The sequence below is a fragment of the Acidovorax sp. GW821-FHT11A03 genome (assembly GCF_058809075.1).
The window spans coordinates 220,373-328,717 of sequence record NZ_JBXASG010000003.1; the positions used below are offsets into that span (position 1 = coordinate 220,373).

Annotated in this window: 121 protein-coding genes, 1 tRNA gene and 1 pseudogene (2 of these 123 only partly in view); 82 read left to right on the forward strand and 41 right to left on the reverse strand. The window is 66.0% G+C overall.

The window, feature by feature from the left end:
- From AC1RVY_RS08185 to AC1RVY_RS08210, 6 genes are all read right to left on the reverse strand, one after another.
- A protein-coding gene (locus AC1RVY_RS08185) for a M90 family metallopeptidase (RefSeq protein ID WP_492806130.1) crosses the window boundary here: on the reverse strand, positions 1–95 show its start. 739 nt of this gene lie to the left of the window's left edge; 95 of the gene's 834 nt are visible here — the first part of the coding sequence; the start codon lies at positions 93–95; its stop codon lies beyond the left edge, outside the window.
- Positions 96–131: 36 nt separating this feature from the next.
- Positions 132–923 carry a UDP-2,3-diacylglucosamine diphosphatase gene (locus AC1RVY_RS08190; protein ID WP_492806132.1) on the reverse strand — a complete coding sequence of 264 codons (792 nt, stop codon included), beginning with the start codon at positions 921–923 and terminating at the stop codon, positions 132–134.
- A gap of 27 nt (positions 924–950) precedes the next feature.
- Positions 951–1,457: a peptidylprolyl isomerase gene (locus tag AC1RVY_RS08195; protein ID WP_218294021.1), complete on the reverse strand. Its 507-nt coding sequence runs from the start codon at positions 1,455–1,457 to the stop codon at positions 951–953.
- A 36-nt stretch (positions 1,458–1,493) separates the two neighbouring features.
- Positions 1,494–2,075, reverse strand: coding sequence for a peptidylprolyl isomerase (locus AC1RVY_RS08200; RefSeq protein WP_492806133.1), 582 nt, complete (start codon positions 2,073–2,075; stop codon positions 1,494–1,496).
- Complete coding sequence (locus AC1RVY_RS08205; RefSeq protein ID WP_492806135.1) at positions 2,072–3,367, reverse strand: L,D-transpeptidase family protein; 1,296 nt, start codon at positions 3,365–3,367, stop codon at positions 2,072–2,074. Before AC1RVY_RS08205 ends, AC1RVY_RS08200 begins: the two co-directional genes overlap by 4 nt.
- Before the next feature lie 89 nt (positions 3,368–3,456).
- Positions 3,457–4,539 carry a L,D-transpeptidase Cds6 family protein gene (locus tag AC1RVY_RS08210; protein WP_492806137.1) on the reverse strand — a complete coding sequence of 361 codons (1,083 nt, stop codon included), beginning with the start codon at positions 4,537–4,539 and terminating at the stop codon, positions 3,457–3,459.
- A gap of 214 nt (positions 4,540–4,753) precedes the next feature.
- On the opposite strand from AC1RVY_RS08210, the gene cysS reads away from it, so the two are divergent.
- The 6 genes and pseudogenes from cysS to AC1RVY_RS08240 all read left to right on the forward strand — a co-directional run bounded on the left by cysS (position 4,754) and on the right by AC1RVY_RS08240 (position 10,121).
- Entirely contained in the window at positions 4,754–6,136 is a 1,383-nt protein-coding gene (gene cysS, locus AC1RVY_RS08215) for a cysteine--tRNA ligase (RefSeq protein ID WP_492806138.1), read from the forward strand.
- Between the two features lie 48 nt (positions 6,137–6,184).
- Positions 6,185–6,856 carry a DNA-3-methyladenine glycosylase family protein gene (locus tag AC1RVY_RS08220; protein WP_218340742.1) on the forward strand — a complete coding sequence of 224 codons (672 nt, stop codon included), beginning with the start codon at positions 6,185–6,187 and terminating at the stop codon, positions 6,854–6,856.
- A gap of 226 nt (positions 6,857–7,082) precedes the next feature.
- Positions 7,083–8,060, forward strand: a complete 978-nt coding sequence (locus tag AC1RVY_RS08225; protein ID WP_218294027.1) for an acetyl-CoA carboxylase carboxyltransferase subunit alpha — start codon at positions 7,083–7,085, stop codon at positions 8,058–8,060.
- A 202-nt stretch (positions 8,061–8,262) separates the two neighbouring features.
- On the forward strand, positions 8,263–9,228 hold the full coding sequence (tilS, locus tag AC1RVY_RS08230; RefSeq protein ID WP_492806139.1) for a tRNA lysidine(34) synthetase TilS: 966 nt from the start codon (positions 8,263–8,265) through the stop codon (positions 9,226–9,228).
- A gap of 42 nt (positions 9,229–9,270) precedes the next feature.
- Positions 9,271–9,986 (forward strand): annotated as a pseudogene (locus AC1RVY_RS08235) (ACT domain-containing protein); the annotation flags it as partial.
- A 42-nt stretch (positions 9,987–10,028) separates the two neighbouring features.
- Positions 10,029–10,121: transfer RNA gene (locus tag AC1RVY_RS08240), tRNA-Ser, on the forward strand.
- An 82-nt stretch (positions 10,122–10,203) separates the two neighbouring features.
- Here AC1RVY_RS08240 and AC1RVY_RS08245 read toward each other — a convergent pair.
- The 9 genes from AC1RVY_RS08245 to AC1RVY_RS08285 all read right to left on the reverse strand — a co-directional run bounded on the left by AC1RVY_RS08245 (position 10,204) and on the right by AC1RVY_RS08285 (position 14,991).
- Entirely contained in the window at positions 10,204–11,334 is a 1,131-nt protein-coding gene (locus AC1RVY_RS08245) for an Arm DNA-binding domain-containing protein (protein ID WP_492806141.1), read from the reverse strand.
- Positions 11,335–11,363: 29 nt separating this feature from the next.
- Complete coding sequence (gene xisR / locus AC1RVY_RS08250; RefSeq protein ID WP_492806143.1) at positions 11,364–11,576, reverse strand: excisionase family protein; 213 nt, start codon at positions 11,574–11,576, stop codon at positions 11,364–11,366.
- Positions 11,576–11,812: a hypothetical protein gene (locus AC1RVY_RS08255; RefSeq protein WP_492806144.1), complete on the reverse strand. Its 237-nt coding sequence runs from the start codon at positions 11,810–11,812 to the stop codon at positions 11,576–11,578. Before AC1RVY_RS08255 ends, xisR begins: the two co-directional genes overlap by 1 nt.
- 82 nt (positions 11,813–11,894) lie before the next feature.
- Positions 11,895–12,722 carry a hypothetical protein gene (locus tag AC1RVY_RS08260; RefSeq protein ID WP_492806145.1) on the reverse strand — a complete coding sequence of 276 codons (828 nt, stop codon included), beginning with the start codon at positions 12,720–12,722 and terminating at the stop codon, positions 11,895–11,897.
- Positions 12,719–13,351 (reverse strand): hypothetical protein, encoded by a 633-nt coding sequence (locus AC1RVY_RS08265; protein ID WP_492806147.1) that lies wholly within the window; start codon positions 13,349–13,351, stop codon positions 12,719–12,721. The genes AC1RVY_RS08260 and AC1RVY_RS08265 overlap by 4 nt, the downstream gene beginning before the upstream one ends.
- Positions 13,348–13,788, reverse strand: a complete 441-nt coding sequence (locus tag AC1RVY_RS08270; RefSeq protein WP_492806149.1) for a hypothetical protein — start codon at positions 13,786–13,788, stop codon at positions 13,348–13,350. The genes AC1RVY_RS08265 and AC1RVY_RS08270 overlap by 4 nt, the downstream gene beginning before the upstream one ends.
- A complete protein-coding gene (locus AC1RVY_RS08275) occupies positions 13,785–14,573 on the reverse strand; it encodes a hypothetical protein (RefSeq protein ID WP_492806151.1) in 789 nt (262 codons plus the stop codon). Before AC1RVY_RS08275 ends, AC1RVY_RS08270 begins: the two co-directional genes overlap by 4 nt.
- Before the next feature lie 26 nt (positions 14,574–14,599).
- Complete coding sequence (locus AC1RVY_RS08280; protein WP_492806153.1) at positions 14,600–14,833, reverse strand: hypothetical protein; 234 nt, start codon at positions 14,831–14,833, stop codon at positions 14,600–14,602.
- A complete protein-coding gene (locus tag AC1RVY_RS08285; protein ID WP_492806154.1) occupies positions 14,830–14,991 on the reverse strand; it encodes a YlcI/YnfO family protein in 162 nt (53 codons plus the stop codon). The genes AC1RVY_RS08280 and AC1RVY_RS08285 overlap by 4 nt, the downstream gene beginning before the upstream one ends.
- Positions 14,992–15,095: 104 nt before the next feature.
- Between AC1RVY_RS08285 and AC1RVY_RS08290 the strand changes: the two genes are divergently transcribed.
- Positions 15,096–15,728 carry a toxin-antitoxin system HicB family antitoxin gene (locus tag AC1RVY_RS08290; RefSeq protein ID WP_492806156.1) on the forward strand — a complete coding sequence of 211 codons (633 nt, stop codon included), beginning with the start codon at positions 15,096–15,098 and terminating at the stop codon, positions 15,726–15,728.
- A gap of 80 nt (positions 15,729–15,808) precedes the next feature.
- On the opposite strand, the gene AC1RVY_RS08295 is transcribed toward AC1RVY_RS08290, so the two are convergent.
- The 9 genes from AC1RVY_RS08295 to AC1RVY_RS08335 form a co-directional block, all read right to left on the reverse strand.
- Complete coding sequence (locus AC1RVY_RS08295) at positions 15,809–16,414, reverse strand: hypothetical protein (protein WP_492806157.1); 606 nt, start codon at positions 16,412–16,414, stop codon at positions 15,809–15,811.
- 74 nt (positions 16,415–16,488) lie between these two features.
- A complete protein-coding gene (locus AC1RVY_RS08300) occupies positions 16,489–16,638 on the reverse strand; it encodes a hypothetical protein (protein WP_492806158.1) in 150 nt (49 codons plus the stop codon).
- A gap of 48 nt (positions 16,639–16,686) precedes the next feature.
- Positions 16,687–17,307: a VWA domain-containing protein gene (locus AC1RVY_RS08305; protein ID WP_492806159.1), complete on the reverse strand. Its 621-nt coding sequence runs from the start codon at positions 17,305–17,307 to the stop codon at positions 16,687–16,689.
- Positions 17,308–17,467: 160 nt separating this feature from the next.
- Positions 17,468–17,614, reverse strand: coding sequence for a hypothetical protein (locus tag AC1RVY_RS08310; protein WP_492806161.1), 147 nt, complete (start codon positions 17,612–17,614; stop codon positions 17,468–17,470).
- Entirely contained in the window at positions 17,611–17,955 is a 345-nt protein-coding gene (locus AC1RVY_RS08315; protein ID WP_492806162.1) for a hypothetical protein, read from the reverse strand. Before AC1RVY_RS08315 ends, AC1RVY_RS08310 begins: the two co-directional genes overlap by 4 nt.
- Positions 17,952–18,335: a hypothetical protein gene (locus AC1RVY_RS08320; RefSeq protein ID WP_492806163.1), complete on the reverse strand. Its 384-nt coding sequence runs from the start codon at positions 18,333–18,335 to the stop codon at positions 17,952–17,954. Before AC1RVY_RS08320 ends, AC1RVY_RS08315 begins: the two co-directional genes overlap by 4 nt.
- A complete protein-coding gene (locus AC1RVY_RS08325; RefSeq protein WP_492806164.1) occupies positions 18,332–18,901 on the reverse strand; it encodes an LPD29 domain-containing protein in 570 nt (189 codons plus the stop codon). Before AC1RVY_RS08325 ends, AC1RVY_RS08320 begins: the two co-directional genes overlap by 4 nt.
- A 211-nt stretch (positions 18,902–19,112) precedes the next feature.
- Positions 19,113–19,514, reverse strand: a complete 402-nt coding sequence (locus tag AC1RVY_RS08330) for a hypothetical protein (protein WP_492806165.1) — start codon at positions 19,512–19,514, stop codon at positions 19,113–19,115.
- 59 nt (positions 19,515–19,573) lie between these two features.
- On the reverse strand, positions 19,574–20,311 hold the full coding sequence (locus AC1RVY_RS08335; RefSeq protein ID WP_492806167.1) for a S24 family peptidase: 738 nt from the start codon (positions 20,309–20,311) through the stop codon (positions 19,574–19,576).
- Between the two features lie 38 nt (positions 20,312–20,349).
- Between AC1RVY_RS08335 and AC1RVY_RS08340 the strand changes: the two genes are divergently transcribed.
- The 35 genes from AC1RVY_RS08340 to AC1RVY_RS08510 all read left to right on the forward strand — a co-directional run bounded on the left by AC1RVY_RS08340 (position 20,350) and on the right by AC1RVY_RS08510 (position 49,361).
- Positions 20,350–20,559, forward strand: a complete 210-nt coding sequence (locus tag AC1RVY_RS08340) for a hypothetical protein (protein ID WP_492806169.1) — start codon at positions 20,350–20,352, stop codon at positions 20,557–20,559.
- Positions 20,560–20,855: 296 nt separating this feature from the next.
- The gene (locus AC1RVY_RS08345; RefSeq protein WP_492806170.1) at positions 20,856–21,458 is read left to right on the forward strand and encodes a phage regulatory CII family protein; all 603 of its coding nucleotides are present in this window, start codon (positions 20,856–20,858) and stop codon (positions 21,456–21,458) included.
- Between the two features lie 100 nt (positions 21,459–21,558).
- Complete coding sequence (locus AC1RVY_RS08350) at positions 21,559–21,846, forward strand: hypothetical protein (protein WP_492806171.1); 288 nt, start codon at positions 21,559–21,561, stop codon at positions 21,844–21,846.
- The gene (locus AC1RVY_RS08355; protein ID WP_492806172.1) at positions 21,797–22,885 is read left to right on the forward strand and encodes a hypothetical protein; all 1,089 of its coding nucleotides are present in this window, start codon (positions 21,797–21,799) and stop codon (positions 22,883–22,885) included. The genes AC1RVY_RS08350 and AC1RVY_RS08355 overlap by 50 nt, the downstream gene beginning before the upstream one ends.
- A gap of 50 nt (positions 22,886–22,935) precedes the next feature.
- Entirely contained in the window at positions 22,936–24,441 is a 1,506-nt protein-coding gene (locus tag AC1RVY_RS08360; protein ID WP_492806174.1) for a DEAD/DEAH box helicase, read from the forward strand.
- Positions 24,438–25,376 carry a PriCT-2 domain-containing protein gene (locus AC1RVY_RS08365; RefSeq protein ID WP_492806175.1) on the forward strand — a complete coding sequence of 313 codons (939 nt, stop codon included), beginning with the start codon at positions 24,438–24,440 and terminating at the stop codon, positions 25,374–25,376. Before AC1RVY_RS08360 ends, AC1RVY_RS08365 begins: the two co-directional genes overlap by 4 nt.
- Positions 25,369–25,587 carry a hypothetical protein gene (locus AC1RVY_RS08370; protein ID WP_492806176.1) on the forward strand — a complete coding sequence of 73 codons (219 nt, stop codon included), beginning with the start codon at positions 25,369–25,371 and terminating at the stop codon, positions 25,585–25,587. Before AC1RVY_RS08365 ends, AC1RVY_RS08370 begins: the two co-directional genes overlap by 8 nt.
- 296 nt (positions 25,588–25,883) lie before the next feature.
- On the forward strand, positions 25,884–26,108 hold the full coding sequence (locus AC1RVY_RS08375) for a hypothetical protein (RefSeq protein ID WP_492806177.1): 225 nt from the start codon (positions 25,884–25,886) through the stop codon (positions 26,106–26,108).
- Entirely contained in the window at positions 26,086–26,394 is a 309-nt protein-coding gene (locus AC1RVY_RS08380) for a hypothetical protein (protein ID WP_492806178.1), read from the forward strand. Before AC1RVY_RS08375 ends, AC1RVY_RS08380 begins: the two co-directional genes overlap by 23 nt.
- A 2-nt stretch (positions 26,395–26,396) precedes the next feature.
- Positions 26,397–27,254 (forward strand): hypothetical protein, encoded by an 858-nt coding sequence (locus AC1RVY_RS08385; protein ID WP_492806180.1) that lies wholly within the window; start codon positions 26,397–26,399, stop codon positions 27,252–27,254.
- 186 nt (positions 27,255–27,440) lie between these two features.
- Positions 27,441–27,959: a hypothetical protein gene (locus AC1RVY_RS08390; RefSeq protein WP_492806181.1), complete on the forward strand. Its 519-nt coding sequence runs from the start codon at positions 27,441–27,443 to the stop codon at positions 27,957–27,959.
- Entirely contained in the window at positions 27,959–30,070 is a 2,112-nt protein-coding gene (locus tag AC1RVY_RS08395; protein WP_492806182.1) for a phage terminase large subunit family protein, read from the forward strand. The genes AC1RVY_RS08390 and AC1RVY_RS08395 overlap by 1 nt, the downstream gene beginning before the upstream one ends.
- On the forward strand, positions 30,067–30,447 hold the full coding sequence (locus AC1RVY_RS08400; RefSeq protein WP_492806184.1) for a Mor transcription activator family protein: 381 nt from the start codon (positions 30,067–30,069) through the stop codon (positions 30,445–30,447). The genes AC1RVY_RS08395 and AC1RVY_RS08400 overlap by 4 nt, the downstream gene beginning before the upstream one ends.
- A 10-nt stretch (positions 30,448–30,457) precedes the next feature.
- A complete protein-coding gene (locus AC1RVY_RS08405; protein WP_492806185.1) occupies positions 30,458–30,685 on the forward strand; it encodes a DUF6148 family protein in 228 nt (75 codons plus the stop codon).
- A gap of 19 nt (positions 30,686–30,704) precedes the next feature.
- A complete protein-coding gene (locus AC1RVY_RS08410; protein WP_492806187.1) occupies positions 30,705–32,258 on the forward strand; it encodes a phage portal protein in 1,554 nt (517 codons plus the stop codon).
- Between the two features lie 77 nt (positions 32,259–32,335).
- Positions 32,336–34,423, forward strand: coding sequence for a ClpP-like prohead protease/major capsid protein fusion protein (locus tag AC1RVY_RS08415; RefSeq protein WP_492806189.1), 2,088 nt, complete (start codon positions 32,336–32,338; stop codon positions 34,421–34,423).
- A 74-nt stretch (positions 34,424–34,497) separates the two neighbouring features.
- Entirely contained in the window at positions 34,498–34,821 is a 324-nt protein-coding gene (locus AC1RVY_RS08420; RefSeq protein ID WP_492806191.1) for a DUF2190 family protein, read from the forward strand.
- Positions 34,822–34,833: 12 nt separating this feature from the next.
- On the forward strand, positions 34,834–35,157 hold the full coding sequence (locus tag AC1RVY_RS08425) for a head-tail joining protein (RefSeq protein WP_492806193.1): 324 nt from the start codon (positions 34,834–34,836) through the stop codon (positions 35,155–35,157).
- Positions 35,158–35,163: 6 nt separating this feature from the next.
- Complete coding sequence (locus tag AC1RVY_RS08430; RefSeq protein ID WP_492806195.1) at positions 35,164–35,574, forward strand: hypothetical protein; 411 nt, start codon at positions 35,164–35,166, stop codon at positions 35,572–35,574.
- 13 nt (positions 35,575–35,587) lie between these two features.
- A complete protein-coding gene (locus AC1RVY_RS08435; RefSeq protein ID WP_492806197.1) occupies positions 35,588–35,773 on the forward strand; it encodes a DUF7210 family protein in 186 nt (61 codons plus the stop codon).
- Between the two features lie 5 nt (positions 35,774–35,778).
- Positions 35,779–36,585: a phage tail tube protein gene (locus tag AC1RVY_RS08440; protein WP_492806199.1), complete on the forward strand. Its 807-nt coding sequence runs from the start codon at positions 35,779–35,781 to the stop codon at positions 36,583–36,585.
- A gap of 123 nt (positions 36,586–36,708) precedes the next feature.
- A complete protein-coding gene (locus AC1RVY_RS08445; RefSeq protein ID WP_492806201.1) occupies positions 36,709–39,546 on the forward strand; it encodes a phage tail tape measure protein in 2,838 nt (945 codons plus the stop codon).
- Between the two features lie 6 nt (positions 39,547–39,552).
- A complete protein-coding gene (locus AC1RVY_RS08450; RefSeq protein WP_492806203.1) occupies positions 39,553–42,624 on the forward strand; it encodes a hypothetical protein in 3,072 nt (1,023 codons plus the stop codon).
- A gap of 5 nt (positions 42,625–42,629) precedes the next feature.
- Complete coding sequence (locus AC1RVY_RS08455) at positions 42,630–42,902, forward strand: hypothetical protein (protein ID WP_492806204.1); 273 nt, start codon at positions 42,630–42,632, stop codon at positions 42,900–42,902.
- Between the two features lie 2 nt (positions 42,903–42,904).
- Positions 42,905–44,176, forward strand: a complete 1,272-nt coding sequence (locus AC1RVY_RS08460) for a carboxypeptidase-like regulatory domain-containing protein (RefSeq protein WP_492806205.1) — start codon at positions 42,905–42,907, stop codon at positions 44,174–44,176.
- Positions 44,173–44,796: a hypothetical protein gene (locus AC1RVY_RS08465; RefSeq protein ID WP_492806206.1), complete on the forward strand. Its 624-nt coding sequence runs from the start codon at positions 44,173–44,175 to the stop codon at positions 44,794–44,796. Before AC1RVY_RS08460 ends, AC1RVY_RS08465 begins: the two co-directional genes overlap by 4 nt.
- Before the next feature lie 11 nt (positions 44,797–44,807).
- Entirely contained in the window at positions 44,808–45,137 is a 330-nt protein-coding gene (locus AC1RVY_RS08470) for a hypothetical protein (RefSeq protein WP_492806208.1), read from the forward strand.
- Complete coding sequence (locus AC1RVY_RS08475; RefSeq protein ID WP_492806209.1) at positions 45,130–45,450, forward strand: hypothetical protein; 321 nt, start codon at positions 45,130–45,132, stop codon at positions 45,448–45,450. The genes AC1RVY_RS08470 and AC1RVY_RS08475 overlap by 8 nt, the downstream gene beginning before the upstream one ends.
- A 9-nt stretch (positions 45,451–45,459) precedes the next feature.
- Positions 45,460–46,182: a head decoration protein gene (locus AC1RVY_RS08480; protein WP_492806210.1), complete on the forward strand. Its 723-nt coding sequence runs from the start codon at positions 45,460–45,462 to the stop codon at positions 46,180–46,182.
- On the forward strand, positions 46,179–47,159 hold the full coding sequence (locus tag AC1RVY_RS08485) for a hypothetical protein (RefSeq protein WP_492806212.1): 981 nt from the start codon (positions 46,179–46,181) through the stop codon (positions 47,157–47,159). The genes AC1RVY_RS08480 and AC1RVY_RS08485 overlap by 4 nt, the downstream gene beginning before the upstream one ends.
- Complete coding sequence (locus AC1RVY_RS08490; protein ID WP_492806214.1) at positions 47,156–47,731, forward strand: HI_1402-related protein; 576 nt, start codon at positions 47,156–47,158, stop codon at positions 47,729–47,731. The genes AC1RVY_RS08485 and AC1RVY_RS08490 overlap by 4 nt, the downstream gene beginning before the upstream one ends.
- Positions 47,732–47,736: 5 nt before the next feature.
- On the forward strand, positions 47,737–48,123 hold the full coding sequence (locus AC1RVY_RS08495; RefSeq protein WP_492806216.1) for a holin: 387 nt from the start codon (positions 47,737–47,739) through the stop codon (positions 48,121–48,123).
- Entirely contained in the window at positions 48,113–48,724 is a 612-nt protein-coding gene (locus AC1RVY_RS08500; protein WP_492806217.1) for a glycoside hydrolase family 108 protein, read from the forward strand. Before AC1RVY_RS08495 ends, AC1RVY_RS08500 begins: the two co-directional genes overlap by 11 nt.
- Positions 48,721–49,089, forward strand: a complete 369-nt coding sequence (locus tag AC1RVY_RS08505; protein WP_492806219.1) for a hypothetical protein — start codon at positions 48,721–48,723, stop codon at positions 49,087–49,089. The genes AC1RVY_RS08500 and AC1RVY_RS08505 overlap by 4 nt, the downstream gene beginning before the upstream one ends.
- Before the next feature lie 62 nt (positions 49,090–49,151).
- Complete coding sequence (locus tag AC1RVY_RS08510; protein ID WP_492806221.1) at positions 49,152–49,361, forward strand: hypothetical protein; 210 nt, start codon at positions 49,152–49,154, stop codon at positions 49,359–49,361.
- Here AC1RVY_RS08510 and AC1RVY_RS08515 read toward each other — a convergent pair.
- Both AC1RVY_RS08515 and AC1RVY_RS08520 read right to left on the reverse strand, forming a co-directional pair.
- Positions 49,351–49,779 carry a type II toxin-antitoxin system HicB family antitoxin gene (locus AC1RVY_RS08515; protein ID WP_492806222.1) on the reverse strand — a complete coding sequence of 143 codons (429 nt, stop codon included), beginning with the start codon at positions 49,777–49,779 and terminating at the stop codon, positions 49,351–49,353. The genes AC1RVY_RS08510 and AC1RVY_RS08515 overlap by 11 nt on opposite strands.
- Positions 49,780–49,843: 64 nt before the next feature.
- Complete coding sequence (locus AC1RVY_RS08520; protein WP_492806224.1) at positions 49,844–50,020, reverse strand: type II toxin-antitoxin system HicA family toxin; 177 nt, start codon at positions 50,018–50,020, stop codon at positions 49,844–49,846.
- Positions 50,021–50,144: 124 nt separating this feature from the next.
- Between AC1RVY_RS08520 and AC1RVY_RS08525 the strand changes: the two genes are divergently transcribed.
- Together AC1RVY_RS08525 and AC1RVY_RS08530 are read left to right on the forward strand one after the other, a co-directional pair.
- On the forward strand, positions 50,145–50,435 hold the full coding sequence (locus AC1RVY_RS08525) for a hypothetical protein (protein ID WP_492806226.1): 291 nt from the start codon (positions 50,145–50,147) through the stop codon (positions 50,433–50,435).
- A 98-nt stretch (positions 50,436–50,533) separates the two neighbouring features.
- Positions 50,534–50,803 (forward strand): hypothetical protein, encoded by a 270-nt coding sequence (locus AC1RVY_RS08530; protein WP_218339594.1) that lies wholly within the window; start codon positions 50,534–50,536, stop codon positions 50,801–50,803.
- A gap of 76 nt (positions 50,804–50,879) precedes the next feature.
- Here the strand turns inward: AC1RVY_RS08530 and AC1RVY_RS08535 are convergent, their stop codons facing one another.
- A complete protein-coding gene (locus AC1RVY_RS08535) occupies positions 50,880–51,149 on the reverse strand; it encodes a hypothetical protein (protein ID WP_492806228.1) in 270 nt (89 codons plus the stop codon).
- An 856-nt stretch (positions 51,150–52,005) separates the two neighbouring features.
- On the opposite strand from AC1RVY_RS08535, the gene AC1RVY_RS08540 reads away from it, so the two are divergent.
- The 3 genes from AC1RVY_RS08540 (at position 52,006) to AC1RVY_RS08550 (ending at position 56,307) form a co-directional block, all read left to right on the forward strand.
- The gene (locus tag AC1RVY_RS08540; protein WP_218294029.1) at positions 52,006–53,607 is read left to right on the forward strand and encodes a GMC family oxidoreductase; all 1,602 of its coding nucleotides are present in this window, start codon (positions 52,006–52,008) and stop codon (positions 53,605–53,607) included.
- A 25-nt stretch (positions 53,608–53,632) separates the two neighbouring features.
- Positions 53,633–55,090: an aldehyde dehydrogenase family protein gene (locus tag AC1RVY_RS08545; RefSeq protein WP_492806229.1), complete on the forward strand. Its 1,458-nt coding sequence runs from the start codon at positions 53,633–53,635 to the stop codon at positions 55,088–55,090.
- A gap of 215 nt (positions 55,091–55,305) precedes the next feature.
- Positions 55,306–56,307, forward strand: a complete 1,002-nt coding sequence (locus tag AC1RVY_RS08550; protein WP_218294031.1) for a Bug family tripartite tricarboxylate transporter substrate binding protein — start codon at positions 55,306–55,308, stop codon at positions 56,305–56,307.
- A 28-nt stretch (positions 56,308–56,335) separates the two neighbouring features.
- On the opposite strand, the gene AC1RVY_RS08555 is transcribed toward AC1RVY_RS08550, so the two are convergent.
- Positions 56,336–57,238, reverse strand: coding sequence for a LysR family transcriptional regulator (locus AC1RVY_RS08555; RefSeq protein WP_218294032.1), 903 nt, complete (start codon positions 57,236–57,238; stop codon positions 56,336–56,338).
- Between the two features lie 127 nt (positions 57,239–57,365).
- On the opposite strand from AC1RVY_RS08555, the gene AC1RVY_RS08560 reads away from it, so the two are divergent.
- From AC1RVY_RS08560 to AC1RVY_RS08570, 3 genes are all read left to right on the forward strand, one after another.
- On the forward strand, positions 57,366–58,058 hold the full coding sequence (locus AC1RVY_RS08560) for a response regulator transcription factor (protein ID WP_218294033.1): 693 nt from the start codon (positions 57,366–57,368) through the stop codon (positions 58,056–58,058).
- 287 nt (positions 58,059–58,345) lie between these two features.
- A complete protein-coding gene (locus tag AC1RVY_RS08565; RefSeq protein ID WP_492806231.1) occupies positions 58,346–59,479 on the forward strand; it encodes an ABC transporter substrate-binding protein in 1,134 nt (377 codons plus the stop codon).
- 29 nt (positions 59,480–59,508) lie between these two features.
- Entirely contained in the window at positions 59,509–62,349 is a 2,841-nt protein-coding gene (locus AC1RVY_RS08570) for an ATP-binding protein (RefSeq protein WP_492806233.1), read from the forward strand.
- A 155-nt stretch (positions 62,350–62,504) separates the two neighbouring features.
- Here the strand turns inward: AC1RVY_RS08570 and AC1RVY_RS08575 are convergent, their stop codons facing one another.
- From AC1RVY_RS08575 to AC1RVY_RS08585, 3 genes are read right to left on the reverse strand one after another with little or no spacing between them, the layout of a single operon-like run.
- Positions 62,505–63,179: an RraA family protein gene (locus AC1RVY_RS08575; RefSeq protein ID WP_218294036.1), complete on the reverse strand. Its 675-nt coding sequence runs from the start codon at positions 63,177–63,179 to the stop codon at positions 62,505–62,507.
- Positions 63,180–63,224: 45 nt separating this feature from the next.
- Complete coding sequence (locus AC1RVY_RS08580; RefSeq protein ID WP_369642110.1) at positions 63,225–64,214, reverse strand: Bug family tripartite tricarboxylate transporter substrate binding protein; 990 nt, start codon at positions 64,212–64,214, stop codon at positions 63,225–63,227.
- A gap of 52 nt (positions 64,215–64,266) precedes the next feature.
- On the reverse strand, positions 64,267–65,145 hold the full coding sequence (locus tag AC1RVY_RS08585) for an NAD(P)-dependent oxidoreductase (RefSeq protein ID WP_218294038.1): 879 nt from the start codon (positions 65,143–65,145) through the stop codon (positions 64,267–64,269).
- Positions 65,146–65,336: 191 nt separating this feature from the next.
- Here AC1RVY_RS08585 and AC1RVY_RS08590 point away from each other — a divergent pair, with 191 nt between their 5' ends.
- Entirely contained in the window at positions 65,337–66,017 is a 681-nt protein-coding gene (locus tag AC1RVY_RS08590) for a GntR family transcriptional regulator (protein WP_369642111.1), read from the forward strand.
- A 401-nt stretch (positions 66,018–66,418) separates the two neighbouring features.
- Here the strand turns inward: AC1RVY_RS08590 and AC1RVY_RS08595 are convergent, their stop codons facing one another.
- Positions 66,419–67,279: an MBL fold metallo-hydrolase gene (locus tag AC1RVY_RS08595; RefSeq protein ID WP_492806235.1), complete on the reverse strand. Its 861-nt coding sequence runs from the start codon at positions 67,277–67,279 to the stop codon at positions 66,419–66,421.
- Between the two features lie 100 nt (positions 67,280–67,379).
- Here AC1RVY_RS08595 and AC1RVY_RS08600 point away from each other — a divergent pair, with 100 nt between their 5' ends.
- Positions 67,380–67,814, forward strand: a complete 435-nt coding sequence (locus AC1RVY_RS08600) for a YeeE/YedE family protein (protein ID WP_218294041.1) — start codon at positions 67,380–67,382, stop codon at positions 67,812–67,814.
- A 51-nt stretch (positions 67,815–67,865) separates the two neighbouring features.
- On the forward strand, positions 67,866–68,306 hold the full coding sequence (locus tag AC1RVY_RS08605; protein WP_218294042.1) for a DUF6691 family protein: 441 nt from the start codon (positions 67,866–67,868) through the stop codon (positions 68,304–68,306).
- A 144-nt stretch (positions 68,307–68,450) separates the two neighbouring features.
- On the opposite strand, the gene AC1RVY_RS08610 is transcribed toward AC1RVY_RS08605, so the two are convergent.
- Positions 68,451–68,801, reverse strand: coding sequence for a DUF4148 domain-containing protein (locus AC1RVY_RS08610; RefSeq protein WP_492806237.1), 351 nt, complete (start codon positions 68,799–68,801; stop codon positions 68,451–68,453).
- Between the two features lie 165 nt (positions 68,802–68,966).
- Between AC1RVY_RS08610 and AC1RVY_RS08615 the strand changes: the two genes are divergently transcribed.
- Together AC1RVY_RS08615 and AC1RVY_RS08620 are read left to right on the forward strand one after the other, a co-directional pair.
- Positions 68,967–69,656 carry a heavy metal response regulator transcription factor gene (locus AC1RVY_RS08615; RefSeq protein WP_492806239.1) on the forward strand — a complete coding sequence of 230 codons (690 nt, stop codon included), beginning with the start codon at positions 68,967–68,969 and terminating at the stop codon, positions 69,654–69,656.
- Entirely contained in the window at positions 69,653–71,017 is a 1,365-nt protein-coding gene (locus tag AC1RVY_RS08620; RefSeq protein ID WP_492254958.1) for a heavy metal sensor histidine kinase, read from the forward strand. Before AC1RVY_RS08615 ends, AC1RVY_RS08620 begins: the two co-directional genes overlap by 4 nt.
- A 125-nt stretch (positions 71,018–71,142) precedes the next feature.
- Here the strand turns inward: AC1RVY_RS08620 and AC1RVY_RS08625 are convergent, their stop codons facing one another.
- Genes AC1RVY_RS08625 through AC1RVY_RS08635 form a run of 3 tightly spaced genes read right to left on the reverse strand, consistent with a single transcriptional unit; the run spans position 71,143 to position 73,717 of the window.
- Positions 71,143–71,568: an RNA-binding S4 domain-containing protein gene (locus AC1RVY_RS08625; protein ID WP_218294046.1), complete on the reverse strand. Its 426-nt coding sequence runs from the start codon at positions 71,566–71,568 to the stop codon at positions 71,143–71,145.
- Complete coding sequence (locus tag AC1RVY_RS08630; RefSeq protein WP_218294047.1) at positions 71,565–73,034, reverse strand: sensor histidine kinase; 1,470 nt, start codon at positions 73,032–73,034, stop codon at positions 71,565–71,567. Before AC1RVY_RS08630 ends, AC1RVY_RS08625 begins: the two co-directional genes overlap by 4 nt.
- Positions 73,031–73,717 carry a response regulator transcription factor gene (locus AC1RVY_RS08635; RefSeq protein ID WP_255591356.1) on the reverse strand — a complete coding sequence of 229 codons (687 nt, stop codon included), beginning with the start codon at positions 73,715–73,717 and terminating at the stop codon, positions 73,031–73,033. Before AC1RVY_RS08635 ends, AC1RVY_RS08630 begins: the two co-directional genes overlap by 4 nt.
- A gap of 125 nt (positions 73,718–73,842) precedes the next feature.
- Here AC1RVY_RS08635 and AC1RVY_RS08640 point away from each other — a divergent pair, with 125 nt between their 5' ends.
- The 15 genes from AC1RVY_RS08640 to AC1RVY_RS08710 all read left to right on the forward strand — a co-directional run bounded on the left by AC1RVY_RS08640 (position 73,843) and on the right by AC1RVY_RS08710 (position 91,357).
- Positions 73,843–74,802 carry a Bug family tripartite tricarboxylate transporter substrate binding protein gene (locus tag AC1RVY_RS08640; RefSeq protein WP_218294049.1) on the forward strand — a complete coding sequence of 320 codons (960 nt, stop codon included), beginning with the start codon at positions 73,843–73,845 and terminating at the stop codon, positions 74,800–74,802.
- A 76-nt stretch (positions 74,803–74,878) separates the two neighbouring features.
- Positions 74,879–75,397 carry a tripartite tricarboxylate transporter TctB family protein gene (locus AC1RVY_RS08645; RefSeq protein WP_218294050.1) on the forward strand — a complete coding sequence of 173 codons (519 nt, stop codon included), beginning with the start codon at positions 74,879–74,881 and terminating at the stop codon, positions 75,395–75,397.
- 12 nt (positions 75,398–75,409) lie between these two features.
- Positions 75,410–76,915: a tripartite tricarboxylate transporter permease gene (locus tag AC1RVY_RS08650; protein WP_218340748.1), complete on the forward strand. Its 1,506-nt coding sequence runs from the start codon at positions 75,410–75,412 to the stop codon at positions 76,913–76,915.
- Positions 76,916–77,122: 207 nt separating this feature from the next.
- Positions 77,123–77,800, forward strand: coding sequence for a DUF2325 domain-containing protein (locus AC1RVY_RS08655; protein WP_369642115.1), 678 nt, complete (start codon positions 77,123–77,125; stop codon positions 77,798–77,800).
- Between the two features lie 116 nt (positions 77,801–77,916).
- Positions 77,917–79,428, forward strand: a complete 1,512-nt coding sequence (locus tag AC1RVY_RS08660; protein ID WP_218340750.1) for a sigma-54 interaction domain-containing protein — start codon at positions 77,917–77,919, stop codon at positions 79,426–79,428.
- A 152-nt stretch (positions 79,429–79,580) separates the two neighbouring features.
- Positions 79,581–80,774 carry a substrate-binding domain-containing protein gene (locus AC1RVY_RS08665; RefSeq protein ID WP_492254962.1) on the forward strand — a complete coding sequence of 398 codons (1,194 nt, stop codon included), beginning with the start codon at positions 79,581–79,583 and terminating at the stop codon, positions 80,772–80,774.
- A 175-nt stretch (positions 80,775–80,949) separates the two neighbouring features.
- Positions 80,950–82,422 (forward strand): extracellular catalytic domain type 2 short-chain-length polyhydroxyalkanoate depolymerase, encoded by a 1,473-nt coding sequence (locus AC1RVY_RS08670; RefSeq protein WP_492806242.1) that lies wholly within the window; start codon positions 80,950–80,952, stop codon positions 82,420–82,422.
- Positions 82,423–82,691: 269 nt separating this feature from the next.
- Complete coding sequence (locus AC1RVY_RS08675; RefSeq protein ID WP_218294056.1) at positions 82,692–83,465, forward strand: ABC transporter ATP-binding protein; 774 nt, start codon at positions 82,692–82,694, stop codon at positions 83,463–83,465.
- The gene (locus tag AC1RVY_RS08680) at positions 83,462–84,205 is read left to right on the forward strand and encodes an ABC transporter ATP-binding protein (RefSeq protein ID WP_492246075.1); all 744 of its coding nucleotides are present in this window, start codon (positions 83,462–83,464) and stop codon (positions 84,203–84,205) included. The genes AC1RVY_RS08675 and AC1RVY_RS08680 overlap by 4 nt, the downstream gene beginning before the upstream one ends.
- A 115-nt stretch (positions 84,206–84,320) precedes the next feature.
- Positions 84,321–85,307, forward strand: a complete 987-nt coding sequence (locus AC1RVY_RS08685; protein ID WP_218294058.1) for a branched-chain amino acid ABC transporter permease — start codon at positions 84,321–84,323, stop codon at positions 85,305–85,307.
- A 16-nt stretch (positions 85,308–85,323) separates the two neighbouring features.
- Positions 85,324–86,397, forward strand: a complete 1,074-nt coding sequence (locus tag AC1RVY_RS08690) for a branched-chain amino acid ABC transporter permease (RefSeq protein ID WP_492806243.1) — start codon at positions 85,324–85,326, stop codon at positions 86,395–86,397.
- Positions 86,398–86,497: 100 nt separating this feature from the next.
- A complete protein-coding gene (locus tag AC1RVY_RS08695; RefSeq protein ID WP_370627836.1) occupies positions 86,498–88,627 on the forward strand; it encodes a D-(-)-3-hydroxybutyrate oligomer hydrolase in 2,130 nt (709 codons plus the stop codon).
- Positions 88,628–88,727: 100 nt separating this feature from the next.
- Entirely contained in the window at positions 88,728–89,894 is a 1,167-nt protein-coding gene (locus AC1RVY_RS08700) for an ABC transporter substrate-binding protein (protein WP_218340756.1), read from the forward strand.
- Positions 89,895–89,940: 46 nt separating this feature from the next.
- Positions 89,941–90,807, forward strand: coding sequence for an alpha/beta fold hydrolase (locus tag AC1RVY_RS08705; protein WP_218340757.1), 867 nt, complete (start codon positions 89,941–89,943; stop codon positions 90,805–90,807).
- Positions 90,808–90,889: 82 nt separating this feature from the next.
- Positions 90,890–91,357 (forward strand): DM13 domain-containing protein, encoded by a 468-nt coding sequence (locus AC1RVY_RS08710; RefSeq protein WP_218340758.1) that lies wholly within the window; start codon positions 90,890–90,892, stop codon positions 91,355–91,357.
- Between the two features lie 357 nt (positions 91,358–91,714).
- Here the strand turns inward: AC1RVY_RS08710 and AC1RVY_RS08715 are convergent, their stop codons facing one another.
- A complete protein-coding gene (locus AC1RVY_RS08715; RefSeq protein ID WP_492806244.1) occupies positions 91,715–94,213 on the reverse strand; it encodes a Lon protease family protein in 2,499 nt (832 codons plus the stop codon).
- Between the two features lie 126 nt (positions 94,214–94,339).
- Positions 94,340–95,452 (reverse strand): ferrochelatase, encoded by a 1,113-nt coding sequence (gene hemH / locus AC1RVY_RS08720; protein WP_492806245.1) that lies wholly within the window; start codon positions 95,450–95,452, stop codon positions 94,340–94,342.
- 150 nt (positions 95,453–95,602) lie between these two features.
- Here hemH and AC1RVY_RS08725 point away from each other — a divergent pair, with 150 nt between their 5' ends.
- The 12 genes from AC1RVY_RS08725 (at position 95,603) to AC1RVY_RS08780 (ending at position 106,076) form a co-directional block, all read left to right on the forward strand.
- Positions 95,603–96,274, forward strand: coding sequence for an amino acid ABC transporter permease (locus AC1RVY_RS08725; protein WP_218340761.1), 672 nt, complete (start codon positions 95,603–95,605; stop codon positions 96,272–96,274).
- Between the two features lie 13 nt (positions 96,275–96,287).
- On the forward strand, positions 96,288–96,941 hold the full coding sequence (locus AC1RVY_RS08730; RefSeq protein WP_218340762.1) for an amino acid ABC transporter permease: 654 nt from the start codon (positions 96,288–96,290) through the stop codon (positions 96,939–96,941).
- An 85-nt stretch (positions 96,942–97,026) separates the two neighbouring features.
- Positions 97,027–97,833: a transporter substrate-binding domain-containing protein gene (locus AC1RVY_RS08735; RefSeq protein WP_492806247.1), complete on the forward strand. Its 807-nt coding sequence runs from the start codon at positions 97,027–97,029 to the stop codon at positions 97,831–97,833.
- Between the two features lie 48 nt (positions 97,834–97,881).
- The gene (locus AC1RVY_RS08740) at positions 97,882–98,670 is read left to right on the forward strand and encodes an amino acid ABC transporter ATP-binding protein (protein ID WP_492254967.1); all 789 of its coding nucleotides are present in this window, start codon (positions 97,882–97,884) and stop codon (positions 98,668–98,670) included.
- 56 nt (positions 98,671–98,726) lie between these two features.
- Positions 98,727–99,473, forward strand: coding sequence for a sugar phosphate isomerase/epimerase family protein (locus AC1RVY_RS08745; RefSeq protein WP_492806249.1), 747 nt, complete (start codon positions 98,727–98,729; stop codon positions 99,471–99,473).
- Positions 99,470–100,441, forward strand: a complete 972-nt coding sequence (locus AC1RVY_RS08750) for a sugar kinase (protein ID WP_492806251.1) — start codon at positions 99,470–99,472, stop codon at positions 100,439–100,441. The genes AC1RVY_RS08745 and AC1RVY_RS08750 overlap by 4 nt, the downstream gene beginning before the upstream one ends.
- Positions 100,442–100,443: 2 nt before the next feature.
- Positions 100,444–101,460 (forward strand): 2-hydroxyacid dehydrogenase, encoded by a 1,017-nt coding sequence (locus AC1RVY_RS08755; RefSeq protein ID WP_492806546.1) that lies wholly within the window; start codon positions 100,444–100,446, stop codon positions 101,458–101,460.
- The gene (locus AC1RVY_RS08760; protein WP_492806253.1) at positions 101,457–102,515 is read left to right on the forward strand and encodes a LacI family DNA-binding transcriptional regulator; all 1,059 of its coding nucleotides are present in this window, start codon (positions 101,457–101,459) and stop codon (positions 102,513–102,515) included. Before AC1RVY_RS08755 ends, AC1RVY_RS08760 begins: the two co-directional genes overlap by 4 nt.
- A 102-nt stretch (positions 102,516–102,617) precedes the next feature.
- Positions 102,618–103,325 carry an HAD family hydrolase gene (locus AC1RVY_RS08765; protein WP_492246066.1) on the forward strand — a complete coding sequence of 236 codons (708 nt, stop codon included), beginning with the start codon at positions 102,618–102,620 and terminating at the stop codon, positions 103,323–103,325.
- Between the two features lie 112 nt (positions 103,326–103,437).
- Positions 103,438–104,283, forward strand: coding sequence for a DUF2189 domain-containing protein (locus AC1RVY_RS08770; protein WP_492806255.1), 846 nt, complete (start codon positions 103,438–103,440; stop codon positions 104,281–104,283).
- Positions 104,280–104,492, forward strand: a complete 213-nt coding sequence (locus AC1RVY_RS08775; protein ID WP_044402495.1) for a DUF2788 domain-containing protein — start codon at positions 104,280–104,282, stop codon at positions 104,490–104,492. The genes AC1RVY_RS08770 and AC1RVY_RS08775 overlap by 4 nt, the downstream gene beginning before the upstream one ends.
- Before the next feature lie 75 nt (positions 104,493–104,567).
- Positions 104,568–106,076 carry a M14 family metallopeptidase gene (locus tag AC1RVY_RS08780; RefSeq protein WP_492806257.1) on the forward strand — a complete coding sequence of 503 codons (1,509 nt, stop codon included), beginning with the start codon at positions 104,568–104,570 and terminating at the stop codon, positions 106,074–106,076.
- Positions 106,077–106,127: 51 nt separating this feature from the next.
- Here AC1RVY_RS08780 and AC1RVY_RS08785 read toward each other — a convergent pair whose 3' ends face one another.
- From AC1RVY_RS08785 to AC1RVY_RS08795, 3 genes are all read right to left on the reverse strand, one after another.
- Positions 106,128–106,832 carry a DUF899 family protein gene (locus tag AC1RVY_RS08785; RefSeq protein WP_369642152.1) on the reverse strand — a complete coding sequence of 235 codons (705 nt, stop codon included), beginning with the start codon at positions 106,830–106,832 and terminating at the stop codon, positions 106,128–106,130.
- 139 nt (positions 106,833–106,971) lie between these two features.
- Positions 106,972–108,018, reverse strand: coding sequence for a Bug family tripartite tricarboxylate transporter substrate binding protein (locus tag AC1RVY_RS08790; protein WP_492806259.1), 1,047 nt, complete (start codon positions 108,016–108,018; stop codon positions 106,972–106,974).
- A gap of 23 nt (positions 108,019–108,041) precedes the next feature.
- A protein-coding gene (locus AC1RVY_RS08795; protein ID WP_218294093.1) for a sensor histidine kinase crosses the window boundary here: on the reverse strand, positions 108,042–108,345 show its final stretch. 1,094 nt of this gene lie beyond the right edge of the window; only the last 304 of its 1,398 coding nucleotides appear in the window; its start codon lies off the right edge, out of view; the stop codon is at positions 108,042–108,044.

Consider the following 108,345-nt stretch of genomic DNA (forward strand, 5'->3'; position numbering starts at 1 on the left):
TGCAGGGTCTGGAGCCACAGCGTGGCCGAGATGTCGGGCACGGGGGACACGGTGGCGCGGACACGGCTCCAGAGCCGGTGGAGGAGAGGGGGCATGGCGATCAGGCGGCGGGAGGTGAAGCCCCGCGCAGTTCAGGATCGCTGGTACTTGGGGGCCAGGGGCAGCCGTTCCAAGCCCGCGCGGGACAAACGCAGTATTTCCGCGCGGGGCGGCAATGCGGCCGCGTCCCAGTCGCTGAGCACCACACGCCGCAAGCCGGGGGCCAGTGCGTGGTCGGCGGGACGGTGGGTGTGGCCGTGAATGAGCGTATGTGCCTGGGCCGCCTGCAGCCAGGCGATGGCAGCCGGGCCGTCCACGTCGGCATAGATGGCGCCCGATTGTTTGCGCGCCTCGCTCTCCTGGCGGATGCCGCGTGCCTGCGCGCGGCGCGTCGCCAGGGGCTGCGCCAGAAACTGCTGCTGCCACCCGGCACTGCGGGCCTGCACGCGAAAGCGCTGGTAGTCCACATCGTCCAGGCACAGCAGGTCGCCATGGCTCAGCACGAAGCGCTGGCCGTCAAACACCAGGACCGTCGGGTCCGCCAGGCCGGTGATGCCACACTGCGCAAGGAACGCAGGGCCCGCCAGGAAGTCGCGGTTGCCGTGCATGAAGTACACGGGCAGGCGCTGCGACGCCGCGCGCAGGGCCGCGCAGCCCTGGGCCTCGAAGCTGCCGGTTTCGCCGATGGCGTCGTCCCCCACCCAGACCTCGAACAGATCGCCCAGGATGAAGAGGGCATCCGCTTCGGTGCCGGCCAGGTAGTCCTGCCAGGCGGCCACGGTGGCAGGCTCGCTGGCCTGCAGGTGCAGGTCGGAAATGAAATCGACCGTGCGCCAGTGCGCGGGAGCGGCAAGCTCCTCGAACCGGGGCACGGTCGTCGTCACGGAGACGGAGGTCAGATCAACGCGAGATCAGAGTGCGACAGCCTTCTCGATGATCACGTCTTCCTTCGGCACATCGTCGTGGAAGCCCTTGCGGCCCGTCTTCACGGCCTTGATCTTGTCGACCACGTCGGCGCCGCCAACCACCTTGCCGAACACGGCATAGCCCCAGCCCTGGGCCGAGGGGGCGGTGTGGTTCAGGAAGCCGTTGTCGGCCACGTTGATGAAGAACTGGGCGGTGGCCGAGTGCGGGTCGCTGGTGCGGGCCATGGCCACGGTGTAGTTGGCGTTCTTCAGGCCGTTGTTGGCTTCATTCTCGATGGGCGCATCGGTGCCCTTTTGTGTCATGCCGGGCTCGAAGCCGCCGCCTTGCACCATGAAGCCGGGGATCACACGGTGGAAGATGGTGTTGTTGTAGTGGCCCTTGTTCACGTAGGCCAGGAAGTTCTCGACCGACTTGGGCGCCTTGGCGGCGTCGAGTTCGAGGGTGATGACGCCGTAGCCGGCGATGTGCAGTTCGACTTGGGGGTTGCTCATGGCAAGGGTTCTTTCAATCAGTCAATCAAAAATGGGTTACTTCACCAGGGTGGCGGAGTTGATGGTGACGGGGGCGGTGGGCACGTTCTGGTGCGGGCCCTTGTTGCCGGTGGCCACGGCCTTGATCTTGTCGACCACCTCGGTGCCGCTCACCACCTTGCCGAACACGGCATAGCCATGGCCGTCGGGGCTGGGGGCATTGAGCATCGCGTTGTCCTTCACGTTGATGAAGAACTGCGACGTGGCCGAGTTGGGGTTGCCCGAGCGCGCCATGGCGATGGTGTAGTTGTCGTTCTTGAGGCCGTTGCCGGCTTCCAGCGGAATCGGGGCCCTGGTGGGCTTGGGAATCAGGTCGGCCGTGTAGCCGCCGCCCTGGATCATGAAGCCGTCGATCACGCGGTGGAACACGGTGCCGTCGTAGTACTTGTCCTGCACGTAGGCCAGGAAGTTCTCGACCGTCTTGGGTGCCTTGGCGGGATCGAGCTGCACCACGATGTCGCCCATCGAGGTGGACAGCTTGACCTTGGGGGCATCTTGCGCCTGCACGGGTGCTGCAGAAAAGATAGCTGCCAGCGCAATGCTGGCAAGCGCTAGGGTCGAATTTCTTCTGGAAATCATCCAATCACTCCTTCAAAAAATATCTGCCATTGTTGGCCCCGCCGCGCCCAGTACTGGCGCTTGACGGGGCCCGTGCGGGCGCCTGCGGCGACTTCGCCGAACGTTACCACCATGGTGTCGGCGGAATCTGTCCAGCGCAGGTAAGACTTGTCCTTGAGGTGTAGTTCCCTGCCCCGCAATGCGCGGGTCTCGGCCTGGAGCACCTGGGACCACTCTTGCAGCGGTTTCTTGCGGTAGCTCTGGAAGTCCGGCGCGTAGAAACCCATCAGGCGGCTCATGTCGCCCTCGGTCTTGGCGCTGCGCCAGGCGTTGAGCACCGCGTCGAAGGATTTGCGGTCCGCCAGTACCGCGTGCGGCGCCACCCACTGCAGCTGGCGCGCGATGACCACGGGCGTGGAGCGGGGCTCCACCGTGCGCAGGATGCGTTCGAGGTCGGGATTGGCCAGCACCAGGCAGCCATCGGTGGCCAGGGGCGCGCGGGCAAACTGGTCGGGCGGCGTGCCGTGCAGCCAGATGCCGCCACCGGTCTTGCCCCGGCTCTGGTCCAGGGGGTTGGGGTAGTTGATGGGCAGCGCGCCCGCGCCGTAGAAGTCCTTGAGCGTGGCGGGGTCCAGCCGGCTGGTGATGAAGTAGACACCTAGCGGGGTGCGCTGGTCGCCTTCCAGGTTCTTCTCGATGCCCAGCTTGCCGACCGAAGCGTAGTAGTCGGCGACCAGCTGCAGGCCCTTGGGGGTGTTCTCGAACAGGTACAGGCGCGAACGCGAGGCATCCACCGCGATGGCATGGCGGGAGCGGGGCGAGAGCTCCAGGAACTGCGCCGGGATGCTGTGCGCCGGGGGGCGGCTGCGCTGGGCATCCACGCGCTGGCGCGATTCGTTGCGCAGCTCTTCCAGCGTGGCAGCCGTCTGGATGCTGCGGGCCGAATCGGGCTCGGGCACATCGCCCAGGCGGCGGATCGGCCGCGTGCGCGCCATCAGCAGGTCGCCCACCACCAGTTGCGCCAGCTGGAAGTTGGGATAGTCGCGCGCCAGGGCCTCGGCGTGGGCCAGCGCCTCGCGGTGGCGGCCCTCGGCGATGAGCTGGTACACCCCCATGAGGCGCGCCTCCGCCTGGCCATCGCGCAGGGCGGGTGCCGTGGAGCCCGCGGCTTGCATGGGCCGGACCGAGGTGGCGGCCGCCGCGCCCCGGGACTTGGCGCTCTGGGGCAGCACCGGGGCTGCGTGCAGGAGCGCCGCCAGGCAAAGGGCGCCCGCCACGGCCGGGCGGCTTCGTGCGGACAACGCCACAAGCATGTGCGAAATCGTTTCAGGTCAGGGCAGGGAGGCAGAAAAAGCGCGCGCCGCCGCCATCGCAGGGCCGGCTGCGCCGCGCTTCGTCACGGTCAGCCGCCGGTGGATTCGCGGACGATGGTCCAGCGGCCGTTGTGGTTCACCATGTCCAGCGTCTTGCGACTGGCGACATTGAGCGCATCGGCCGTGTAGGCCTGGCGGAAACGGGCCGTGGCCTTGTCGCCGTTGACCGCGACCGAGATGTCGGAGATCTGCACGCTGATCCTGGATTTTCCGACGATGCGCGCTTCACGCTCCTTTTCCCAGGCGGCACGGGTCTGGCGGCCGGGAGGATCGAATGACTTGTCGTAGGCGCCGAGGTAGGCGGCCATGTCCTTGGCGGACCAGGCGGCGGCCCAGGCCTGCACGGCCGCGGTAACGGCGGCCTGCAGGGACGCATCGCCGGCAGCGGCGGCGGGCGACGCGGCAATGGCCGGAGCGGGGGATGCCGCGGCAGCGGGTGCGGGCGCTGGCGCAGCAGGCGCCGGTGAAGGGGCTGCCACGGGCGCTGCGGCGGCGGGTGCCGTTGCGGCGGGCCGCTGCGTGGCCGCCACGGCTGGTGCCGGAGCGGGGGCCGCGGCCCCGGGGCGAGCGGGCTTGCCGGCGGCGGCTTCCGCAGTGAACAGCTCGCGGATCAGCGCCAGCTTGGGCTTGACGGAGCTGGCGTTGGCCGCATCCAGCTGCAGCGCCTTGTTGTAGGCCTGGCTGGCCAGCTTGGCATAGATGTCGCCCAGGTTCTCATGGGCGGTGGCGTAGCTCGGGTTGGTGCGGATCGCCATTTCGAGCGCCGTGCGGGCCTTGTCCAGCTGGTTCTGGCTGGCATACAGCACCGCCAGATTGTTGTAGGGCTCGGGCAGCTCGGGATACTCTTCCGTGAGCTTGGTGAACGTGGTGATCGCATCGCCGGGCTTGCCCGAGTCCGCCTGCGCCACGCCGCGCAAGAAGCGCAGCTGCGGGTCGCGCGGGGCGGCGGCAAGGCGCTGGTCGGCCTTTACCAGGGCTTCGGCCGGCTTGCCGGCCTTGATCAGCTGGGTGATTTCCGCATAGTCGTCCGCATGGGCCGCACCGGTGCCCAGCAGCGCGGTCAGTGCCAGCAGGCGCAGCAGGTGGGGGAGGGTGCGTCGGACTTGCTTCATGGGGGATTCAAGGGTGTTGGGCAGCGTCTGTCCCGGGCGGGGGCTTATACTGCGGCGGATTGTAGCTGAGGGGGTTGTCATGACGGTGCGCTGTTGCCGCGGGTGATTTCGCTGGAGGCCCCTTGCTGGGCCAACTCCCTCCAGGGGCCTTTGCCCCCTGCTGCCGGGTGAACCTTTTTCACCCAACCACCCCATCCCCCGTGACTGAAATCCCATGAGTTTGCGCATCTACAACACGCTGTCGCGTGCATTGGAGGAGTTTTCCCCGCTCGAACCTGGCCATGTGCGCATGTACGTGTGCGGCATGACCATCTATGACCTGTGCCACATCGGCCACGCCCGCATGATGATGGCGTTCGATGTCGTGCAGCGCTGGCTGAAAAGCAGTGGCTACCGCGTCACCTATGTGCGCAACATCACGGACATTGACGACAAGATCATCAAGCGCGCGCTGGAGCGGGGCATCACCATCCGTGCCCTCACGGACGAGATGATCGCCGCCATGCACACCGACATCGCGGCGCTGGGCATCGAGCCCCCGTCGCTGGAGCCGCGCGCCACCGAATACGTGCCCCAGATGCTTTCGCTGATCGGCACGCTGGAAGGCAAGGGCCTGGCCTACCGCGCCGGCAATGGCGACGTGAACTACTCCGTGCGCAAGTTCGACGGCTACGGCAAGCTCTCGGGCAAGTCGCTCGACGAATTGCGCGCGGGTGAGCGCGTGGCCGTGCTCGATGGCAAGGAAGACCCGCTCGATTTCGTGTTGTGGAAAGCCTCCAAGCCCGAGGAGCCACCCGAGGCCAAGTGGGACAGCGAATTCGGCTCGGGCCGCCCCGGCTGGCACATCGAGTGCTCGGCCATGTGCGGCGCCACGCTGGGCGAGACCTTCGACATCCACGGCGGCGGCATGGACCTGCAGTTCCCGCACCACGAGAACGAGATCGCCCAGAGCGAAGGCGCCAATGGCAAGCCCCTGGCGCGCTTCTGGGTGCACAACGGCTTCGTGCGCGTGGACAACGAGAAGATGAGCAAGTCGCTGGGCAACTTCTTCACCATCCGCGACGTGCTGGCGAAGTACGACGCCGAGACGGTGCGGTTTTTCATCGTGCGGGCCCACTACCGCAGCGCCCTGAACTACAGCGATGCCCACCTGGACGACGCGCGCCAGGCCTTGAAGCGCCTTTACACCGCCCTGAACCTCGTGGCGCCCGCCGAGGTGGCGGCTATTGATTGGGCGGCGCCGCATGCCGCCCGCTTCAAGGCCGCGATGGACGAGGACTTCGGCACGCCCGAAGCCATGGCCGTGCTGTTCGACCTGGCCGGTGAGGTCAACAAGACCCGATCTGTCGAACTGGCGGGGCTGCTCAAGGCGCTGGGTGGTTGCCTGGGGGTGCTGCAGGGCGACCCCAAGGCCTTCCTGCAGGCCGGGGCGGGCGGTATGGACGAAGCCGAAATCCAGGCCCGGATCGCCGCGCGCGCCGCTGCCAAGGCGGGCAAGGATTTCGCCGAGGCCGACCGCATCCGCAATGCATTGCTGGCCCAGGGCATCGTGCTCAAGGACTCCGCCGCTGGCACCACCTGGGAAGCCGCGCAGTGATCGTTGTGTTTGTCATGGAAAACGCCTGCTGGGCAGATGGGACGCCCGGTGGCAGCTTCTAAAAAGATAGCATCCGAAGTGCTCGTGGCCGAGCCGGCGCTGGCCACGCCCGACTACTGGGCGGAGGCCTGCAAGCACCTGGTCAAGAAGGACCGGGTGATGAAGCGCCTGATTCCCCAGTTTGGCGATGCGGCGCTGCAGACACGCGGCGATGCGTTCACCACGCTCGCGCGCTCCATCGTGGGCCAGCAGATCTCGGTGAAGGCCGCGCAGACCGTGTGGGAGCGCTTTGCCGCGATGCCCCGCAGCATGAAGCCCGCCAGCGTGCTCAAGCTCAAGATCGACGACATGCGGGCCGCGGGCCTGTCTGCGCGCAAGGTCGACTACCTGGTGGACCTGGCGATGCACTTCGAGGGCGGCAAGCTGCACGTGAAGGACTGGGCCGCGATGGATGACGAGGCCATCATTGCCGAACTGGTGGCCATCCGCGGCATCGGCCGCTGGACGGCCGAGATGTTCCTCATCTTCTACATGATGCGCCCCAACGTGCTGCCGCTGGACGACGTGGGGCTGATCACCGGCATCAGCCAGAATTACTTTTCGGGCGATCCGGTCAGCCGCAGCGATGCCCGCGAAGTGGCCGAGGCCTGGAAGCCCTGGTGCAGCGTGGCGACTTGGTATATTTGGCGATCGCTGGATCCGCTTCCCGTGGCGTACTGAGCGAGATGCCCCTGGGTCCCCGTGCGCCGCGTGCCCGGGAGCGCCGCCAGCGCGGCGGCCCTCCTCGTGGGGCGCGCCCGTTTCGTGGGCTGTAGGTGGTGCGCAGCGCCCCGGACAGCGGACTTTTTATTTGTTGGACAAGCGTCATACCAAACTCGTAACGCGTCGGTTACAGTGCGTGCCATTCGTGGCGCCTGCACCCCGGCGCGCCCCAAGGAGAACAACGTTGGCGAAAAAGACCTTTCTGGATTTCGAGCAGCCGATTGCCGAACTCGAATCCAAAATCGAAGAACTGCGCTACGTGCAGACCGAGAGTGCCGTCGATATCTCGGAAGAGATCGACCAGCTGAGCAAGAAAAGCCAGCAGCTCACCAAGGACATCTACAGCGAGCTGTCGCCCTGGCAGATCACCAAGATCGCCCGCCACCCCGAGCGCCCCTACACGCTCGACTACGTGCGCGACATCTTCACCGACTTCGTGGAGCTGCACGGCGACCGCCACTACGCGGACGACCTGTCCATCGTGGGGGGGCTGGCACGCTTCAACGGCCATGCCTGCATGGTGCTGGGCCACCAGAAGGGGCGCGACACCAAGGAGCGCGCGATGCGCAACTTCGGCATGAGCAAGCCCGAGGGCTACCGCAAGGCCCTGCGCCTCATGAAGACGGCCGAGAAATTCAAGCTGCCCGTGTTCACCTTTGTGGACACGCCCGGCGCCTACCCTGGCATCGATGCCGAGGAACGCGGCCAGTCCGAGGCCATCGGCCGCAACATCTTCGAGATGGCGCAACTCGAAGTGCCCATCATCACCACCATCATCGGCGAGGGCGGCTCCGGCGGCGCGCTGGCGATCAGCGTGGCTGACCAGGTGGTGATGCTGCAGTACGCCATCTACTCCGTGATCAGCCCCGAAGGCTGCGCCTCCATCCTCTGGAAAACCAGCGAAAAAGCGCAGGAAGCCGCCGATGCCCTGGGCATCACCGCCCACCGCCTGAAAGCGCTGGGCCTGGTGGACAAGATCGTCAGCGAGCCCGTGGGCGGCGCCCACCGCGACCACAAGCAGATGGCGGCCTTCCTCAAGCGCGCGCTGGGCGATGCGTTCCGCCAGGTGGCGGACCTGAAGACGAAGGACCTGCTGGACCGCCGCTATGACCGCCTGCAAAGCTACGGCCGGTTCAGCGACACCAAGGCGGAGAGCCGCTGACGGTTCCGGGGACGCTTTCCTGCCCAACACCAACGGCCCTGCGGGGCCGTTGGTGCTTCTGGACAGGGTTCTCCGCCGTTGCCGTGGCCGGGAGGCGCCGATAATCGGCCGCCATGTGCCGCCGCCCCCTTGTTGCCCTTGTTGTTGTTGACGCCGCCACGGGTTCCTGGCCCTTGCCCCGGCGCCACGGGGAGGCATGGACATGACCTTGTCCTTCGACGCGGCCATGCAGGCTTTCGAGCCCGCGCTGCCCCTGGCGGTCGGATTCAGCGGCGGTGCGGATTCCACGGCGCTGCTGCTGGCATGCGCCCGGCGCTGGCCTGGCCAGGTGCGGGCGATCCACGTGCACCATGGCTTGCAGCCAGCGGCTGACGGTTTTGCGCGGCACTGCGAAGACCTGTGCCAAGCCCTGGATGTGCCGCTGGCGGTGCAGCGCCCGGACGCCCGCCACGCGCCGGGGCAAAGCCCGGAAGACGCTGCACGGCAGGCAAGGTACAAGGCATTTGAGGCGGTAGCGCTTGTCAGTCAAGCGCATAATGCTATTAAATCAATAGCAATCGCGCAGCACGCGGATGACCAGGTCGAAACGCTCGTGCTGGCCCTGTCGCGCGGAGCCGGTGTGGCCGGGCTGGCGGCGATGCCCGCCCGCTGGCGCCGCGCGGGCATTGACTGGTACCGCCCCCTGCTGCGGGTGGCCGGGGCTGATGTGCGCCAGTGGCTGCGGGCACAGGGGCAGGGGTGGGTGGAAGACCCGACCAATGCCGATGAGCGCTTCACGCGCAACCGCATCCGCGCGAGGATCTTGCCCGTGCTGGAGGCCGCATTCCCTGCGTTTCGCGACACCTTTGCGCGGTCCGCCCTGCATGCGGCGCAGGCGGACGAACTGCTGGAAGAACTTGCACTGCAGGACCTGGCCATCGTGGGCGCACCGCCGCGCATCCGGGCCTTGCAGGGCCTGAGCCGCGCGCGGCAGGCCAATGTGCTGCGCCACTGGCTGCGCGTCGAGCACCACACCACGGCGGCCGCGGCGCAATTGAATGAACTGCTCGACCAGGTGCAGTCGTGCACCACAGGGGGCCACCGCATCCACATCAAGGTCGGGCACGGTTTTGCCGTCCGGTCCGGGCCGGAACTCGATTGGTACAGTCCAGAGGTGTTGGCCCCCTGATCGCACGAACCACGGCGGCGCGCCGAGGCAGTGTCCTTCAGCGTGGTGTCTGAGGCCCGAAATCCGAAGTCTGCGGCGGTGAGCTTCAAGGAAAAGCGCGAGATGGCCAGCCTGGGCAGCAAGTTGCCGAAGATCCGCTCGGTGGAGCTCGCGGGCAAATACAACAAAAGTGATGTCCATGCGCGGGCTGTCCAGCTTCACGCCCTGGTGCATCGACGTCAACGAAGAAGCCAGGTCCGCACGCGGATCACTTTTGAAAAAGACAAAAAATGGAACAAGCCGTCGTATCCGGCATCACATTCAACCGCGACGAAGCCAAGATCTCCGTGCTGGGCGTGCCCGACAAGCCGGGCATCGCCCACCAGATCCTGGGCGCCGTGGCCGATGCCAACATCGAGGTCGACGTGATCATCCAGAACGTGGGTAAGGACGGCAAGACCACCTTCAGCTTCACCGTGCACCGCAACGATTGCGCGCGCACCGTCGAGCTGCTCAAGGAGAAAGTGGTGCCCGTGCTGGGCGCGCAGGAGGTCGTGGGCGACACCAGCTGCTGCAAGGTGAGCATCGTCGGCAGCGGCATGCGCAGCCACGTGGGCGTGGCGAGCAAGATGTTCCGCACGCTGCGCGAGGAGGGCATCAACATCCAGATGATCTCTACCTCCGAAATCAAGACCTCCGTCGTGATCGACGAGGAGTACGTCGAACTGGCCGTGCGCAGCCTGCACAAGGCGTTCGAGCTGGACCAGCAAGCCGTCTAACCCGCCAGAAGCGCCCCGGAAATGGGGCATAATAGCGGGATTGGAAACGTGACCGAGTGGCCGAAGGTGCTCCCCTGCTAAGGGAGTATGGGGTGTAGAGCCTCATCGAGGGTTCGAATCCCTCCGTTTCCGCCAGAATATGCCCTGTAAGTCGTTGATTTACAGGGCATTTTTCTTTGTTGCGCCTGTTGGCTGTGGTTCTACCCCAGCGCTATCCCTAAATCCCGTTCGCCTGGGGCTTGGCCGGGGCTCCCAAAGAGGCGTTCACGGCCGCCAAGTTCTGGCCTCGATCAGCCGACGGAATCCAGCGCGCATAGTCCCTGAGCATCACCTGCACGCTGTGCCCGTGCTGCATTGCAACCCACATCGGATTCGCCCCTGCCATCAGCGCCAGGGTCACGCTCGTGTCCCGCGCCTCCTTCGGCGGCCGGTGACGCACGCCGGCCACACGCAGGGCCTGGGTCCAGATCCTGCGCTGGGTCTGCTCGTCGTTATAGGCCTTGCCCGTGTGCGGGTTTCTGAACACCTCGGCGCCCTTCACCTGCGTTCGTGCCCGCTGGCGCTGCAGCACGGCCGACGCGCGGTGATTGAGCTCCACCATGCGCCGCTTGTGCGTCTTGGTGCGGGCCTTGTCCTCGGCGAGCACCCGCGTCCGGTGCACCAGGATGGAACTGGTCCGCAGGTCCACGTCCGCCCAGAGCAACGCGATCTGTTCACTGGGCCTGAGCCCAGCGAAGAAAGAAAACTCGAAGTAGTCGGCGGCCTCGTCGCCCTCCAACTCGCGGATCTTGGCCAGGATCACCTCCACCTCCTCGGGCGCGAAAGGGTCGGGCCCGGCGCCCTGGGTCTTCTGATTCTCGATACCCTCGACCGGGTTGCGCAGCGTGCTTGGCGGCTTGCAAATCATCTCGAACACCGCCCGCAGCGGAATCAGGATGTTGTTCTGCGTCTTCCGTCCCAGCCCCTTGCGGGCCTTGCCCGTCGCCAGATCCACGCTTGGTTTGCTCAACTCCAGTAGGCGCTCCAGCACCATGCGGTTTGACACCCGGGCCGGGGCCAGGTGCCCGAACACCGGGAGCCAGTACGCGAGCATGTGGCGTTTGTAGATCGCCAGTGTGGAGTGCTCCAGATGGCGCTCGGACAGCCGCAGCCACTCCTCGAACCACTCCTTCACCGTGGTAGCCGTCTGCGCGCCCTGCGCTTGGCGCTTGGCCAGAAACTTGTAGTCCGGAAAGTGCTCGGCAAAGTTGAATTCGCCGCGCGCGATCTGGGCCACGATCTGTTCGCGCTGGCGCGCTGCGTGTTTGAGGTTTGCCGCCGTGGGCTTGAGCGGCAGCGTGGGAGACACCTGCACGCCTTGCCATGTGAAGCGAACCTCTATGCGATCGCCTGCAGGCCTAACACCTCCGGATGTTGCTTTGCGACCCATCGGTTGTATCCTTCCATGTCTATCAATCGGTTGCCGTCTGGGGCTTGAATCCATTCCTTGCCCTCGACCCAGACACCGCGCGTGATCTTGGTATCAACCGCGCTTTTGGTGTACCCCGTGTCTTCGCAGAACTTGGGGATGCGAACGAAACGCGCAGCCATTACGGTGGCCCTCCTTCGGGTTTGTGGTCGACCTGCAGCAGCGTCGTGAAGAACGGCACCATCACCGCGACTCGTTCGCGGATCAGGGCCTCTGTACCGGCCGGCAAAGGCTTCTGCGGCGCACGGATGTCGATGTAGTCCAGCAAGAGCTTCACAGCCCGCTCAACTTGCGGACGGCGCAGGCCGCACAGCAATTCAATCAGGTGGGGCTCCAGGAGTTCTCGGGCCTCTTTCATGTCACCGTCTCCGTCCGGACGCACGTTGTGGAGATCATGGCCAGCACCTGGGCTGCGAGGCTTTCAGGGTTGGGGTGATCGCTCATGCGACCTCCCATTCGGCATTGGCGATGACGGCAGCCAGGGCCTCCCGCGCGCCGCGGATCCGCCGCAGGCTGAGCGCGCTCACGCGTGGGGCAGGGGCTGGCACCTTGGCTAGGTTGCAGATCGAGTTGTCGAGCTTGCGGAGGTCGTCCAGCACAGTCTCAATAGCGTCTTCGGTAGCCCTAGGCGGCACTGCAGGCGCATCCCATGGCGCGACATGGGATCGAATGATTGGCGGCATTACCAGCTTGCCTGCGGGCGAAATTTTGCCGAAGAAAGTCAGCTGCAGGTGGTCACCGATTCGGGCCACCATGGCAGTACATCCGTCCTCGAAGACACTGCCGCATTTCTCAATCAGGCGACCCCGACGGTAGTAGCGAGACCCGTCCCGGATTGCGGGGACCATGTCCTCGCTGACAAACCCAGTTGCCAGCATGTCAGGCGTGCTGCCCGTGTACACGATCATCGGGCCCAGGTCCTGGACCAAGACTCCGGCCGGAGTTGTCATGTTCACGCTTACACCGCCTGAAGGCGCAACTGAATCTTTCAGCCGCGCCCGGACCTCATAAACAGGCTCACCCTTGCGCTTCAGGGCCACGATGGTGAAGTGTCCAGGATCTTGGCGACCAGTGGTGACCCCGGGGCGCCTTTTGCTCCCATCCGCGTTGAAGGTGGCCATGGTGCTGCCATTGCCAGGCTTGCCAGGCAGCTGATGCTCTTTGACGATGGCTAATCGGATCAGGGCTTCGGCGGCGCCTCGCCAATATTCCCATGGCCCTCTCGTGTAGCGCGTGACGCCGGGGGCGATTTCTTGGCGTCTCGTCATGGCTTGATCTCCAACCGTGCGGGGCTCAGCATCAGCTCTGCTACTCGGCGCGCCTCGTCGTCGGTCAATCCGCTGACGGTGATCGTGCGACCCTCGCCGGGCTGGAACTGGATGAACGCTGACCCATCCGCAGCCTCGCCGATCGCGGAGACGCGCCCCACGACATCAAGGTTGTGGGTGCGCCCGCGGTCGCGGCGGCAGTAGAGACCCTTCACGCGGCCAATGAAGCGAAAGCGCTCCCACTGCTCCTGCGAGACGGTTCGCCACTCCCTGCCGTTGATGCCCGATTCCAGTATGGCGACACCAGGGGTCGGGCCGTAGCGCCCAAGGCGCACGACCTTGGTCCACCCGGTGGAAAATGGAAAGCAGCCCGGCGGACCCACTACCTCGTCGGCCGGCGGTACGTGCTGCACCAGATAGTGCCCCTCGCCGCGGTACTCGTGCACGTCGAAATCGATATCGAGAATGTCGCCTCGGTCGCACTCGGGCCACGCTAGGTTGTTGTTGTCAACCACCAGGTGGCGGCCGGAGCCGAACTCGAAGGGCTGCGGCAGAGGGACGACCTCAGCCACGGCGCGCGTGGCGCGTGGCTTGCTGGCTCGTGGTGGCGCGTTGATGATGGCGTTCATGCCGATGCCCTCCGCAGCTTGCTCACTGGCTTAAAGACCTCGCGGATCTCTCCATAGACGGTGAGGCGCGAACGCATTGCCCGTGTCACCGGCGACCAACTGGCCGTGCCTATATCGAACCCCCACAGCTCGCAGCCGCCCACAGTCGGTTTGAACTGGAAGCGCCGTGCCCCGTACCAGTGGCTGCCGTCTTCATGTTGTATGGTGATCATGTAAAGACCGTCGTGACGAATCTCGTTGCGGTCGAAGTTCACCTCGATGCAGTCGCCCGCTTCGATTTCTGGGTGGTACAGCGCTGCATGCACCTGCACCATCTTCAGGCCACAGAAGTTGCCCAGGCCCGAAGCATCATCAACCTGTTCAACCCCGCGTGCTGGGATGGAGTTGTAGATCACTGGCCAAGCGAAAGCCGGGCGTTCAAGTGCTGCGGGGCTCATGGTTGGCCATCCTTCGCGGCAGCACGGATTGCATCGGTGCGGGGCTTGTAGCTGTCGAGATAGTGGTCCAGATACTCCTTGCCACGCTTGTCGAGGCGCGCACAAACAGAGTGCTTGCGCAGTACGCTTGCCGGTACGGTGACCTGGCGTCCCGTCTCGTCTTGGACCGTGAGCTGCTCTTCCTCGTCGCCAAAGAATGTTCCGATGTGGCAAACCTCTCCGATCAACGTGTCGAGTAAAGCCGGGACATCGAAGCGCCCATACCCAGGGCATGAAAGAACATGCACGCGGGCAATGAAAGCTTCGGGATGGTTCGGCTTTAGCTGGTCCAACACAACGGCTGCGTCCACCAGCGATTCGTGGCGAAATGCGAGTCGGGAGCCGCGCGAGGTCCACACCTCAAACCGGTACTGCGATCCGTCCCCCGCGGCCAAATGCAGCCATTCACGAAGCAGATCGCGACTCTGGAAGAACTCGCGTTCGCTTGCGCTGTGGCGGCCCTGATCCATGAGCCGATCAACAGCCCATTGAGGAAGCGGATCCACCGGATGCGGATGCACCTTGTCGTGGTGCCGGTGGGTTTCCAGAGTGCTATCGATCAGGCTCCACCAGTGGACGCCTATCTCTCCGATTCGCTCCAGCACATCGAAGGCGTCAATTGGTTCCGGCAAGGCCGGTTCTGCCCGGCGCATGGGTGGGGTAGGGCGGCGACTCGGGGCTCCCTTGGTGGGCTTGGTTCCGGCGTGGGTTTCCCCTGCCGCGTCTTGCGTGGCATCATTCGTCATGTTCGTTCCTTGGAAGAGGGCTCGGACTAGAAGGCTTGCTCGGTTGGCGCCGAGCGGTTTTCGATAGAGGGGCTGACGGTTGGCGCTGTCAGCCCTTCGCCTTTTCTGGCCTGTCGAGGCGAGTCGCGCGGCTGGGTCACCAGCATCACACGGGTGTCGCGCAGCACATGCTTGTGCTCCTTCCCGGTCACCTTCGTGATTTCCTTGGTGTTCATGCTCTTGGGCATGGTGGCGGTCTTGGTGAGGATGGCGAGGCTCACGATGGTTGTCCTTTCTGCGCTGCTGCGCGCTCAATCGCACGGACGATGAAGCTGTTCAGACTAATGTGCTGGTCATTGGCCTTCGCCTTCGCCTTGTCGTGAATCACTTGTGGAATGCGCAAGGTGATGCGTTCGAATTGCACCTTCTGCTGGGTCATTTGGCTTCCTTCTTAGACACTGTTTTGGTGTCGTGGCTATATTGTGGATGTGACACTGTTTTGATGTCAAGCGTTGTGACACTGTTTTGGTGGAAAATTGGGGCATGGACGAAGAAGATCGCTACACGCGCATAACGCTGCGCATTCCCAAAGACCTCCACGGTGCACTTACAGCCGAGGCGGATCGCACATCGAAAAGCTTGAATGCTCAGATCGTGGAAAGTCTGACTCATGGCTTCGAAAGTGCTGCCCGCCTGGGTGAGATCAAAGATGGGCTCATCAGGCAGGAACTGCAGATCGGAATCGCCAAGGACGAGGCGGCTGCGGCACGGAGGCAGGCCGAGCGTTACAAGGCGGAAGTGGCACGATTGGAAAAACTCGAGGAGCAGCGAATCGATGGTGAGCGCATATCCCGACTGCTCATGCGTTTGATTACCCAAGGTTTCCGGGTGCTTCTGAAAAGCCAAGATCTGAAGGATCTGATCGATCCGGATGTTGCGCTGGCGCGTGCGCTTCTTCAAAAAATCGATGCGGGTGGCGTTGGCGTCGCGGCGATGCTGGCTGGGATAGCCCCTGAAGATCCATCGTTGCATCAACTGCTGAAGTCGATTGCTGCCAGCGAGGCTGAAATGAACGCGCATCCAAGCGTTGCGCCCGCGCAAGTTGAGAGTCTTGATGCAACGCGCCAGCGGTCGGATGTGCGGGCCAAAGCCTCTCGGACGAAGACCAAGCCCTAACCCAGGTACGAAACTTACGTGGCGCCCGATGCGCTCAGTTTTGAGCGCATCTACCGTGGTGGAAATCGCAATGGTTGCCATCACAAGGCCCTCCCTGCCAGGCGCTCCATGAGCGGGCGCTCACGGTACTCGCCGAACGCCCCACCGAAGAACTCATTGGCGCCATCGTGCACGATGCGGTCCAGCTTCGGATTCGTCGTCAGCTCGCGCATGAAAGCCATGGTGTGGCACCAGTGCAGCGGCTGGCTCTTGCGCGAAGCGCCGTCCTCATGGCGGTTCATCGCAGAGTTCTCCAGGTGGAGCGTGCAGATCAGGTGGATTGCCTTGTCGCCGTACTTGCGCACCTGGTCGGTGTTGCGGTCGGCGGGGTTGGTATTGATCGCCTCGAAGATCTGCTCGCGCGTGGCACAGCGGTCTAGCGCTTCGCACAGCGGCATCAGGTACTGGCCAATCTCAATTTCGGCCGTTTCAAGCTGCAGGTCGGCCTCATCGACCTTCGCCAGCGCACTGAGGGCGGCGGCCTTCGAGAGGGCGTCGGGCGCGTTGTCGCGCATCCGCTCGGCTGTGGCGCGCACTTTTCGCCCAGCGTCCAGGGCCATGATCACCCGTCGCGCGGTATAGCGCAGGTACACAAGCTGCTTGATGAGTTGGTCGGCAGTCGCGACGCCGGTGAGTTCGAAGTTCATGGTTGGTACTGTGGCGCGAAGTGCGGTCGGGGACTAAATAAAGCGTTTTATTTGACTTTTTGGGCCGTGTTGTGCTACTTCTTCTTGCCGAAGACGCTGTTCATGAAGGCAAGGTAGGCATCAATGGCGCGCGCCAAGGTGCCGAACTTGGCGCCGAGCCAGAAGCCCGAACCGAATATGGCTGCGAGAAAGCCGATGAAAATCAAAGCGGCGAAGTCGATCATTTGGGGCTCCTGCCCAGCCCCGAAGGGCCGGGCGTCAGGGGTTGAGGGTTAGCCGTCGATGGCAGCGAGGATCAGATCGGTGGTGCTGGCAAATGCGTCCACCTCATCCACAGTCTTCGCGTCCACGATGTCGAACTTGGCGCCCTTGAGGTTGTCGTCCAGCTCCTGCAGGTAGCTGGTAGCCTCGCGTGCATCGCCCACCTGCACGAAGAGGATGGTCAGGGCGTCGTCGGTCTCCTGCGAGTTCGCTGCGTTGCGGATCACGTCGGCTGCTGCGGCCTTGTCGTCCGGCACGCCGTCGGTGAACACGACGATGAAATCCTTCTTGTCGGACTTGCCCGCCAGCTTGAGGGCTTCGGTCAAGGCCTGGGCCAGGGGCGTGCTGCCGCGGGGGCTGCGGGTGGCGAAGACTTCCTTCACCTTGTCGGCCGTGACGCCGGTGTGCGAGGTCACGTTGCTGCCACCGAAGATCACCACGTCGATGCCGTCGCTGTCGAACTTGCCCACGTCGCGGGCGAACTGCTCGGCGCTTTCCTGCACGGCCTGCCAGCGGGTGCGGGTCGAGCCAGCCTTCACCACGTCATCCATGGAGCCGGAGGCATCCACGACACAGATGAAGTCGAACTCGCCCAGCTTGGCGACATTGGCTTGTTGAGCTACTGCGTTCATTTTCAATTTCCTCATACGAGAGTTGTGCCGGCAAAAAGGGCCTGCCGGCGTGGCACTGGGGAATCGGTTCAGGTCCGGCGCATCAGCGCGAGGACGGCGCACAGGGAGGCCAGGGGGCCGTTTCCCGCGCGGCGGTACAAGCCATAGAGGCGGAGCCAGGTCACGCCCACCTCCAAACGGCACGCAGCACCAGGGCGATGGGGTAGAGGACGAACAAGCCCACGGCGACGGCGCAGGTGATCGCAATGCCGCGGGCCCAGGCCAGATTGGCCTCGGTGGCATCGATGAACTCGCGGCGAGCCTTCATGCGGGGCTCCAGAAGCGGTTTTGCTCGGCCTCGGCTTCGCGCTGCAACTGCTTCAGGGTGGCGCCGTAGTCGGGCGCATCCTTCAGCAGGCGCAGCGGTGCGCTCGTGCCCTTCATGGAGCCGCAGATCTGCGCGCTGCGGCGGTGGGCTTGCGCCTGTGCCGTGTCGCGGCCGGTGTGCACATCCTTGGGCAGGGCGTCGGCGGCCTGCGTGTAGAGGCTCTCGGCCATCCCCCACTGCATGGCGCCCTCGGCATTCTTCGCCGCCTTGGCCAGCAGGGCAGCATCGGTGCTCGCGGCGCGGGCTTGGCCAGCGCTCAGGAAGGAGGGGAGGGCGTTCATGCTGGCGCTCCGTTTGGAATGCGGGACCGGCGCGGGCGCTGGCTGAGCGAGGAGACGAACGCCCTGAACGACGAGTCCGCGCGCGGAGCAACCAGGCAGGCCGGCACCAGCAGGCGCAGATCTCCGGCGCGTGCGAAGTAGGTTTGGTCTCCGAACCCGATATAGGTGCAGCCGTAGCCGGCCTGGAAACCCGTGAAATTGCCGTGCTCATCGCTCGTGGGGCCCACGGTGTACGGAACAACGACTCGGCCTCGGTAAACGTCGCCCGTGTCCGGGTTCGTGTACTCGATCAAGTCGCCTTTCTGGAAGCGCGTGACCGTGGCAGCGGTATTGCTGCGCTGACTGTCGGCGCCCTGCTGGCCCGTGCTGACGGAGCTCACGCTGCCACCTCTTCGCTCAGGGCAGCGATTTCGCTGTGGCCGTCGTTTCCCAGGTAGATCACCCGGGCGGCGGTCTTGGAGTGGCCCACGCTGAGGCGGTCGCTGCGCTTGGCCAAGACCTCGCGCACCAGCTGGCCAACGGTGCGGCCCCAGCTCGATTCACCGGGATAGATCTCGTGCAGGCGACCGGCCTTGAAGTCGGCGGCCGTGGGCACGAAGGCCATGCCGAAGCGGTGCGCCACGCTGGCGCAAGCCTTGCCGATCAGCTCGGCGGAGTGGGAGCGGTTGCAGAACACGAAGTCGGCACCGAAGCGCACGACCTGGCCGTCGAGCATCGCGAAGGTGCAGCCCTTGTAGTCTTGCTGGCCGTCGAAGTAGGCGCCGCTGAAGCGCTTAGCCACGGCCTCGACCTGGGCGGTGTTGGGGCCGTCGGTCCAGCCGATGTTGATGGATGCGCCGCCGCTGTAGGTGCTGGAGCGAACTGTGAACTTGATGCCCTTGAAGGCTTCCTTCAGGGCTTGGCGGATCAGCTTGGCGGTATCAGCGCAAGAAACGTGCTTCGACATCTTTCACTCCATCGCCCGGGGTGGGCTGCTGGAATGAAGTTTAGAACAACCTAAACGAAAGAGTCAAGAAAATTCTTAACAAATTTGCGCTCTTTCTTGCGCGGGCGCCAAGCGTTCCGCCGAACTCCGCTGTCGCTTCTCCTTTGTGGGTGAACTGCTGCAGCTATGCGTACCCAGGAAATGAGAGAAGCCCGCTCATGGCGGGCTTCTCTCATTCTTGGACGGTCACTAAAACCCCATTGTCGAAGTAAAGATAATAGAACGGACCATGTCCAAAACTTGGGAAAACCCACTGCTCTCTGGCGCCGCGAGCTGTTTGAGTTTTGTTAACTTTCCAAGAATAGCACCACTTATAAGCTTGAATGGTTGCTTTGCACTCTGGACTTTTTAGCACATTCTCAATCTCGTCGGCACTCATCCCGATTCTTGGCGTCCAGTTCCTATGTGCCTGCTCTTCAAGTAACTTCTGCCCGCGTTCGAGTCTTCTTTTTTCGTAGTCTGGGCAAGCTTCTTCAGTCCACGCACCACTCTTATCCTTGCATTTGTATGTGTGAGCACTTGCGGATGCGAAAAGAGATAGAAATACGAATGCAATCAGAATCGGTTTATGCATTATCTTTTCTCGATATTGAAATTAAAGGATTATTTTTGATTGGCGATAATGATATGGATTTACAGTAGAGCGCCAGTCCACACGGCCCGTCCGATAATTTCGAAGTCTGGCGGGTTTAAGTAAACCTTTTGCTTTGGCTTGAAGTTGGGGTTCTCGGCAGTGGCCAGGATACCAATGCCATCAATCCGCTCCAGCCGCTTGATCAACAGTTCACCATCCACTCGAAAGGCGAAGAAATCTCCATTCAAGCGCTCCCGGTCTCCTCGGTTGATCAGTACCGCAGCGCCATCAGGAATCTTCGGCTCATTACTATTGCCATCGGATTCGACAACTACAGCATCCCCTACGGCAATGCCCATCCGTCGCAGAAAGTCGGCGCGGAATACCAGAGGCGGGTGGTCGTCTTCCGAGTAGACGACCTGGCCCGTGCCATTCGAAAACTTCACGTTGGCGCGGCGCACAGCTACGAAGTCGCCTATCTCTTGTCCCGCAACGCTGGGCGGCGGCAACTCACGCGGCGGAGGCGGTGGGCTCGATAAAAGCGCGAAGCCCTCTTCGAAGTATCGGTCAGACAGGTTCAGCTTGTCCGCAATGTTCTTTGCGGCCCGCTCCCCGAACGAGTCGCTTGGATCAAGTAGCTGCGTGATGCGCGCCTTGGTCACGCCAGCTGCAGTTGCGAACTGGGCTTGGTTGCCCGCCCACGGCTTCGAGTCAATCAGCGCCTGCAAGCGAGCTTTGCGGTAGAGGGTGAGTGCGTCCATGTCTGGTAAAGGATAAGCTTTCAGGGTGTAGAACATCCTTGACCTTGAGGTTAAGAATGTTCTAAACTGACGCCATGCTGAAACTCAAAACATGGCTCGATGCAGAGCGCGGCAGGGCGACCGCACTGGCGAACCGCCTCGGCCTGACGCTGAGCCGTGTCAGTCAATTCGCGGACGAAGGCGTGCCCCCCAAGTACATGCTCGCCGTCCGCGACTTCACCGGGGGCGAGATCACGCTTGACTCCATGGTGCAGGAGCGCACGCCCGTCAAGGCGGAGGCCTGACTGATGCGGCCTCACGCCATCCGCCGCCGAGCCATGCGCTCTGGCCTGTCTGCAGCCAGCTGCACGCAGCGCGCCTCGCATCGCACGCGCAACTCCCCAGCCTCCCACGAAAGCCGCAATCGGCTTGTCGTCATCACGCGCGCTGTCAGCCCTGTTTCGGGGTCGCGGTTTGCAGATATGGCCGTGCGCGTGGATTCGTGCACGACGGCGATGGGATGCGTGTTTGGTGTGTTCATGCCACGCAGTGTTCCAGCCGCCCATTTTTCCGTCCACGTCCAGATTTCGGAGAACCGGACATGAACCCAGTCCTCAACACATTGAAGCGCGCGATCCGCGAGTATCCACACAGTTACACGGGCATCGCCGATGACATCGGTAAGGACCCTGAAGTCCTCCGTAAGGAATTGGGCACAGGGGGCAATCACAAGCTGGGCGTACTGGATGCCATCGCTATCGCGGCCCACTGTTGCGAGGCAGGCACGGAATATTGCTACGACTTCGCCGTTCATGTGGCGGAGGAGTGCGGTGGCAAGTTCTCCGTCTTGGACGAAGTGCCGCAGCCAGCACATAGCCCCATGCAACGTGTTTCCACACTGGCGCGCGAGGCTGGCGATGTGACAGCCACGTTCATCGATGCGCTGTCAGACGGCGTGATTAGCGACAACGAATTGCACGGCATTGAGCGCGAGATCGCCGAAGCCGAAGGGGCCCTGCGCAAGCTCCGCCAAGCCGCGCGGGCCGTCAATGCGGCGGGTAAGCCTGCAGCGGAGCGCGCCCACATCACGTTGCCGGTGCGCCAGATGGGCCCCGAGGTCACCGTGGTGGAGCGCGTTGCAACCACCGAGTATCCGGACGGCACGCGCTTCGAGCTCCGCGAGTACATGAAGGACCAAGCATGAACCGCGTTGTCCGATTCATCAAGTCCTGCATCCGCCTGCGCTCGATCCGCCTGGCGCTGTGGGTTGACCAGTACGACGCGCACGAACCCAAGTTCTGAACATGCATCCACAGCACCCACTTTTGACCGTCTTTCCTTCTATGCCGGTCCACGTCTTTGAGCAGTTTCGGGATGGTGTCTTACCAGCGCCTCCGGTGGTCCTTCGCGCCATGCTCGAAAGCGAATGGTTCAAGGGGCTCAAGAAGTCTCAGCGCGCCATGTATGTGGTGACGTGGTTCCACTGGCTGAAGCGCGGGAGCAATCAACACAAGCGCATCGTTCGGACTGATACGCCTCGCTATGCGGCTGAGCTGGCTCAGGCTGGAATTGAAAGGGCTGCCCGTGCTTGAGTTGGACCGTATCCGTATTGATGGCGGCACCCAGTCGCGCGAGAAGATCGATGAGTCCGTGGTGGCCGAGTACGCCGAAGCTTTCAAGGCTGGCGTGCAGTTCCCTCCGGTGATCGTGTTCTTCGATGGGGTGGACCGCTGGCTGGCTGACGGATTCCACCGCTATCACGGCGCCCGTCTGGCGGGTCTGACCAAGATCTACGAAGACGTTACGCCAGGAACCCGGCGAGACGCAGTGCTGTACAGCCTCAAAGCCAATGCGACGCATGGCTTGAAACGTACCCATGCTGACAAGCACAAGGCGGTGGAGACGCTGTTGGAGGATGCGGAATGGAGCTTATGGCCAGAAGGCAAGGTCGCAGAAGCATGTGGCGTTAGCCGGAATCTTGTGCGCTCCATCAAGGCTTCACTTGTTCAAAAAACAAGTGAGGAGGCATTGGCGCTTGCAATGCCGACTCCTCCCGTCCCAGCAAAGGCGCAAGAAAAGTTTGATGCCATTGAGGCGCAAGGTGGCGTGCCGCGCTTTTACATCACAAAGCACGGCACCGTTTCAGCAATGAACACGGCCAATATCGGCCGCGCACCCGCTCCGGAGCCCACCCAGACCGGCGAGCACGCCACCACGCCGCCGGCTTCCGCCCCCAACGGCACCGCGCTGGACATGGCCGCCCGCCGAGGCATTGATCCGGCACCGGCCGCCCCTGCGCCAGCTACCACGCCCACGAGCGCACCACAAAGCCCGCCAGCCGATCCGGAGGATCTGCCGCCCGAATACAGCGAGTTGGATGCCGCGCGCGACCAGATCGCTGATCTGCAGGCCGCTCTCGCACTGGCCAACCTGGGTGAGGTGCCCGAGGCCGACCGCACCCAGGCCGCCGAGCTGATCGAGCACCTGCAGGGTGAGGTGAAGGGGCTCAGCGCGCAACTCCGCGCCGTCACCAGCAGCCGCGATTTCCTCATGCAGGAGAACGCGCAGATGAAGCAGCAGCTCGCCGCCCAGCGCCGCGAGATCGACCGTCTGAAGGCGGTGGCTGCGTGATGAATCAGGCCACGTCACCGGCCTTTGATGGTGACCGTCAGGAGTCCCCTATGCAACCCTTGCAGCTTCGTCCCTACCAGTCCGACAGCGTGGAGCGCCTACGTGATGGTTTCCGCGCGAAGCATGTGCGTCAGGTGTTGGCCGCGCCCACTGGCGCTGGCAAGAGCCGGATCATGGAGCACATGATCAAGTGCGTGCAGGCCAAGCGCACCCGGATCATGTTCGTATGCGAGCGCCGCGTGCTGGTTGAGCAGTTCTCCAAGCACCTGGACAGGGCCGGTATCGACCACGGCGTGCTGATGGCCAAGCACTGGCGCTTCCGGCCGCATCTGGAGGTGCAGATCGCCAGCGCACAGACCTTGGAGCGCATGGAGACGCTACCGCTCGTGGACCTGGTGTTCATCGATGAGCTTCACGCCTGCCTGCGCACAAGCATCATCAACATGATGGTGAACCAGCCCAACCTGCGCATCGTGGGGGCTACAGCCACGCCGTTTCACCCGGCCATCGGCACGCACTTCACCAACGTCGTGAGCGTCACCACCATGGCGGCGCTGGTTCGTGACGGCCACCTTGTCCCTTTCCGCGTCTTCGTCGCACGCGAGGTGGATACCAGCGGCGTGCCACTGGTGGCCGGCGAATGGAAGAAGGACGAACTCGAAGAGCGTGGCCGCAGGATCGTCGGCGATGTGGTGGCCGACTACGTGCGGATCTCACACGAGGTCTTCGGCGAGTACCGCAAGACCATTTGCTTCAGTTGCGGGGTTCAGCACGGCGCGGAGCTGGCCCAGCGGTTCAACGAGGCCGGGATCAACGCGGTTCAGATCAGCTCCAACGACGAGGACGACTACCGGGATCAGGTGCTCGAAGAGTTCGCGCGCCCGGATACCGACATCAAGGTCGTGATCAGCGTCGCCATCCTGAGCCGGGGCTTCGACCAGTCCGACATTGATCATGTCATCCTGGCCCGCCCGCTGAAGAAGTCCTTCAGCGAGCATGTGCAGATGGTGGGTCGAGGCGCCCGCACGCACGACGGTAAGAAGCTGTGCGTGATCCAAGACAACAGCGGCAACTGGCTGCGCTTTCAAGACGACTGGGACAAGCTCTACCACCACGGCGTTGAGGCTCTGGGCCCAGGCACGGACACGAAGCCGAAGAAGGAGCCAAGCGAAGCGCAGAAGGAGGCCGCAAAGTGCCCCAAGTGCTCCGCATTGTGGCCGCCCAAGACCGACACCTGCGCCCACTGCGGGCATGTTCGCGCGCGCGGCAACGACGTGCAGGCTGTCGCCGGGGAAATGATCGAGGTGGGCAGCACGAAGCCTGCCAAAGCTGAGAAGTACAGCGCCGACTACAAGCGGTCGTTCTATGCCCAACTGCTGGGGCACGCGCTTGAAAAGGGGCACAACCCGGGCAGCGCGTACCACCGTTACATCGAGAAATTCGGCGTGGCCCCGGCTGGGCCAAAGCCAAAGCCAGAGCCAATGGGCGAAGAGGTGCGCAGGTGGCTGGTCAGCCGCAACATCCGGCGCGCGAAGGGGAGGGCTGTCGCAGCATGACCGACCGCATCCGCGACGCACTGCAGTACCTGGCCCATGACGACCGCGAGGTCTGGATCATGGCGGGCATGGCCATCAAGCATGAGCTTGGTGAGGATGGCTTTGACCTCTGGGACACCTGGAGCCAGCGCTCCGACTCCTACGAGTCCAAGGCCGCCCGCGCATCCTGGCGCAGTTTCCGGGGCTCGGGAGTCACCATCGGCTCCCTGTTCCACGAGGCCCAGGCCGCCGGCTGGAAGCCCGCCGAGGATGACGGCTATACCCCGCCCACCGAAGCGCAACTGCAGGCCCAGCAGCAGGCCCGCGACGCCCGCCTTGCCGCCGAGCAGGCGCAGCGCGCCCAGGCTCAGGCCCAGGCCGCACGTAAGGCCGGGTGGATCCTCCACCAGTGCAAGCACGAGCAGCATGCCTACCTGCATTCCAAGGGCTGGCCCGAGGCTACCGGGAGCGTCTGGTGGCCATCCGAGGAGCAGAACCTGCTGTGTATTCCGATGCGCGTGGGCCGCGACCTTGTGGGCGTGCAGCTCATCGACCGCCGCGGCGAAAAGAAGTACCTGAAGGGCCAGCGCACGAGCGGCGCCGAATACTGCATCAGCAATCCCGGCCATGGGGCTCTGGACTGGTGGGTCGAGGGCTATGCGACGGGGCTCAGCCTGCGCGACTGCCTGCACGCGCTGCGCATGCGCTACCGCATCCACATCTGCTTCAGCGCGGGGAACCTCAAGCGCATGGCCACCGTTGGCGTCGTGGTGGCCGACAACGATGCGAAGAAGACCGGCGAGGCGGCGGCCCAGGCCACGGGCCTCCCGTATTTCCTGCCACCACCAGGGGACCTGAATGACATGCACAAGGCGCAAGGCGTCTTTCGCACCTCGCAGGCGTTGCGCAGGTGGCTTGCGACCGTCCCGGCAAACAAGGAGGCAGCCAGTGCCTGAAATCAACGAAGAGCTGTTGCAAGCCGGCAGGTCAACCAATGGCGGATGGAATCAAGCCCAGTTCGCATTGCTAGGGGTCGCTTGGCCTCCTCAGAAGGGGTGGAAGTTGCGCCTCATCGGAACACCCATCGACGCCGCTCAGGTCGAGTTGTTCCTCGCCTTGAAGGACTCGCACCTCAAGCCTCCAGACCGCACGCTGCAGCTCTTCTAGGGAGCGAGCAAGAGAAGCGCGCACGCCGCTCTAAACGTGCCGCCTGGATGTGTCGGCAATGGTTTAACGACAGGCACCGGGGGACAGCTGAACTGTGGGATTAGGGGCTGAGAAACAGCAAAGGGTGGCGAAGCCAGAGCCCTTGCCCCGAACGTCTGGCGGGTCTACGTGGCTCCGAAGGGCAGTAGTGAAGGACCAGCTAGGAATGGCTAGGTCCGTCCACCAAAGGGCAGAGACAGAAGAAAGAGGGTTGATGTGCAGAGGGGGGCGGTGTGGATTTTGAGAAACACAGGCGCGTGATGCTCGCCCACTGCGTGAAGTTGGCCCAGGTGGACAAGGCCTACGCGTGGTGGGCCGCCAAGCGGTACGCAAGGGAGTCGGAAGGGGTGCTCGCGGATCTGCCGCAGCAACTGGCCGACGCGATGAAACGGAAACAGGCGCGGGACGCCGAAGGGGACAAAGATGCCAGAGATCACGACAACCAATCTGCACCAGACCATGCACCGGGCGGTCATCCTTGAGGCGGAGCTGAGAGCGCTGGCCGTGGCGGCAGTGGCGGCAAAGCTGGGGCTTGACGCACTGGCGTCGCATATCGAGGTGAAGACGAACGTCTACACGCCTATGCATGGGACGAGGGGCGACCGCAGCCCCCGCGTCGAGGTGACTCTGATCGACCACCACGAGGGCAAGCCTCGCACGGGCATCGAGTGCCCGGCCGACGGAACCATGTCCGAGCTCATCGGAGGCGATGGCACTGGCCAAGTCCTACCTGAGATCGTCGCGCATGAGCCCAAGGCAGGCGACTGAGCATGATCAAGACCTCCTTGGAGATCCGTGGGCAGAAGGCGGTCGAGGACCAACTGCGCAAGCTCAGCGGGCGGGAGGCTGCCCAGGCGCACGCGGAGGCCCTGAACGACACCGGGCACCTGGCCCGCCGCGTGCTCATCAAGGAGCTGCGCAGCGAGTTCGACCGGCCCACGCACTTCATCTACAACTCCCCGAAGTTCATCCCCGCAACGGCAGACCGGCTATCCATCGCGGTGCTGCCCACCATCGATGCGCGCAATCTGCCCAGCAAGGGCGGGAAGGTGGGGGTAGACCCTCAACACGTCCTGCAGGCCCAGGCCTTCGGCGGCCGCCGTGCCGACAAACGCAGCGAGGTCGCATTGCGCAGGGCGGGCATCTTGCCACTGGGAATGCAGACCGTGATACCGGGCGACGAATGGGGTGGCCCGTTCCCCGGTAGCGACGATGGGCACGGAAACATCAAGGGGGCATTCATGGCCCAGATGATCAGCTACCTGCAGGCAAGTGGGGAGCAGGGCTACAGGCAGAACATGAAGGACAAGGGCAAGGCCAACGTGCGCGCGTACGGCAAGGCCAACGTCACGAAGAAGGAAAAGCAGTTGGCAGGCCCACGCCTGGGGCGCCGCTTCTTCATCAGCAAGGGCATCACGGGGGGCGGCAGGGGAGGGACTCAGCTACCGCCTGGCATCTGGGCGCAGCTAGGCGTGACAGGTGCGACGGTCAAACCTGTGCTGATGTTCGTGCGTCGCGGCACCTACGAGCCGCGCATAGACCTTGATCGCGTGGTGGAGCGTGCCGACCTGCAAGGCTACCTTGATCGCCGGGTCCGGTATCGCATCCGAAAGGTCGCAGGTGAGTGACTACAAGACGCCCCGGCTTGGTGCAAATGTGTTGCATATTCGCAACGTTTGCGATATTGTTGCGCTCGTGCAACAGTCAAAAATGATAGCTGCGGGTCCTCCCCGGAAGGGTGCCGCACGGGTAATTCGTGCCCCGCTGTGTCGCTATTTACCAACGTTCTATAGGGGCCTTAAGTGAATCACGCGGTGCTCGAAGCCCTGGATATCCCTTGCGACCAGAAGACCCTTGCCCAGGTGCTGGGGCTCAGCGAGGCGCGGATCAGCCAGCTCATGAAGGATGGAGTGATGCAGCGCGGGGACACCCTGGGCGAGCAGATCCTGGCGTACTGCGAAAACATCCGCGAGGTGGCGGGCGGGCGGTCGCCGGGCGAGGGCGAACTGGATCCGGGCCAGGAAAAGGCCAAGCTCGACCGCGAGCGCCGCATGGGCCAGCGCATCAAGAACCTGCAGGCCCTGGGCGAGTGGGCGGCGATCCAGCTGCTGGAGAAGACCTTGGCCAAGGCCAGCGCGGCGATGGCATCCAAGCTGGAGGCGCTGCCCGGGGAGATCATGAAGCGGGTGCCTGATCTTCCCTTCGAGGCGGTGGAGGCCATGCGCAACGCCATCGCGAAGGCGCGGAACGACTGGGTGTCAGATACGGGGGAGCTGAACCTTTCGGACGACCCGGATCCGGACGCCGACAACGACGACGAGGGGGGCGACTGATGGGCGCCCGTGATCTTCCGGATTTCCCGCTGACCGACGTTGACGAGATCAACGAGGAGACGCGCACCGCCATCTCGAAGGCCATCCGCTCGGGGTTCTCCCCCCTGGGGGTGGAGCCTCCCATGAGCCTGTCGAGGTGGGCGGAGGAGCACTTCTACCTGTCCGCCGAATCCAGCCAGACGCAGCAACGCTGGGTGCCGTTCCCGTACCAGCCCGGCATTCTGGATGCCATGGGCGATGACCGCATTGTCGAGGTCGATGTCCTCAAGAGCGCGCGCGTGGGCTACACGAAGATGCTGCTGGCCAGCATTGCCTACGACGCCCACCACAAGAAGCGCAATCAGGCACTGTGGCAGCCCACCGACTCGGACAGCGACAGCTTTTGCAAGACCGAGCTGGAGCCCATGCTGCGTGACGTGAAGGTCATGCGCAAGATCTTCCCGGCGCTGGGGAAAAAGAGCAAAGAGAACACCCTGAAGCTGAAGGCCTTCAGCGGCAGCCGGCTGCTGCACCTGCTGGGCGCCACGGCCGCAAAGAACTTCCGCCGCATCACCGTCGCCTCTGCGAAGCTGGACGAGGTGGACGGCATGGACCTGGTGATCGAGCGCAGCGCCGATCCGGTCACCCTGAGCCGCAAGCGCTTGGAAGGCGCCACCTTCCCGAAGCACATCCTCGGCAGCACGCCACGCATCAAGGGCTTGAGCCATATCGAGGGCCGCGTTCTCAAGGCGCAGGCCCGCATGGTGTACCAAGTCACCTGCCCGCATTGCGAGGCCGATCACCCGCTGTCCTGGGGCGGCGAGGATAAGAACTTCGGGTTCAAGTGGGACAAGGAAAACCCTTCGGACGTGTGGCACCAGTGTCACCACTGCTGCGGGAAGATCCGGCAGGCCGACTATCTGCGCATAGCAGGCGAAGGGGCTTGGGTCAGCGAGTGCGGTGTGTGGCGCTTCGGGGCTGACCGGGTATGGCGCAACGCTGCAGGCCTGCCCACCGCGCCGCCGAAGCATGTGGCGTTCAAGATCTGGACGGCCTACAGCCCGCAAGCCACCTGGGAGGAGATCGTCTCCGAGTTCCTGGCGGCGATGGTCGCGCGGCGCACCGGCAACAAGGGCCCGCTGATGGGCTGGATCAACGAGACGCTGGGCGAAACCTGGGAGGACGACGAAGCCGAGAAGCTGGAGGCGGACGCCATTCAGGCACGCGCCGAGGGCTACGCGCTGCGCACGGTGCCCATGGGCGGCCTGGTGCTGGTGGCCGGGGTGGACGTGCAGGATGACCGCTTCGAGGTCGTGGTGTGGGCCATCGGCCGCGGCGAGGAAATGTGGTGCATCGACTATGTGGTGATCCCTGCAGACCCCGCCCAGGATGAGGAGTGGGTCAGCAAGCTCGCGCCGTACCTGCAGTCCACATTCACCCACGAGAGCGGGGTGGAGCTGAAGCTGTCCGGCGTGGGCATCGACATGATGGGGCACTTCACGCACCAGGGCTACAACTTCGTGCGGTTCCGCGAGCGTCAAAAGATCTTCGGCGTGCGCGGCGACCCCACGCCCGGCCAGCCAATCAGCGCGGGCGCCAAGGCCCAGGACGTGAACTATCGGGGACACCTCGTGAAGAAGGGTGTGAAGCTCTGGTACGTGGGCGCCGACACGGCAAAGGACCTGCTTTTCCAGCGCCTGAAGGTCCGCGACGAAGGCCCAGGATACGTTCACTTCAGCGCAGGGCTCCCGGCCGCCTACTACACCCAGCTCACCGCCGAGCAGCGCGTGCTGACATCCACTGCACGGGGGCTCGTCACCCGCTGGGTGAATGTCAACCGGCTGCGCAATGAGGTGCTGGACTGCACGGTCTACGCCCTGTTCGTGGCCCACCGCTTGGCGCTGCACACGAAGACCGAAGCGGCCTGGCGAATCATCGAGCGCAAGCTGGGCATTGAGCCGCGCGCGCCGCGCCCCTTGCCGTCTCCGGACGGTGGTAGCCAGTCCGTCGCGCCCTCCGCGTCCGTGGTGCTACCAGCCCAAGCGGGCCCGCCACAGCCCCCGCCGCGCCCCGCCCGGCGCACCCCCCAGAAATCCCCCTTTGCGTCTGAAGAATGGAGCAGTGCACTATGACCACCAAGATTTTGTTTGATGACATCCAGCCTTTGCCACAGACGGCGGCGCAAGCCGAGGATGCGGCCGTACAGCTGGAGCGCGATTTTCTTGCCATCGTCCGCGAGGAGATCGGTATGCATGAGGGCCTTGCCGGAGTTTTCGCCCGCGCCCTGGTAGATGGCTTGCGCCGTCGGCTGGGCGGGCAGGAACTCTACATCCCGGCACCAGACCGCAGCGAGCGCGATGCGGCGATCCGGCGCGAGTTCTGCGGGTCGAATATCGATGAGCTGATGAAGCGGTACGGCCTGAGCCGCACGCGCATCTATGAAATCTGCGCGCGTGGTCAGGCGAAAAATCCGGCTTTGCCCCTAGAAACCGGACGCGCCCACGCGTAGGGTGGCGCGCATGTCCATCGCAACCGATATGGTTGCCAAGTACCTGGAGGCCGAAACAGCGCTGCTGCTCGGCAAGTCCGTGTCCTTTGGCGGCCGAACTCTTTCCTCTGAAAACCTCGCCGAGATCCGCCAGGGGCGGCAGGAGTGGGAGCGCCGCGCGGCGGCCGAGAGCAATCGAGGTGCAACCTTCGGCGGCTTGTCCTATTCCGTGGCCCGGTTCGACCGCCCCGACAGCTGACCCTCACGCCCAGCACACCATGAACATCATCGACCGATTCGTCGCCTGGCGCGATCCCGTGCGCGGCCTGCAGCGGGCACAGGCTCGCCGCGCCCTTGCGCACTACGAAGGCGCCAAGCCCAGCCGCGCACGCAAGCGTCGCAGCGACAACAGCAGCCCGAACGCCCTGGTCGGTGCTGGGGCCGCTGCGCTGCGCGCGCACGCCCGCTATCTGGAGCGGAATCACGACCTGTCCCGTGGGGCCCTGCGCGTTCTGGTGAACAACGTGGTGGGGGCCGCGGGAATCGGCATCGAGCCGCAGCCACGCCGGAGGGACGGCACTATCCACAAGGAGTACGCCGCCGCGCTACGCGAGGCCCACCGGGATTGGCAGCGAAAGCCGGAGGTGACCAAGAAATACCGCTGGCCCATGGCCCAGCGCCTGATGGCCTACACCTGGCTGCGCGACGGGGAGGCGTTCGCTCAGGAACTGGTCGGCCCGGTGCCGTACCTCAACCACGGCACGCGCGTGCCGTATTCGCTGGAACTGTTCGAGCCAGACTTCGTTCCGCTGGACGATGACGATGTGGGCAAGGGAATCCGCCAGGGCATCCAGACGAACGCCTGGGGCGAGGCCACCGGCTACCGGGTCTACAAGGGCGACCCGCGCGACGCCATGACGATCCGTGGCGCGAACGACCTGAAGACCGTCCCGGCTGATCGCATGCTGCACCTGGCCACGTTGGACCGGCTCCACCAGAACCGGGGGGTGTCTGAGTTCGCGAGCGTGGTGGGGCGCGTCGAGGACCTGAAGGACCTGGAGGAAAGCGAGCGCATCGCGGCCAAGGTGGCCGCATCCCTCACGGCTTTTGTTAAGCGCAACGACAAGAACGGCTACGAAGGCAGCGGTCCAGCGGTGGAGACCGACGAGGATGGCAAGCCGCTGCCGCGCGACATGCACATGCAGCCCGGCATGATCATCGACACGCTGCAGGTGGGCGAGGAAATCGGCGTGATCGACAGCAACCGGCCGAATCCGAACCTGGTTGCTTGGCGTGCTGGCCAGCTGCGTGCATTTGCCGCGGGCATTGGCGCCAGCTACTCCAGCGTGAGCCGGGACTACAACGGCACGTACAGCGCCCAGCGCCAGGAGCTGGTCGAGCAGTGGGTGCACTACGCGGTGCTGACCGACGAGTTCGTGGGCATGCTCGTGCAGCCGTCGTGGGAGACGTTCGTGCGTGTCGCCCACCTCAGCGGCGTGGTGCCGATTCCGGACGACGTGCAACCCGGTACGGAGGATGACGCGTTGTTCGTGGGCCAGTCCATGCCCTGGATCAACCCCGTGCACGAGGCTGCGGCCTGGGAGAAGTTGGTGCAGGCGGGCTTTGCAAGCGAGGTCGAGGTGATCCGGCGCCGCGGCGGCAATCCGCGCGATGTGCTGGAGCAGGTGGACTCTTTCCGCAAGGAGGCTGCGGAGAAGGCGCTGGTGTTCTCCAGCAATGCGGCAACGAATGCCGGTGTGGGCTTCGGCTCTACCAATACGCCAGCGAAAAAGCGCCAGAACGAAGAAGAGGAAGAAGAGGCGACCGCCTGAAAATAGTCCGGTTTCTTCCCTAGAAACCGGACAGGCGAATCCAGACACTGAGGGCTCCAATCGAGAGCCCTCAGTACATGAAGACCGCCCAACCATGGTATGCCATTCGCCGCAAGACCGCAGTCGCAGCCGCTGCAATCGGTGCGCAGGCGGCCGCCGAGATCCTGATCTACGGCGACATTGGCGAAAGCTGGTGGGACGAAACTGTCAGCGCGCGGAGCTTCCTGCAAGAGCTGAACGCGCTCGATGTGGACCACATCACTGTGCGCATCAACAGCCTGGGCGGCAGCGTTCCGGATGGTATTGCCATCTGCAACGCCATGAAGCGCCACAAGGCGACGATCACCGTTGAGGTCGATGGCATTGCCTACAGCATCGCCAGCCTGATCGCCATGGGCGGTGACACGATCAACATGGCCAGCAACGCGCTGATGATGATCCACGCCCCGTGGACCTATGCAGCGGGCAACAGCGCCGAGTTGCGCGACCTGGCCGACCAGCTCGATGCGTGGGCCGCAGCCATGTCCACCAGCTACGGCGCCCAGACCGGCGACCAGTCCGGCGCCCTGGCCCTGCTGACCGATGGCAAAGACCACTTCTTCACCGCCGAGGAAGCCCTGGCCGCCAAGTTCATCGACGCCATCACCGATGCAAATCCCATCGCCGCATCCGCTGCGCGCGATATGCCTGTTTCCCGTTACCGCTCCCCGCCTGCCGCCGTGCAGAAGGACGGCACTCCCGCAGCAGCCGCTGCAACTTCTGCTCAAGAGGACCCCATGAAAAACCGTAAGCATGTGCTGCAGAACGCAGTCGGCGCCGCTGGTGCCGCTCCGGCCGGTGGCGGCAATCCTGCGCCGGCCGCACCTGTCGCCGCGGCTCCCGCCGTGGATTCCGCTGCCGTGCTGGCCGCCGACCAGGCACGCCGCAATGGCATCGCCGCCAGCTTCAAGCCTTTCGCCGACCGCCCCGGTGTGTCCGACCTGATGGCTCGCCTGCAGAACGATCACGCCGTGACCGTCGAGGCAGCGGGTTCTCAGCTGCTGGCGCACCTGGCTGCCGGTGCAACCCCCGTCGCCGGTGGCCACGTCACGAAGATTGAGGACGAGGCGGACAAGCACCGCGCCGCCACCGAGCAGGCCCTAATGGCTCGTGCAGGCCTGATCAAAGCAGAGGGCTCCAACCCGTTCCGGGGCTTCACCCTGGGCGAGATGGCCCGCGCCAGTCTGGCCCGTGCCGGCGTGAAGTCCGAAGGCATGGACAAGCGCACCTTCATCGGTGCGGCCTTCACGCATGGCTCCAGCGACTTCACCAGCCTGCTGGCCAACGTGGCGAACAAGGCGCTGCTGACCGGCTACGAGGAAGCCGAGGAAACGTTCCAGATCTGGACCCGCTCCGGCACGCTGCCCGATTTCAAGACTGGCAGCCGTGTGGATCTGAATATGTTCCCCAGCCTGCGCAAGGTGGCCGAGGGTGCCGAGTACAAGCACGTCACTGTCGGTGATCGTGGTGCGAACGTGATCCTGGCCACCTACGGCGAACTGTTCGCGATCACCCGCCAAGCGATCATCAATGACGACGTGGATGCCTTCACCCGCATTCCTCGCACCATGGGCCGCGCTGCCATTCGCACGATTGGCGATCTGGTCTACGCCATCCTCACGTCGAACCCCAACATGCAGGACGGCGTTCCCCTGTTCCATGCGAACCACGGCAACCTGCTGACCGGCGCGGCGATCACTACGGGCAGCGTGGACGCGATGCGCGTGGCGATGGCTCTGCAGAAGCAGGGCCAGGCGACCCTCAACATGCGCATGAAGCACCTGATCGTGCCTATCGCCCTGCAAGGCACCGCGAACGTGGTGCGCGAGAGCGAGTACGAAGTGGGCACCAGCACGCGCAACAACACCACGCCCAACAGCGTGCGCAACACCTTCGAGGTGGTGGCCGATGCCCGCCTGGACGCAGCGTCCTCGACGGCCTGGTACGGCGCAGGCAGCTCGCAGATGCATGACACCGTGGAGGTGAACTACCTCGACGGCAACCAGGCCCCGTACCTGGAACAGCGCCAGGGCTGGAACGTGGATGGCACCGAGTTCAAGGTCCGCATCGATGCTGGCGTGAGCCCGCTCGACTGGAAGGCGCTGGCTCGCAACCCCGGACCTTGATAGCCAGCCATTGACAGGGGAGGGCGCCACGGCGCCAAGCCCGTCTCGAACCCCATCCCTCAAGGAACCTCATCATGAAAAACTTCGTTCAGATTGGCGACGTGCTGGACTACACCCCGGGCGCTGCGGTAGCCAGCGGCGCCGTGGTGGTCATCGGCGCGCGCATCGGCATTGCGATGACCGCCATCGCCGCGGGTGATACCGGTCCCCTGCGTGTCAAGGGCGTGGTCGAACTGGCCAAGCTCAGCACCGATGTGGTGGCACAAGGTGCGCTGCTGTACTGGGATGCGGACGATTTCCGCCTCACCACTACCGCCAGCGGCAACACCCTGGCCGGCTACGCGGCCAAGGCTGCAGGCAACGGCGCGACCACCGCCTGGCTGCATCTCAACGCCTGAGCCGGACGCATCATGGCCCTGAACCCGTTCGCCGCCCAGGAACAGCGCATCAATGGCGCTGTGTTGGGTCGCCTCGCCAACGCGCAGGCCGTCTACCAAGGCGGCGAGCCGTTTGCGGTCGTGTTCGATTCCGGGGCGGTGGAGATGTTCGGCAACGACGGCGAGGTCGCCGACCTGCCTGAGTACGCGGTTTCGCTGTACCTGGGCAAAACACCCGGTCTCACCCAGGGCAGCAAGCTGACCATCGACGGCAAGACCTACACGGTCGCGGGCGGCGTGCAACCCGATTCCAGCGGCTGGGCCGAGCGCGTGCCGCTGGCTCTGCTGAAGGGGTAACGCCGCATGTTCCTCGCCGCCACCGCCATCGCTGAGCACCTGCGCAACGCGCCGCACTTCCAGACCTGGGATGTGCGCAGCGGCTTGTCCCTGATGGACAACCAGAAGTATCCCGCCGTGGTCGTCCGCGTCCTGGGCGCCGGTGTGGATGGGAAAGACACGTCAACGGTGACCCCTTCGGTGTCCGTGCGGCTCATCCTGGAACGCTCGGATACCGCCGATCAGAAGATGGATGGGGCCTTTCGTGCCGCGCACTTCGAGTTGCACGGCCTGCAGATCAAAGATGCCACCGGCCACGTCTGGGCCCGCCTCAAATTGAGTGCCGTCCGCGACCTTCCGGTGGTGGATGCCTATGCCGGATGCGAACTGATCTTCCAGACCGACTCCGAATTCACAAGCAAGCACTGCGAGTGCTGATCAAGGAATGACCATGGCCAAGCAAGAGAAAGACACCGAGACCATCTACCTGCTCAAGCCCCACCGGCATGCAGGGCGTGAATACCCAGTGGGCGCACCGCTGGACCTGCCCGAGTCGAAAGTCATTTGGCTTGTCGGCCTGCAGGTCGCGAGCAAGACCGCGCCTACCAAAACCCCCGCAACGCCGAAGGAGGCTTGAGCATCATGGCTGCAACCATCAACACCACCAAGTCCCAAAGCTGGAAGGGGCAGGGCCCAATTCTCTGGGGCGACTACGACCCGGTGAACGGCACCAAGGACATGGCGTACATGGTCAACGTGGAGGCCTTCCCTTGCGGCAACCGCACGCTGTCCACCACGCTCACCAAGGAAACCAGCACGATCAAGGAAAGCTGCAGCGGCCAGCGCCTGGACCTGGAAGAAATCGCGGGCCCTGCGGAGATGACCTTCACACTGGAGCTGCAGCACATCGCCCCCCGGCTGCTCGCGCACTACCTGTACGGCCTGGCAGTGGACAAAGCTGCGGGCACGGTGACGGCGGAGAAGCTGCCGACCGTGGTGGCTGGCGACAACGTGTTCCTGCGCCATCCGAACGCCAGCAGCATCGTGATCGAGGACAGCACCAGCGGCACGCCGATTGAGCTGGACGAGGGCACTCACTACGAAATCAAGAGCCCCGAGCACAGCCATATCAAGATCCTGGCACTGCCCACGTCGCCCGCTGCGGTGCAACCTTTCAAGGTGGACTACGCGCACGCGGCCTACGTGAACATCGCTGCGTTCACCCAGGCGAACGCGGTGCGCAAGGGCATCCTGTTCAACGGCATCAACCACAACGGCCGCAAGGCCCGCCTGATCATGCCGTGCACATCGATGGTCCCCGGCGGTGACTACAACTGGCTGTCCGACGAGCCCATCACGATGCAGTTCACCGGCCGCGTGCTCTACGCCTCCGAGCTGGGCAACGACCCCGAGTACGGCAATTTTGCCCGCGTGGACTGGCTCGACTAAGCCCACGTCCCACCCCTGACCCGCCCGGCGCCAAGCGCGCCGAGCGTCTTCAAGTACCGCCGTCAGTGGCGGTAGCTGAAGCCGCTGCATTGCCCGGTCCATACCACCCACGAGAACCCGCCCGTGAAGCCCATTCAGATCCTGATCAACGCGAAGGACAACGCCTCCAAGGTGTTCGATTCGCTGCAGGCGAAGGTAGCGGCTGTGGGTGCGGCCATCCTGGGCTACTTCGGCATTCAGGCGTTTTCCGGGATGGTGCAGGGCGCGGCCGACTTCGAGTCCGCGATGAGCCGGGTGAAGGCCGCCACGGGTGCCAGTGCCGAGGAAATGAAGCTGCTCACCAAGGCAGCGAAGGATGCAGCGGCGCAGTCCGGTTTCTCCAACGTGGAGACGGCCGACGCGCTCACCAACCTGGCCAAGGCTGGGGCGGATGCCACCCAGGCGATGGAGGCGCTGCCCGGTGTCATAGCGCTGGCGCAGGCCGGCGAGGTCGGTCTGGCGGAGTCGTCGGAGTTCCTGACCAAGATCATCGCTTCGATGGGGGGCAAGTTCTCGGACGCCGCCAAGTATGCCGACGTGCTGGCCATGGGGGCGAACGCCAGCAATACCTCCGTCACCGGCCTGGCCCAGGCGCTCAGCTACGCCGCTCCGGCTGCCAACGCCCTGGGCATGAGCCTGGAAACCACGGTGGGGATTCTGGGCAAGTTCGCCGACGGTGGCATCGACGCCAGCCGCGCCGGCACTGCGCTGAATTCGATCCTGTCGCAGTTCCTGGACCCCGCGTCCAAGTTCCGCAACGAACTTGCGCTGATGGGGATCACGACCACGAACTTCGAGGAGGCGTTGAAGCAACTGGCAGCCGCCGGCCCGCGTGGCGCAAACGCCATTCTTGCCGTGGGCCAGGAGGCGGGTCCGGCCCTGCGCGGCCTGCTCAATGCCGGGATTGGCGCACTGGACGATCTGATCGGCAAGCTGAAGAATGCCGAGGGCAGCGCCGCGGCCACGGCGAAGACCCTGCGGGACAACCTCAACGGTTCTCTCGGATCGATGGCAAACGCCTGGAAGGCCGTTACTGACGTGCTGGGCACGCCTGTGCTGCCGGTGCTCAAGCAGGCGGTCGATGAGCTGACCGCCGCTTTCCGCCGCGCCGTCGAGGACGGCACAGTGCAAAAGTTCGGCGAGTCCATCGCCACGGCCATGCGCCAGGCAATCCAGTTCGTGCGCGAGTTCATGGCTACCGTGGACTTTGCCGTGGTCATCGCCCGCATGCAGGAGTTTGCGGACCGCACGAACGAGTCGTTCACTCGGATCGGCGAGTACGCCACGAATGCGGGCAACGCTGTCAAGCTCGCATGGGGGCTACTGACCGGCGGCCTGGATCTCGCGATGGTGGGCATCTACAAGGCCACGGAAATCGTGGTAGCCCAGTTCGCGCGCATCCAGCTCGGTGCATCTTTGATCGTTGAAGCCTTCGCAAAGATCACCTTTGGCGAGGTGTCCGAGCGGTATCAGCGCGCGGCCGATGCAATGCGCCTGTCCGCCGAAGCAACCGCAGCCGCCAGCAAGGCCTTGGGCGAGAAAGCGAAACATGCCCTTGAAGATTCGGCGAAGGGCGCAGAGTTGGCGCGCGAGGGCTGGACCGGTGTCACCAAGGCCATGTCCGAATCGGAAAAACAGGCGGTGCTCACAAGCAAGGCCATGGCCAAGATCGCCGAAGACCTTGGGAACGGTGCCAAGGCGGCTGCGGACTACGGCGTGGCCATGCAGAAAAAGGCCAACGCAGAATTGCTGGCCGAGCAAGCCGCCGCCGCTCATGAGGCAAAGATCGCTGAGCTGAATAGGCGCTACGAACAGCTGAAGGCTGACGGCAATATCAACGAAGCAATCAAGGTGATGGACGAGTTCCAGAAAACCTTGAGGCAGGGCACGTTGACTGCGGAGGAATACAAAAAGAAGCTGGACGAGCTGGCCAAGGAGGTGGGGGCTGCGTTCGGTCGATTGGGGGTGGTCAGCTCCGCGAAGTTGCAAGAAGCGGCAGAGAGTGCTCGCAAGGCCTTCGAACTGATCCGCAACGATTCGAACAGCACCACCAGGGACATTGACCGCGCGTGGGCCGCAATGGCTGAGAAGGCCATCGCTGCAGCGGACGGCGGCATTCTTCCATCCTGGATCCGAGCTCAAGCTGCAGCGCACGGCTACAAACTGTCTGTTGACGAAGCCGGTCGGGCCACGCTCGATCTTGCCAACAAGAGCACCGAAGGCCTGGGCCGCCTCGCAGGTGGCTGGCGCGAAACCGCCGAAGCCATTCGGGCCCATGAGGATGCGATGGACCGCATCCTCATGAAGCACAAGCTCAGCGCCGATTACACCGAGCGCCAGATTGCATTGCTCGAGCGCGAGGCAGCCGCCGCCGAGAAAGCCGCCGAGGCCTACCGCAAGAAGTGGAACATGGACAAGGAGGGGTACTCCCTCAACACTGCGGGCGAGCGCATCAACCAGGGTGAAACCCAGGAGCAAATCGACGAGGATGTGAAGCGCCGCTACGGCGAAGAGAACATCGCAAACCCCGACGCGCTGCGCGCCCGCCAGCTCGCCGTGCTCCTGAGCATGATGTCCCAGCTGGGCGGCCAGGTGCGCGACCCTGCGACCAGCAAACAGATCGCCGACATGCGCCGCGAGCTGCAGGAGCTGGAAGCCAAGCTGCTCAACGGGGTGGGGGGTAAGCCCACGCCTCCCGCGGCCCCAGCACCACCACCTCCTCCACCCGGCCCCACGCGCGACAGCGGCGGAATCAGCGAGCGCCCGAGCGGCGGCGGCCCGGGCGTTTCGCGTGGGCCTGACATCCACATTCACCTCGCCCCGGGCGTGGATCTGAGCAACCGCGCCGAAGCCGAGCGCATTGCCCGCCAGCTCATCCCCGCCATGGAAAACATTGCCCGCCGCGGCTTCCGCGCGTCCTGATCTGCCATGACCGCCACACCCTACACCCGCACCCGCATCCTCGGCAACGCCCACAACAAGGTGCGCGCGGCCGCCATCACGGCCACCGCGCAGCGCGCGAGCACCCAGGTACACCTGCTTGCACAGAACCGCTCCGGCAACGGGTCGATGGGGCTCGCTGGCGCCTACACGGGCGGCGCCGACACCGTGGTGGACGTGGAGGTCCTGGGCGGCCCTGGCGGTGAAATGCGCGCCTCGACCCCGGTGCTGCAGGGCGTGGGTAACGGAACCCTGGACGTGCTGGACATCGACCTGGGCGCGGTGCCGCAGACCTTGCGGTTCTCGCTGCTGGACGCGGGCAAGGCCGCCACCCCTGCGGTGCTTGACTTCTTTGGCGTGCAACTGGCAGCCCGGGCGCCTGGCGCCGCCGGCAACAGCATCGAGCTGACGGTAGTCCGCAGCCTGACCTACACCGATCTGCCTTACTCCACGCTCGACGGGATTGGCGCTGGGGCATCGTCCTTCGAGGGCGCGCAATTCGACTGGGGCCAGCCGCCCGGCACCGTGGGCCAGGTGCCCGCTGGCGCGCTGCGCATCGCTTTCGCAGGTATCCCGCAGGTGCTGCGGGCCTGGAAAACCTGGGACAAGGGCCGCTTCACCTACCGGCTCGACCCAGCCTTGGCCTACGAGGTGCCCGAGAACACGCGCGTGCGCGCCGTGGCTGGCGACTACACCTTGACCGTGACCGACGGCACCGACACCGAGACCTACACGGCGGTCACAATGTTCGACTTCCTGGCCCAGGTGCAGGCCCGCAGCGCGCTGCTGCAGGTGCTGGGCGTGGTGGCCGAGGACCGCGCGCCCGGCGGCCAGGCCGTCACCGACATCCCGCTGCGCACCGACGCGCACGCGCTGCCCGTGCTCGCCTCCGTGCGCCGTCCCCAGACGATGGTGGTGGGTGCTGTGGATCCTGCCGCCCCAACCGAAAACATCGTGGTCATCAACGAGGGCCGCGCCACGGGCGGTGCCCAGTATTGGAGCGTGCGCGGAGGCGTCAGCGGCCAGCTGCCGCCCGCCTACACAGGCGTGCCCTACACCGCCGGCCCGGTGGCTTTCACCATCCCCACGCCCGCCAGCAGCGTGAGCGCCCAGGCCTCCATCAAGTCCCGTTTCGTGCCCACCACCCGCCTCACTGGCGAGGGGCTGCCCGCCATCTGTTTCAAGCCCGAAATCCTCGGCATCGCCGCTACCGACAAGGAGGTGACCTTTGTTTACAAGAAACGCCCACCCGCTGATTGCAGCTGCGCGCACATGCCCGCGCTGCCTGTCAGCCTGCAATGCCTGGGCCTGTTGCCCGAAGACGAGGGGGCCATGGAACCCGCAGTAAAGACACGTCTGCTTGATCTCATGCAGTGGCGCGCTGACTTCCTGGCCACCAACATCGGCCTTGAGCCGTCCGACAACCCTGAGCTCGTCGCGTCCGCGCGGGTCAAGCTCGATGGCAGCGACGTAGCGCTGGTCAACGCCGTGGTGCAAAACCTGCAAGGCGCACTGCTGGAGATTGCTGAAAACACCGACGCGCTCGATGCGTGGGATGCGGTGGTGGTGGACCTGAAAGCCGAGTTCGTTGACTACGCGGCCCTGGCCGGCAGCGGCTCGAATGCGATCGCCGAGGCCACCGCCGAATTCGTCAACAAGTACAGCGCTGCGATGGACCTGTGCCGCGTGCACGCGGGCATCCTCCCAAAAACTGACGCCGGTGGGGAAACGGGGAGTCCCTGCTGGCGCGACCCTGGCGATGACTACCTGTGGGAGCACGCCGAGGGAATCTATCTCCCCATGTTCACGAACCAGCCGTATGTCAGCGTGATCCGCGATGCGGACGGCAAGATCGTGAGCACCCAGGAATTCGGCATTGGCTTGGTCACCCAGTGCGAGCACCGCCTCAAAGTGGGCGACTCGATCACGATCCGAATCTCCAACACGCACAACCAGTCTGCCTGGTCTGAAGGTGACAAATTCACCATCCCCGTGATCGCGGCTGGCTCGGCGCCGCTCACGGGCGGCACGGACGGCAGCCCGGTGCAGACATGGACGGTCCGCAGCTCCGTGCTCGGCGCGCTGGCGGACTGGCTGTATGACCCAGGGGCGCCTGCTCCCTACACCGTGGGCCCCGCAGATGTGGCCCTGATGCCCGGGGGTATCCCGTTCGAGGTGGGTGACACGCTGGCATTCGACATCGAGGGTGGGGAACTGCGCTGGCGGCGCGACGGCGGCGCCTGGACCACGGCCGACCTGTACGGCCCCGCGCTGGATCTGGGCGATGGCCTGCTGCTGCAAGCTGCGGCTGGCGCGGCGCCTTCGTTCCTGGAAGGCGACACCTGGCAGTTCCGGGCCGTGGCCACCTACGGCACCGACCGGCTGCGCCAGCCCCGTGTGGGCCGCGCCTTCGCCTGGGATGGTGCGGCTGTCACGCTCGACGTAGACCTGGGCGCCGCGGTGCCGGTCGAAGTCGTCATGGTGGCGTTGCACGGCATTGCAGCGGGGGCGTCTGTCGTCGTGTCCGGAGGCCTGGCCACGGCCACCGAGTGGACAAAGCCCATGGTGTTGCACCCGGTGCTGTCCCTGGTCCGCGTCGATGATGACGATGCAGGCGCGGTGCGTTACCTGCGGCTCACGATCACCGGTGCGGGCGCCGGGGGCTCCATCGGCTGGCTTTGGGCCGGCGAAGGCTGGCAGCCCACCGTCACGCCACGGATCACCCGCGCCCGGGGATGGGCGATGTCTCGCGGCACTGGGGTCAACGAGAGTGGGCTCTACCGCGGCGCGGGCGTTGGTGGCAGCTGGAAATGGGATGAGAGTGGAGAAAACGCCGCCCTGCTGGCGGACAGCTACGGCGTTCTGTTCTCCGTGCTCGACTACGCTGCGCGCCAGGGTGCGGAGGCCTTGGCCATGGTGCCGGACCTGGATAGCCCCGCTATGGCTTCCCTCTGCACCATCGACAGCGAGCAGATTGAGGCGGAGGACTCCAAAGACTGGCAGTCCACCGCCGAGCGCGTGGTTTCCCTGTCGCTGCCTCTGCGCCCCGTGATGGTGTGACCGGCATGTTCGAGCTGACCATCCTCACCATCCCGCCCCTCGTGTTCGAGGGCGCTGCCGTGACCGCCGTGGGCGCCGCGGGGGCTTCCATCAACGGCGAGATGCCGAACATGCCGGTCACCCTGGACAACGCCCGGGGCGAGCACACCCAGGTGCTGGCCGCCGCCGACGTGCTGCGCCACCGCGCCGAGCTGCGCCAGGCGGGCGTGCTGATCTTTGCGGGCGCCGTGCAGGCCATCACCCTGGGCGCGTCCATCGTGCTCGACCTGGAGGCATGACCATGGCCGCGCCGCTGCTCTACTCCGATAACCTGCCGCTGCGCCGGGTGGAGGACCTTCCGCAGTACAGCGCCGAGGCCGCTGGGCGCGCGCTGCCGTGGGTGTTTGGCCGCGCCACCGTCAACCCCGTGCCGCTGGACCTGTCCGGCGCCGAATGGCTGGTGGCTGATCATCCCGTATCGGGTATCGACCGCGTGACCGTGGCCGGGCAGCCCACGCAGGGCTGGCAATTGGTGCAGCAGCTCGACGCCACGGGCTGGCCCATCTCCGTGCTACGCCTTGCCCAGCCTGCCGCCAGCCAGCCCGTGGCCGTGACGGTGGCCGGCCGCCGCCACCCGCAGACGGGGGAACTGCTGGCCACGCCCTCCGCCATCGTGCGCGAGCTGCTGCGCTTGTGCGGGCACACCGAGCCGCGCGACGCCTGGGCAGGGCTCGATGAGCACTATGGGCAGACCGCGCTGGGCATTGTGTTCGGCGACGAGATCGCGCTGCGCGCGGCCATCGCGGCTGTCGTCGAGCCCTTGGGCGCGATGTGGCGCCCAGGCTGGGCCACACAGCGCGCGCCAGGCCTGCCCGTGGCCACGCTCGACGCGTCCGTGGTGGAGAGCATCAGCGCCCGTGCTGACAACACCGCGCTGCGCACCACGGCCCGGGTGACCTATGCATTCGACTGGGCTGCCAACGGCGCACGCAGTGCGATGAACCTTGCCGCGCCTCAGGCCGTGTCCGTGTGGGGCGACTTGCCCTTGCAAATCGACTTGCCCGCCGTGCGCACCGCCCGCGATGCGCTGGCCATCGGCTCCGCTCGCCTGGCCGCCGCCGCCCGGGCTTGCTGGGTGGTGGATGCGGAGGTGTCCGAGCGCGTGGGTGAGCTGCGCGAGGGAATGACAGTGGAGGTGGCCCACCCGCACGCGCCCGCCGGCTTGGCCGTGCTCACCTCCGTGACGCGCGACCGCGAGCGCGGCAGCTACACCCTGAAAGGCGAGATGTACGCCAGCACAGCCCCGCGCGTGGAGATGGTGCGCCGGGGCTCCGCCCTGGTGGCGACACCCACCCAGTCCGCGCAGGTCACCTACCGCGACGGCGTGGCCACGTTCCCCATCCTCGATGACGCCGGGCAGCCTATGGCCGGCGCGGCGGTCACGCTGGACGGCCTCTACACGGCCAACACCGACGCTCAGGGCCTGGTGCAGTTCCGCATCACGCGTGGCACGCACACGCTCCTGGTTCGCAAGCCTGGCTTCAAAGACAGAGAGTTTGATGTCTCCGTATGACGATCATTCAACGCACCCCGGACATCAGGATCACCGTGCGCATGGAGCGCACGCTCGCGCCGACCCCTTCCGGCAACGCCAGTGGAGGCGGAGAGGTGCCCACGGGTGATGTCCGGTGCACGGGCTGGCTGGCGCCGATCATCAGCACGGCCCCGGATCACGTCCTTGTGGTCACAACGCTGGGGGAAGGCCTCACAGAGATTCACAGCGAGTATTACGACGAGGCTTCCGGAATTTACTACGGCGGGTTCGAAGGCTCGCTCTGGACGGGAGTGCCTGCGCTGCTGGATGAGGGCGGCAACGCCCGGCCTATCCCGGCCGAGGGGTTTGTCTGCACCGAGTTGCAAATCAATACGACCTACTACGACGAGTTCCCCGGCCGGAGTTTCATCGCGCTCGCGCCAGGCGGGACCTGGACGGCAGAGTGGGACTCCGCAACGGTTGATCCGCTGTACGCAGCGTCCGGCCACTACGTGGTGATCACCGGCGGCACGTTGCTTCTCAAGGCCGTGAGCACGGACACATCCGCAGATGCGCTTGAAACCCTCACTGCGCGGGCATTCGACGGCACTACCCAGATCGCCGAGTTGATCTTCCGCGCGCATCGCATCGCTGCCTGAGCGAGAACATCATGACCTGTCAAAACGAATCCTTCCCCCTCAAGCGCGGTGCGAGCTTCCATGTGCTGATCCGCATCCCCAGTGCCTTCCCTGACGGGCATTTCGTGGGCTGGACCCTGCAGTCGCAGGCGCGCACCGAAGAGGACGAACTGCTGGCCGATCTGGAAGCGAGCTGGGAGGACCCATTGACCACCCGCGTTCTCGTGCTCAAGTGCCTCGACACCAATGCATGGATCGTGGGCCCGGCGCAGTTCGACGTGAAGTTGACCGCCCCCGATGGCTTTGTGCTGCCAACCGACACCGCGATCTTCTACGTGGTGCGTGGAGCCACCCATGCCTGAACGCCTGGACCTCGAAATCCAGCTGCCGCCGGTGCTGTCGCTGCGGCTGCTGAAGCCGCCCGCAACGCTGCCTGCGGACATGGCGTCCGTGATCGTGGGCAAGCCCGGCCCGCCGGGCGGCACGACCTATACGCACACGCAGTCCATCGCGGCGGCGGTCTGGACTGTGGCCCACAACCTGGGCCGCCGCCCGTCCGTCGCTGTGGCGGATCACCTGGGCAACCAGATCTGGCCCGACGTTCGCTGGGTGGACGACAACCTGGTGCAAATCACCCACGGCACCCCATTAACCGGCTTCGCTTACTGCAACTGAGGAACCACCATGAAAATCACGAACACCCTTGACGCCGGCGGCTTCAAGATCATCAACGCGGGCGATGCGACGAACCCGCAGGACCTTGTGACGAAGGCCCAGCTCGACGCGTCTGTGCAGGGCTGGAAGTGGAAAGAGCCCGTGCGGGCGGCCAGCACAGCCAATATCACCCTCTCGGGCGCGCAGACCATCGACGGCGTGAGCGTCATCGCTGGCGACCGCGTGCTTGTCAAAAACCAGAGCACCGGTGCCGACAATGGCATCTACGTGGCCGCCTCCGGCGCATGGGCGCGGGCCACCGATTTCGACGCTGCGAGCGAAGTGGTCGGGGCCGCCGTGTTCGTGTCCGAGGGCTCGTCCCAAGGGAACAGCCAGTGGCACATGACCACCGACGGCCCCATCACCATCGGCACCACGGCCCTGGTCTGGGCTCAGGTGGGCGGCGGCACCAGCTACACCGAAGGTAACGGCATCGACATCACGTCGGGTGTGATCTCTGTGGACCCCGCCGTCGTGGCGCGCAAGTACAGCGCCACCATTGGCGACGGCACGGCCACCACGATCACGCTCACGCACAACCTGAACACGAAGGACGTTGCGGTCAGCGTGCGCGAGGCCTCCGGCGATACCGGAGTGCTGGTGGATTGGGTGGCCAACGGCGTCAACACGGTGCAGCTCACCTTCGGCACGCCGCCCAGCGTCGGCCAGTACCGGGCCATGGTGGTTGCATGAGACTCCTGGGGCCCACCACGGTTTGCGAAGGCAACATCGTTGTCGAGGGGCTGGCTCGCCGCTTCATCGGGGATTTCTCGAACGCGACGGCGGGCAACCGCCTCGTGTTCCAGACATCCGCGGCGAACGCTGTGACCGACGTGGCCGTGATGCCGTCGGGCACCGGGACCACCGCGGGCTGGCGCGCGTACAACGCTTCAGACCCGAACAACGCAAGCCTGATCCGCCTCGAGATCGGCGCAACGGAGGCGTTGGTCCGCTCAGGTCAGATCGGCACCGGGAGTTACCTCCCTTTGTCGTTTCTCACGAGCAACACCTCGCGCCTCACGATCAGCACGACGGGCAAATTCAGCATCGGTGGCGCGGCCTCGGCTTGGGACACCGACAAGACGCCTATCCAGTTCGTGACAGCATGGAGCTCCTTGTGGAGCCATGACACAAACAAGACCATTGGTATCTGCGCCAACTATTACTTCGCGGCCGGCGGGAGAACGAGCATAGGGGCGGCTGCATCAACAGAAGTCCAGGCCGGCTCCGGTGGCGTTTACATACGCAACTACCCATCTGTCGCCGCCAACACTTTGGTCGGTGCGGCGCTCGTGGATTTCAATGTCACCCCGGCGGGCGCGCAGCTGAGCACTCCGCAATTGCTGGGATATGGGACGGGGGCGGGTGGCACGGTCACGCAACCCACCAACAAGTCCACGGCGGTCACGCTCAACAAGCCCTGCGGCCGGATCACGACGCACAACGCATCGCTGCCTGGCGGCACCTCCGTTGCCTTCACGTTCAACAACTCGCTGATCGGAACGGATGACGGGGTGGATGTGTGGTGCAGCAGCCCGCAGAACTACAAGGTGCGCACCGGTGTGCCCTCGACGGGCTCTGTCCCGGTCTACATCGAGAACACCACGATCTCGGGGCTGTCCGATGCCCTGACCATCAATTTTCGTGTGCTGAAAGGGGCTACCTCGTGATCCTCAAGCAACTGATTCGCTATGAGAACGCCCCAGCGATCGAAGCCACCTGGGTCGATGAAAACGGGGACGTTGTGAAGTGCCACGCCTACGCCGCTTCGCAAATGAACGAGCTGCGGACGGACCTCGGCGCTGATGCTGCAGAGCATGCGGCGCTGATCGCGCAGTGCGAAGCCGACTACACGCCACCGGCGCCCGCCACCGCAGCGCAGATCCGCGCGGGCCTGCTGGCTGCCCTTTCCTCCGAGTACGAGCGCCGCATGCAAGTGATCGCGGCCGGCTACCCGCCGAGCGAGCGCGAGAGCTGGCATGTGCAGACCTCGGAGGCCCGCGCGCTGCTTGCCGATGCGCATGCGCTTACACCGTGGATCGACGGTGCGGCCGCCGCGCGCGGCATCGACCGCCTGGTGCTTGCCCAGCGCATCGCAGCGAAGGACGACGCCTACCGAGCCATCCACGGCGCGCTCACGGGTGCGCGCCAGCGCATCGAGGACCTTATTGATGCGGCGGGCGAGGACGCGCAGGCCCTGCAGCTTATTGACGTGCTGGCCGGGTGGCCTGGCCTGGAGTAAACGCAATGAAAACTGAAACCCTCGAAACCCTCGCCAACATCGGTAGCAAAACCACGGCTGCCGGGGCTGGCGTGAGTGTTGTGGGCACCTTCATCCTGCAGAACATTACCGGCCTGTTGGGGCTGGTGATCGCTTTGGTGGGCGTGCTGATCAACGTGCATTACAAGCGCAAGGCCAGCAAGCGCCGGGACCTGGAACTGGCTCTCAACACCCGCGCGACCGAGCAGGCTCTGGAGCTGCAGCGGGTGGAGGCCGAGCAAAAGCGCGCTGAGCGTGCCCTGCGCATGGACCTCATGCGCGCCGGGGTCGATGTTGGACCACCGCCCAGCGACCTCGCGCCCCTGCCGGCGGTGCCACTGCCTGGCGGCCGGGAGGATGAAGATGAACGATAGAGCCAAAGTCTGGGGCTCCCTTAGTGCGGCCGTTCTTGCCATCGTGGGCGGGGTGTTCGCGGTTGAGGGCGGCTACAGCAACAACCCGGCCGACCCGGGCGGCGAGACGAACCACGGCGTGACGGTTCAGGTGGCCCGTGACCACGGGTACACCGGCACCATGCGCGAGCTGCCCAAGGAGTTCGCCCAGGAGATCTACGTGCGCGACTACATCGAGCGGCCCAACTTCCACCGGGTCATCGAGCTGTCGCCCGCCGTCGGCGAAAAGCTGGTGGACGCGGGGGTGAACGCCGGGCCCGGCCGGTCCGCGCGCTGGTTCCAGCAGTCGTTGAATCACCTCAGCCGGGGCGGCGCCGACTTCCCGCCTGTGGCCGTGGACGGGCAGATCGGCCGCCAGTCGCTGGCTGCCTATGAGGCGCTGGAGCGCAAGCGCGGGCGCGTGAAGGCCTGCGAGCTGGCACTGAAGCTGATCGATGTGCAGCAGGGTGCGCACTACCTGGGCCTGAACAAGCCCATGTTCATCGTGGGCTGGGCCGACAACCGGCTGGGTAACGTGCCGCTGGCGCGCTGCGCGGAGTCCGTGCGAAAGGACGCGCCATGATGAGCCCGGGACAGATCCTCATCCTGGCCAGCTTGGCAGCGAATGCGGTGCTGGGCTGGGCCTACCTTGGCCAGCGGGACGACGCCGCCGAGGCGCGCACCGCGCTGCGCGATATGGAGGGCCAGCGCGACGGCGCACGCGGGGCGGCCAGCGCCTGCAGCGACAGCGTGGAAGCTCTGCGCGAATTGGCCGACAAGCAGGCCCGCGAGGGGGCAGCGATGCGCGCTGCAGCAGCCGGGAAGGCCAAGGGCCACAACCAGCGGGCCGACGCCATCCTGGCCGCGCCCGCCCCGGTGCCGGGCGATGTATGCGCCAGCGCACAGGCCCGGGTGGACGAATGGCTCAAGGGGAGGGCGCAGCCATGAAAACCGCTATTGCTTTGATAGCTGCTTGCGCTTTATCTGCCTGCGGCACACGCGGAAATCATGTGGAAATCCAGCGCGTGAACGTGGCCGTTCCCGTGGAGTGCAAGGAGCCCACACCGGCCCGGCCCGTGATGCCGACCGAGGCGCTGCGCCCCGGCGCCACGGTGGACCAGTTCACCCAGGCCGCCCAGGCAGAGATCGAGCGCCGCGAGGGCTACGAGGTGCAGTTGGTGGCCGCCCTGGCAATCTGCACGCGGCCAATCAAGCCTTGACCGCCACCACCTTCAGCTCAAGGTCATAGCCCATGGCCTTCAGGGCTGCCGCAATGGTGTCGATTTTCGTTGCGTGCTTCAGGTCGAACACCCGGGCCAGTTCCTGGGGCTTGATGCCCATGGCGCGGGCGATGTCCGCCGACTTCATGCCACTCGCAAGACGGGCATTCAACAAGTGCACCTTTGCAGCGACAGAAGCGGGCAGAGCGACGATGCGCTCTCCCGCTTTTGCCTTGCTGGGCGTGGGCACTGGCCGGCCGTCATCAAAGTAGAAATCCATGGCTGTCACCAGGGCATCGAGCGCCATGGCTTCGGCCTCCTCCAAGGTGTCCCCTTCGGTGATCGCCTCGGGCACATCCCGGAAGGTTACGGTGTATCCCCCCTCGGGCGCGGGATCAAAAAGCGCTGGAAACTTCATAAACTACCTCCGCAGGGAGTGAGATGCAATGCGAACCGAGGTAGGCCCTTTCGGGCCCCCTCTCTCATTTGATGTTGAGTTGCTTCAAGATGGCTTGTCTAGTTCCTTCTTTAAGCTCCTTACTGGGGTGTCTTGGCAAAACTGTTTGCTGTCCGTTGAGGGTGACCTTGGTGTGTCGCTTTCCCTCTGTGAACGTTGCACCCTGTTTTGCAAGGAACCTCTTCAGTTCGCTTGCTTTCACTGCCTGCCTTTCTGTTGTTGCGATGGAAGAAGTATAAGCATTAATGCTACGTAATGCAAGCAAAAATGCTACTACGTCAGAAAGATTTCTACTGATCGTTTATCCAGTGGTGCAGAATCTCGCCATGCCGTCAGACCAGATCGTTCAATCCGCCATCGCCTTGCTGGGCCCGACCGCCATCTGGCTTTCGCAGAGCCGCAGCGCGCGGTTTCAGCGCTGGGCCTGCATCGTGGGGCTCGTGAGTCAGCCGTTCTGGTTCTGGGCCGTGTGGGAAAGCGGCCAGTGGGGCGTGGCTGTGGTGGCCCTTGCCTGCGCGCTGGCCTGGCTCAAAGGGCTGTGGGTGCACTGGATTGCCCCGCGCCCACCGGCGGGCGTGGGCACCCTGGCACTGCCGCCAGAGAGCCGCCTGAAGTAGGGCGGCGAGCAGGGCTCAAAATTCAGCCCTGCGGCTTCGCTGATAATTTTTGGTGCCTACATCGTAGGTCCAGAAAATTAACATCCGCCTTGCCACCCATGATCCTGACGCTCCGCATCGACAAGATAGAACCCGGGAACTACCGGGCCCAAGTATTCGACGGCCGCGAGGAGCTGGGCGAGTTCGGCGCCCCGGGCATCGCCGCAGCGATCCGCCAGTGCGCTGGCCAGCCGATGCCGGACCTGTCCGGGTATCACGTCTGGTATGAGCACGTTTGCGCGGGCACCATCCCCATGAGCAACATGCGCATTGATCCCGACGGCATCGCGCAGCGTCTGATGAGCTTGCACGGATCGGTGCGGGGTTGAACCGGCGGGGGGGCCGCCCTCGGCTGTGGTAGGGTGGCGCGCACCACGCTCTGGCGCCCCTCAAAGTGGCCAGGACCTATCGTGTGGACAGCTCCAGCACGCCGCGCTGTCCATCCTGCCGGAGCAAAAATGCGCCGGGCTCGTTCACCTTCACAATGGGCACCCCGCAGAGCGATCCCGGATACACGCTGTCCGCTTCTGGCAGGATGGCTTCCATCGCTTCGCGGTGCGCGGTCTGGAATGCTGGGAACAGGTCCGGACCCAGCTCGATACGTGCCGGCATGGAGCGACCGGCGCGGGGCTCCGAGTAGATTGCTTCGGTCAGTTGCGTGATCAGCGGCTGCATGTGGTCTATCCCAAAATCTCCCCCAAAACGAACCGATTTCAGCATATCAAAGCCGACCCGCCTCATAGGTGGAGCGCGGCTCAAATGTGCTGTGATGGGCCCTGTATAGGGTTCGAATCCCTCCGTTTCCGCCAGACGCAAAAGCCCTGAGTGATTGATTCACTCGGGGCTTTTCTCTTTTGTGCCCAAGGAACTGGCACCGCAACGGGCATTTCGCCCGGTTGCCCGTGCTTCGTCCTGAGGGGCCTCGCGCCGCATTGACGGACAGCCGGGTTGCGTTCGCGGTCCGCGTTGGGGAGTCGCCTGGCGCAGTCCCGCGCCACCACCTGAAGGCTACGAGCCAGCTCCCGCGATGAGTGCCAGGCATCAAGGCGCGAACACCACCGATGACTCTCCCAACTGCTTGCGGCCGCCCCGCTGATCGCCCGATCACGGCTGCCGCCCGGTCGGCTCACTGACGCGCAGCCCCGCAAAGGTCGCGAACTCAAAAAGCGCCGCCCCCTCCGGGCTGCAGCACTTGCACAGGTCTGCCAGCGCTGGTTCGACCTCCTGCAGCGTGAATCAGGGGGGCCGTGTCTCCCGCCGGTACGCGCAGGCTCTTGGTGCCGTCCACAGGATTCGGGCCGGTGCCGGGCGTGCGGCCGATGCGCTCGGCTCTGTGCGCGCCCGTTCAGCTTTGTGTGGATATCAACAGGCTACTTCTTGATTTTCCAGTCGTCGAAGTGGCTGCCCATTAAAAATATAAAAAATGCCTATGTTTTTATATAAAAAAAGATTGATTGTTTGAATGTTTCTGCGGGCTTAGTCTACGTGCAAGTTAGATCAAACGCGCCGCAAGCACGGCGGAGAACCAACAATGCACGAGTACGTGGACTACATCATCGTCGGCTCAGGGCCGGCGGGTTCAGTCATCGCCAGAAGGCTGAGCGAGCGGACCCATCACAGCATTTGCGTCATCGAGGCGGGTTCCGAGGACAAGGATTTCTTCATTCGCGTTCCTGTCGGTTTCGTCAAAACCCTGTACGGCGGGAAGATCACCTGGAACTACCAGACCGAACCTGCCGCCGCGACGCACAACAGAAAAATTGCCATGCCGCAGGGGCGGGTGGTGGGGGGCTCCAGCTCGGTCAATGGCCTGGTGTATTCGCGCGGTCAGCGCGAGGACTTCGATGACTGGGAAAAAATGGGAAATGCCGGCTGGGGCTATGCCGACGTCCTGCCCTACTTCAAGCGTTCGGAGCGCCGGCTGGGGCCTTGCGATCCGGAGTTTCGCGGCACGGCCGGGGAACTGCCCATCACGAATCCCGACTGGGCTTCGCCGCTGTGCGATGCCTTCATCAAGGGATGCGAGGAATTCGGTATTCCCTGCAACCCCGACTACAACGGCAGGGAGCAGCTGGGCGCGGGGTATTTCCAGCGCTACATCCACAGGAACCGGCGCGTCAATTGTTCCGATGCTTTCCTGCGGCCGGCAATGCAGACCGGTCGGGTGCAACTGAAGACAAACGCCGTGGTGTCGGAAGTCCTGTTCCAGGGCCATCGCGCCGTTGGCGTGAAGTACATCCGGCATGGCGCGTCGCACACGGTCTACGCCAACAAGGAGGTGATCCTCAGCGCGGGGGCCGTGAACTCGCCCAAGATCCTGCAACTGTCAGGCCTTGGAGACTCCGAGCTGCTGCGCCCGCATGGCGTCGCCGTCAAGCAGCATCTGCCTGGTGTGGGCGCGAATTTTCGCGATCACTATACGGTGCGCAGCATTGCGCGGGCGCAAGGCGCCACGACGCTCAACGAGTTGTCCCGGGGATGGCGCCTGGGCAAGGAGGTGCTCAGGTGGTTCGCGGGCAAGCCGAGCATCCTGGCGCTGAGCCCTTCGCTCGTGCATGTCTTCTGGCGAACCCCACTCAGCCCCGCGCGCGGCGACATCCAGATCCTGTTCACGCCGGCCAGCTACAAGGAGGGCAGCAACTACGTGCTCGACGACATGCCGGGCATGAGCACGGGCGCCAGGCAGCAGCGGCCTGAAAGCAGCGGCTATGTGCACATCCAGTCCAGGGACCCGCTGCAGGCGCCGCTGCTCCAGCCGAACTTTCTCAGCCATGAGCTGGACCAGCGCACGCTGGTCGAAGCGCTGAAGCTCGCCCGGCAACTGATGGCCTCCTCGGCGATGGCGCCCTACCTGGTGAAGGAGCTGCAGCCTGGCAAGGACATCGCCACCGACGACGAGTGGCTGGACTATGCCCGGCAGAAGGGCACCACCGGCTATCACATGGTGGGCACCTGCAAGATGGGTCCGCGCGAGGACCGCATGGCCGTGGTCGATGCCGCGCTGCGGGTTCATGGCTGCGAAAACCTGCGCGTCGCGGATGCGTCCGTCATGCCCCAGGTTCCGTCCGCCAACACCCTGGCCGCCAGCCTGATGGTTGGCGAAAAGGCGGCCGACATGATTTTGGCGAAGTAAAGCATCTATGACTGGAGACAACGCAATGTCAGCATCCCTCCCTCAAGTTCTCGAATCCGTTTCGACGCTGAGCCTGATCGCGGGGCAACGCGTGGGCAGCGGCGCCAGCTTCGCCGTGCGCGACCGCTACTCGGGCGAGACGATCGCCCAGGTGGACCAGACCTCCCGGGAGCACATCCGGCAGGCCGTGGCCGTGGCGCGCCGCCATGTGAAGCAGGCGCCGGACGGCTACAAGCGTTCACGCATCCTGCGCAAGGCGGCGGAGATCATCCAGGCCCGCAGACAGCGCTTCATCGACATCATGGTGCTGGAGGCGGGGTTCACCGCGGCAGAATCGTCCGGTGAAATCGACCGCGGCCTGGATACGCTGGAAATCTCGGCCGAGGAGGCCAAGCGCATCTGCGGCGAGATGATCCCCATGGATGGCAACCCCGGCCAGAAAGATCGCATTGCCTTTACCCTGCGCACGCCGGTGGGCGTCGTGTGCGCCATCACGCCTTTCAATGCGCCGTTCAACGCCTTGCTGCACAAAATCGCTCCGGCCATTGCCGCGGGCAATGCGGTCATCCTGAAACCTTCTGGCTACACCCCGTTGACTGCCAGCCTGATCTGCGACGTTCTGCTGGAGGCCGGCTGGCCCGCCGAACTCATTTCCCTGGTCCATGGGGAAGGCGCGGAGGCGGGGGAATGGCTGCTGGACGAGCAGGGCATCGACTTCTACACCTTCACCGGCAGCACGCGGGTCGGCCGCATCATCCAGCAAAAGGCGGGCAGCCGGCGCACGCAGCTCGAACTGGGCAGCATCGCCTGCACGGTGATCTGTGAAGACGCCGATCTCGACATGGCCTTGCCGCGCATTCTGCGTGCCACGTTCCGCAAGGCGGGCCAGGTGTGCACGTCGATCCAGCGCCTGTATGTGGCGCAATCCCGGGTCGAGGAAGTCGCGGCCCGGCTGGAACAGGCCACGCGCGCGCTCAAGAGCGGCGATCCGCGGCAGGCCGGGACCGATGTGGGGCCGATGATTGCCGAGAAAGAGGCCATGCGCGCGCAGGCCTGGGTGCTCGAGGCGGTGGCCCAGGGCGCACGGCTGGTCACGGGCGGCCAGCGAGAAGGGTCCGTGCTGGAGCCGACGATCCTGGCCGACGTGCGACCCGGGATGAAGGTGGTGGACCAGGAAATCTTCGCGCCGGTCGTCACCCTGATGCCGTTCCAGACGGTGTCCGAGGTCATTGACAGCATCAACGCCACGCCCTACGGCCTGGCCGCCGGCGTCTTCACCAATGACGTGAACACCGCTTTCTACATGGCCCGCCATCTGCGCGTGGGCGGCTTGCATGTGAACGAAACCTCCAGCTCGCGCAATGACGGCATGCCTTATGGCGGCGTCAAGGACAGCGGCTACGGCTTCGAAGGTCCGAAGTATGCGATCCGCGACATGACCGACGAAAAGGTCGTGACGTTTTCGCTGAACACCCCGGCCTGAGATGGCTCGGCGCCCCGCAGCGGACGCCGCGAATTTCACCAGCCTGCATGCGCCCTTGCTGAGCGCAATGGCCTTTGCTTGCCGTTCGAAGAGTGGCCAGCCACGCTGGCCCACCGCGTGTGGCCACCGCCTTCCGAGGAGGCCGCCTTTTGTCGTGGGGCGGCTGGCGGCAAAAGATGAAACCGACCGTTGCTTGATTTTTTTGGAGACAAACCATGAATACGAAGAAGACTTTCAGCATCTCGAAGATCGTGCGTGTCGTGCTGGGCCCCCTGGGGCTGGCGTTGAGCCTGGGGGCGCAGGCCGGGCCTTATCCAGAGCGGCCCATCAGCTTGATCGTTCCATATACCGCAGGGGGGGCGACAGACGTCTTGGCCAGAATGCTGGCCAAAGGCCTGTCTCAGGAACTGAAACAGCCGATCGTCGTGGAGAACGTTCCCGGTGCCGGGGGATCGATAGGCCAGTCGCGTGTGGCCAGGGCCGCGGCCGATGGCTACACCCTCCTTCTGGGCAATGTCGGAACGCTGGCTGCGAATGCCTCGGTCTACAAAAATCTGCCTTACGACGTTCTCAAGGACTTCACCCCGCTCGCCTCCGTGGGTGATGCTCCGCAGGTGCTTTCGGTGCGCGCCGATTTCCCGGCGTCGAACCTGGATGAGTTCGCCGCCTATGCCAAGACCCATGGCGCGAAAATGAACTTCGGCGATGCGGGCGTCGGCTCGGGCGCCTTCCTGGGGGGCGTGCTGCTCAACGCCGGCCTGGGCATCAACGTGCCGCCCGTTCACTATCGTGGCGCGGCCCAGGCGACGTCCGATGTGATGGCCGGGCAGATCGACTACACCGTGGAAAGCAGCAGCACGGCGGTGGGCTCGATTGCATCGGGCAAGATCAAGGGGCTGGTGGTGCTGAGTGCGCAGCGCGTGGGCGTGCTGCCGAACGTTCCCTCGGCCAGCGAGACCTCCTACAAGAATTTGAACTACACCATCTGGAACATGCTGCTGGTCAAGAAGGGCGTTCCCATGGCGACGGTCAATACGCTCAACGAGGCCATCAACAAGACGCTGGCCCAAGCGGACCTGCTGGAGCGTTACAGGCAAATGGGCCTGGCGGTCCCCAGCGCCGCGCAGCGCAGCACGGAAGGCGCCGAGAAGCTGCTGGCCGAGGAAGTGGCGCGCTGGCAAAAGCTCTTGAGCGAAGCGGGCGTGAAACCGGAGTAGAGGCAAAGGCTCTCCCGGCCTCCCCGTCTCATTGGAACGTGGAGATGGTCCTGGCCAAGGCCACCAGCTTGCGGATGACGGTCTGGCTCTGGTCCATGCCCCACGCGGCATTGAAGGAAATGCGGGGAAAAGCCGGTGCGCCTTTCAGCGCAATGAGTTCGCCGCTTTTCAATTCCGATTCAATCAGGGGATAGGTCATCAAGCCGATGCCCGTGCCGCACCGGAGCAGCTCCTTCAGTGTCAATACATCGCCGCAGATATCGATCTTGATGCGGAGGCTGTTCTCCTTGACGAGTTTCGCCAGGATCGGATGCATGGGCGATTCTTTGGACAGCGACCACACCGGCTGCGAGCGCATCAGTTCAAGCCAGTGGGTCGCGGATTGGTCACCCTCGCGCCCCACAAGGGCCGGCGAGCCCACCAGCATCACGTCGACAGAGCCTATGGGCTCCACATGAAAGCGGTCGGAGGTCAGGGAAGGCGTGGCCATGAACACCAGGTCCAGGTGGCCCGTCTCCAGCTTGTTGACGCTCAGCGAGGTCTGCCCGACCTCCACCTCAAAATTCAGTTGCGGCATGGCCGCCCGCGCAGCGGTAATGAACTGCGAAAACCAGGTCTGGCCGATCAGGCCGGCAATGCCCAGGCGTATGAGCCCCGAGGCATGGGAGGCATCGTCGAGCGTGTGAATGACATCATCGATGGCGGCCAGGAGGGGCTTGATCTGCTGAACCAGCTCCCGCCCTTGCGTCGTCAGGTCCATCCTGCGGCCACGCTTGTGAAACACCGGAAAGCCCAGCCTTCCCTCCAGTTCCCGCATGCGCGCGGAAACCGTGGGCTGGGTGGTGTACATGTGGTCCGCAGTGGCCTGGAAACTGCCTAGCTGTGCAATCTGGCACAGCGTCTGGAGATGCAGGATATTTACTTTCGCCATGTGGCCCTTTGTCGAATTCAGTGGACTCTGCCCCTGAGGCTACCTCAGGAGTCCTTGGTTCGGGTGGCAATGCCCCGTCAGGGCAAACACAGTAAGCTTGGGCCATTGTTTCAATGCTCCAGGTGCCATGCGTATCGCCGTTCTAGAAGACGATGCCCTTCTGCAAGATGTCCTTCGCGCCGCGACCCAAGGTGCGGGGCACGTGTGCCATGCGTACATGACAAGCGAATCCCTCCTCAAGGATTTGCGCCATCAGACGTTTGACCTCTTGATACTGGACTGGCACCTGCCGGATATGGACGGGCCGGAGGTTGCCCAGGCCGTCCGCAAGGTCAGGCCCGATGCGATGCCGATTCTGTTCCTCACCCGGCGCAACGGCGAGCAGGATGTCATCGAGGGGCTGACCTCTGGCGGCGATGACTTCATGACCAAGCCCGTCCGCATGGGTGAGTTGCTGGCGCGTATTCAAGCGTTGCTACGCAGGGCGCACCCGACCGTCATGGCGGATGTGCTGGACTTCGGTCGGTACCGGTTTGAACCCAGCACGCGGACGGTCGTGCTCGACGGCAAAAGCATCGAGCTGAAGAACAAGGAATACGAACTCGCGTTGTGCCTCTTTCAGAACCTCGGGCGCTTGATGTCGCGGGACCATCTGCGCGAGAAGGTATGGGCAGACGCCAGGGATGTCCACACCCGCACGCTTGACACACACGCCTCACGGATTCGGACCCAATTGCTCCTGACCCCGGACAGCGGCTATGCACTTTCCGCCGTCTACGGGATCGGCTACCGGCTCGACAAGATTCACCAATCCGGGTGATGATGGGCTGGGGTGGCTGCAGCCTTGCAGGTCCGTATATTCGCAGGCGCAGCCTTGGTCTTCCGGTTGCACCTGCCTGCGCCATAGGCGGCATGTCCACGGTCTCCCATCCTCCCTCGGTCTCTCGTTTTTCTTCCCCTCTGACCATGTCCCATCGCTTTCCGCTTCATTGCCTTGCCTTGTGGCTCGCGACCTTCGCCCTGCCCGGATGGGGCGCAACGCCAAAGGCACCGCAAGGGGGTGTCAAGGTCATGCACTGGTGGGTCGCGGGCGGAGAGCGTGCCAGCATGAATGCGGTTCGTGACCATGCCCTGCTGAATGGCGTGGGATGGGCCGAGCACTCGTCTGCCGGCAGTGGGACGGCCCGCTATACCGAAGCGCTCGCCAAGCGCCGGCTGGGCCCCGAAGCTCCCACGGTCGCGCAGATGATCGGATTTGAAATCCACGCCTGGGCCCGCAAGGGCTTGCTGGAGAACCTGGACGACATTGCAATGCGCGAAGAATGGGACGAGGTCGTTCCCATGGACATTCAACGCTTGTCCAAATGGAACGGTTCATGGGTGGCGACCCCTTTCAACGCCCATTCCACCAACTGGCTGTGGGTCAACAAGGCACTGGCACAGCAGCTTGGGGCAGCGCAGGCGCCAGACGGTTGGGCGGATCTCATTGCCCTGCTGGACAAGGCCAAGGCCAGCGGCGTGTTGCCGCTGGCCATTGGCCACGAAGCGTGGGAGCACACGTTGCTGTTCGAGTCCGTGGCCGTGGGGGTCGGGGGCGCGCAGTTCTACCGCAAGGCATTCATCGACCTGGACCCCGGCGTGCTCGATGAGGCCCGGCTGACGCTGATCTTTGACCGCATGAAACAGCTGGCGGGCTACCTGGGGCCCCGTTTTCCGACACGGCGCTGGGACGAGGCAACGACATTGGTCAGCCGGGGGGAAGCCCTCTTGCAGGTGCAGGGCTCCTGGGTGGACGGCGAATTCACGGCAATGGGCCTGGCGCCCGGGCGGGAATACGTCTGCTGGAGGTTTCCCGATACCCAGGGGGTCTACCTGTTCAATAGCGATCAGTTCGTCTTTCTGCGCCAGCCTCAAGGCCGGCAACCCGCCCAGGCCGCGTTCGCCACGGTCGTCATGGGCCCGGCGCTCCAGGAAGACGTGAACCTGCGAACTGGTGCCGCGCCGGCGCGGGTGGATGTGTCCAACCAGCGCTTCAACAGCTGCGGGCGCCGCAACATCACCGACATGCGCAACGCCAACATGCGCCGGGCGATGATGGGCTCCATCGCAATGGGCAACGCCAACCCTCCGGCGGTCAAGACCGCCATCTACGAGGTCGTGTCCCGGCACTTCAAGGGGGAGTTGAACACGCCCGACGCGGTCAAAGCCCTTCGCGGCGCCATCGCACAGGCCAGCCGATAAGCCGTCGCCCATCCACCGTACCTCTGACCATGTTCCTCGCAAGACACATTTCACATTGGCGCCTGGCGGCAAAGATCGTTTTCCTGGTCGCCTTGATGGGCCTGATTTCCGTGGCGATCACGGTCTACGCCACCACCCAGATGCGCAGCATCGACCAGCGATACGCGCACCTCATCGCAAAGGAGGCACAAGGTGCCCTGGAGCTGAGCGATGCTGCGCTATTGCTGTCGGAATCCAACCGCATCGTGTATGCCGTCCTGACCGCGCAGGAGGAAGCAACGATGCTGGCGGAGCTCGAATCGCTCAAGCGGTTGCATGGGGGGTTCAACGCCAAGGTTGCTTCGGTGCTGTCGCTGATGCCGGATGAAGCAGCTGCCCTGCAGGCCATCGGCCAGCAGGCCGACGTGTCCTTTGCACAGGCCAACCGCATCGTTGAATCCGCCGCCCGCTGGCGCGGCGACCGCGCCTTGCAGATCATCCACGATGAGTTCGAGCCGGTGCTGCGGTCCCTGCAGCGGGACATGGCGCAGCTGCGCAGCAGATCTGTCGCGGGCTTCCAGCAAGCGAGCCAGCAACTGGGCGAAGCGACGCGCACCACGGTGGCGACTACGTTGCTCGGCGTGGGCCTGGGCCTGCTGTCCGTGATGGCGCTTTCCGGGTGGGTGGGGGTTCATCAGATATCAAGACCCATCGCGCGTCTGACGCAAGGCATGCATCAGCTCACCTTGCGCCAATACGACACCCCGGTGCTGGGCACCGACCGCCGGGACGAGGTCGGCACCATGGCGAAGGCGATGCAGGTTTTCAAGGACAGCATGCAACGCGCAGACCGCCTGGCCATCGAAGTCGCCGCCAGCGCCGAGGCGAGGCGCCTGTCGGAGCAACTCGTAGACCTGACCAGCGCGATTCCCGGCGCGGTGTTTCAGCTCCATGTGCAGCCGGATGGCACCCGCCGCTATCTGTATGTGAGCGACAAGGCGGAGGATCTGCACAGCCGCACTGCAAAGGAACTGCTGGGGGACGAGGGCCGGATCGGCGTTGAGTACGGAAACGCGGGCGATACGGCGCGCGACCGGTTCATGAACAGCCTGGGCACACTGGAGCCGGTTCACTTCGCGGTGCAAATGGAGCGGGGTGGCCAGACGGTCTGGCTCGAGACGCTGGCGACAGCGCGGCGAACCCCCGACGGAGGCGCCTTGTTCAACGGTGTATGGCTGGATGTGACGCAGGCCCAGTTGCAGGCCCATGCGCTATCGAAAGCCAAGGAGGAGGCCGAACGCACGGCGGAAGAAAGGGCCGAGTTCCTGGCGATGATGAGCCACGAGATCCGCACGCCACTGAACGCCATCCTGGGATTGACCCAGCTAGCGCTCAAAGACCGGCTGGACAGCCCGCAGCGCGAGCGGATCGAGAAGATGCAGCGGGCTGGCCGGCATCTGCTGGGCATCGTCGACGACATTCTTGATTTCTCGAAGATCGACGGTGGCCACATGGTTCTGGAGCATGCGCTTTTTCAGCCGCGCCAGATGGTTGGTGATGTCGCTGGCATGTTCATCGACAAGGCCGATGGAAAGGGGCTCGAGCTGCAGATTGACGTGGACAGCGACGTGCCCACGGCAGTGTTTGGCGATTCGCACCGGATGGGGCAGATCCTCATCAACTATGTCAACAATGCCATCAAGTTTACGGAACGGGGCACGGTCTCCATCCACCTGCAGCTGGCGAACGAACACAGCCAAGGCCTGTTGCTGCGCTGCGCCGTGCGGGATACGGGGATCGGCCTCTCGCCCGACCAGGAGGCCGGGCTGTTCCAGGCGTTTCACCAGGCCGATGCCTCCATCACCCGCCGCTTCGGCGGCACGGGCTTGGGGCTGGCGATCTCCCGCCGCCTGGCCGACTTGATGGGCGGCGCCGTGGGGGTGGCGAGCACGCCGGGAGTCGGCAGCACCTTCTGGTTTACCGCGCTGGTTCAGAGGACCACGCCGGCCTCCGGGGAACACACCGCGCACCTCCCTCAGGCAGCGCCCGATATCGCAGGACTGAGCGGCTTGCGCGTGCTGGTCGTGGACGACAACGAACTCAATCGTCTCGTGGCGCGCGGCCTGCTGGAAGCCGGGGGCATGCGTGTTGACCTCGCCGAGGACGGGGCGGCCGCATTGGACAAACTGCAGTCCGCCCCCGATGGCACCTACGCCGCCGTGCTGATGGATATGCAGATGCCCATCATGGACGGGCTTACGGCCACGCGCGAGCTGCGCGCACAGCCGAGATTCGCTGCGCTGCCCATCGTGGCCATGACGGCCAACGCCACGGCGCGGGACATCGAGCGGTCCCGCCAGGCGGGCATGAACGACCATCTCATCAAGCCTGTCCTGGAGAGCAATCTCTGGGACACGCTCCACCGCTGGATTCTGCCGGGCGACATGCAAGCCAGGGCGCGCCATGTTCCTGCCACGATTGCATTGCAGGCCTGGGAAGGATATGGCGTGGACTTTGATCCCGCCGCGTTGGAGGAAATGCGCGCAGGCTTGTCCCCCGCAGAGCTCAGCGCCTTGACGGCGAAATTCGAACAGGACTGCACCCAGCGTCTGCGGCGCCTGGAGCAGGCCGCCACGGACAACGACCGGGCTCGGTTGCGCAAGGAAGCGCACGATCTTGCGGGCACGGCAGGGAGCTTTGGCCTCAATCGACTTGGTGAACTGGCTCAGACGCTGCATTCGTTGGCCTCGCTGGAAGCTGCAGGCGAACACTCCTTTGCCATCCCGCTGCAGGAGCTGCGGTCATGCGCGGAACGTGGTCTGAAGGAAATGCGCGACGCCGTTGCATCGCACGATGCGGAGCCCCACCCGGCCAGCCCCTCGCGCTGGTGAATGCTCCGGCATCGAATTCAATCCCGCCAGGATCGACCGGTGGGCTGCCCCGGCCATGCAACCGGAAGGAATGCGCGGTGGCATCCTGGGTATGCTCAGCGCGCAATCCGTCTGCCGGGCGCTGCTGAGCCATGGATGGGGCAAATACGCCCGACCTATTCCTCCGTCGCGCAATTGGCCCGCTTGAGCGCAGCATCTATCCAGGCGTTGTCCTGGGAGCCGTCCGCGATCTCCGCCACCATCACGGCCTCGATCTCCTGCTTCTTGTGCGCAGCGGCCAGCAACTGCTCGGCCTGGCCGTAGGGCACGCAGAGCAGACCGTCGTCGTCGCCGATGACCAGGTCGCCGGGTTCGATGACCATGCCGTCGATGGCGATGGGCACGTTGATCTCGCCGGGGCCATCCTTGTAGGGGCCGCGGTGCGTGACGCCGGCGGCGAACACGGGGAAGCTGTCCTTTCGCAGCACGGCGCTGTCGCGGATGGCTCCGTTGATGACGATGCCCGCAAAGCCCTTGAGCTTGGCTTCGCCCACCATGATCTCGCCGATGAGTGCGTTGGTGAGGTCGCCGCCCGCGTCCACCACGATCACGTCGCCGGGTTGCGCGATTTTCAAGGCCTTGTGGATCAGCAGGTTGTCGCCAGGGCGGGTCTTGATGGTGAGGGCCGGGCCGGCCATGGCGGTACCGTCGTGCATGGGGCGCAGGCGTGGGCCGCCGGCCGTCATGCGCGACATGCAGTCGCTGACGTTGGCCACGGGCACGTCGAGGAATTGCCGGGCCAGTTCCAGGCTCACGGCGCGTTGGCGTTTCAAGATTTGGCAGCCGATCATGGTGTGGTTCTCACTGGGATGGTAGATAAGTGATGGGTGGAGTGATCAGTCGAGCGTGGTGCCCGAGCTCTTGACGATGGGCGCCAGGCGCGCGCGGTCGCTGGCATAGAGCCTGGCCATGTCGTCGGGCGTGCCGGTGATGAGCTCGGCGCCGGAGTCGGCGATCTTCTTGGCCGTGTCCGGCGCGTTGACCACCTTGTTGATGGCCTCGTTGAGCTGCCTGACGACGGCGTCGGACGTGCCGGCGGGCGCCATCACACCCCACACGCTGGCCAGCTCCACGCCCTTGATGCCGGACTCGGTGTAGGTGGGCACGTCGGGCAGCAGCTTGGAGCGGCGCGCCGTGGTCACCCCCAGGGCGCGCACCTTGCCCGACTGGATGTGCGAGAGCAGCGTGGGGATGGAGCCCATGTACATGTCGATGCGCCCGCCCAGCAGGTCGGGCATGGCCTGGGCCATGCCGCGAAACGGCACGTGCGTGAACTTCACGTTGGAGCTTTTCTGCCAGGCCTCGCTGATGATGTGCGAGATGGTGCCGGTGCCCGGAGTGGCAAAGCTCAGGCGCCCGGGGTCCTTCTTCGCGGCCTGGATGATGTCGTCCAGTGTCTTGTAGGGCGAGTCGGCGTTCACCACCAGCACGGCCGGGCCGGCGGCCACCAGGGCCACGGCGCGCAGGTCCTTGTCGGGGTTGTAGGTGAGCTTGGTGTACAGCAGCGGGTTGAGCACCACGTTGTCGGTCTGCGCCATCACCAGGGTCAGCCCGTCGGCGGGGGCCTTGGCCGTCTGGTCCAGCGCCAGGTTGCCGCCGGCGCCGGGCTTGTTCTCCACCACGACGGCCCAGCCGTAGGCATCGGTCAGCTTGGTGCCGACCAGCCGGGTCAGGTTGTCGGTGCCGCCGCCCGCCGGGAAGGGCACGATGAACTTGATGGGCCGTTGCGGGTAGTTGCCCTGGGCATGGGCCGGGGCGATGGTTGCCGTGGCGGCCGCCATGGCCAGCAGGCCGCCGAGGGCCAGGGTGCGTCGAGTCAAGGTCATTGCGAATGTCTCCTGTAGTGATGTCGGTCGGTGGGCGCGGGGTGCGCGCTGATCAAGGGTGGCTGGCGAGCACGTGGCGGCCCAGCCAGGCGATGGCTTCGTCGGTGGAGGTGCCGGTGAAAGGCTGTGCCGCATGGGCCTGTGCGGTGGCGGCAAACAACGATTCGACGGCGGGCGAGACGACCGGCGCCAGGCCGTGGCGGGCCATCTGCTGCTGCGCCTCGGCCACCTCGTTGCGGCGGCGCGCCGCGTGCGGGATGTGCGTGCGCACCATGGATTCCATCAGCGTGCGCAGCGGTGTCTCGTCGATATCCTGCAGCACGGCATACAACTGCTCGCGCAGGCCCATCTGCTGGGCCGTGACCAGGCATTCCACCGCGAGCGCCTCGACTCCCTTGGTGTAGATGCTGCGCAAGAGCTTGAGCGAGGCGGCATCGCCCGGCTGATCGCCCACCACGCGGACCGATCCACCGAAGGGCGAGAACAATTCCTGTACAAAACCGGCCTTGCCGCCGGCCACGAGCAGCGGCGTCTTCTTGCCGCCCAGGTTGACGGCCCCTGTGATAGCCACGTCCACGAAGTGGACCGCCGTGCCGTGTGCGCCGCGTTGGGCCAGCTCGCCGCATTCGCGCATCTCGCCGGGGTCGGCCGTGGTCATGTCCACATACAGCGCCCCATCCTGCAGATGGGGCAGACAGGCCTCGAACAGGCTGCGCGCCACGGTGCCGAACACGGCGCTCACCACCACGTCGGCCCCGGCCAGCCAGGCCCCGGGCGCGGTATGCACCTGCGCACCGGCGGCCTGCACGGCGGCAGCCACCGCTGCGCCTGGCTGCAGGTCGCACAGGCCCGCCAAGCTGTGCCCCTGCTCCAGGAAGGCCTGCATGTAGCAGGCGCCGACCATTCCACCACCCAGGATTGCGATTTTCATGAAAGTACAAATTTAAAACATTTATGCCATCTTATTGAGCGTGACTGGAATATTTTCATAGGGGTTTCCCGTAGATCAAGGTGAATTTGCACTTATTTTGTATTTTTCTGAAGTCGACTCCAGATGCGGCATTGACTGCACCGCTCACCTAGAATGAGCGCACTCCATCCCATCCCCTTGGTGCAAAAACAGTGCAAAACGTGAAAGACAAGGCGTACGAGGTTCTGCGGCAGCGGCTCATCGGCGGGCACTACCGCCCGGGTGAGCAGCTCAAGGAAGAGCCCATCGCCCGCGACCTGGGGCTGAGCCGCACACCAGTGCGCAATGCGCTGCACCGCCTGGTGGAAGACGGCCTGGCGACCGATGGCGCGGGTCAGGGCATCCGGGTGTCGGAGTGGAGCGACTGGGATGTGGAGGAGACCTTCCAGTTGCGCATGCTGCTGGAGCCGTATGCCTCGTTCCTCGCGGCCACGCGCGGCGGCGAGGGGTTGGCCGATGAGCTGGAGGCCAGCAGCCAGCGCATGGAGGCCGGCATTGCCGCTGGCCACGATGGCATCGCCGAGGTGCAGTCCGCCAACCGGGATTTCCACCACGCGCTGATCGAGGCGTCAGGCTCGCCGCGCCTCAAGACCATGCTGGCGACCATGATCGACATGCCGATCATCAAGCGCTCGTTCTACATCTACACGCCCGAAGAACTGGTGCAAAGCCTCCACCACCACCGCGATCTGGCGATTGCCGTGCGCGCCAGGGATGGTGAGCTGGCCCGGCAGGTCATGCAGCTGCATCTGCGCATGTCCTACCACCGGTTCATGAAACACCGGGTCGAGTACCGGCAGGACGGCGCAACCCCTCCATCTTCCTCTCGATAAGTTACCCGTTTTGGGCTCGAAAGAAGGTGCGGAGTCTGTATGGGGAAATGGGCTGTTTCCAGGGGCCGCCCCGGGTGGCACGGCGAGGAAGTGGCTGGCTTAAAAAGGGGCCCGCACGAGGCGGGCCCAAACGCTTCATCTACCGATGCCTGACACACCGGCAGCTTCATGGTGCTCCGGACGCCATCCCTTCGCCTGTAGGACCAGCGCCGCTTGATCTATCAGCGGGCGCGCGCCGGGAGCCTGGGCGCAAGGGCGTTCGAAAAAAAGCCCGCACGAAGCGGGCTTGAACTTGCTCAAGGCAAGAGGGGAGGGTGTCGCCAGAGGATAGCGACGAGGGCATCGTAAAACGAACGCCATTCCCGACGTGTCGGACAAAGCCGCGTCAGTTGGGCGTGGCGTCACAGCGCATTGAGCGGAATCTTGAGGTAGGAGATCCCGTTGCTTTCCGCTGGCGGAGGCTCCCCCGCGCGGATGTTGATCTGTACTGCCGGCAGGATCAGCACGGGCATGTCCAGTGTCGCGTCGCGGCGGGTGCGCATGGCCACGAAGCCAGCCTCGGTGATGCCGTCGTGGACGTGGATGTTTCGCTCCCGCTGCTCGGCGACGGTGGTTTCCCACGCGGGCTCGCGGCCTGAGGGCGGGTAGTCGTGGCACATGAACAGCCGGGTTTCGGGTGGCAGGCCCAGCAGCTTGCGCACCGACTGGTACAGCATGTGTGCGTCGCCGCCCGGGAAGTCGCACCGTGCCGTGCCCACGTCGGGCATGAACAAGGTGTCGCCGACGAATACCGCGTTGCCTACCTGGAAGGCCATGCAGGCGGGTGTGTGGCCCGGTACCGACAGGGCCTGGGCCTGCAGGGTGCCAATGGCGAATGCCTCCCCGTTGGCGAACAGATGATCGAATTGGCTGCCGTCGGCCCGGAAACCGGGCTCCAGGTTGAAGATGCCTTTGAAGGTGTTTTGCACCTTGGTGATGGCGGCGCCGATAGCGATCTTGCCGCCCAGCGCTTCCCGCAGGTGGTGCGCGGCCGACAGGTGGTCTGCATGGGCATGGGTTTCCAGAATCCACTGGACCGTGAGTTGCTGCGCCGTCACGAAGGCCATCACCTCGCTCGCCGCCGCGGTGCTGGTGCGGCCCGATTTGGGGTCATAGTCAAGGACGGAATCAAGGATGGCGCAGTGGCCTCCGGGATGATCGAACACCACATAGGTCACGGTGTGGGTGGAGGGGTCGAAGAAGGCGTGGACCTGTGGTTGCATAGGGGTACCCGTCGAAATCAATAAAGAAAATTATAGTTTGTATAAAAATATATTGTTTTACAATCCACCCGATTCCCTTTCCGCCCAAGGAGTACCGCGCATGCAGATCGACTGGAACCATTTCACCCCCTGGTCTGCCTTGGCCGGGGGCATTCTTCTGGGGCTCGCGGCCGCGGGCTTCGTGCTGCTCAATGGCCGGGTCTTGGGCATCAGCGGCATTGTCGGAGGGCTGCTGCGGCCGCGCAGCGGAGATATTGCGTGGCGTATTGCCTTGGTGCTGGGCCTGCTGGCCGCGCCCGCGCTCTACCGCGGTGTGGTGGGCGCCAGCCAGGGCCCCCGGATCGATGCCAGTTGGGCAATGGTGGTGCTGGCCGGCCTGCTGGTGGGCCTTGGCACCCGCTACGGCGGGGGCTGCACCAGCGGCCATGGTGTGTGTGGCCTGGCGCGCCTGTCGCCAAGATCACTGGTGGCCACGCTGGCCTTCATGGGGACGGGTTTTGCCAGTGTTTTTGTCATCCGGCACGTTCTGTCCTGACGGCGTTGCGGATGCCGGTGGTCAACATTTTCAATTTTCTGGGAGCGGCCCATGCGCCACCGTATCGCTGAATTCGCCGTCGGCCTGGTCTTTGGCCTGGGCCTTGTGGTTTCGGGCATGACCGATCCGGGCAAGGTCGTGGGGTTTCTGGATGTGACGGGGCTGTGGGATCCCTCACTGGCCTTTGTGATGGGCGGGGCCGTTGCGGTGAGTGCCCTCGCATTTGCCGTGGCACGCCGGCGCACCAGGGCCTTCCTGGGCGGGGCCATGCACTTGCCCGCATCGCGCGGCATCGACAGGCGCCTGGTGGCTGGCAGCCTGCTATTTGGCGTGGGGTGGGGGATGGCGGGGTTCTGTCCGGGGCCCGCCATCGTGTCGGTCGGGGCCGGGGAGCCCAAGGCCATGGCGTTTGTGGGGGCCATGCTGGTGGGCATGGCCGGTTTCGAATGGATCGAGCGCCGCCGGGCCTTGCGCGCCACCCGTGCTGGCTGATTGATGCGGACGGGCCCGCACGATCCACGCTTGCAGAAATGGTGGCTGGGTCGAGGCGGCGCTTTCACAGACCGGAGGGACCGGTGACTGCGGGTGGGGTGCTGGCCCGGGCCCTTGCCGGCGGGGCTGCATCCGTGGGGGGCATCAGCCCCCGTGCATTTCCTGCAGGCGCTGCTTCTCCGCGGCGGGCGTCTCCAGGAATTCCCGCTGCACCTGTTCGCGTGTCTTGGGCGTGCCGGTATTCCTTTGCGGCAGGGCATAGCCGCGCGCGAGCAGGGCGAGGCTGCCGTCCTTGCGGGCGGCTTCGATGTCCCGCAGGACGTCGCTGCGCTGCTTTCCCCCTTGCAGGTGGTCCGGGTGCGTGGTGTAGCCCACCTCGCCGCCCGCCGGGTGATACAGGGATGAGGCGGTGGAGACGGCAGGCATCGCCATGGCGAGCGCTGCCAATGGCGCGAACAAGGCGGTGCGTGCGTTGAGGATGGTTTTGCGGGACATGGAGGGTGTTTCCTTTCAGGGGGAGTGATCCGGGGTTGCATGCCCTGGCCGCAGGTGCTTGCCAGTGCATGGGGATACTGTAAAAACGCCATGCCGACAGGGTGCCCACCGCTGCCTGACGAATTTGTAATCGCGGCCCCCGCCATGTTCTTTGACAATCCGGGCATGAAAGTTCTGCTCATCGAAGACGAAGTCAAGCTTGCGCACTACCTGCGCAAGGGGCTCACGGAGGCCGGATATGTGGTGGACGTGGCGCACAACGGGGTCGATGGCCTGCACATGGCCCTGGAGGGCGACTACGCGCTGCTGGTGCTTGACGTGATGCTGCCCGGCATCGACGGATTGAGCCTGCTTGCCGCGCTGCGCAAGACCCGCGAGACCCCTGTGCTCATGCTCACGGCCCGTACCAAGGTGGAGGACCGCGTGCTGGGCCTGCAGTCGGGCGCGGATGACTATCTGGTCAAGCCGTTTGCTTTCTCCGAACTCATGGCGCGCATCGAGGTCATCGTGCGGCGCAGCCGGGTGGCGCAACCAGGATCGGCGTGCGCCACGGTGCTACAACTGGCGAACCTGGAAGTGGATCTGTTGCGGCGCAAGGCCACGCGCGCGGGCCAGCGCCTGGACCTGACGGCCAAGGAGTTTCTGTTGCTCACGCTCTTCCTGCGCCGCCAGGGGGAAGTGCTTTCGCGCACCGAGATCGCCGCCCAGGTATGGGACATGAACTTCGACAGCGAGACCAATGTGGTCGAGGTCGCCATCCGGCGGCTGCGCAGCAAGATGGACGTGCCCTTTCCCGAACCCCTGCTGCACACCATCCGTGGCATGGGGTATGTGATGGAAGCGCGCGGCACATGACGGGCACGCGTGCACCCGGGTCGCTGCGCCGGCGGCTGTCCTGGTGGCTTGCCGCGCAGAGCCTGGCGGGCCTGGGCGCCGTGTGCCTGCTGGTGTATCTGGTCACGGCGGCGGGATTTCGCGAACGGCAGGACAGCCAGCTGGAGCAGAAGGAAGCCGTGGTGCGGCATCTTTTGTCGGGCGGGGGAATGCACCCCATGCCGCAGCCCTGGAACGACGTCCATCTGCTGGATGATTTCCTGGCCGGGCACGACAACTTCCGGCTGCGGGTGTCGACCGGGGAGGGGGAGGTGGTCTACCCCCGCGTTGCGCGGGGCGATCCGCCGCTGCTGGCCTGGCGCGAGCGCAGCTTCGAGGTGGCGGCCCAGCGCCCTGAGGCGCCCGGCCGCGTGCTGCGGGTATGGCTGGCGCTGGACATCCAGGCCGATGAGCAGTTGCTGCGCCGCATGGCCGTCACGCTGTGGGTCGCTGCGCTGGCGGGCGCGGTGGTGGTGTCGCTGGGCGGCTTCACGCTGGTCCACCTGGGGTTGTCGCCCGTGCGCGCCCTCTCGGCGCAGGTGCGGGCGCTTTCGCCCGACACGCTGCACCAGCGCCTCGGCACGGAAGGGCAGCCCGCCGAGTTGCAGCCGCTCGTCGAGCAGTTCAACGGCCTGCTCGGCCGGCTGGAAAAGGCCTACGTCCAGGTGGAGGGATTCAACGCGGATGTGGCCCATGAACTGCGCACGCCATTGGCGACATTGCAGGCCAGCAACGAGCTGGCGTTGCGCGGGCTGCTTGGCGGCGGCGCGGGCAATGCGGGAGAGCTGGGCGAGGTGCTGGCCTCCAACCTGGAGGAATTGCAGCGCCTCACGGGCATCGTCAACGACATGCTTTTTCTTTCCCAGGCCGACCGGGGCGCGGGCGCCCGCCGCGAGCCCACCCCCAGCCTCGCCCGGGTGGTGGCGCAGGTGGCGGAATTTCACGAGGCCGCCTTGGCGGACGCGGGGCTGGCATTGCACATCTCGGGCGATGCGGCGGGGCAGTTCGATGTCCCGCTGCTGCACCGAGCGCTGTCCAATCTCATCGGCAATGCAGTGCGCCACGCCCGCCAGGGTACGGCGGTGCAGGTGCGCATCGCTCCCCTGCCGGGAGGCGGGGGCGGAGTGATGGTCGTCAACGAGGGGGAGACCGTGGCGCCCGAGGTGCTGGCGCGGCTGTTCGACCGATTCTTCCGAGCGGATCCCTCGCGGGCCCACGGCCAGAGGAACCATGGCCTGGGCCTGGCCATCACGGACGCCATAGCCCGCATGCATGGCGGGCGGACGGTGGCCACATCGTCTGGCGGGGTGACGGCCATCGGCCTGGAGCTGCCTGCCAGCTAGGCAGGGGGCGATCCTGTCCGCGCGGGGCCGAAGGAGGCGGAGCCCGGGGGCGGGCCCTCCTGCTCCTGGCGTGTTTCAAGCCAGGGCTGGTGGCACGGAGCCTGGCCGGGTGTTTCGGGGACGGACTATTCGTCGATCGACGCGCTCCAGCGGTCTCCCCAGCTGCGCGCGCCCACGCGCTCGATATCGCGCCGGTCGCGCTTGGTGGGGCGGCCCTCCTGCAGCGTGGCGGCGGGCTCGGGGGCCAGCCGCCGCTGTTCGGCAGCCTGTTCACGCGCCGTGATGCTGTCCGCCGTTTCCTCGTACAGCTGCTGCGCAATGGGGGCGGGTCCGCGCGCGCCGCTCAGGCCCCGCACCAGCACCGTGCGGGCGAGGGGGCCCTGGCGCAAGGCCACGGTATCGCCGCAGCGCAGGTCGCGTGCAGGCTTGGCCAACTGGCCGTTGACCGTCACGCGGCCCTTGCCGATCTCTTCGGTGGCCAGGCTGCGCGTCTTGTAGAAGCGGGCGCACCAGAGCCACTTGTCCAGCCGCATTGTCTCCGAGGTGTTCATGCGGAGGATTGTGACGCGTGTGCGTGGTTTGCACTGTCAGCCGATGGCGCGGCCAGTGGCAGGCGTACAACGGCATCCAGGCCCGCCACCCGGTGGCCCACCACGCGGTTGGTCAGCGAGATACTGCCCCCGATGGCCTCCACGATCTCGCGGCAGATCGCCAGGCCCAGGCCGCTGCCGGCGCGCACATCGCCCGCCGAGAACGGCTGGAAGAGGCGGGCCGCCAGCTCGCCGTCGATGCCGGGGCCCTGGTCGCTGAGGGTCAACGCCACATGGTGGCTGTCGGTGCGCAGGTCCACCGTCAGCTCGCTGCCCTGCGGCGCATGGCGCACGGCGTTGTGCAGCAGGTTGCGGCTCAGTTCGCGCAGCATCCACTCGTGGGCCTGGACCCGCGCGGGCACGGTCTGTATGCCGAAGTCCAGGTCGCGCTGCGCGATCAGTGGTGATATCTCCAGCGCCACGGTGCGCAGCACATCGTCCAGCCGCGTGGTGGGCGGTGCGCTCTGCTGGCGCAGTTGCTCCACCTTCGCCAGCGCCAGCATCTGGTTGGCCAGCTGGGTGGCGCGGTCCACCGTATCGCTGATCTCGTGCAGGGCCTGCCGGGGCTCCACGTCGCCCCGCAGGGCCGATTGCACCTGGGTCTTCAGCACGGCCAGGGGGGTGCGCAGCTGGTGGGAGGCATCGCGCACGAAGCGCTTCTGGTGGCGCAGCAGGTGGCGCAGGCGCTGCATCACTTCGTTGGTGGCGTCGATCAGCGGCTGCAGTTCACGCGGCGTGGAGGGGGCGGCGATGGGGCTCAGGTCGCCCTCCCGGCGGTCCTGCAGCTGCAGGCTCAGCTGCCGCACGGGATGGATGGCCCGCTGCACCACCAGCACCACGGTGAGGGCGATCACGGCAATCAGCAGGGCCTGGCGCAGCAACGTGTTGCGCAGGATCTGCAGGGCCAGCGTTTCACGCACTTCGAGCGTCTCTGCCACCTGGATCACGGCCATGGCCCGGCCTTCGGAGCTGGCCACGGGCTGCAGTAGCACGGCCACGCGCACGTCGCGGTCGCGAAAGCGGTCGTCGTAGAAGTCCACCAGCGCGGCGTAGGGCGGGCGGTCCGGGATCTTTCCACGCCAGACAGGCAGTTCGGCAAACCCCGAGACCAGTTCGCCATGCAGGTTGGAGACGCGGTAGAACATCTGGCTCTGGTTGTCGGCCTCAAAGGCTTCCAGGGCCGAGTAGGGCACGGTGGCGCGCAATTCGGCCGCGTCGTCAAAGCCTTTCACGTCGAGCTGTTCGCTGATGGTCTTGGCGGACGCCAGCAGCGTGCGGTCGTAGGCGGTGTGCAGCGATGCCAGCGTCTGCTGGTACAGGCTGAAGGTATTGAAGCCGATGAACAGCGCCACCGGCAGCAGGATGCCCAGCAGCAGGCGCCTGCGCAGCGAAGGGTGGCGGTGCCCGCCGGCGGGGGCTGCGGTCATGCGTCGGTCCGCAGCAGGTAGCCCAGCCCGCGCAGCGTCATGAGGGTCAGGCCGGTGCCCGCCAGTTTCTTGCGCAGGCGGTACACCACGACCTCGATGGCCTCGTACTGCACGTCCAGCTGGCCGGGGAACACCAGCTCGTACAGCCGCTCCTTGGTGACGGCGTGGCCTGGCTGGGCGAGCAGGGCGTGCATGAGCGCCAGCTCGCGCGGCGTCAGCTCCATCACCTCGCCCTGGAGATACAGCGCGCCGCTGTTCTTGTCATAGCGGATGGCACCGATCTGCACGGTGCTGGGAGCCAGCTGCGTGCCGGGTAGGGGGTCCGCGCTGCGGCGCACCAGGGCACGCAGCCGGGCCTCGAGTTCGTCCAGGTCGAAGGGCTTGGGCAGGTAATCGTCCGCCCCTGCGTTCAGCCCCATCACCCGGTCGCCCACGGTGCCTCGGGCGGTGAGGATCAGCACCGGCGTTCGCAGGCCGCGCGCGCGCGCCTGCTGCAGCACCTGCAGGCCGTCGAGCCCGGGCAGGGTAAGGTCCAGGATGACGGCGTCGGGCTGGCGGGACGCCCACTGGCTCAGGGCGGATTTGCCGTCGCCCACCGCGGTCACCTCCATGCCGCGCCGGGTCAGTGCACGGTGCAGGGTCGCCTGCATGGTGGGGTCGTCTTCAACGAGGAGCAATTGCATGCGCGGCACCATAGCATCGTCTCATCGCATGCGCCGTATGGGTGTTTTCCCTGAGTCGCAGGACAGCCGTTTGACAGGCAGCGCGCGCATCATCGAACGGTTCGCAAACCTTACAAGGAGACACCATGCGTCGCGATATGTTTCTGAAATCACTGGCTGCCATGGCCGCCGCCGGCGTGCTGCCGGTATCGGCCCAGAGCGCCCACGCCATCAAGATGATGATTCCCGCCAACCCTGGCGGTGGCTGGGACACCACGGGCCGTGCGCTGGGCAAGGCCATGCAGGATGCAGGCGTCGCGTCGTCGGTGTCTTATGACAACAAGGGCGGCGCCGCTGGCGCCATCGGCCTGGCCCAGTTCGTCAACGCCAGCAAGGGCGACCCGAACGCCCTGATGGTGATGGGCGCCGTGATGCTGGGCGGCATCATCACCGGCAAGCCGCCCGTGGGCCTGGACAAGGTGACCCCGCTCGCGCGCCTGACCAGCGAATACAACGTGTTCGTGCTGCCCGCCAATTCGCCTTTCAAGTCCATGAAGGACGTGGTGGACCAGCTCAAGAAGGATCCCGGCAGCGTGAAGTGGGGCGGTGGCTCGCGTGGTTCCACCGAGCACATCGCGGCAGCGATGATCGCGCGCGAAGTGGGTGTGGACCCCGCCAAGATCAACTACGTGGCCTTCCGTGGGGGCGGTGAGGCCACCGCCGCCATCCTGGGCGGCAACGTCACGGTGGGCGGCAGCGGCTACAGCGAGTTCGCCGAGTACATCACCGCGGGCAAGATGCGCGCCGTGGGCGTCACCTCGGGCTCACGCCTGAAGGGCGTGAACGTCGCCACGCTCAAGGAGCAGGGCATCAATGTGGAAATCGGCAACTGGCGCGGCGTGTACGGCGCGCCTGGCATCACCCCCGAGCAGCGCAAGGCGCTGATCGAGGCCCTGTCCAAGACCTTCAAGCACAAGGCCTGGCAAGATGCGATGGAGAAGAACGGCTGGACCCCCGCGTGGATGGCCGGCGACGAGTTCGCCAACTTCGTGGATGCCGAGTTCGCCAGCATGCGCGCCACCATGGCCAAGTCGGGGATGATCTGAGGCCAGCAAATTAGGCCTCGGCTGCGCGGCCCCTGCGGGGCGCGCAGCCTTGCTGCCCGCCCGGTGAAGGAAAAACATGACACAACAACATTCATCGCGCTCCAAGCCCTTGCAGACCCTGATAGGGGCGGGCCTGGTGGTGCTTGCGCTGTTTCTGGCCTGGGGTGCCAGCACGGTCAGCTCGGAGGCGGGCTACGGCGGCGTGGGCCCCAATTTCTTTCCCTGGGTGGTCAGCATCGCCTTGCTGATCTGCGGCGTGCTCTGCGTGGTGCATGCACTGACCGGGGGCTTTCGTGAGCTGGAAGAGGGCTCGGGCGACGAGCGCGCCCACTGGAAGGGCTTCATCTGGGTGTCGGCCGGGCTGCTGCTCAATGCCTTGCTCATCACGACGCTGGGCTTCATCCTGAGCTGCGCGCTGTGCTTCGTGCTGTCGGTGCGGGGCTTCAAGAGCTCGGAAGGGGAGCTGGACCTGCGCCTGCGGGCCTGGATCAAGGATTCCCTCATTGGCGTGGCCGTGGCCGCGCCGGTGTTCTGGATGTTTACGCAATTGCTGGCCATCAACCTGCCCGGCCTCACCAACACGGGGTGGCTGTAAAGCCTGCACGCCATGGAAACGTTGAACCTCCTGATGCAGGGTTTTGCCACCGCTGCCACTCCCATCAACCTGATGTGGGCCTTCGTGGGCTGCATGATCGGCACCGCTGTGGGCGTGCTGCCCGGCATCGGGCCGGCCGTGGCGGTGGCCATGCTGCTGCCCATCACCGTGAAGGTCGAGGCCACGGCCTCCATGATCTTCTTCGCGGGCATCTATTACGGCGCCATGTATGGCGGCTCCACCACGTCCATCCTGCTGAACACGCCCGGTGAGGCGGGCTCCATGGTCACCGCCATGGAGGGCAACAAGATGGCCAAGAACGGCCGTGCGGGCGCGGCGCTGGCGACCGCCGCCATCGGCTCGTTCGTGGCGGGCACCATCGCCACCGTGCTGGTCACGTTCTTTGCCCCCCTGGTGGCTGAATACGCCGTGCGCCTGGGCCCGCCCGAGTACTTCATGCTGATGGTGCTGGCCTTCACCACCGTGAGCGCGGTGCTGGGCAAGAGCACGCTGCGCGGCATGGTGGCGCTGTTCGTCGGCCTGGCCATGGGCCTCATCGGCATCGACCAGATATCGGGCCAGGCGCGCTACACTGGTGGCGTGCCCGAGCTGATGGACGGGATCGAGGTGGTGCTGATCGCCGTGGGCCTGTTTGCCGTGGGCGAGGCCTTGTACAACGTGATGTACGAAGGCAAGACCGACGAAACCCAGAACCGCCTGACCAGCACGCACATGACCAAGGAGGAGTGGAGGCGTTCGTGGCCCGCATGGATCCGCGCCACCTTCATCGGCTTTCCGTTCGGCACCGTGCCCGCGGGCGGCAGCGAGATCCCGACCTTCCTGAGCTACGCCGCTGAAAAGAAGCTGAGCAAGCACAAGGAAGAGTTCGGCACCACCGGCGCCATCGAAGGCGTGGCGGGCCCCGAGGCCGCCAACAACGCGGCCATCACGGCCACGCTGATCCCGTTGCTCACGCTGGGCATTCCCACGTCCAACACCACGGCCATCCTGCTGGGTGCGTTCCAGAACTACGGCATCCAGCCCGGCCCGCAGCTGTTCGACACCAATGGCGCGCTGGTGTGGGCACTGATCGCCTCCATGTACATCGGCAACGTGATGCTGCTCATCCTGAACCTGCCGCTGGTGGGCCTGTGGGTGAAGCTGCTCAAGATTCCCAAGTCGTACCTGTACGCCGGCATCCTGGTGTTCTCCACGCTGGGCGTGTACGGCATGCGCCAGAGCGCGTTCGATCTGGTGCTGCTGTATGCGATCGGCCTCTTGGGCGTGGTGATGCGCCGCTTCGACTTCCCGGCCGCTCCAGTGGTGGTGGGCATGATCCTGGGGCCTCTGGCCGAGGCGCAGATGCGCAACGCCGTGTCGATTGGCGAAGGCAAGTGGACGATCTTCCTGGAGCGCCCCGGTTCGCTGACGCTGATCGTCATCGTGCTGTCCGTGCTCATCGTGCCGCGCCTGCTGCGGCGCTGGGCGGCACGCAAGCTGGCGGCGCTGGAGCGCTGATACAAACAAAGGCTCGCAAAAAAGAAAACCGCGCCACATGGCGCGGTTTTTTCATGCGGGCACCGGCTGGTGCAGACGGCTGATTTCGCAAGCCAGACGACAAGGGTTTCATGCCCCCGTTGCCCTCCCCACCAAGGTGACTTGCGTGCTCACAAGCCGTGAATCGTACCATAAAATGCGAATAGTTCTTATTTGCAAGGATGGTGCATGCAATCACTTCCGCAGGAGTTTCTGGCGCTCTGCCGCCAACTGGGCGATGCACAGAAGCGCTGCAGCACCGCCATGGCCGCCCAGGCCGCGCAGATCGAGGCACTGCAGCGCCAGGTGGTGCGGCTGCGCGCCCAGGTCATCGTGCGGGACACGCGCCTGGCGATGGCGCGGGATGAACTGGAGCGGATGAAGGCCGCGCACCCCGGCCTGCCCCGCCGCAAGGCCATGGCGCTCCACATCGGCGTGCTTGCCGAGCGCATCGCGAGCTTGTCGCGCGAATGCCTGCGCTGGCGGCTGGCGGCACAGGCCGATGCGGCTCCCGCCAGCGCCGTGGAGCCCGCCTGCGGCGCTGCGGCGGCCCGCGTGCATGCCCCGGCCGGCGCCCTGCGCGGGGCGCCCGCGGGCTCGGCGCTCGACGCCAACCTGGCCGCGGCCGACCTGGTGATCTGCCAGACCGGCTGCATCAGCCATGACGAGTACTGGCGGGTGCAGGACCACTGCCGCCGCACGGGCAAGCCTTGCATCCTGGTGGACCAGCCCCTGGCCGTGCGAGAGGCAGAGGCGCTGGCCGCCATCCAGCCCATGGTGGTCCTGCGCATGGTGCGCGCGCAGCGCCCTGCGGACGGCACCACCACCGGGCAGAAGGCGTTGATCTTGAATGAAAATGGCCGCTAGCGCTGAAGGAATAAGCGCAAGATGCTATTGATTTGATAGTATTTGGCGGCGCGGGTTCGAGGCGCTGCGCCGGGCCCGTGGCGCATGTGGCGGCCGCGCCGCGCTACCATCCGCGGATGCCCCTGCTCACCGACGACGCCCCCGCACTGCCGCTGGATGCCCAGGGCATTCTCGAACTGGCGGCGCGGTCCATGTTCCAGCTGTTTTCCAGCGTCAGCCAGGGCATGTTCCTGGTGGACCGCAGCGGGCGCATCGTGTGGGTCAACGAAGGCTACCAGCGCTTTCTGCCCGACCTGGGGTTCTCCTCGGTCGACCAGTTCGTGGGCCGCACGGTGGAAGAGGTGATCCCCAACACCCAGATGCGCCGCGTGCTGGAGACCGGCCAGCCCGTGCTGATCGACCTGCTCACCAACAAGGCGGGCACCTTCGTGGTCAGCCGCATCCCGCTGCGCGACGATGCCGACCGCGTGATCGGCGCCATCGGCATCGTGCTGTTCGACCACCCCGAGACCACGCTGCAGCCGCTGATCAGCAAGTTCGCGCTGCTGCAGCGCGACCTGGACGACGCGCGGCGCGAACTGGCCAGCCAGCGCAGCCGCTCCCTGGCCGTGGCGGGCGACGGCGAGCGGCGCGCCAAGTACACCTTTGCCAGCTTCATTGGCTCCAGCCCTGCGGCGGCCGAGGTCAAGCGCCAGGCGCGGCGCGCGGCGCAGTCCAGCAGCCCCGTGTTGTTGCTGGGCGAGACGGGCACGGGCAAGGAGTTGCTGGCCCACGCCATTCATGCGGCATCGAGCCGCGCGAGCGGCCCGTTCGTGAGCGTCAACATTGCCGCCGTGCCCGACACATTGCTGGAGGCCGAGTTCTTTGGCGTGGCCCCCGGGGCCTACACCGGTGCCGACCGCAAGGGGCGCGACGGCAAGTTCAAGCTGGCCGACGGCGGCACGCTGTTCCTCGACGAAATCGGCGACATGCCGCAAAGCCTGCAGGCCAAGCTGCTGCGGGCCCTGCAAGAGGGCGAGATCGAGCCGCTGGGCTCCAATAAGCTCGTGCCCTTCAACGTGCGCATCCTGGCCGCCACGTCGCGCGACCTGGCCGCGCTGGTGCGCGAAGGCAAGTTCCGCGAGGACCTGTTCTACCGCCTGCACGTGCTGCCCGTGCGCGTGCCGCCGCTGCGCGTGCGGCGCACCGACATCCCGGCCCTGGTGGAGGCGCTGGGTGAAGACCTGGCGCTGCGCAACAGCACGGCCCCGCCCGAGCTGCTGCCCGATGCCATGGCGCTGCTGGCGGGCCAGCCCTGGCGCGGCAACATCCGCGAACTGCGCAACGTGCTGGAGCAGGCCGTGATGCGCAGCGACTCGCCGTCCATCGACGCCGCCCAGCTCGAGCGTGTCCTGCGCGAGGCCGGCGTGGAGCCGGCCGCTCCCGCGCCGGTGCTGGACACGGCTTCCATGGCCGATGCCCAGGACGAAAGCCGCTACCTGCGTCCGCTGGCCGAGCAGGTGGCCGAGCTGGAGCGGCGCGCCATCGCGGCGACCCTGAAAGCCCATGGCGGCAACAAGCTCGCCACCGCACGGCAACTGGGCATCTCGCGGGCCACGCTGTATGGACGTCTGGAAAACCCTGAATAAATATCAGACATATGTCTGATATTTCTACAATTGGATTGTTCAAAAATCAGACTATGTCCCGCAGGCGTCAGCAGGGTTTTTATACAAATCAACAGCTTGCATGCTGGCATGAACTGTGCAATGTTCAGGCATCACAACAAGGAGACATCGCCATGCATCGTCGCACCCTGGTCGCCCTGGCCACCGCTGCCGTCACCGCCGCCACGCTTTCCTCCCCCGCTTTCGGCCAGGCCGGGGAAATCCGCATCGCCCACATCTACAGCAAGACCGGCCCGCTGGAGGCCTATGGCAAGCAGACCCAGACCGGCCTGCTGATGGGCCTGAACTACGCCACCGGCGGCAGCATGACCGTCAATGGCAAGAAGCTCGTCGTGATTGAAAAGGACGACCAGGGCAAGCCTGACCTGGGCAAGAGCCTGCTGGCCTCGGCCTATTCGGACGACAAGGCCGACATCGCCGTCGGCCCCACGTCCTCGGGCGTGGCCCTGGCGCTGCTGCCCGTGGCCGAGGAATACAAGAAGATCCTGCTGGTGGAGCCCGCCGTGGCCGACGCCATCACCGGCGACAAGTGGAACAAGTACATCTTCCGCACCGGCCGCAACAGCAGCCAGGATGCCATCTCCAACGCCGTGGCCGTCGACAAGGCCGGCGTCACGGTGGCCACGCTGGCGCAGGACTATGCCTTCGGCCGCGACGGCGTGAAGGCCTTCAAGGACGCGCTCAAGAACGCCAAGCTCGTGCATGAGGAGTACCTGCCCACGACCACCACCGACTTCACTGCCGGTGCCCAGCGCCTGATCGACAAGCTCAAGGACGTGCCCGGCCGCAAGGTCATCTTCATCATCTGGGCCGGCGCGGGCAACCCCTTCAAGATCGCCGACATGGACTTGAAGCGCTACAACATCGAGATCGCCACGGGCGGCAACATCCTGCCCGCCATGGCCGCGTACAAGAACTTCCCTGGCATGGAAGGCGCCACGTACTACTACTTCGGCATCCCCAAGAACCCCGTGAACGAAGCCATGGTGGCCGCGCACTACAAGGAGTTCAAGACCCCGCCGGACTTCTTCACCGCCGGCGGCTTCAGCTCCGCCATGGCGCTGGTCACGGCCCTCAAGGCCACGAACGGCGACACCAACACCAACAAGCTCATCAAGACCATGGAGGGCATGAGCTTCGAGACCCCCAAGGGCAAGATGACCTTCCGCAAGGAAGACCACCAGGCCATGCAGAGCATGTACCACTTCAAGATCAAGGTGGACCCGGCCTTCGCCTGGGGCGTGCCCGAGCTGGTGCGCGAGATCAAGCCTGAAGAAATGAACGTGCCGATCCGCAACAAGCGATAGGCCGGTTTTTTCGATGCGTTAGCGAGGCCCGACGGACAGGACAACCATCCTGCTCCTTCGGGGTTCATCCCGCAGGGGCGGCCGCCCCTCTTTTTCCAGTGAATTGATGCATGAACCCCCGGATCACACGGGGGCAGGGTCGGTTTTTCTCAAAATTATTTGGAGACAAGACAACATGGCTTTCAATTTCATCCGGGCGGCTGCAGCAGGGGCTGTAATTTCAATGTGCGCAGCGGGCGGCGCGATGGCCGCCGTCAACCTGCCCGCGCTCAAGATCGACAAGACGCAGACCACCGTGTCGGGCCTGTCGGCTGGCGGCTTCATGGCCGTGCAGCTGCACGTGGCGTATTCGGCCACGTTTGCCAAGGGCGTGGGCGTGGTCGCGGGCGGGCCGTTCAATTGCGCCGAGGGCTCGGTCGTCAATGCCACGGGGCGCTGCATGGCCAGCCCGGCGGGCATCCCCACCAGCACGCTGGTGAGCACGACCAACACCTGGGCCGGCCAGGGCGCCATCGACCCCGTGGCCAATCTCCAGAACTCGAAGGTCTACCTGTTCTCGGGCACGCTCGACAGTGCGGTCAAGACCGGCGTGATGGATGCCCTGCGCACCTACTACAACAGCTTCGTGCCGGCCGCCAACGTGGTCTACAAGAAGGACATCGCGGCCGAGCACGCCATGGTCACCGACGACTACGGCAACGGCTGCACCACCAAGGCCGCGCCCTACATCAGCAACTGCAACTTCGACCTGGCCGGTGCCATGCTGCAGCACCTGTACGGCCCGCTCAATGCGCGCAACAACGCGGCGCTGCCCACCGGCAACTTCATCGAGTTCAACCAGAGCGAATTCATCTCCAACCACGGCATGGCCGCCACGGGCTGGGCCTATGTGCCGCAGGCCTGCCAGGCGGGCGGCAGCGCCACCTGCAAGCTGCACGTGGTGCTGCATGGCTGCAAGCAGAACATCAGCGATGTGCAGCAGCAGTACGTGCGCAACACCGGCTACAACCGCTGGGCCGACACCAACAACATGGTGATGCTGTACCCGCAGACCAGCACGGCCGCCACCAACAGCTGCTTTGACTGGTGGGGCTACGACAACGCCAACTACGCCAAGAAGTCCGGCCCGCAGATGGCGGCCATCAAGGCCATGGTGGACCGGGTCTCCAGCGGCGGCACCACCAACCCGCCGGTGGACCTGCCTGCCCCCACGGGCGTGAGCACCTCGGGCGCCACCGCCAGCAGCATGGCGATTGCCTGGAATGCCGTCTCGGGCGCTGCCAGCTACAACGTGTACCGCAACGCCAACAAGGTCAACGCGCTGCCCGTGACCGCCACGAACTACAGCGACACCGGCCTGGCCGCTTCCACCACCTACAGCTGGACCGTGCGTGCCGCCGATGCCAACGGCGCCGAAGGCGCCGTGTCCGCGGCGGCATCCGGCACCACGCTGGCGGCGCCGGGTGGCGGCACGGGCACCTGCACCACGGCCAGCAACTATGCGCACACCCTCGCGGGCCGGGCGTACGCCTATGCGGGCTTCGCGTATGCCCTGGGCTCCAACCAGGGCATGGGCTGGTGGAACGTGTTCGTGACCACCACGCTCAAGCAGACCAGCCCCGGGTACTACGTGATCGGTACCTGCTGAAGCATGTACAACCCCCTGAGCCGCTTCGCGTCTTCCCCCTTCTCTCGGAGGGCTGCGCCATTCGGGAAGGGGAGGCGCCAGCGCACGCAGGAGAAACGCCGCTGTGCAGCTTGGGCGGCCCTTGCGCGGCGGTTGCTGGTTTCGCCCGCGCCAGGTGCGGAGACTGTTGACGATGGGAACGCAGTGCAGGTCTTGGCATCCCGCCGCAGGGCTGAGTTGCCGGCCTCTTTGAATGAAATGACGACGACCGTGAAAGTGAAACACCACCCATGAGCACCTTGGCCACCAAGGACTTGACCATCCGCTTCGGCGGCCACGTGGCGGTCAACGCCGTGACCTGCTCCTTCGAGCCCGGCACGCTGACCGCCATCGTGGGCCCCAACGGTGCGGGCAAGACCACGTACTTCAACCTCATCTCGGGGCAGCTGCGCGCCACGGCGGGCAGCGTCACGCTGGGCGGGCAGGACCTCACGGGCCAGTCGGTCTCGGCGCGCACGCATGCGGGCCTGGGCCGGGCGTTTCAGCTCACCAACCTGTTCCCGAACCTCAGCGTGCTGGAGAACGTGCGCCTGGCCGTGCAGGCCACGCAGGAGGGCAAGCACCGCCGGGGCCTGAACCTGTGGAGCATCTGGAGCGACCACCGCGCGCTGACCGAACGGGCGCTGGCCATCCTGCACACGGTGGCCATGCACGAGCGCCGCGACACCCCCGTGGCCAGCCTGCCGCACGGCGACCAGCGCAAGCTCGAAGTGGCGCTGCTCATGGCGCTGGAGCCGCAGGTCTACATGTTCGACGAGCCCACGGCCGGCATGAGCCACGACGAGGCGCCCGTGATCCTGAACCTGATCCGCGAGCTGAAAAAAGACAAGACCAAGATCATCCTGCTGGTGGAGCACAAGATGGACGTGGTGCGCGAGCTGGCCGACCGCATCATCGTGCTGACCAACGGCACGCTGGTGGCCGACGGCCCGCCGGCAGAAGTGATCGCCTCGCCCGTGGTGCAAGAGGCCTACCTGGGCGTGACGAAGGAGGCGGCTGCATGACCACCACCACGAACAACACGGGCAACCTGCTCGAACTCAAGGGCGTGCACACCCACATCGGCGCGTACCACATCCTGCACGGTGTGGATCTGGCGGTGCCCAAGGGCCAGCTCACCATGCTGCTGGGCCGCAACGGCGCGGGTAAGACGACCACGCTGCGCACCATCATGGGCCTGTGGCATGCGTCCCAGGGCTCGGTCCACTTCGGGGGCAAGGACATCACGGCGCTGAACACCCCGCAGATCGCGGGCATGAACATCGCCTACGTGCCCGAGAACATGGGCATCTTCGCGGACCTCACCGTGAAGGAGAACATGCTGCTGGCCGCTCGCGGCGCCAAGAACGCCGCGCAGATGGACACGGCACGGCTCGAATGGATCTTCAAGCTGTTCCCGGCGGTGGAAAAGTTCTGGAACCACCCGGCCGGCAAGCTCAGCGGCGGGCAAAAGCAGATGGTGGCCGTGAGCCGCGCCATCGTCGAGCCCCGCGACCTGCTCATCGTGGACGAGCCGAGCAAGGGCCTCGCCCCCGCCATCATCAACAACATGATCGAGGCGTTCGACCAGCTCAAGAAGAGCGGCGTGACCATCCTGCTGGTGGAGCAGAACATCAACTTCGCGAAGCGGCTCGGCGACACCGTGGCCGTGATGGACAACGGCCAGGTGGTGCATGCGGGCAGCATGGCCGCGCTGGCGCAGGACGAGGCACTGCAGCGGTCGCTGCTGGGGTTGGCACTATGAATTCCACAAAAAATTTCAAGCTATTTTGGCCTCTAGCGCTGGATGGCAAAGCGCCAAAAGCTATTAAAAATATAGCATTCAAGCGCGTGGCGCTTGCCACGCAAGGAGACCGGGCATGAGCATTACCCGCGACTTCGACTGGAAGCCCCTGGCCCTGGTGCCCGCGCTGGCACTGCTGGTGCTGCCCTTCATCGGCTCGCCCAGCACCTGGCTCACGCTCACGGTGGCGGGGCTGGCCATGGGCATGATCGTGTTCATCATCGCCTCGGGCCTCACGCTGGTGTTCGGCCTCATGGACGTGCTCAACTTTGGCCACGGCGTGTTCATCGCGCTGGGCGCCTTCGTGGCCACCAGCGTGCTGGGCACCATGGGCGACTGGACGCAAAGCGCCGAGCTGTGGCGCAACCTGCTGGCCGTGCTGCCCGCCATGCTGGTGGCAATGGCCGTGGCGGGCGCGGTGGGCCTGGCGTTCGAGCGTTTCATCGTGCGGCCCGTGTACGGCCAGCACCTCAAGCAGATCCTCATCACCATGGGCGGCATGATCATTGGTGAAGAACTCATCAAGGTCATCTGGGGCCCCGCGCAGATCCCGCTGCCGCTGCCCGAGGGCATGCGTGGCTCGCTGCTCATTGGCGATGCTGCCATCGAGAAATACCGCCTGGTGGCCGTGGCTGTGGGGCTGCTGGTGTTCGCCGTGCTGGCCTGGACGCTGTCGCGCACCAAGGTCGGCCTGCTCATCCGCGCCGGCGTGCAGGACCGCGAGATGGTCGAGAGCCTGGGCTACCGCATCCGCCGCCTGTTCATCGGCGTGTTCGTCGTGGGTTCGGCCCTGGCGGGCCTGGGTGGCGTGATGTGGGGCCTGTACCAGCAGAACGTGGTGCCGCAGATGGGCGCGCAGGTCAACGTGCTGATCTTCATCGTGATCATCATCGGCGGCCTCGGGTCCACGGGCGGCGCCCTCATCGGCGCGCTGCTGGTGGGGCTCATGGCCAACTACACCGGCTTCCTGGTGCCCAAGGTGGCGCTGTTCTCCAACATCGCGCTGATGGTGGCCATTCTGCTGTGGCGCCCGCAGGGTGTGTACCCGGTCGCGAACCGTTGAAGAGGAGTCCCAAGACATGCTGAACCGACTTCTTTCCAACGACTACCCGCGCAGCAAGGTGCTCGCGGTGATCCTGGTGGCCATCCTCATCGGGCTGGCGTTTGCACCCTTCCTGTTCCCGGGCGTCAAGGCGCTGTCGGTGGCAGCCAAGGTGCTGATCTTCGTGGTGCTGGTGGCCAGCTTCGATCTGCTGCTGGGCTACACCGGCATCGTGAGCTTCGCGCACACCATGTTCTTCGGCATCGGGGCCTACGGCATCGCGGTGGCCACCACCCGCCTGGGGCCGACCTGGACGGCGCTGGGCGTGGGCATTGGCGGCGCGCTGCTGCTGTCGCTGCTGCTGTCGCTGGCGGTGGGGCTGTTCTCGCTGCGGGTGCGCGCCATCTTCTTCGCGATGATCACGCTGGCCGTGGCCGCGGCGTTCCAGACGCTGGCCTCGCAGCTGTCCGACATCACGGGCGGCGAGGACGGCCTGACCTTCAAGGTGCCCGAGATCCTGTCGCCCAGTTTCGAGCCCTTTGAAGAGCCCTTCCTGGGCGTGGGCATCGACGGCCGCCTGATCTGCTACTACCTGCTGTTCGTCGCGGCCGTGGCGCTGGTGCTGGCGCTGCTGCGCATCGTCAATTCACCGTTCGGCCGCGTGCTGCAGGCCATCCGCGAGAACGAGTTCCGCGCCGAGGCCATCGGCTACCGCGTGGTGGTGTACCGCACCACGTCGAGCGTGCTGTCGGCGCTGTTCGCCACCATGGCGGGCGCGATGCTCGCGCTCTGGCTGCGCTACAACGGGCCCGACACCTCGCTCAGCTTCGAAATCATGATGGACTGCCTGCTCATCGTGGTGATCGGCGGCATGGGCACCATCTACGGATCGGCCATCGGCGCCGTGCTCTTCCTGGTGGCGCAAAGCTACCTGCAGGACCTGCTGCGCCTGGGGCACGAGGCCACCTCGGGTCTGCCCTGGCTGTCTGCGCTGCTCTCGCCGGACCGCTGGCTGCTGTGGCTGGGCGTGCTGTTCGTTCTGTCGGTGTATTACTTCCCTACCGGTGTGGTGGGGCGCCTGCGCGCGGCAGCTGCGCGCAAGGCGGGGTAGGCGGCCCCTTCCCGCACGCGGGCTGGTGCGGAAGGGGCATGGGTCAGCTGTGCAAGAAGCAACGCGAAGAAAAATACCAGGAGACAAGCACATGATGAGCATGAAGACAGGGTTTCGTCCGTTCGTTCCCGCCGCGGTGGCAGCCGCCGTTCTCGCCGCCTGTGGCGGTGGGGATGGCGAGCACGTCCCCCTCAATGCAAAGCCCGCATACCTGGGCGCCATTGCCGAGACTGCCTATGACGGCAGCAGCAACGACCTGTTGACCGCGGGCCTCGGTGCCACCGGCATGGCGGCGGCGCTGCCGCCCGCCTATGCCGACCCGCTCAAGCCCACCGCCGCCGAGTTGCGCCGCACGGCCATCCACACCAACTACCGCGCCATGCTCGACATGACGGCCGCGGGTGGCTACGGCCTGCTGTACGGCCCCAACGTGGACGCGCAAGGCAAGGTCACGGCGGGCGAGGGCAAGGTGGCGGGCACCGAGTACATCGCGTTCGCCGACGACGGCACGGGCCGCAAGAACGTCACCCTGATGGTGCAGGTGCCTGCGAGCTTCGATCCCAGGAAGCCCTGCATGATCACCGCGACCACATCGGGTTCGCGCGGCGTGTATGGCGGCATCTCCACGGGCGAGTGGGGCCTCAAGCGCGGCTGCGCCGTGGCGTATTCGGACAAGGGCACGGGCGGTGCGCCGCACGACCTGCAGAACGACACCGTGCCGCTCATCGACGGCACCCGGACCACCGCCACCGCGGCGGGCAAGGATGCGGCCTTCAATGCCGGGCTCACGGCATCGGAGCTCGCGGCCTTCAACAAGGCCACCCCCGACCGCTTCGCCTTCAAGCATGCCCATTCAGGCCAGAACGCCGAGAAGGACTGGGGCACCACCACGCTGCAGGCGGTGGAGTTCGGCTACTACGTCCTCAACCAGCGCCACGGCGAGACCAACGCGGCCGGCCAGCGCCTGAAGACGCTCACGCCCCGCAACACCATCGTGATTGCGTCCAGCATTTCCAACGGTGGCGGCGCGGCGATCGCCGCCGCCGAGCAGGACACGCAGGGCCTGATCAGCGGCGTGGCCGTGTCCGAGCCCGCGCTGGAGCTGCCCGCCAACCCTGGCGTCACGGTGCGCCGTGGCAGCACCGAGGTGGCGGTCACGGGCAAGACGCTGGTGGACTTCACCACCTACGCCAACCTGTACCAGGCCTGTGCATCGCTGGCGCCGTCGGTCAGCGCCAGCCCCTTCGCCGCGGCGTTCGCGGCCGGGTTTGCCAGCGCGGCGCTGCCCATCGCGCCCAACCGCTGCGCGGCGCTCAAGACGGCGGGGCTGCTGTCGGCCTCCACCACCGCAGCGCAGGCCGAAGAGGCGCTGCAAAAGCTGCGCGCCTATGGCTGGGAGCCCGAGTCGAACGACCTGCATGCCTCGCTGGCCGCGTTCGAAGTGGCCCCGGCCGTGGCGGTGACCTTTGCCAACAGCCTGTCGCGCAGCAGCGTGAAGGACCACCTGTGCGGCTTCAGCTACGCGGCCACGGCGACCACGGGCGCGGTGGTGCCCCTGGCGGCCGCAGCGTTGCCGGGCATGTTCGCCACCGGCAACGGCGTGCCGCCTTCCGGTGGCATCAACCTCGTGAACAACCTGGGCAAGCTGGGCCCGGCGCGCGACTTCCTGTCGTTCTCGGACGCGGGCGTGGCCGACTGGAACACGGCGGGCGCGCTGTGCCTGCGCAACCTGGTCACCGGCACCGACGCAGCGGCCAGGAAGCTGCAGGCCGGCGTGGATGAAACCCGCCGCAACGGCAACCTGCGGGGCAAGCCCGCCGTCATCGTGCACGGCCGGGCCGATGCGCTGCTGCCCGTGAGCCACACCTCGCGCCCCTATGCCGCGTTGAACAAGAAGATCGAGGGCGCAGCCAGCCGGCTCAGCTATGTGGAAGTGGCCAACGCCCAGCATTTCGACAGTTTCATCGGCCTGCCCACGGTGCTGCCGGGCTACGACACGCGCTACGTACCGCTGCACGTGTACCTGAACCACGCGCTCGATGCCGTGTACGAGCACCTGGCCAATGGCAAGGCCTTGCCCGCCAGCCAGGTGGTGCGCACCGTGCCCCGGGGCGGCACACCCGGCAGCGCGCCGGCCATCACCGCCGCCAACGTGCCGCCACTGGCCACCGTGCCCGCTGCGGCCAATGCCATTGCCATTGCGGCAGGCGCCATCTCCATCCCCGACTGACGCGGGCCCCCGGCTGGCGAAAGAGGGAATCACCCCGTGTGCCGCGCCCGCGGTGGGCGTGGCGCCGGGGCCATGTGTTTCTGGCGCAAAGGATGGATGTATGAACGCTGTGATGAAGACCTGGGGCCGCCGCATGGCGTCGGCGCTGGCGGTGCCCGTTGTGCTGGCCCTTGGCGCCGCTGGCGGCACCGCGCCCGCGCGTGCCGCCGAGATCGTGGTGGGGCAGGTGGCGCCCTTGTCGGGCGTGCTGGCCAGCACCGGCGCGCAGATGGTGCTGGGCGGCAAGATCTACTTCGACTGGGTCAACGCCCAGGGCGGCGTGCATGGCGCCTCCATCCGCCAGGCGGTGGTGGACGATGCCTACAAGGTGGACGACACCGTGAAGCTGACCCGCGAGATGCTGGCCAGGCCCGAGGTGGTGGCGCTGTACGGTTTCGCGGGCACGGCCAACATCACCCAGCTGCTGGCCGACGGCGTGCTGGAGCAGGGCGGCGCCGCGCTGGTGGCGCCCTACACGGGGGGCGAATCCCTGCGCAACCCTTTCAACCCGTGGATCTTCCATGTGCGCGCCGGGTATGCGGACGAGGCTGAACACATGGTCCAGCAGCTCACCACGCTGGGCATGAACCGCGTGGCCGTGATGTACCAGGACGACGGTTTTGGCAAGGCGGGCCTGGCGGGCGTGGAGGCGGCGCTGGCCAAGCGCAACCTCAAGCTCGTGGTGGCGGCCGGCTATGAACGCAACACCGACAAGGTGGACGATGCCGTGAAGGCCATCAAGGCGGCCGACGTGCATGCCGTCATCATGATCGCCGTCAACAAGCCCGCGGCCGCGTTCATCCAGCGCTACCGCGAGCAGGGCGGCGGCGCGCAGCTGTACAACATCTCCGTGGTGGACCCGACCGAACTGGTCAAGCTGGCGGGCCTGAAAAACGCGCACGGCCTGGGCATCAGCCAGGTGGTGCCGTACCCCTACCGGCCTCAGCTGCCGGTGGTGCGCGAGTACCAGTCGCTGCTCAAGAAATACGCACCCGATGCCGAGGTCAACTACACCAGCTTCGAGCAGTTCCTGGGCGCCAAGGTACTGGTCGAAGCCCTGCGCCGCGCCGGGCCCCTGCCCACGCGCACCAAGGTCGTCAAGGCGCTGGAGTCGATGCAGAGCTATGACCTGGGCGGCATCACGCTGGGCTATTCGCCCACCAACCGCATCGGCTCGCGCTATGTCGAGGTCACCGTCATTGGCAGCAATGGCCGCCTCATGAAGTAGCCGGCCGCCACCTGTTTTCCATCTGTTGTTCCCAAAGGTTGCCACCATGTCCCCCATCTCGCGCTACGCCACCTGCGCCGGCTATGAAATCCACTACATGGAGTGGGGTGCGCGCGATGCCCCCGTGGTGGTTGCATGGCATGGCCTGGCGCGCACCGGGCGCGACATGGACGAACTCGCCGCGCACCTCGCCCCGCGCTACCGCGTGATCTGCCCCGACACCATCGGCCGGGGCCTGAGCCAGTGGGCGCGGGCGCCGCAGGACGAGTACCGCCTGTCGTTCTACGCGCGCATCGCGGCCGGCCTGTTCGACCAGCTGGGCATCGAGAAGGCGCACTGGGTGGGCACGTCGATGGGTGGAGCGATCGGCACGGTGTGCGCATCGGGCCTGTTCCAGCCGCAGTTCAAGGAGCGCATCGCCAGCCTGCTGCTCAACGACAACGCGCCCCGCCTGGCGGATGCCGCGCTCGAGCGCATCAAGGCCTATGCGGGCCACCCGCCCTCGTTTGATACCGTGATGGAGTTGGAAGCCTTCTTCCGGCAGGTGTACCAGCCCTACGGCTGGCTCAGCGATGCGCAGTGGCGCCGCCTGACCGAGACCTCGACCCGGCGCCTGCCCGACGGCCGCGTGACGCCGCACTACGACCCGGCCATGGTGCAGCAGTTCACGCACCACACCAACGACTATCTGATCTGGGACCACTACGACGCGCTGGAGATCCCCGTGCTGTGCCTGCGCGGTGCGGAATCCGACCTGGTGCTGCGCGAGACCACCGCCGAGATGCTCACGCGGGGCCCCGGCGCGCGCGGGCTGGCGCAGGTGGTGGAGGTGCCCGGCTGCGGCCATGCACCCGCGCTCAATGTGCCGGCGCATTACGCGCTGGTAGACGGGTTTCTGGCACGCGCATCCTGAACGGATGGAGCGGGGAGTCGCGCAGCGTTGAAGGCGAGGGCGCTGCGCGGTACATTGGGCCCACACCACTCAACCCCTCGCCATGAAACCCCTGCTGCTCATCGCCTCGCACCTGCTTGCCCTGGCTTTGGGGTTTGCGCTGGGTGTGTATGTGCTGCCGATCTTGATAGCGCCGGATGCGCCCACGCAGCAGGAGATCCAATCCAGCCTGCCCACCGCCCCATGGACGGCCACCTTCCGCCGTGACCTGAAAGACAGCGATGCCTTGCACTGGGGCGAGGGCGCCGTGTCCCTCGGCCCGCAGGCCGTCAGCCTGCTGGGCAAGCTGGCCCCGGGGCCGGACTACAAGCTCTACCTGTCGCCCGAGTTTGTCGAGACCGAGGCCGAATTCAAGCGCCTCAAGCCCCAGATGCTGCGCGTGGGGGATGTGAAGACGTTCAACAACTTCATCGTCCCGGTGCCGCAGGGCGTGGACCTTACGAAGTTCAACACCGTGATCGTGTGGTGTGAGACCTTCAGCGAGTTCATCACCGCGGCGCAGTACCGGTAGTTCTGGCCGTTAAGTCGGAGTCTGCGGAGCGATTTGCGCCAATGCTGCCTGCAGCCCGGCCAGGCCACCTGCGCGCTGGCCGTTGATAGAAATTTGCGGCATCTGCCGGACGGGCGGCCCGCAAATCCGTGTCCAACAACGATGCGACTGTTTTGATAAAGGAGAAGCGCCTCGGCAATGGCGTCCAGCGTGATGTCTCCAGCTTCCTCGCCGTTCCTAAGCACGATGCTTTCGAGCAAGCTGATTCCTCCAGATTGACTCTCATCGTCCGCCGCCGTCTCAACGAGACCACAAGTCCTTGTGTACGGTCACTCACTGAGCTCTTTTGCAATATCCGTCTATGGGGTACGGACCTAACTACCGCCCCCGAACCCCTCGCCCCCTCCGCGCAGCCCCCGCGATCTGACAAGCGCGTCGGTACGCGCGCAAGGTCAGCTCCGCGCGCTGCATCACCGTGTCTTCCACGGCCGCAGCACGGTGGGCCAGCTCGTCGGCCTGGGCCTGCAGCAACTCCGCCGGGCTCATGCCCGATGCCTCCCCCGTCAGCAGCGCAATCCCCTCGCTCACATGCCCCATGGTGTAGACATGGAACAGCCCGCGCTCTACCGCGTCCAGCACGCTGCGGTCCAGCATCAGGTGGCGCTGGTTGCGGGCGGGGATCAGCACGCCCTGTGTGCCGTCGAGCCCTGCAGTGCTGCAAGCGCGGAACCAGCCTTCGATCTTTTCGTTGATGCCGCCCACGGGCAGCACCTCGCCATGCTGGTTCAATGCGCCGGTCACAGCAATGCCCTGGCGCAGCGGCAGGCCTGACAGGCTGGACAGAAGCGCGTACAGCTCGGCGCACGAGGCGGAGTCGCCTTCCACGCCGCTGTATTCCTGCTCGAACACGATGGATGCGTTCAGCGCCAGCGGCGCCACGTGGCTGAACAGGGCGGTGAGGTAGCTGTGCAATATCAGCACGCCCTTGTCATGGATGGGGCCGGACATATCGACCTCGCGCTCGATGTTGAGCAGGCCCTCTTGCCCGGCAAAGGTGCGCGCGGTGATGCGCACGGGGAAGCCGAACCGATAGTCGCCCAGGTCGATCTGCGTCATGGCGTTGATCTGGCCGGTGATGGAGCCTGCCAGCGTGATCAGGCGCTCGCCCTCGGTGATGGAGTCGTGCAGCTCTTCTTCGGGCTGGTTGTGGCGCTGGGTGCGGGCGGCCAGGGCGGCCTGCACATCGGTGGCCTGCACCAGCGTGCCGCCGCGCGCCTTGCACAGGGCGGCGCTTTCAATGGCCAGCGCTTCGGTGTGGGCAAAGCGTGCGCTCTGGCGGCGCTGGTCGTCGGCCTCGCGGTGGGTCTGCTCCAGCACCAGGGCCACGGCGTCGGGGCCGAAGTGGGGCAGGCCGCGCTTTTTGCAGACTTGGGCCACCAGGATGGCGGTGGCGTGGTGGGTGGCGGGGGTGGCGGCAAAGTGGTCTGAAAAATCCACCTTCACGCGAAAGCGGCGCGCGGCGTCGGGGTCGGCGTCTTGCAGTGCGTAGTACTCGTCCACCGATCCGATCAGCACGATCTTCACGTCCACGTTCACGGGCTCGGGCTGTAGTGCCACGGCGCCGCCGGGGCCGTGGCCCGGGCCGCCGCCACCTTCCTCGATCTGCAGGCGGCCGCAGCGCAAAAAGCGGCGCAGGCGCTGCCACAGGCCTTCTTCGGCGGCCAGGTCGTGCAGGTGCAGCAGGATGAAGCCGCCGTGCGCCTTGAGCAGGCTGCCCGCGTGGATGCTGGTGTGGTCGGCCTGCACGGTGTCGGCGTCCGAGCCATGCTCGATGCTGCCAAACAGCGTGCGCTGGGTGGGGTTGTCTTCCACCACCACCGGGGCAGCGGCGCGGCCGTGGTTGTCTACCACCAGGTTGACCTGGCAGCGGGCCAGCAGGTCGTCGAGTGCATCTTTGCGGTCATCTTCGGCGTCGATGTTGTTCTGCTCGCCGCCCTGCTCGCCGCCGCTGCCGGGCTCGAACAGGTCGATGTCGTCCAGCACCGCATGCTCTACCTGGTCGAGCCAGTGGGTGAGCTTGACGGCGTCCTTGATTTGCTTGCGCAGGCCCTGGCGGATGTCGTGCAGCGCGTGTTCCACCAGGGGCTTGATGGAGTGGCGGCGCAGGGCAATCAGAGCGTCGTCGCGGGCGCGCTCCAGCGGGCGGGTGGCTTCGAGAAAGCGGGCGATCTCGGTGCGCAAGGCGTGCTCGGCGGCGTCAATCTCTGCGCGGCGCTCGCGGGGCAGGGCGCGGGCTTCGGCTTCTGTCTGCGGCTGGCCTTTGGGGCCGGTGAGGGTGAACACCATCTGCCCGCCCTCGCGCGAAATGCGGAACTGGCGCGCCTCGGCAAACGCGTCCAGCACGGCAAAGGCCTCGCTCTCTTGCGCTTGCCAGGTTTTCTCGATGCGTTCGGCGTCGGCCTTGAAGGCAGCGGCTGCGAGGTGTTTGGGGATATCGGCCTGCAGGTTCTTGGCCATGTCGGCCATGCCTTGGCGCAACTGCCGGCCCTGGCCCGCCGGCAGGCGCAGGGCGAGGGGGTGGTCGGGCTTGTCGAAGTTGTGTAGGTAGCACAGGTCGGGCGGCACGGCACGTTCTGCCGCAGCAGTCTGCATGGCCTGGCGCAGCAGCGATGCGCGCCCACTGCCCACTTCGCCCAGCACGAACAGGTGGTAGTCGGGCTGGTGCAGCCCCAGGCCGAACTGCGCGGCGGCCTGCGCGCGCTCCTGGCCGATCCAGGGCAGGGGCAGGTCCTGCAGTTCGGCCGTGCTGGCAAAGCCCAGCGTGGCGGGGTCGATCGTCAGGCGCAGCTGGTGGGGGGCGAGGGCGGAAGCGGGCATCAGTAAAGGTGTTGGGGGAGGGTCAGGGTCACCACAGTGTGTCTGCCATCCAAAATATGAGTCAAATTGGCCGCTAGCGCTTTGTCTATAAGCGCTAGTAGCTATAAAAATGGTAGTAACGGGCAGTCAGTGTGCTACCGGGCATGCACCCTTGGGTGCGCCACCCGCCTGCGCATGGCTGCGCGCATCGGCCAGCGCCGCAGCGGTGGGCGCCTCGGTGGGCCAGCCCGCCAGGTGCTGCTGCGCCACGCGGCTCAGCGCGGTGATCCAGTGGTTGTTGTCGTTCAGGCAGGGGATGTAGTGAAACTCCTTGCCACCCGCGTGCAGGAAGGCCTCGCGCACTTCCATGTTGATTTCTTCCAGCGTCTCCAGGCAGTCGCTGGTGAAGCCGGGGCACACCACGTCAACCCGCCGCGTGCCGGCCTTGCCCAGCGCCTCGATGGTGGGCTGGGTGTAGGGCTCGAGCCACTTGGCCTTGCCAAAGCGCGACTGGAAGGTGATGCGGTAGCGGTCCTCGCGCAGGCCCAGGCGCTCGGCCAGCAGGCGGCCGGTTTTGCGCGATTCGCAGTGGTAGGGGTCGCCCAGGTGCAGGGTGCGCTCGGGCACGCCATGAAAGCTCATCACCAGCTGGTCGGGCTGGCCGTGGTGTTTCCAGTGGGTTTCGATGGTGCGGGCCAATGCGTCGATGTAGCCGGGGGTATCGTGATAACGGTTCACAAACCGCAGCTCGGGCACGTTGCGCGTGCGTGCGGCCCAGGCGTACACCGCGTCGAACAGGCTGGCGGTGGTGGTGGCCGAGTACTGCGGGTACAGCGGCAGGATCAGGATGCGCGTGGCGCCCTCGGCTTTGAGCGCATCGAGTTGGCTGGCGATGGACGGGTTGCCGTAGCGCATGGCATGGCGCACCAGCACGGCGTGCCCGGCCTCGCCCAGCCAGCCGCGCAGCAGCGTGGCCTGTTTGGCCGTCCACACCGCCAGGGGCGAGCCCTCGGCCGTCCAGATGCTGGCGTACTTGGCGGCCGACTTGGCGGGGCGGGTGCGCAGGATGATGCCGTGCAGGATGGGCCACCACGCCAGCTTCGGGATCTCCACCACGCGGTGGTCGCCCAGAAACTGCGCCAGGTAGCGCCGCACGGCGGGCGCGGTGGCGGCGTCGGGCGTGCCCAGGTTGCACAGCAGCACTGCGGTTCGCTCGGCCTGGCCGTGGGTGTAAGGGGGTTCGGGGCGGAAGGAGGGCATGCGGCATTTTCGCCCACGCGTGGTGCCTGGTGGGGGCTGGGGGTTGGATGTGGGCCCGGCGCCTGTTTTTGGGGGCGCTCGGGTAATCCCCGATGTGGTTGTGAAACCGGTTTCATAAACTCTGCGCATCCACTCCGAACCACCCACGCCGTGAATTACCAGTTCCAGTTCGACGCCGTTTTCGCCGCATGGCCGCTGCTGCTCAAAGGCACGTGGATCACCGTGCAGCTGTCGCTCACGGCCACGGTGCTGGGGCTGGTGGTGGCCGTGTTCTGCGCCTGGGGCAAGACGAGCGGGCCGGCGTGGCTGCGGTTCTTGATCAACGCGTACATCGAGGTCATCCGCAACACGCCGTTCATCGTGCAGCTGTTTTTCTTCTTCTTCGCGCTGCCGTCCATCGGCCTGCGCTGGTCGCCCTACACCGCGGCGCTGACGGCGATGGTGGTCAACCTGGGGGCCTACGCGGCAGAGATCGTGCGGGCGGGCATCGAGTCCATCCCCAAGGGGCAGATCGAGGCGGGCAAGGCGCTCAACCTGAAGCCCTGGGAGATCTTTCGCTTCGTCATCCTCAAACCCGCGCTCAAGGCCATCTACCCCGCGCTCACCAGCCAGTTCATCCTGCTGATGCTCAGCTCGGCCGTGGTGTCGGTGATCTCGGCGGACGACCTGACCTCGGTGGCGGCGAACCTGCAGTCGCAGACCTTCCGCAGTTTCGAGATCTACATCGTGGTGGCGCTGATCTACCTGGTGCTGGCGCTGTCGTTCTCTGCGCTGTTCAAGCTGATCTACCAGCGCGCGCTCAACTACCCCGACCGCCGATAAGGAGACCCGGACCATGCGTACCTTCGGAATCTCCGAATTCCTTTTCATCCTGCAGGCCGCGCAGTGGACACTGGCGCTGTCGGCCATTGCCTTCGTCGGCGGCGCCCTGCTGGGCCTGGTGGTGGCGCTGTCGCGCACGTCCGAGAGCGCCGTGGCGCGCAATGCGTCGCGCGTGTTCATCCAGGTGTTTCAGGGCACGCCGCTGCTGCTGCAGCTGTTTTTGATCTTCTTCGGCGCGCCGGTGCTGGGGCTGGACATCAACCCCTGGGTGGCGGCGGGCGTGGCGCTGGTGCTCAACAGCGCGGCGTTTCTGGCCGAGATATGGCGCGGCTGCATCGAGGCGGTGCCGCGCGGCCAGTGGGAGGCCGCGCAGGCCCTGAACCTGAGCTACATCAACCGCATGCGCTTCGTGGTGCTGCCGCAGGCTTTCAAGATCGCGCTGCCGCCCACCGTGGGCTACACGGTGCAGATCATCAAGGGCACATCGCTGGCCGCCATCATCGGTTTCACCGAGATCACGCGGGCCGGGCAGATCATCAACAACGCCACCTTCCAGCCGCTGCATGTGTTCACCACCGTGGCGGCGCTGTACTTCGTGATCTGCTGGCCGCTGTCGCTGCTGGCCGCGCGCATGGAGCGCAAGCGGGCCCGGGCGCTCGCGCGCTGACGGCATCGCTGCCAACACCAACAGCGCCTTCGTTCATTCATTGCTTTTTTATCTCTCGTTCATAACCACTACCTGGAGACATGCCATGACCTTTTCCCTGCACCGCCGCACCGTCACCACCGCCTTGGCCGCACTGGGCCTGGGCGCCGCGCTCACGGCTTTTGCGCCGCTGGCCTCGGCACAGTCCGTGGCCGACATCAAGAAGAAGGGCGAGCTCACCATCGGCATGCTGGTGGACTTCCCGCCTTACGGCACGACCAACGCGCAGAACCAGCCCGACGGCTACGACGCCGACGTGGCCAAGCTGCTGGCCAAGGAGCTGGGCGTCAAAGCCAACATCGTGCCCGTCACCGGCCCCAACCGCATTCCCTTCCTGCTGACCAACAAGGTCGACGTGCTGGTGGCGTCGCTCGCCATCACGCCCGAGCGCGCCAAGCAGGTGCAGTTCTCGCAACCCTATGCGGCCGCCACCATCGTGCTGTACGGCAAGACGGGCAGCGCCATCAAGAGCGCGGCGGACCTGAAGGGCGTTCGCGTGGGCGTGGCCCGTGCCAGCACGCAGGATGTGGCCGTGACCAAGGCCGCGCCCGAGGGCACCGAAATCCGCCGCTTCGACGACGACGCATCGGCCATGCAGGCACTGATCTCCGGCCAGGTCGATGCCATCGGCTGCTCGGTCACCGTGGGCGCGCAGATCGCCAAGCGCGTGCCCGCCAACACCTTCGAGAACAAATTCAACCTGCTGCAGCAGGCCATGGGCATCGCCCTGCGCCCCGGCCAGGACGAGTTGACCAAGGCGGTGAACGACTTCGTGGCGCGCAACACGGCCAACGGCGAGTTGAACAAGCTGTACCAGAAGTGGCTGGGCGCGGACCTGCCCAAGCTGCAATAACCCATATCGGATGAGCGTGAGCCCCAGCCACCCAAGGAGCCTTTGACAATGACGGACGCAGTCACGACGACGAAGACCACCGCCGGTGCACCCCCCATCATCACGATGGAGGGGGTCAACAAGTGGTACGACAGCTTTCAGGTGCTGACCGACATCGACCTGTCGGTGCGGGCCGGCGAGCGCATCGTGATCTGCGGGCCGTCGGGCTCGGGCAAGTCCACGCTGATCCGCTGCATCAACCGGCTGGAGACGGTGCAAAAGGGCCGCATCGTGGTTGACGGCATTGAGCTGACCGCTGGCGGCAAGAACGTGGACGCCGTGCGTGCCGAGGTGGGCATGGTGTTCCAGCAGTTCAACCTGTTTCCGCACCTCACCATCCTCGAGAACTGCACGCTGGCGCCCATGCGATCGCGCGGCATGAGCAAGGCCGAGGCCGAAGAGGTCGCCATGAAGTACCTCACGCGGGTGCGCATTCCCGAGCAGGCGCACAAGCACCCCAGCCAGCTGTCGGGCGGGCAGCAGCAGCGCGTGGCCATTGCCCGCGCGCTGTGCATGGCCCCCAAGGTGATGCTGTTCGACGAACCCACGTCGGCGCTGGACCCGGAGATGGTCAAGGAAGTGCTGGACACCATGATCGGCCTGGCCGAGGACGGCATGACCATGCTGTGCGTGACGCACGAGATGGGCTTTGCGCGCAGCGTGGCCGACCGCGTGATCTTCATGGCCGACGGCAAGATCCTGGAGCAGGCGCCGCCCGCGCAGTTCTTCGGCCAGCCGGAGCATGAGAAGACGCGCCAGTTCCTCGGCCAGATCCTGAGCTCCCACCACGCGCACTGAGGCCGTGGTGGCCGCACGTTGACGAAGGCCCGGCTGACGGGCTTGAAAGAACATCCATGAAGGTATTGATCTCCCTGTCCTCCTTCGGCGCGGCCGAAACGGGACGCCACGGCCAGCTGTGGTGCACCGACCTGGCCCGCCAGGCGGGCGCCGACGGCGTGGAAGTGCGCGGCGAGCTGCTGCGCGACGCGGCCACCGAGCTGCCCGCGCTGGCGGGCCTGGCCGCTGTGTATTCCAGTCCCGAGGGCCTGTGGACCGTGCAGGGCCAGTTGGACGAAGCCGCCCTGCAGCGCGGCATTCATGCATCGCAGGTGCTGCACGCGCCGCGCCTGAAGATGTCCATCGGCGGCTTTGGCGTGCGGTCCGAGGCGTCGCTGCAGCGCCTCAAGGCGCTGCTGGCCGCCACCCCGCAGGTGGAACTGGTGATCGAAAACGACCAGACCGCCACCGCCGGCACGCTAGCCGCCTTGCAGGCATTCTTTGCCGCGCAGGCGCAGGCCGGGCTCGACCTGGGCATGACCTTCGACATGGGCAACTGGCACTGGCAGGGCGAATGCCCGCTGCAGGCCGCACAGGCCCTCGCGCCCCATGTGCGCTACGTGCACTGCAAGGGCGTGCAGCGCTTGCCGGCCAAGTGGATCGCGGTGCCGCTGGCGGAGTCGGTGGCGCCCTGGCGCGCCGTGCTGCGCGCGCTGCCCGCCGATGTGCCGCATGCCATCGAGTACCCGCTGGTGGGCGACGACCTGGTGGCCGTTACGCGCGGGCAGGTGGACTTCATCCGTGCGGTGCGGGGTGCTGCATGAGCGACGCTATTTCCAGTTCCGGCGGCACCGCATTCGATGTGGCCCTGTTCGGCGAAGCCATGCTGCTGCTGGTGGCCAACGAGCCCGGCCCGCTGGAGAACGCCACGGGCTTTCACAAGCGCACCGCGGGGGCCGAGACCAATGTGGCCATTGGCCTCGCGCGCCTGGGGCTGAAGGTGGGCTGGGCCAGTCGCCTGGGCACCGACTCCATGGGCCGCGCGCTGCTGGCCGCCATGCGCGGCGAGGGCATCGACTGCTCGCACGTGGTGTGCGATGCCACCCAGCGCACGGGCTTTCAGTTCAAGGAGCGCGTGACCGACGGGCGCGACCCGCAGGTCGAATACCACCGCAAGGGCTCGGCCGCCAGCCAGATGGGCCCGGCCGATGTGGACGAACCCTGGCTGCGGTCCGCGCGCCACCTGCACGCCACGGGCGTGTTCGCGGCCATCTCGGACACCAGCCTGCAGGCAGCCATCCGCACGCTCGAGGTCGCGCGCGCCGCGGGCCGCACCATCTCGTTCGACCCCAACCTGCGCCCCACGCTCTGGGCATCGCCCGAGGCCATGCGCCACTGGATCAACACCCTGGCCGGCTATGCCGACTGGGTGCTGCCAGGCCTGGAAGAGGGCGTGTTCCTGACCGGCGAAACCACGCCCGAAGGCGTGGCGCGCTTCTACCGCGAGCGGGGCGCCAGGCTGGTGGTCGTGAAGCTCGGGCCCGAGGGCGCCTACTACGACAGCGACGTGGCCGGCACCGGCCGCGTGCCCGGCGTGCCCGTGGCCCAGGTGGTGGACACGGTGGGTGCGGGCGATGGTTTTGCGGTGGGCGTCATCAGCGCACTGCTCGAAGGCTTACCCGTGCCCGCTGCCGTGCGCCGCGGCGCCTGGATCGGCGCGCGTGCGGTGCAGGTGCTGGGCGACACCGAAGGGCTGCCCACGCGGGCTCAGTTGCAGGAGGCCGGGCTGTGAGCATGCCGGAATCGATGGCGGATGGCCGCAACGCCGTGTGCAAGAAGGTAGTGGTGTTCCGCGAGCTGCCGCCCGACCAGCTGGCGCGCCTGCAGGCCCTGCACGACGTGACGGTGGCCAACCCGCGCAAGCCCGAAGAGCGTGCACTGTTCGACGCAGCGCTGGGCCAGGCGCAGGGGCTGATCGGGTCGAGCTACCCCGTCGATGCCGCGCTGCTGGCGCGGGCGCCCCGGCTGGAGGTGGTCTCCAGCGTGTCGGTGGGTGTGGACAACTACGCGCTCGACGCACTGCAGGCCCGGGGCATCGTGCTGTGCCACACGCCCGGCGTGCTGGACGAAACCGTGGCCGACACCGTGTTCGCCCTGCTCATGGCCACCAGCCGCCGCGTGGTGGAGCTGGCGCAGCTGGTGCGCGAGGGCCGCTGGACCAGGAACATCGGCGAAGACCTGTTCGGCAGCGACGTGCATGGTAAGACGCTGGGCCTGCTGGGCTTTGGCCGCATCGGCCAGGCCATCGCGCGCCGTGCGGCGCTGGGCTTTGGCATGCCGGTGCTCTACCACGCGCGCCGGCCGGTGGACCTGGCCGCCACGGCGCCTGAACTGGTGGGCAAGGCTGCGCACCTGCCGCTGGCCGAGCTGCTGGCGCGGTCAGACTTTGTGGTGGCCATGCTGCCCCTGTCGGGCAGCACGCGGGGCCTGGTCAACGCCGACGTCTTTGCCGCCATGAAGCCCGGCGCCATCTTCATCAACGGCGGGCGCGGCGCCACGGTGGTGGAGCAGGACCTGCTGCACGCGCTCGACCACGGCACGCTGCGCGCAGCGGGCCTGGATGTGTTCGCCACCGAGCCGCTGCCGCTCGACTCGCCCCTGCGCACCCACCCGCGCGTGACGCCGCTGCCCCACATCGGCTCGGCCACGCACGGCACGCGCCACGCCATGGCCGTGCTGGCCACCACCAGCTTGCTGCAGGCGCTGGCCGGTGAGCGGCCCGCCGCCGTGTATAACGCCGCGCAAGCATGACCTCACCGACACCCGCACCATCGACCACGCCCCGCGCCCGCCCCACCATCGCCGATGTCGCGGCCGAGGCCGGCGTGTCCAAGGCCACGGTGTCGCGCTACTTCAACCACCGCGAGCGCCTGCTCAGCCCCGACATCGCCGCGCGCGTCGAGGCCGCCATCGCCAAGCTGGCTTACGTGCCCAGCCCCATGGCCCAGGCGCTCAGCCACGGCCGCTCGCGCCTCATCGGGCTGGTGGTGGCCGACATCACCAACCCGTATTCGGTGGCCGTGCTGCGCGGCGCCGAGAAGGCGTGCCAGGAGGCGGGCTACCTGGTGATGCTGTTCAACCTGGGCAACGACCGCGAGCGCGAGCGCGCCGCCATCGATGCGCTGGCGAGCTACCAGGTGGACGGATTCATCCTCAACACGCTGGGGCAGGGCGAGGGGCTGGCCGACGTGACCACCCTGCACGGCAAGCCCGCGGTGCTGGTGGACCGCCGCCATGCGGGCCTGGCGGCGGATTTCGTGGCGCTCGACAACGAAGCCGCCATGCGCGACACCTGCGCGCACCTGGTGCAGCAAGGCTGGCAGGACCTGCTCTATGTCACGCAGCCGCTGCAGGGTGTGAGTTCGCGCCTGGAGCGCACGGCGGCCTTTCGCGCCTGCGTGGCGGCCCAGGGCAGGAATGTGCGCGGCGATGTGCTGGAGATCGATGCGCAGCAGGCGGGCGAGGACGCGCTGGCCCAGGCGCTGGCGGCCTTTCGCCAGCGTGCGGGGCGGGGCGCGCGCTGCGCGGTGGTCGCAGGCAATTCCGTGGTCACGCTGCGCGTGGCGGCCTCGGTCTCGCGCCTGGGCTGGACCTTCGGGCTGGAGCTGGGCTTCGTGGGCTTCGACGACCCGGAATGGGCACCGTTGATCCGGCCGGGCCTGAGCACCGTGGCGCAGCCCACCGATGCCATAGGCCAGCGCGCGGCCCGGTGCCTGCTGGAGCGCATCGGCGGCCTGCAGGGCCCGGTGCGCGAAAACCTGTTGCCCGGCACGCTCATCGTGCGCGGGTCGTCGCTGGGCACCTGACCCCGAAGGGCGTGCGCACAGGCGCTGCGGTATGCTGTGCGGCCGCCGCCCGGCATCCACCGGGCCTTCCGCCTCCACGCTGTTTTTTGCAGGTGCGCCCCCTTGCCGACCCCCTCCCTGGACATCCCCCGCATCCGCGCCGTCACCATCGACCTGGACGACACGCTGTGGCCCATCTGGCCCACCATCGAGCGCGCCGAAGCCGTACTGCTGCAGTGGATGGCCGAGCATGCGCCCGCCACCGCGCGCCTGTTCCAGAGCACCGAGGCGCTGCGCGCCATCCGCAACCAGATGGTGAACCTGCGGCCGGACCTGCAGCACGACCTGAGCGCGCTGCGCCGCGAATCCATCCGCCTGGCGCTGACCCAGGCGGGCGATGACGGCGCGCTGGCCGAGCCCGCGTTCGACCTGTTTTTTGCCGAACGCCAGCGCGTGACGCTGTTCGACGATGCGCACGATGCGCTGGCCTTCCTGTCGTCGCGCTACCCGGTGGTGGCGGTGTCCAACGGCAACGCCGACATCCACAAGGTGGGCATCGGCCACTACTTCAAGGACAGCCTGAGCGCATCGGTGCTGGGCGTGGCCAAGCCCGATGCCCGCATCTTCCAGGCAGCCGCCCAGGCGCTGCAGGTGCCGCCGCACGCGGTGCTGCATGTGGGCGACGATGCCACGCTGGACGCCCGGGGCGCCATGGAGGCCGGCATGCAGGCGGTGTGGCTGAATCCCGCCGAGGCCGCCTGGCCCTACGACACCCCGCCGCATGCCACCGTGAGCAATCTCACGGAGCTGTGCCGGCTGCTGACGGCGTAGCCCGCGCGCTCCGCGCTATCCGGGGGCAATTTCTTGTCCCAGGTCAAGGGCCCGGGGCGCCGCGGTGTGTGCCGGCTTGATCCCGGTCACCGATCCGGCCACACTGCAGGCCATGCCGAGAAACCCTCCCGCCTTGCCCGCCATCCGCACCATCGGCCTCATGCAGCCCATGACCTGGCTCGTCCTGGCCTGGCGCGACATGGCCCGCGCGGGCTGGATCAGCTTTGCCCACGGCCTGGCCCTGGCGCTTTTTGGCGCGGCGATCTTCGCGGTGGCCCACCACAGGTTCTGGCTGCTGGCCGGGGCACTGTCGGGCTTTCTGGTGATAGCCCCGGTGCTGGCCACCAGCCTGTATGCGCTGAGCCGCGCGCTGGAGCGTGGCGAGCCCGCGAACCTGGGCGTGGTACTCAAGACCTGGCTGAACTGGCAGGACAGCCACGTCAACAAATGGGGCAACGACTACTGGTGCATGGTGCAGTTCGGCGCCCTGCTGGCGCTGGCGGCCACGGGCTGGGTCATGACGTCGGCGGCTCTCATCACGCTGCTGGCGCCCGTGCCCATCCAGACGCCCCTGGATTTCCTGCGCCATGTGGTACTGGCCCGCGAGGGCTGGCTGTTCGAGATCTGGCTGGCGCTGGGCAGCCTCATGGCGGCGCCGATCTTCGCCTCCAGCGTGGTGGCCATGCCCCTGCTGCTGGACCGGCGCGCCACCTTGCTGCAGGCCGTGCTCACCAGCTGGCAGGCGGTGATCGGCAACCCGTTGCCGATGGCGTTCTGGGCGGCGCTGATCCTGGGCTTCATGCTGCTGGGCCTGGGCTCGCTGCTGCTGGGGCTGATCGCCGTCATGCCCATGCTGGGCCACGCGAGCTGGCATGCCTACCGGGATCTGGTCGATGCCTCCAGCCTGCCCGGGCGGGGGGCGGCAGCGCCCACGCAGAACCGCGGGGTGGCGCCGTGATCTTCGGTTTCACCGAGGCGCAGATCTCGGGCTTCTTCCTCACCTACGGCGTGGGCGCGTTCATCCTGTACATGCTGTTCATCATCGGGCAGCTCGCCTGGGAGTCCAAGGCCGGCCGGTTTGGCACCTTCGTGCTGTTCCTGGGCCTGGGCGTGGGCTTCCTCGGGTTCCTGGCGAAGGTCGTGATCCAGTGGTGGCTGGAGCGGTAAGGCCGCAGCGCATCGGCGCCGGGACACGGCCGCAGTGAGGTAAGGTGATGGACCGATCTACCGACCGCCTCGCCCATGTCCCTGCCTTCCGCCCCCTCCCTGCTCACCCGCGCTGAAACCAGCGGCTACACCGAGACATCGACCCACGCCGACGTGATGGCGTACGTGCGCGGCCTGGCGGCGCTGGGGGATGCCCGATTGCATGTCGCGGACTTCGGCGCATCGCCCGAGGGCCGCCTGTTGCCGCTGCTGGTGCTGTCCGCGCAAGGCCATTTCACGCCGCAGGCCGCGCAGGCCAGCGGCCTGCCCGTGGTGCTGATACTGTGCGGCATCCACGCTGGCGAAGTGGAGGGCAAGGAGGCCGCGCTGATGCTGGTGCGCGACCTGCTGCGCGGCGAGCACGGTGACGTGCTCTCGCACTGCACCGTGGTGGTGGTGCCGCTGTTCAACCCCGACGGCAATGACCGGCTGGGCACAGACAACCGCCCGCTGGACGTTGCCCACCTGCGCGGGCAGGACGGCCCGGCGCTCGTGGGCACGCGCAACAATGCGGCGGGGGTGAATCTCAACCGCGACTACATGCGCCATCGGGCTCCCGAGATGCGCCTGCTGCAGACGCGCGTGTGCCAGCCCTGGAACCCCCACCTCACGCTGGACTGCCACGCCACCAACGGCTCCATCCACCGCTTCGCGCTGACCTACGACATTCCCCACACCGAGCACACGGGCCGCAGCGAGCCCGTGGCCTATATGCGCGAACGCATGATGCCCGCCGTGCAGGCCGCGGTGAAGCGCACCGAGGGCCTGGACACCTTCTGGTATGGCAACTTCGTGCGCGACGAGGGCGGGCAGGGCCAGGGCTGGATCACCTACACCCACCACCCGCGCTTTGGCTGCAACTACCGGGGGCTGACCAATCGGCTCGACGTGCTGCTGGAGGCCTATTCGTACATCAGCTTCAAGGAGCGCGTGGCGGTGACGTATGCCGTGCTGCGCGAGGCACTGCACTACGTCGCCGGCCATGGCACGGAGATCGTGCAGCTGCTGGACGGGTGTGCCGAGCCGCCCGCCGAGGTCGCCATCCGCTATGCATTGCAGCCCATCCCAGGCACCACGGTGGAGGTTCTCACGCGGGAACCCTATGCGCTGCAAGGCGCCCCCATCAGCGTGCAGGTGCCGCATTTCGCGCACTTCGTCCCCGTGGCCACCGTGAAGCGGCCCTGGGCCTATGCGGTGCCTGCCGCCGTGGCCGACTGGCTGGAGGGCCATGGCTTGCGGCGGGCCGCCGTTGCGCCTGGCACGCTGCTCGATGCAGAAGTCCCGGTGATGCAGCAGCCCGTGGCGGTGCCGGGGCCCGCCATCCTGGAGGCGCAGGCCAGCACGCACTGGCAGGCAAGCTACCGCCGGGCGCAGCGCGCGTTGCCGCAAGGCTGGTGCGTGGTGCCCACCGGCCAGCGCCACGGCGCGATCGCGGTGTACGCGTGCGAAGCGGAAAGCGACGATGGCCTGGTGGCCAATGGCATCGTGCCGGAGCCGGTGGCGGGCGATGAATTCCTGGCATGGCGGGTGCTGGCGCCGGTGTGAGGCGGGTGCTGGGCCGGGCCGGGATGCAAACGCCCCATGCCCTGATGCTGCCTAGTCGTAGCGGAGCCGGGGATACCAGTCGGTGCCGCGGCCCTCGGGCGTGAGGTCCAGGATGGACCACAGTGCGGCGATGTCGGGCGCATCGCGCGGGTCCTGCCCGGGGTCGGCCATCTCGCGCGCCATCTCGCTGGCCCAGAACAGGCGCACCTTGTCGCCGTCGCGCCGAAAGATGGTCAGCGCCGGGTACTCGCTGCCGTCGGGCATCAGGATGCCCAGGTCGCGGGCGTAGTCGTCCCCCACGGTCTGCACGAAGTTCAGGTCGCGCCAACCCCGCTCCTGCGCAAACGCGAGCTGCCGCTCCACCGACGAGCGGCCCAGGACCTTGAGCGCGACCCGTTGCTTGATGTCGGCCGCGTTGCCATGGACGGCGCCCAGCCAGTTCGTGCACATGGGGCACGGGCGCTCGCGCTGCGGCCCGTACATCCAGAAGTAGGCCACCAGGGTTTGCTTGTCGCCAAACAGGTCGATCAGCCCGACCTCGGACCCCTGTTCGTCCTGGAAGCGGTAGTTCTTCGCGATGACCGGGCCGGGCGGCAGCGCGCGGCGCTGCTCGGTCAGGCGGCTCATGTGCCGGCGGAACTCGATCTCCTCGGCCAGCAGCGCGCGGCGGGCCTCTTCGTATGCGGCCGAGGCGCCGGGGAAGGGCGTCTTCGCGTTGCGGGCCATTTCGGCCGCGGGCTTCAGTGTGGCGGGCATGGGCTTCCTCCAGTGCGTGGCGGGTTGTGGGCGCGCGGTCTTGCACTCTGCCGCCACAGGGGGCGGTTGCAGGTAGGAAAAACCTGCGGCCCCGTGCAGGCGCAGTCCTTCACGGGCGCCTGGAGCGTGTCGGGACGGCTCAGCGTGCCCAGACCCGGAGTCCCAGGTCCTGCGCCAGGCGCCGGTAGTCCGCCAGGCTGCGCTGCACGAAATCTTCGAGCGCCGCGCCCGTCAGCGCGAACGGGTACAGGCCGTACTGCGTGCACAGCGCGGCGTAGCCGGGGGCGGCCAAGGCATCCCGCAGCGCGGTGGTCCACGCGCGCACCGCCGCATCGGGCGTGCTGGCGGCCATGTACAGGCCGCGCACCGTGGGCCAGACCAGGTCCAGACCCTGCTCGCGTGCCGTGGGCAGGCCCGCCAGGCTGCCGCCCAGACGTGCCTGCGAGAGCACCGCCAGCACGCGCAGCGGCGCGCCCTGCGCGGCTGCCTGCAGGGCCTCGGCCGCATCGCCGGTGAAAATGCCGATGTGCCCGCCCCGCAGGGCCTTGAGCGCCTCACCGCCGCCCTCGAAGGACACGAAGCGCATGCGCTTGTGGTCCTGCCCCGCCGCACGTACCAGCAGCGCGGCCTTGATCCAGTCCTGGCTGCCCAGTGTGCCGCCGGCGCCAAACACCACGCGGTTGGAGTCCCTGCGCAGCGCGGCAGCCACGTCCTGCAGGCGCTGGTAAGGCGCATCGCGGTGCACGGCCACCACGCCGTAGTCGGTGCCCAGCGTGGCGATCCAGCGCACGGTGCCCACCGGATGCGGGCCGAAGCGGCCCTGTGCGATGTTGAGCAGCGAACCGCTGGAGAAAGCGACCAGGGTGCCCGGGCCGCCCAGGCGCCCGGTGGCCACCTGGTCAAACGCCACGGCCCCGATGCCCCCGGGCAGGTAGCGGGTGCGCAGCGGGGTGCGCGCGGGCCGCACGGCCTGCAGGGCCTGCCCGGCCAGGCCGCAGGTCAGGTCGAACCCACCGCCGGGGCGTGAGGGCGCGACGCATTCCGCGGGCTCGGTGGAGGCATCCGCGGCCGCTGCGCGCGCGGGCAGGGCGCCGCCCCAGGCCGCCAGCGTTGCCAGCATCTGCCGGCGGCTCGGGGCCGTGGCCATGCCGTCTTCGCGCGAGGGGTGGGGGGCAAGGGGTTGCATGGCGGTGTGGCGGGCCGGGTTCTTCATGGCCGGGGCCACCAGAGTATGGCCAGCAGGCCGGGGCCGCCGGCGCGGGCCTCCAGCCGCAGCCGGCCCCGGTGGCGTTCCGCGATCGACCGGGCGATGGCCAGGCCCAGGCCCGAGCCGCCCGCCACGGCCTGCGAGCCGCGCCGGTAGCGGTGGCCCAGGGCGTCGCGCTCTTCGGGCGGGAGGCCCGGGCCGTTGTCTTCCACGCTCAGGCTCCAGCCCAGGCTGTCGCCGGCGGCCGACACGGTGATGGTGCCTTGCTCCGGGGTGTAGGCGATGGCGTTGGCCGCCAGGTTGGTG

What these genes read in the sequence shown, in the direction of transcription:
- AC1RVY_RS08195 (WP_218294021.1), bottom strand. Translation starts at nt 1,457, where the DNA reads ATGAGCAACCCCCAAGTCGAACTGCACATCGCCGGCTACGGCGTCATC.
- AC1RVY_RS08200 (WP_492806133.1), bottom strand. Translation starts at nt 2,075, where the DNA reads ATGATTTCCAGAAGAAATTCGACCCTAGCGCTTGCCAGCATTGCGCTG.
- AC1RVY_RS08205 (WP_492806135.1), bottom strand. Translation starts at nt 3,367, where the DNA reads ATGCTTGTGGCGTTGTCCGCACGAAGCCGCCCGGCCGTGGCGGGCGCC.
- AC1RVY_RS08210 (WP_492806137.1), bottom strand. Translation starts at nt 4,539, where the DNA reads ATGAAGCAAGTCCGACGCACCCTCCCCCACCTGCTGCGCCTGCTGGCA.
- cysS (WP_492806138.1), top strand. Translation starts at nt 4,754, where the DNA reads ATGAGTTTGCGCATCTACAACACGCTGTCGCGTGCATTGGAGGAGTTT.
- tilS (WP_492806139.1), top strand. Translation starts at nt 8,263, where the DNA reads ATGACCTTGTCCTTCGACGCGGCCATGCAGGCTTTCGAGCCCGCGCTG.
- xisR (WP_492806143.1), bottom strand. Translation starts at nt 11,576, where the DNA reads ATGGCTGCGCGTTTCGTTCGCATCCCCAAGTTCTGCGAAGACACGGGG.
- AC1RVY_RS08255 (WP_492806144.1), bottom strand. Translation starts at nt 11,812, where the DNA reads ATGAAAGAGGCCCGAGAACTCCTGGAGCCCCACCTGATTGAATTGCTG.
- AC1RVY_RS08260 (WP_492806145.1), bottom strand. Translation starts at nt 12,722, where the DNA reads ATGACGAGACGCCAAGAAATCGCCCCCGGCGTCACGCGCTACACGAGA.
- AC1RVY_RS08265 (WP_492806147.1), bottom strand. Translation starts at nt 13,351, where the DNA reads ATGAACGCCATCATCAACGCGCCACCACGAGCCAGCAAGCCACGCGCC.
- AC1RVY_RS08270 (WP_492806149.1), bottom strand. Translation starts at nt 13,788, where the DNA reads ATGAGCCCCGCAGCACTTGAACGCCCGGCTTTCGCTTGGCCAGTGATC.
- AC1RVY_RS08275 (WP_492806151.1), bottom strand. Translation starts at nt 14,573, where the DNA reads ATGACGAATGATGCCACGCAAGACGCGGCAGGGGAAACCCACGCCGGA.
- AC1RVY_RS08285 (WP_492806154.1), bottom strand. Translation starts at nt 14,991, where the DNA reads ATGACCCAGCAGAAGGTGCAATTCGAACGCATCACCTTGCGCATTCCA.
- AC1RVY_RS08290 (WP_492806156.1), top strand. Translation starts at nt 15,096, where the DNA reads ATGGACGAAGAAGATCGCTACACGCGCATAACGCTGCGCATTCCCAAA.
- AC1RVY_RS08295 (WP_492806157.1), bottom strand. Translation starts at nt 16,414, where the DNA reads ATGAACTTCGAACTCACCGGCGTCGCGACTGCCGACCAACTCATCAAG.
- AC1RVY_RS08300 (WP_492806158.1), bottom strand. Translation starts at nt 16,638, where the DNA reads ATGATCGACTTCGCCGCTTTGATTTTCATCGGCTTTCTCGCAGCCATA.
- AC1RVY_RS08305 (WP_492806159.1), bottom strand. Translation starts at nt 17,307, where the DNA reads ATGAACGCAGTAGCTCAACAAGCCAATGTCGCCAAGCTGGGCGAGTTC.
- AC1RVY_RS08310 (WP_492806161.1), bottom strand. Translation starts at nt 17,614, where the DNA reads ATGAAGGCTCGCCGCGAGTTCATCGATGCCACCGAGGCCAATCTGGCC.
- AC1RVY_RS08315 (WP_492806162.1), bottom strand. Translation starts at nt 17,955, where the DNA reads ATGAACGCCCTCCCCTCCTTCCTGAGCGCTGGCCAAGCCCGCGCCGCG.
- AC1RVY_RS08325 (WP_492806164.1), bottom strand. Translation starts at nt 18,901, where the DNA reads ATGTCGAAGCACGTTTCTTGCGCTGATACCGCCAAGCTGATCCGCCAA.
- AC1RVY_RS08330 (WP_492806165.1), bottom strand. Translation starts at nt 19,514, where the DNA reads ATGCATAAACCGATTCTGATTGCATTCGTATTTCTATCTCTTTTCGCA.
- AC1RVY_RS08335 (WP_492806167.1), bottom strand. Translation starts at nt 20,311, where the DNA reads ATGTTCTACACCCTGAAAGCTTATCCTTTACCAGACATGGACGCACTC.
- AC1RVY_RS08340 (WP_492806169.1), top strand. Translation starts at nt 20,350, where the DNA reads ATGCTGAAACTCAAAACATGGCTCGATGCAGAGCGCGGCAGGGCGACC.
- AC1RVY_RS08345 (WP_492806170.1), top strand. Translation starts at nt 20,856, where the DNA reads ATGAACCCAGTCCTCAACACATTGAAGCGCGCGATCCGCGAGTATCCA.
- AC1RVY_RS08350 (WP_492806171.1), top strand. Translation starts at nt 21,559, where the DNA reads ATGCATCCACAGCACCCACTTTTGACCGTCTTTCCTTCTATGCCGGTC.
- AC1RVY_RS08355 (WP_492806172.1), top strand. Translation starts at nt 21,797, where the DNA reads ATGCGGCTGAGCTGGCTCAGGCTGGAATTGAAAGGGCTGCCCGTGCTT.
- AC1RVY_RS08360 (WP_492806174.1), top strand. Translation starts at nt 22,936, where the DNA reads ATGCAACCCTTGCAGCTTCGTCCCTACCAGTCCGACAGCGTGGAGCGC.
- AC1RVY_RS08365 (WP_492806175.1), top strand. Translation starts at nt 24,438, where the DNA reads ATGACCGACCGCATCCGCGACGCACTGCAGTACCTGGCCCATGACGAC.
- AC1RVY_RS08380 (WP_492806178.1), top strand. Translation starts at nt 26,086, where the DNA reads ATGCACCGGGCGGTCATCCTTGAGGCGGAGCTGAGAGCGCTGGCCGTG.
- AC1RVY_RS08385 (WP_492806180.1), top strand. Translation starts at nt 26,397, where the DNA reads ATGATCAAGACCTCCTTGGAGATCCGTGGGCAGAAGGCGGTCGAGGAC.
- AC1RVY_RS08395 (WP_492806182.1), top strand. Translation starts at nt 27,959, where the DNA reads ATGGGCGCCCGTGATCTTCCGGATTTCCCGCTGACCGACGTTGACGAG.
- AC1RVY_RS08400 (WP_492806184.1), top strand. Translation starts at nt 30,067, where the DNA reads ATGACCACCAAGATTTTGTTTGATGACATCCAGCCTTTGCCACAGACG.
- AC1RVY_RS08405 (WP_492806185.1), top strand. Translation starts at nt 30,458, where the DNA reads ATGTCCATCGCAACCGATATGGTTGCCAAGTACCTGGAGGCCGAAACA.
- AC1RVY_RS08410 (WP_492806187.1), top strand. Translation starts at nt 30,705, where the DNA reads ATGAACATCATCGACCGATTCGTCGCCTGGCGCGATCCCGTGCGCGGC.
- AC1RVY_RS08415 (WP_492806189.1), top strand. Translation starts at nt 32,336, where the DNA reads ATGAAGACCGCCCAACCATGGTATGCCATTCGCCGCAAGACCGCAGTC.
- AC1RVY_RS08420 (WP_492806191.1), top strand. Translation starts at nt 34,498, where the DNA reads ATGAAAAACTTCGTTCAGATTGGCGACGTGCTGGACTACACCCCGGGC.
- AC1RVY_RS08425 (WP_492806193.1), top strand. Translation starts at nt 34,834, where the DNA reads ATGGCCCTGAACCCGTTCGCCGCCCAGGAACAGCGCATCAATGGCGCT.
- AC1RVY_RS08430 (WP_492806195.1), top strand. Translation starts at nt 35,164, where the DNA reads ATGTTCCTCGCCGCCACCGCCATCGCTGAGCACCTGCGCAACGCGCCG.
- AC1RVY_RS08435 (WP_492806197.1), top strand. Translation starts at nt 35,588, where the DNA reads ATGGCCAAGCAAGAGAAAGACACCGAGACCATCTACCTGCTCAAGCCC.
- AC1RVY_RS08440 (WP_492806199.1), top strand. Translation starts at nt 35,779, where the DNA reads ATGGCTGCAACCATCAACACCACCAAGTCCCAAAGCTGGAAGGGGCAG.
- AC1RVY_RS08450 (WP_492806203.1), top strand. Translation starts at nt 39,553, where the DNA reads ATGACCGCCACACCCTACACCCGCACCCGCATCCTCGGCAACGCCCAC.
- AC1RVY_RS08455 (WP_492806204.1), top strand. Translation starts at nt 42,630, where the DNA reads ATGTTCGAGCTGACCATCCTCACCATCCCGCCCCTCGTGTTCGAGGGC.
- AC1RVY_RS08460 (WP_492806205.1), top strand. Translation starts at nt 42,905, where the DNA reads ATGGCCGCGCCGCTGCTCTACTCCGATAACCTGCCGCTGCGCCGGGTG.
- AC1RVY_RS08465 (WP_492806206.1), top strand. Translation starts at nt 44,173, where the DNA reads ATGACGATCATTCAACGCACCCCGGACATCAGGATCACCGTGCGCATG.
- AC1RVY_RS08470 (WP_492806208.1), top strand. Translation starts at nt 44,808, where the DNA reads ATGACCTGTCAAAACGAATCCTTCCCCCTCAAGCGCGGTGCGAGCTTC.
- AC1RVY_RS08475 (WP_492806209.1), top strand. Translation starts at nt 45,130, where the DNA reads ATGCCTGAACGCCTGGACCTCGAAATCCAGCTGCCGCCGGTGCTGTCG.
- AC1RVY_RS08480 (WP_492806210.1), top strand. Translation starts at nt 45,460, where the DNA reads ATGAAAATCACGAACACCCTTGACGCCGGCGGCTTCAAGATCATCAAC.
- AC1RVY_RS08485 (WP_492806212.1), top strand. Translation starts at nt 46,179, where the DNA reads ATGAGACTCCTGGGGCCCACCACGGTTTGCGAAGGCAACATCGTTGTC.
- AC1RVY_RS08495 (WP_492806216.1), top strand. Translation starts at nt 47,737, where the DNA reads ATGAAAACTGAAACCCTCGAAACCCTCGCCAACATCGGTAGCAAAACC.
- AC1RVY_RS08500 (WP_492806217.1), top strand. Translation starts at nt 48,113, where the DNA reads ATGAACGATAGAGCCAAAGTCTGGGGCTCCCTTAGTGCGGCCGTTCTT.
- AC1RVY_RS08505 (WP_492806219.1), top strand. Translation starts at nt 48,721, where the DNA reads ATGATGAGCCCGGGACAGATCCTCATCCTGGCCAGCTTGGCAGCGAAT.
- AC1RVY_RS08515 (WP_492806222.1), bottom strand. Translation starts at nt 49,779, where the DNA reads ATGAAGTTTCCAGCGCTTTTTGATCCCGCGCCCGAGGGGGGATACACC.
- AC1RVY_RS08525 (WP_492806226.1), top strand. Translation starts at nt 50,145, where the DNA reads ATGCCGTCAGACCAGATCGTTCAATCCGCCATCGCCTTGCTGGGCCCG.
- AC1RVY_RS08530 (WP_218339594.1), top strand. Translation starts at nt 50,534, where the DNA reads ATGATCCTGACGCTCCGCATCGACAAGATAGAACCCGGGAACTACCGG.
- AC1RVY_RS08535 (WP_492806228.1), bottom strand. Translation starts at nt 51,149, where the DNA reads ATGCAGCCGCTGATCACGCAACTGACCGAAGCAATCTACTCGGAGCCC.
- AC1RVY_RS08540 (WP_218294029.1), top strand. Translation starts at nt 52,006, where the DNA reads ATGCACGAGTACGTGGACTACATCATCGTCGGCTCAGGGCCGGCGGGT.
- AC1RVY_RS08545 (WP_492806229.1), top strand. Translation starts at nt 53,633, where the DNA reads ATGTCAGCATCCCTCCCTCAAGTTCTCGAATCCGTTTCGACGCTGAGC.
- AC1RVY_RS08550 (WP_218294031.1), top strand. Translation starts at nt 55,306, where the DNA reads ATGAATACGAAGAAGACTTTCAGCATCTCGAAGATCGTGCGTGTCGTG.
- AC1RVY_RS08555 (WP_218294032.1), bottom strand. Translation starts at nt 57,238, where the DNA reads ATGGCGAAAGTAAATATCCTGCATCTCCAGACGCTGTGCCAGATTGCA.
- AC1RVY_RS08560 (WP_218294033.1), top strand. Translation starts at nt 57,366, where the DNA reads ATGCGTATCGCCGTTCTAGAAGACGATGCCCTTCTGCAAGATGTCCTT.
- AC1RVY_RS08565 (WP_492806231.1), top strand. Translation starts at nt 58,346, where the DNA reads ATGAATGCGGTTCGTGACCATGCCCTGCTGAATGGCGTGGGATGGGCC.
- AC1RVY_RS08570 (WP_492806233.1), top strand. Translation starts at nt 59,509, where the DNA reads ATGTTCCTCGCAAGACACATTTCACATTGGCGCCTGGCGGCAAAGATC.
- AC1RVY_RS08575 (WP_218294036.1), bottom strand. Translation starts at nt 63,179, where the DNA reads ATGATCGGCTGCCAAATCTTGAAACGCCAACGCGCCGTGAGCCTGGAA.
- AC1RVY_RS08580 (WP_369642110.1), bottom strand. Translation starts at nt 64,214, where the DNA reads ATGACCTTGACTCGACGCACCCTGGCCCTCGGCGGCCTGCTGGCCATG.
- AC1RVY_RS08585 (WP_218294038.1), bottom strand. Translation starts at nt 65,145, where the DNA reads ATGAAAATCGCAATCCTGGGTGGTGGAATGGTCGGCGCCTGCTACATG.
- AC1RVY_RS08595 (WP_492806235.1), bottom strand. Translation starts at nt 67,279, where the DNA reads ATGCAACCACAGGTCCACGCCTTCTTCGACCCCTCCACCCACACCGTG.
- AC1RVY_RS08600 (WP_218294041.1), top strand. Translation starts at nt 67,380, where the DNA reads ATGCAGATCGACTGGAACCATTTCACCCCCTGGTCTGCCTTGGCCGGG.
- AC1RVY_RS08605 (WP_218294042.1), top strand. Translation starts at nt 67,866, where the DNA reads ATGCGCCACCGTATCGCTGAATTCGCCGTCGGCCTGGTCTTTGGCCTG.
- AC1RVY_RS08610 (WP_492806237.1), bottom strand. Translation starts at nt 68,801, where the DNA reads ATGTCCCGCAAAACCATCCTCAACGCACGCACCGCCTTGTTCGCGCCA.
- AC1RVY_RS08615 (WP_492806239.1), top strand. Translation starts at nt 68,967, where the DNA reads ATGAAAGTTCTGCTCATCGAAGACGAAGTCAAGCTTGCGCACTACCTG.
- AC1RVY_RS08620 (WP_492254958.1), top strand. Translation starts at nt 69,653, where the DNA reads ATGACGGGCACGCGTGCACCCGGGTCGCTGCGCCGGCGGCTGTCCTGG.
- AC1RVY_RS08625 (WP_218294046.1), bottom strand. Translation starts at nt 71,568, where the DNA reads ATGAACACCTCGGAGACAATGCGGCTGGACAAGTGGCTCTGGTGCGCC.
- AC1RVY_RS08630 (WP_218294047.1), bottom strand. Translation starts at nt 73,034, where the DNA reads ATGACCGCAGCCCCCGCCGGCGGGCACCGCCACCCTTCGCTGCGCAGG.
- AC1RVY_RS08635 (WP_255591356.1), bottom strand. Translation starts at nt 73,717, where the DNA reads ATGCAATTGCTCCTCGTTGAAGACGACCCCACCATGCAGGCGACCCTG.
- AC1RVY_RS08640 (WP_218294049.1), top strand. Translation starts at nt 73,843, where the DNA reads ATGCGTCGCGATATGTTTCTGAAATCACTGGCTGCCATGGCCGCCGCC.
- AC1RVY_RS08645 (WP_218294050.1), top strand. Translation starts at nt 74,879, where the DNA reads ATGACACAACAACATTCATCGCGCTCCAAGCCCTTGCAGACCCTGATA.
- AC1RVY_RS08650 (WP_218340748.1), top strand. Translation starts at nt 75,410, where the DNA reads ATGGAAACGTTGAACCTCCTGATGCAGGGTTTTGCCACCGCTGCCACT.
- AC1RVY_RS08655 (WP_369642115.1), top strand. Translation starts at nt 77,123, where the DNA reads ATGCAATCACTTCCGCAGGAGTTTCTGGCGCTCTGCCGCCAACTGGGC.
- AC1RVY_RS08660 (WP_218340750.1), top strand. Translation starts at nt 77,917, where the DNA reads ATGCCCCTGCTCACCGACGACGCCCCCGCACTGCCGCTGGATGCCCAG.
- AC1RVY_RS08665 (WP_492254962.1), top strand. Translation starts at nt 79,581, where the DNA reads ATGCATCGTCGCACCCTGGTCGCCCTGGCCACCGCTGCCGTCACCGCC.
- AC1RVY_RS08670 (WP_492806242.1), top strand. Translation starts at nt 80,950, where the DNA reads ATGGCTTTCAATTTCATCCGGGCGGCTGCAGCAGGGGCTGTAATTTCA.
- AC1RVY_RS08675 (WP_218294056.1), top strand. Translation starts at nt 82,692, where the DNA reads ATGAGCACCTTGGCCACCAAGGACTTGACCATCCGCTTCGGCGGCCAC.
- AC1RVY_RS08680 (WP_492246075.1), top strand. Translation starts at nt 83,462, where the DNA reads ATGACCACCACCACGAACAACACGGGCAACCTGCTCGAACTCAAGGGC.
- AC1RVY_RS08685 (WP_218294058.1), top strand. Translation starts at nt 84,321, where the DNA reads ATGAGCATTACCCGCGACTTCGACTGGAAGCCCCTGGCCCTGGTGCCC.
- AC1RVY_RS08690 (WP_492806243.1), top strand. Translation starts at nt 85,324, where the DNA reads ATGCTGAACCGACTTCTTTCCAACGACTACCCGCGCAGCAAGGTGCTC.
- AC1RVY_RS08695 (WP_370627836.1), top strand. Translation starts at nt 86,498, where the DNA reads ATGAAGACAGGGTTTCGTCCGTTCGTTCCCGCCGCGGTGGCAGCCGCC.
- AC1RVY_RS08700 (WP_218340756.1), top strand. Translation starts at nt 88,728, where the DNA reads ATGAACGCTGTGATGAAGACCTGGGGCCGCCGCATGGCGTCGGCGCTG.
- AC1RVY_RS08705 (WP_218340757.1), top strand. Translation starts at nt 89,941, where the DNA reads ATGTCCCCCATCTCGCGCTACGCCACCTGCGCCGGCTATGAAATCCAC.
- AC1RVY_RS08710 (WP_218340758.1), top strand. Translation starts at nt 90,890, where the DNA reads ATGAAACCCCTGCTGCTCATCGCCTCGCACCTGCTTGCCCTGGCTTTG.
- AC1RVY_RS08715 (WP_492806244.1), bottom strand. Translation starts at nt 94,213, where the DNA reads ATGCCCGCTTCCGCCCTCGCCCCCCACCAGCTGCGCCTGACGATCGAC.
- hemH (WP_492806245.1), bottom strand. Translation starts at nt 95,452, where the DNA reads ATGCCCTCCTTCCGCCCCGAACCCCCTTACACCCACGGCCAGGCCGAG.
- AC1RVY_RS08730 (WP_218340762.1), top strand. Translation starts at nt 96,288, where the DNA reads ATGCGTACCTTCGGAATCTCCGAATTCCTTTTCATCCTGCAGGCCGCG.
- AC1RVY_RS08735 (WP_492806247.1), top strand. Translation starts at nt 97,027, where the DNA reads ATGACCTTTTCCCTGCACCGCCGCACCGTCACCACCGCCTTGGCCGCA.
- AC1RVY_RS08740 (WP_492254967.1), top strand. Translation starts at nt 97,882, where the DNA reads ATGACGGACGCAGTCACGACGACGAAGACCACCGCCGGTGCACCCCCC.
- AC1RVY_RS08745 (WP_492806249.1), top strand. Translation starts at nt 98,727, where the DNA reads ATGAAGGTATTGATCTCCCTGTCCTCCTTCGGCGCGGCCGAAACGGGA.
- AC1RVY_RS08750 (WP_492806251.1), top strand. Translation starts at nt 99,470, where the DNA reads ATGAGCGACGCTATTTCCAGTTCCGGCGGCACCGCATTCGATGTGGCC.
- AC1RVY_RS08755 (WP_492806546.1), top strand. Translation starts at nt 100,444, where the DNA reads ATGCCGGAATCGATGGCGGATGGCCGCAACGCCGTGTGCAAGAAGGTA.
- AC1RVY_RS08760 (WP_492806253.1), top strand. Translation starts at nt 101,457, where the DNA reads ATGACCTCACCGACACCCGCACCATCGACCACGCCCCGCGCCCGCCCC.
- AC1RVY_RS08770 (WP_492806255.1), top strand. Translation starts at nt 103,438, where the DNA reads ATGCCGAGAAACCCTCCCGCCTTGCCCGCCATCCGCACCATCGGCCTC.
- AC1RVY_RS08780 (WP_492806257.1), top strand. Translation starts at nt 104,568, where the DNA reads ATGTCCCTGCCTTCCGCCCCCTCCCTGCTCACCCGCGCTGAAACCAGC.
- AC1RVY_RS08785 (WP_369642152.1), bottom strand. Translation starts at nt 106,832, where the DNA reads ATGCCCGCCACACTGAAGCCCGCGGCCGAAATGGCCCGCAACGCGAAG.
- AC1RVY_RS08790 (WP_492806259.1), bottom strand. Translation starts at nt 108,018, where the DNA reads ATGCAACCCCTTGCCCCCCACCCCTCGCGCGAAGACGGCATGGCCACG.